The organism is Streptomyces sp. NPDC006012 (assembly GCF_042871185.1).
Lineage (GTDB): Bacteria > Actinomycetota > Actinomycetes > Streptomycetales > Streptomycetaceae > Streptomyces.
The window spans coordinates 338002-446683 of sequence record NZ_JBIAIE010000005.1 but is presented as its reverse complement, the minus strand read 5'-3'; the positions used below and the strand labels follow the sequence as shown (position 1 = coordinate 446683).

Annotated in this window: 87 protein-coding genes and 1 riboswitch (1 of these 88 cut by a window edge); of the genes, 30 read left to right on the top strand and 57 right to left on the bottom strand. The window is 72.0% G+C overall.

Annotation, left to right across the window (positions count from 1 at the left end; genetic code table 11):
- Positions 1–411 precede the first annotated feature (411 nt).
- Together ACFYPJ_RS13440 and ptsP are read left to right on the top strand one after the other, a co-directional pair.
- Positions 412–861: a PTS glucose transporter subunit IIA gene (locus ACFYPJ_RS13440; protein WP_389015056.1), complete on the top strand. Its 450-nt coding sequence runs from the start codon at positions 412–414 to the stop codon at positions 859–861.
- A gap of 77 nt (positions 862–938) precedes the next feature.
- The gene (gene ptsP / locus ACFYPJ_RS13435) at positions 939–2609 is read left to right on the top strand and encodes a phosphoenolpyruvate--protein phosphotransferase (protein ID WP_389015053.1); all 1671 of its coding nucleotides are present in this window, start codon (positions 939–941) and stop codon (positions 2607–2609) included.
- Between the two features lie 74 nt (positions 2610–2683).
- On the opposite strand, the gene ACFYPJ_RS13430 is transcribed toward ptsP, so the two are convergent.
- Both ACFYPJ_RS13430 and ACFYPJ_RS13425 read right to left on the bottom strand, forming a co-directional pair.
- On the bottom strand, positions 2684–3577 hold the full coding sequence (locus ACFYPJ_RS13430) for a hypothetical protein (RefSeq protein ID WP_389015050.1): 894 nt from the start codon (positions 3575–3577) through the stop codon (positions 2684–2686).
- A 218-nt stretch (positions 3578–3795) separates the two neighbouring features.
- Positions 3796–5763 carry an acetoacetate--CoA ligase gene (locus ACFYPJ_RS13425; protein ID WP_389015047.1) on the bottom strand — a complete coding sequence of 656 codons (1968 nt, stop codon included), beginning with the start codon at positions 5761–5763 and terminating at the stop codon, positions 3796–3798.
- A 209-nt stretch (positions 5764–5972) separates the two neighbouring features.
- Here ACFYPJ_RS13425 and ACFYPJ_RS13420 point away from each other — a divergent pair, with 209 nt between their 5' ends.
- The gene (locus ACFYPJ_RS13420; protein WP_389015044.1) at positions 5973–8333 is read left to right on the top strand and encodes a glycoside hydrolase family 31 protein; all 2361 of its coding nucleotides are present in this window, start codon (positions 5973–5975) and stop codon (positions 8331–8333) included.
- 9 nt (positions 8334–8342) lie between these two features.
- Here the strand turns inward: ACFYPJ_RS13420 and ACFYPJ_RS13415 are convergent, their stop codons facing one another.
- Positions 8343–8879: an NUDIX domain-containing protein gene (locus tag ACFYPJ_RS13415; protein ID WP_389015041.1), complete on the bottom strand. Its 537-nt coding sequence runs from the start codon at positions 8877–8879 to the stop codon at positions 8343–8345.
- A gap of 146 nt (positions 8880–9025) precedes the next feature.
- Here ACFYPJ_RS13415 and ACFYPJ_RS13410 point away from each other — a divergent pair, with 146 nt between their 5' ends.
- The 3 genes from ACFYPJ_RS13410 (at position 9026) to ACFYPJ_RS13400 (ending at position 12419) form a co-directional block, all read left to right on the top strand.
- Complete coding sequence (locus ACFYPJ_RS13410) at positions 9026–9472, top strand: Zn-ribbon domain-containing OB-fold protein (protein ID WP_389015038.1); 447 nt, start codon at positions 9026–9028, stop codon at positions 9470–9472.
- Entirely contained in the window at positions 9469–10659 is a 1191-nt protein-coding gene (locus tag ACFYPJ_RS13405; RefSeq protein ID WP_389015036.1) for a lipid-transfer protein, read from the top strand. The genes ACFYPJ_RS13410 and ACFYPJ_RS13405 overlap by 4 nt, the downstream gene beginning before the upstream one ends.
- 134 nt (positions 10660–10793) lie before the next feature.
- Positions 10794–12419, top strand: coding sequence for a GGDEF domain-containing protein (locus ACFYPJ_RS13400; RefSeq protein ID WP_389015033.1), 1626 nt, complete (start codon positions 10794–10796; stop codon positions 12417–12419).
- Positions 12420–12732: 313 nt separating this feature from the next.
- On the opposite strand, the gene ACFYPJ_RS13395 is transcribed toward ACFYPJ_RS13400, so the two are convergent.
- The 6 genes from ACFYPJ_RS13395 to ACFYPJ_RS13370 form a co-directional block, all read right to left on the bottom strand.
- On the bottom strand, positions 12733–12972 hold the full coding sequence (locus tag ACFYPJ_RS13395; RefSeq protein WP_389015030.1) for a hypothetical protein: 240 nt from the start codon (positions 12970–12972) through the stop codon (positions 12733–12735).
- A 241-nt stretch (positions 12973–13213) separates the two neighbouring features.
- Positions 13214–13819, bottom strand: coding sequence for an ATP/GTP-binding protein (locus ACFYPJ_RS13390; protein WP_389015027.1), 606 nt, complete (start codon positions 13817–13819; stop codon positions 13214–13216).
- Positions 13800–17417: a hydantoinase B/oxoprolinase family protein gene (locus ACFYPJ_RS13385; protein ID WP_389015025.1), complete on the bottom strand. Its 3618-nt coding sequence runs from the start codon at positions 17415–17417 to the stop codon at positions 13800–13802. The genes ACFYPJ_RS13390 and ACFYPJ_RS13385 overlap by 20 nt, the downstream gene beginning before the upstream one ends.
- 24 nt (positions 17418–17441) lie before the next feature.
- Complete coding sequence (locus ACFYPJ_RS13380) at positions 17442–17837, bottom strand: DUF742 domain-containing protein (protein ID WP_389015022.1); 396 nt, start codon at positions 17835–17837, stop codon at positions 17442–17444.
- Positions 17838–17846: 9 nt separating this feature from the next.
- Entirely contained in the window at positions 17847–18281 is a 435-nt protein-coding gene (locus ACFYPJ_RS13375; protein WP_389015019.1) for a roadblock/LC7 domain-containing protein, read from the bottom strand.
- Positions 18278–21106, bottom strand: a complete 2829-nt coding sequence (locus tag ACFYPJ_RS13370) for a nitrate- and nitrite sensing domain-containing protein (protein WP_389015016.1) — start codon at positions 21104–21106, stop codon at positions 18278–18280. Before ACFYPJ_RS13370 ends, ACFYPJ_RS13375 begins: the two co-directional genes overlap by 4 nt.
- Before the next feature lie 422 nt (positions 21107–21528).
- On the opposite strand from ACFYPJ_RS13370, the gene ACFYPJ_RS13365 reads away from it, so the two are divergent.
- Entirely contained in the window at positions 21529–22053 is a 525-nt protein-coding gene (locus ACFYPJ_RS13365) for a hypothetical protein (RefSeq protein WP_389015014.1), read from the top strand.
- A gap of 51 nt (positions 22054–22104) precedes the next feature.
- Here ACFYPJ_RS13365 and ACFYPJ_RS13360 read toward each other — a convergent pair whose 3' ends face one another.
- The 4 genes from ACFYPJ_RS13360 to ACFYPJ_RS13345 all read right to left on the bottom strand — a co-directional run bounded on the left by ACFYPJ_RS13360 (position 22105) and on the right by ACFYPJ_RS13345 (position 30481).
- A complete protein-coding gene (locus tag ACFYPJ_RS13360; RefSeq protein ID WP_389015011.1) occupies positions 22105–26793 on the bottom strand; it encodes a hypothetical protein in 4689 nt (1562 codons plus the stop codon).
- Positions 26794–27031: 238 nt separating this feature from the next.
- A complete protein-coding gene (locus ACFYPJ_RS13355) occupies positions 27032–27910 on the bottom strand; it encodes a hypothetical protein (protein ID WP_389015009.1) in 879 nt (292 codons plus the stop codon).
- Positions 27911–27962: 52 nt separating this feature from the next.
- Positions 27963–29489: a hypothetical protein gene (locus ACFYPJ_RS13350; RefSeq protein ID WP_389015006.1), complete on the bottom strand. Its 1527-nt coding sequence runs from the start codon at positions 29487–29489 to the stop codon at positions 27963–27965.
- 284 nt (positions 29490–29773) lie between these two features.
- Entirely contained in the window at positions 29774–30481 is a 708-nt protein-coding gene (locus tag ACFYPJ_RS13345; RefSeq protein ID WP_389015003.1) for a GntR family transcriptional regulator, read from the bottom strand.
- Between the two features lie 396 nt (positions 30482–30877).
- On the opposite strand from ACFYPJ_RS13345, the gene ACFYPJ_RS13340 reads away from it, so the two are divergent.
- The 5 genes from ACFYPJ_RS13340 (at position 30878) to ACFYPJ_RS13320 (ending at position 35494) form a co-directional block, all read left to right on the top strand.
- Positions 30878–32197: an MFS transporter gene (locus ACFYPJ_RS13340; protein WP_389015000.1), complete on the top strand. Its 1320-nt coding sequence runs from the start codon at positions 30878–30880 to the stop codon at positions 32195–32197.
- The gene (locus ACFYPJ_RS13335; RefSeq protein WP_389014998.1) at positions 32194–33024 is read left to right on the top strand and encodes a putative hydro-lyase; all 831 of its coding nucleotides are present in this window, start codon (positions 32194–32196) and stop codon (positions 33022–33024) included. The genes ACFYPJ_RS13340 and ACFYPJ_RS13335 overlap by 4 nt, the downstream gene beginning before the upstream one ends.
- Positions 33025–33252: 228 nt before the next feature.
- Complete coding sequence (locus ACFYPJ_RS13330; RefSeq protein ID WP_389014995.1) at positions 33253–34011, top strand: LamB/YcsF family protein; 759 nt, start codon at positions 33253–33255, stop codon at positions 34009–34011.
- On the top strand, positions 34008–34625 hold the full coding sequence (locus tag ACFYPJ_RS13325) for an allophanate hydrolase subunit 1 (RefSeq protein ID WP_389014992.1): 618 nt from the start codon (positions 34008–34010) through the stop codon (positions 34623–34625). Before ACFYPJ_RS13330 ends, ACFYPJ_RS13325 begins: the two co-directional genes overlap by 4 nt.
- Positions 34622–35494, top strand: a complete 873-nt coding sequence (locus ACFYPJ_RS13320; RefSeq protein ID WP_389014989.1) for a biotin-dependent carboxyltransferase family protein — start codon at positions 34622–34624, stop codon at positions 35492–35494. Before ACFYPJ_RS13325 ends, ACFYPJ_RS13320 begins: the two co-directional genes overlap by 4 nt.
- A gap of 4 nt (positions 35495–35498) precedes the next feature.
- On the opposite strand, the gene ACFYPJ_RS13315 is transcribed toward ACFYPJ_RS13320, so the two are convergent.
- The 5 genes from ACFYPJ_RS13315 to ACFYPJ_RS13295 all read right to left on the bottom strand — a co-directional run bounded on the left by ACFYPJ_RS13315 (position 35499) and on the right by ACFYPJ_RS13295 (position 41069).
- A complete protein-coding gene (locus ACFYPJ_RS13315; RefSeq protein ID WP_389014986.1) occupies positions 35499–36356 on the bottom strand; it encodes an SGNH/GDSL hydrolase family protein in 858 nt (285 codons plus the stop codon).
- The gene (locus ACFYPJ_RS13310) at positions 36353–37693 is read right to left on the bottom strand and encodes a glycosyltransferase (RefSeq protein ID WP_389014984.1); all 1341 of its coding nucleotides are present in this window, start codon (positions 37691–37693) and stop codon (positions 36353–36355) included. Before ACFYPJ_RS13310 ends, ACFYPJ_RS13315 begins: the two co-directional genes overlap by 4 nt.
- A complete protein-coding gene (locus ACFYPJ_RS13305; protein ID WP_389014981.1) occupies positions 37690–38817 on the bottom strand; it encodes a glycosyltransferase family 4 protein in 1128 nt (375 codons plus the stop codon). Before ACFYPJ_RS13305 ends, ACFYPJ_RS13310 begins: the two co-directional genes overlap by 4 nt.
- A 139-nt stretch (positions 38818–38956) precedes the next feature.
- Positions 38957–40375 (bottom strand): HEAT repeat domain-containing protein, encoded by a 1419-nt coding sequence (locus ACFYPJ_RS13300; RefSeq protein WP_389014978.1) that lies wholly within the window; start codon positions 40373–40375, stop codon positions 38957–38959.
- A 301-nt stretch (positions 40376–40676) separates the two neighbouring features.
- Positions 40677–41069: an ankyrin repeat domain-containing protein gene (locus tag ACFYPJ_RS13295; protein WP_389014975.1), complete on the bottom strand. Its 393-nt coding sequence runs from the start codon at positions 41067–41069 to the stop codon at positions 40677–40679.
- Between the two features lie 335 nt (positions 41070–41404).
- Between ACFYPJ_RS13295 and ACFYPJ_RS13290 the strand changes: the two genes are divergently transcribed.
- Entirely contained in the window at positions 41405–41599 is a 195-nt protein-coding gene (locus ACFYPJ_RS13290) for a hypothetical protein (RefSeq protein ID WP_307619522.1), read from the top strand.
- Between the two features lie 39 nt (positions 41600–41638).
- Complete coding sequence (locus ACFYPJ_RS13285; protein WP_389014972.1) at positions 41639–43369, top strand: hypothetical protein; 1731 nt, start codon at positions 41639–41641, stop codon at positions 43367–43369.
- A gap of 224 nt (positions 43370–43593) precedes the next feature.
- Here the strand turns inward: ACFYPJ_RS13285 and ACFYPJ_RS13280 are convergent, their stop codons facing one another.
- On the bottom strand, positions 43594–45102 hold the full coding sequence (locus ACFYPJ_RS13280) for a PLP-dependent aminotransferase family protein (RefSeq protein ID WP_389015103.1): 1509 nt from the start codon (positions 45100–45102) through the stop codon (positions 43594–43596).
- Between the two features lie 259 nt (positions 45103–45361).
- Between ACFYPJ_RS13280 and ACFYPJ_RS13275 the strand changes: the two genes are divergently transcribed.
- The 3 genes from ACFYPJ_RS13275 to ACFYPJ_RS13265 all read left to right on the top strand — a co-directional run bounded on the left by ACFYPJ_RS13275 (position 45362) and on the right by ACFYPJ_RS13265 (position 48210).
- Positions 45362–46129, top strand: a complete 768-nt coding sequence (locus tag ACFYPJ_RS13275) for a glycerophosphodiester phosphodiesterase (protein WP_389014969.1) — start codon at positions 45362–45364, stop codon at positions 46127–46129.
- A gap of 73 nt (positions 46130–46202) precedes the next feature.
- On the top strand, positions 46203–47546 hold the full coding sequence (locus tag ACFYPJ_RS13270) for an MFS transporter (RefSeq protein WP_389014966.1): 1344 nt from the start codon (positions 46203–46205) through the stop codon (positions 47544–47546).
- Between the two features lie 289 nt (positions 47547–47835).
- Positions 47836–48210: an RNA polymerase-binding protein RbpA gene (locus tag ACFYPJ_RS13265; protein WP_003977404.1), complete on the top strand. Its 375-nt coding sequence runs from the start codon at positions 47836–47838 to the stop codon at positions 48208–48210.
- A 134-nt stretch (positions 48211–48344) separates the two neighbouring features.
- Here ACFYPJ_RS13265 and fxsA read toward each other — a convergent pair whose 3' ends face one another.
- The 4 genes from fxsA to ACFYPJ_RS13245 all read right to left on the bottom strand — a co-directional run bounded on the left by fxsA (position 48345) and on the right by ACFYPJ_RS13245 (position 52730).
- Positions 48345–48908 carry an FxsA family membrane protein gene (gene fxsA, locus ACFYPJ_RS13260; protein WP_389014964.1) on the bottom strand — a complete coding sequence of 188 codons (564 nt, stop codon included), beginning with the start codon at positions 48906–48908 and terminating at the stop codon, positions 48345–48347.
- Positions 48909–49112: 204 nt separating this feature from the next.
- Positions 49113–49904 carry a polyprenol monophosphomannose synthase gene (locus ACFYPJ_RS13255; RefSeq protein WP_389014961.1) on the bottom strand — a complete coding sequence of 264 codons (792 nt, stop codon included), beginning with the start codon at positions 49902–49904 and terminating at the stop codon, positions 49113–49115.
- 533 nt (positions 49905–50437) lie between these two features.
- A complete protein-coding gene (locus ACFYPJ_RS13250) occupies positions 50438–52051 on the bottom strand; it encodes an amidohydrolase (protein ID WP_389014958.1) in 1614 nt (537 codons plus the stop codon).
- Between the two features lie 238 nt (positions 52052–52289).
- Entirely contained in the window at positions 52290–52730 is a 441-nt protein-coding gene (locus ACFYPJ_RS13245; RefSeq protein WP_389014955.1) for an Lrp/AsnC family transcriptional regulator, read from the bottom strand.
- A gap of 268 nt (positions 52731–52998) precedes the next feature.
- Here ACFYPJ_RS13245 and ACFYPJ_RS13240 point away from each other — a divergent pair, with 268 nt between their 5' ends.
- Positions 52999–53436 carry a hypothetical protein gene (locus tag ACFYPJ_RS13240; RefSeq protein ID WP_389014952.1) on the top strand — a complete coding sequence of 146 codons (438 nt, stop codon included), beginning with the start codon at positions 52999–53001 and terminating at the stop codon, positions 53434–53436.
- A 10-nt stretch (positions 53437–53446) separates the two neighbouring features.
- On the opposite strand, the gene ACFYPJ_RS13235 is transcribed toward ACFYPJ_RS13240, so the two are convergent.
- From ACFYPJ_RS13235 to ACFYPJ_RS13225, 3 genes are all read right to left on the bottom strand, one after another.
- Entirely contained in the window at positions 53447–54580 is a 1134-nt protein-coding gene (locus tag ACFYPJ_RS13235) for a phosphotransferase family protein (RefSeq protein WP_389014949.1), read from the bottom strand.
- Positions 54581–54591: 11 nt separating this feature from the next.
- Complete coding sequence (locus tag ACFYPJ_RS13230; RefSeq protein ID WP_389014946.1) at positions 54592–55701, bottom strand: hypothetical protein; 1110 nt, start codon at positions 55699–55701, stop codon at positions 54592–54594.
- 226 nt (positions 55702–55927) lie between these two features.
- Positions 55928–57154, bottom strand: coding sequence for an acyl-CoA dehydrogenase family protein (locus ACFYPJ_RS13225; RefSeq protein WP_389014943.1), 1227 nt, complete (start codon positions 57152–57154; stop codon positions 55928–55930).
- A 335-nt stretch (positions 57155–57489) separates the two neighbouring features.
- Here ACFYPJ_RS13225 and ACFYPJ_RS13220 point away from each other — a divergent pair, with 335 nt between their 5' ends.
- Positions 57490–58743 (top strand): glycoside hydrolase family 18 protein, encoded by a 1254-nt coding sequence (locus ACFYPJ_RS13220; RefSeq protein ID WP_389014941.1) that lies wholly within the window; start codon positions 57490–57492, stop codon positions 58741–58743.
- A 213-nt stretch (positions 58744–58956) separates the two neighbouring features.
- Here the strand turns inward: ACFYPJ_RS13220 and ACFYPJ_RS13215 are convergent, their stop codons facing one another.
- Together ACFYPJ_RS13215 and ACFYPJ_RS13210 are read right to left on the bottom strand one after the other, a co-directional pair.
- Entirely contained in the window at positions 58957–59097 is a 141-nt protein-coding gene (locus ACFYPJ_RS13215; RefSeq protein WP_389014938.1) for an SCO1431 family membrane protein, read from the bottom strand.
- Between the two features lie 178 nt (positions 59098–59275).
- Positions 59276–60637, bottom strand: coding sequence for a peptidase C39 family protein (locus ACFYPJ_RS13210; RefSeq protein ID WP_389014935.1), 1362 nt, complete (start codon positions 60635–60637; stop codon positions 59276–59278).
- Positions 60638–60882: 245 nt separating this feature from the next.
- Here ACFYPJ_RS13210 and ACFYPJ_RS13205 point away from each other — a divergent pair, with 245 nt between their 5' ends.
- On the top strand, positions 60883–61503 hold the full coding sequence (locus tag ACFYPJ_RS13205; protein ID WP_389014932.1) for a uridine kinase: 621 nt from the start codon (positions 60883–60885) through the stop codon (positions 61501–61503).
- A 432-nt stretch (positions 61504–61935) separates the two neighbouring features.
- Positions 61936–63801: an AAA family ATPase gene (locus ACFYPJ_RS13200; RefSeq protein WP_389014929.1), complete on the top strand. Its 1866-nt coding sequence runs from the start codon at positions 61936–61938 to the stop codon at positions 63799–63801.
- Positions 63802–63895: 94 nt separating this feature from the next.
- Here the strand turns inward: ACFYPJ_RS13200 and ACFYPJ_RS13195 are convergent, their stop codons facing one another.
- The 10 genes from ACFYPJ_RS13195 to ACFYPJ_RS13150 form a co-directional block, all read right to left on the bottom strand.
- The gene (locus ACFYPJ_RS13195; protein WP_389014926.1) at positions 63896–64981 is read right to left on the bottom strand and encodes a hemolysin family protein; all 1086 of its coding nucleotides are present in this window, start codon (positions 64979–64981) and stop codon (positions 63896–63898) included.
- Entirely contained in the window at positions 64978–66312 is a 1335-nt protein-coding gene (locus ACFYPJ_RS13190; RefSeq protein WP_389014923.1) for a hemolysin family protein, read from the bottom strand. Before ACFYPJ_RS13190 ends, ACFYPJ_RS13195 begins: the two co-directional genes overlap by 4 nt.
- Before the next feature lie 206 nt (positions 66313–66518).
- Positions 66519–66983: a PH domain-containing protein gene (locus ACFYPJ_RS13185; RefSeq protein WP_389014920.1), complete on the bottom strand. Its 465-nt coding sequence runs from the start codon at positions 66981–66983 to the stop codon at positions 66519–66521.
- 22 nt (positions 66984–67005) lie between these two features.
- A complete protein-coding gene (hisG, locus tag ACFYPJ_RS13180; RefSeq protein WP_389014917.1) occupies positions 67006–67863 on the bottom strand; it encodes an ATP phosphoribosyltransferase in 858 nt (285 codons plus the stop codon).
- A 69-nt stretch (positions 67864–67932) separates the two neighbouring features.
- Positions 67933–68205 (bottom strand): phosphoribosyl-ATP diphosphatase, encoded by a 273-nt coding sequence (locus ACFYPJ_RS13175; RefSeq protein WP_389014914.1) that lies wholly within the window; start codon positions 68203–68205, stop codon positions 67933–67935.
- Between the two features lie 34 nt (positions 68206–68239).
- Positions 68240–68725 (bottom strand): 6,7-dimethyl-8-ribityllumazine synthase, encoded by a 486-nt coding sequence (gene ribH / locus ACFYPJ_RS13170; protein ID WP_389014911.1) that lies wholly within the window; start codon positions 68723–68725, stop codon positions 68240–68242.
- A 21-nt stretch (positions 68726–68746) separates the two neighbouring features.
- Positions 68747–70105: a bifunctional 3,4-dihydroxy-2-butanone-4-phosphate synthase/GTP cyclohydrolase II gene (locus tag ACFYPJ_RS13165; RefSeq protein ID WP_389014908.1), complete on the bottom strand. Its 1359-nt coding sequence runs from the start codon at positions 70103–70105 to the stop codon at positions 68747–68749.
- Positions 70102–70746, bottom strand: coding sequence for a nicotinamide riboside transporter PnuC (locus tag ACFYPJ_RS13160; protein ID WP_389014906.1), 645 nt, complete (start codon positions 70744–70746; stop codon positions 70102–70104). Before ACFYPJ_RS13160 ends, ACFYPJ_RS13165 begins: the two co-directional genes overlap by 4 nt.
- Positions 70743–71345 carry a riboflavin synthase gene (locus tag ACFYPJ_RS13155; protein WP_389014903.1) on the bottom strand — a complete coding sequence of 201 codons (603 nt, stop codon included), beginning with the start codon at positions 71343–71345 and terminating at the stop codon, positions 70743–70745. The genes ACFYPJ_RS13160 and ACFYPJ_RS13155 overlap by 4 nt, the downstream gene beginning before the upstream one ends.
- Positions 71346–71495: 150 nt before the next feature.
- Positions 71496–71626: riboswitch (FMN riboswitch) on the bottom strand.
- A 623-nt stretch (positions 71627–72249) separates the two neighbouring features.
- Complete coding sequence (locus ACFYPJ_RS13150) at positions 72250–73452, bottom strand: ROK family transcriptional regulator (protein ID WP_389014901.1); 1203 nt, start codon at positions 73450–73452, stop codon at positions 72250–72252.
- 143 nt (positions 73453–73595) lie between these two features.
- On the opposite strand from ACFYPJ_RS13150, the gene ACFYPJ_RS13145 reads away from it, so the two are divergent.
- Positions 73596–74804, top strand: coding sequence for an MFS transporter (locus tag ACFYPJ_RS13145; RefSeq protein ID WP_389014898.1), 1209 nt, complete (start codon positions 73596–73598; stop codon positions 74802–74804).
- 34 nt (positions 74805–74838) lie between these two features.
- Here the strand turns inward: ACFYPJ_RS13145 and ACFYPJ_RS13140 are convergent, their stop codons facing one another.
- A complete protein-coding gene (locus ACFYPJ_RS13140; protein WP_389014895.1) occupies positions 74839–76098 on the bottom strand; it encodes an alginate lyase family protein in 1260 nt (419 codons plus the stop codon).
- Positions 76099–76220: 122 nt separating this feature from the next.
- Between ACFYPJ_RS13140 and ACFYPJ_RS13135 the strand changes: the two genes are divergently transcribed.
- The 3 genes from ACFYPJ_RS13135 to ACFYPJ_RS13125 all read left to right on the top strand — a co-directional run bounded on the left by ACFYPJ_RS13135 (position 76221) and on the right by ACFYPJ_RS13125 (position 79605).
- Complete coding sequence (locus ACFYPJ_RS13135) at positions 76221–77627, top strand: uracil-xanthine permease family protein (protein WP_389014892.1); 1407 nt, start codon at positions 76221–76223, stop codon at positions 77625–77627.
- 265 nt (positions 77628–77892) lie between these two features.
- Entirely contained in the window at positions 77893–78588 is a 696-nt protein-coding gene (locus ACFYPJ_RS13130; RefSeq protein ID WP_389014890.1) for a DUF5995 family protein, read from the top strand.
- Between the two features lie 87 nt (positions 78589–78675).
- Positions 78676–79605 carry an LLM class F420-dependent oxidoreductase gene (locus ACFYPJ_RS13125; protein WP_389014887.1) on the top strand — a complete coding sequence of 310 codons (930 nt, stop codon included), beginning with the start codon at positions 78676–78678 and terminating at the stop codon, positions 79603–79605.
- A 148-nt stretch (positions 79606–79753) separates the two neighbouring features.
- Here ACFYPJ_RS13125 and ACFYPJ_RS13120 read toward each other — a convergent pair whose 3' ends face one another.
- The 9 genes from ACFYPJ_RS13120 to fmt all read right to left on the bottom strand — a co-directional run bounded on the left by ACFYPJ_RS13120 (position 79754) and on the right by fmt (position 90020).
- Positions 79754–81451 (bottom strand): FAD-dependent oxidoreductase, encoded by a 1698-nt coding sequence (locus ACFYPJ_RS13120; RefSeq protein WP_389014884.1) that lies wholly within the window; start codon positions 81449–81451, stop codon positions 79754–79756.
- 50 nt (positions 81452–81501) lie between these two features.
- Entirely contained in the window at positions 81502–82290 is a 789-nt protein-coding gene (locus tag ACFYPJ_RS13115; protein ID WP_389014881.1) for a carbon-nitrogen hydrolase family protein, read from the bottom strand.
- A gap of 351 nt (positions 82291–82641) precedes the next feature.
- Positions 82642–83094, bottom strand: coding sequence for an Lrp/AsnC family transcriptional regulator (locus ACFYPJ_RS13110; protein ID WP_389014879.1), 453 nt, complete (start codon positions 83092–83094; stop codon positions 82642–82644).
- A 265-nt stretch (positions 83095–83359) separates the two neighbouring features.
- Complete coding sequence (locus tag ACFYPJ_RS13105) at positions 83360–84826, bottom strand: GuaB1 family IMP dehydrogenase-related protein (RefSeq protein ID WP_389014876.1); 1467 nt, start codon at positions 84824–84826, stop codon at positions 83360–83362.
- 211 nt (positions 84827–85037) lie between these two features.
- Complete coding sequence (locus tag ACFYPJ_RS13100; protein WP_389014873.1) at positions 85038–85364, bottom strand: barstar family protein; 327 nt, start codon at positions 85362–85364, stop codon at positions 85038–85040.
- Between the two features lie 156 nt (positions 85365–85520).
- Positions 85521–86558, bottom strand: coding sequence for a sugar-binding transcriptional regulator (locus tag ACFYPJ_RS13095; protein ID WP_376536408.1), 1038 nt, complete (start codon positions 86556–86558; stop codon positions 85521–85523).
- 78 nt (positions 86559–86636) lie between these two features.
- Positions 86637–87323, bottom strand: coding sequence for a ribulose-phosphate 3-epimerase (rpe, locus tag ACFYPJ_RS13090; RefSeq protein ID WP_389014869.1), 687 nt, complete (start codon positions 87321–87323; stop codon positions 86637–86639).
- A 267-nt stretch (positions 87324–87590) separates the two neighbouring features.
- Positions 87591–89009 (bottom strand): RsmB/NOP family class I SAM-dependent RNA methyltransferase, encoded by a 1419-nt coding sequence (locus ACFYPJ_RS13085; protein ID WP_389014866.1) that lies wholly within the window; start codon positions 89007–89009, stop codon positions 87591–87593.
- Positions 89010–89087: 78 nt separating this feature from the next.
- Entirely contained in the window at positions 89088–90020 is a 933-nt protein-coding gene (gene fmt, locus ACFYPJ_RS13080) for a methionyl-tRNA formyltransferase (RefSeq protein WP_389014863.1), read from the bottom strand.
- A gap of 410 nt (positions 90021–90430) precedes the next feature.
- On the opposite strand from fmt, the gene ACFYPJ_RS13075 reads away from it, so the two are divergent.
- Entirely contained in the window at positions 90431–90973 is a 543-nt protein-coding gene (locus tag ACFYPJ_RS13075) for a hypothetical protein (protein ID WP_389014860.1), read from the top strand.
- A gap of 306 nt (positions 90974–91279) precedes the next feature.
- On the opposite strand, the gene ACFYPJ_RS13070 is transcribed toward ACFYPJ_RS13075, so the two are convergent.
- Positions 91280–93427, bottom strand: coding sequence for a primosomal protein N' (locus ACFYPJ_RS13070; RefSeq protein WP_389014857.1), 2148 nt, complete (start codon positions 93425–93427; stop codon positions 91280–91282).
- 295 nt (positions 93428–93722) lie between these two features.
- Between ACFYPJ_RS13070 and ACFYPJ_RS13065 the strand changes: the two genes are divergently transcribed.
- Genes ACFYPJ_RS13065 through ACFYPJ_RS13050 form a run of 4 tightly spaced genes read left to right on the top strand, consistent with a single transcriptional unit; the run spans position 93723 to position 98838 of the window.
- On the top strand, positions 93723–95027 hold the full coding sequence (locus ACFYPJ_RS13065; RefSeq protein ID WP_389014854.1) for a helix-turn-helix domain-containing protein: 1305 nt from the start codon (positions 93723–93725) through the stop codon (positions 95025–95027).
- 14 nt (positions 95028–95041) lie between these two features.
- The gene (locus ACFYPJ_RS13060; RefSeq protein ID WP_389014851.1) at positions 95042–95794 is read left to right on the top strand and encodes a toll/interleukin-1 receptor domain-containing protein; all 753 of its coding nucleotides are present in this window, start codon (positions 95042–95044) and stop codon (positions 95792–95794) included.
- Entirely contained in the window at positions 95791–97731 is a 1941-nt protein-coding gene (locus ACFYPJ_RS13055) for a hypothetical protein (RefSeq protein ID WP_389014848.1), read from the top strand. The genes ACFYPJ_RS13060 and ACFYPJ_RS13055 overlap by 4 nt, the downstream gene beginning before the upstream one ends.
- A 30-nt stretch (positions 97732–97761) precedes the next feature.
- Positions 97762–98838, top strand: a complete 1077-nt coding sequence (locus ACFYPJ_RS13050; protein ID WP_389014845.1) for a hypothetical protein — start codon at positions 97762–97764, stop codon at positions 98836–98838.
- A gap of 83 nt (positions 98839–98921) precedes the next feature.
- On the opposite strand, the gene metK is transcribed toward ACFYPJ_RS13050, so the two are convergent.
- From metK to carB, 8 genes are all read right to left on the bottom strand, one after another.
- The gene (gene metK, locus ACFYPJ_RS13045; protein WP_389014843.1) at positions 98922–100145 is read right to left on the bottom strand and encodes a methionine adenosyltransferase; all 1224 of its coding nucleotides are present in this window, start codon (positions 100143–100145) and stop codon (positions 98922–98924) included.
- 240 nt (positions 100146–100385) lie between these two features.
- The gene (gene coaBC, locus ACFYPJ_RS13040; protein WP_389014840.1) at positions 100386–101588 is read right to left on the bottom strand and encodes a bifunctional phosphopantothenoylcysteine decarboxylase/phosphopantothenate--cysteine ligase CoaBC; all 1203 of its coding nucleotides are present in this window, start codon (positions 101586–101588) and stop codon (positions 100386–100388) included.
- A gap of 199 nt (positions 101589–101787) precedes the next feature.
- Positions 101788–102060, bottom strand: a complete 273-nt coding sequence (rpoZ, locus tag ACFYPJ_RS13035) for a DNA-directed RNA polymerase subunit omega (protein ID WP_005319902.1) — start codon at positions 102058–102060, stop codon at positions 101788–101790.
- Between the two features lie 38 nt (positions 102061–102098).
- A complete protein-coding gene (gene gmk / locus ACFYPJ_RS13030; protein ID WP_389014837.1) occupies positions 102099–102656 on the bottom strand; it encodes a guanylate kinase in 558 nt (185 codons plus the stop codon).
- 59 nt (positions 102657–102715) lie between these two features.
- Positions 102716–103039 carry an integration host factor gene (locus tag ACFYPJ_RS13025; RefSeq protein WP_030810589.1) on the bottom strand — a complete coding sequence of 108 codons (324 nt, stop codon included), beginning with the start codon at positions 103037–103039 and terminating at the stop codon, positions 102716–102718.
- Positions 103040–103339: 300 nt separating this feature from the next.
- Positions 103340–104227 carry an orotidine-5'-phosphate decarboxylase gene (gene pyrF, locus ACFYPJ_RS13020; RefSeq protein ID WP_389014834.1) on the bottom strand — a complete coding sequence of 296 codons (888 nt, stop codon included), beginning with the start codon at positions 104225–104227 and terminating at the stop codon, positions 103340–103342.
- Positions 104224–105339, bottom strand: coding sequence for a quinone-dependent dihydroorotate dehydrogenase (locus tag ACFYPJ_RS13015; protein ID WP_389014832.1), 1116 nt, complete (start codon positions 105337–105339; stop codon positions 104224–104226). The genes pyrF and ACFYPJ_RS13015 overlap by 4 nt, the downstream gene beginning before the upstream one ends.
- Before the next feature lie 70 nt (positions 105340–105409).
- On the bottom strand, positions 105410–108682 hold the 3' portion of the coding sequence (gene carB / locus ACFYPJ_RS13010; protein WP_389014829.1) for a carbamoyl-phosphate synthase large subunit. The gene runs 36 nt beyond the window's last position; only the last 3273 of its 3309 coding nucleotides appear in the window; its start codon lies off the right edge, out of view; its stop codon occupies positions 105410–105412.

The window sequence follows — 108682 nt, the reverse complement described above, 5'->3', positions numbered from 1 at the left end:
GCGTTGACTTTTGGCACGCTGTTGAGTTCTCAAGGAACGGACGCTTCCTTCGTACTCACCCTCTCGGGCTTTCCTCCGGGCGCTTCCCTTCGGTGGTCCAAACTCTATCAGTACTTTTTCCGCTCCCTGACCACCCTCTTGCAGGCATGCAGAAGGCGCCCCGGGAAAGGAACTGGTGAGTATGGGACCTGCCAAGCAAGGGCGCTGGATCACACCACTCGGCCTCGGGCAGGGGTACAACTGTACACGGGACTTCGAAGCGCACGCAAATCGATTACGCTGGTGGTCTAGACCACTAAGTGGTAGCTTCAAAGCGGAACCTGCACTTCACATGTCATACGCTGCTGGTCAGTGGGCTGTCCGGGACAGGTATGACGGCCCATCAGCAATCCCCACCCTGGGAGGCTTCCCATGACCACCGTGATGTCCCCTCTCGCGGGACGCGCCATCGGCCTGGCGTCCGTGCCCGATCCGGTCTTCTCCGGGGCCATGGTCGGCCCGGGCACCGCGATCGACCCCGTACGCGAGCCCTCCGAAGCCGTCGCGCCGGTGGACGGTGTCATCGTCTCGCTGCACCCGCACGCCTTCGTGGTGGTCGACGCGCAGGGGCACGGCGTACTCACGCACCTCGGTATCGACACCGTGCAGCTCAACGGTGAGGGTTTCGAACTGCTCGTCGACAAGGGCGACACCGTGAGTCGCGGTCAGGGAATCGTGCGCTGGAACCCCGCAGCCGTCGAGGCCGGCGGCAAGTCTCCGATCTGCCCGGTCGTGGCGCTGGAGGCCACCGCCGACTCGCTGTCCGAGCTCCGTGAGGACGGCGACGTAAAGGCCGGGGACCGCCTCTTCGTATGGGAGTGACGTCGGCGCCGTCTGATGACGGCGAGTTGGACAACCACCGCGGCGGCAGGGTCCGCCGCACTATCGGAGACGGTGAGATGGAGACAACGCTGCGAGGCGTCGGCGTGAGCCACGGTGTGGCGATCGGCGAGGTCAGGCGTATGGGAACGGCAGTGCTGGAGCCTCCCGCCAGGCAGATTCCGGCAGCGGAGGCGGGGCACGAGCGGGGACGCGTCCGTGAGGCCGTGGACGCGGTGGCGGCCGACCTGGTGGCGCGCGGCAACCTGGCGGGGGGCGAGGCCCAGGCGGTGCTTGAGGCGCAGTCGATGATGGCCCAGGACCCTGAGCTGATAGCGGACGTGGATCGTCGTATCGCTGACGGCAGCACGGCCGAGCGCGCCGTCCACGAGGCGTTCGCCGCGTACCGTGAGCTGCTGGCCGGTGCCGGTGAGTACCTCGCGGGTCGCGTGGCAGACCTGGACGACGTGCGGAATCGCATCGTCGCCCGGCTGCTCGAGGTGCCCATGCCGGGCGTCCCGGAGAGCGACGAGCCGTACGTGCTGGTTGCCCGTGATCTCGCGCCGGCCGACACGGCGCTGCTGGATCCGACGCTCGTACTCGGTTTCGTCACCGAGGAGGGTGGGCCGACGAGTCACAGCGCGATTCTCGCGCGAGCGCTCGGGGTCCCGGCCGTGGTCGCCCTGCCGGGTGCGGGTGAGCTTGCCGAGGGAACGGTCATCGCGGTCGACGGCAGCACCGGTGACATCTTCGTAAGCCCCAGCGAGGAGAAGAAGGCGCAGCTGGAGGCCGCGGCCGCGGAGCGCAGGGCTGCTCTGGCCGCGTCGACCGGGCCGGGTGCCACGGCGGACGGGCACAAGGTGCCGCTGTTGGCCAATGTGGGCGGCCCGGCGGACGTGCCGGCGGCCGTGGAGGCAGGAGCGGAGGGCGTCGGTCTTTTCCGTACCGAGTTCCTGTTTCTCGATGACAGCAGGAGTGCGCCCTCCGAGGAGAAGCAGGTCGAGGCATACCGGCAGGTGCTGGAGGCGTTCCCGGAGGGCCGGGTGGTCGTCCGGGTGCTCGATGCGGGTGCGGACAAGCCGCTGGACTTCCTGACGCCGTCCGACGAGCCCAATCCCGCGCTCGGTGTGCGGGGGCTGCGGTCGCTGCTCGATCACCCCGAGATCCTGCGGGCCCAGCTGACCGCGCTGACGCGGGCCGCCGAAGGGCTGCCGGTCTACCTTGAGGTGATGGCCCCGATGGTGGCCGACCGTGCCGACGCCAAGGCGTTCGCGGACGCGTGCCGGGAGGCCGGGTTGCAGGCGAAGGTCGGCGCCATGGTGGAGATTCCCTCAGCCGCGCTGCGCGCGCGTGCGATCCTTCAGGAGGTCGAGTTCCTGTCCCTGGGGACCAATGACCTCGCGCAGTACGCGTTCGCCGCGGACCGTCAGGTGGGGGCGGTCTCCCGGCTGCAGGATCCCTGGCAGCCGGCGCTGCTCGACCTGGTGGCGCTGTCGGCGGAGGCGGCCAGAGCCGAGGGCAAGAGCTGCGGCGTCTGCGGTGAGGCCGCGTCGGATCCGCTGCTGGCCTGTGTCCTGACGGGTCTGGGCGTCACCTCTCTTTCCATGGGCGCGGCATCGATTCCTTATGTCCGCGCGACGCTGGGGAAGTACACGCTGGCCCAGTGCGAACGGGCCGCTTCCGCCGCTCGGGCGACGGACAGTGCCGAGGAGGCCCGGGCGGCGGCTCAGACGGTGCTGGCCGGCGAGTAGTCCGTCGCGCCGGTGCCGGCATCGAGGGGCTCCAGGGGGCGCTCCGCCTGCGGGCGGGGCGCCCCCTGGTGTGATCAGTGGTGGTGGCCAGGCCTCTTCTCGTCGTCGCCGAGGTCGGGGGGTACGGAATAGTCGACTCCTGATTCGGGAGAGATCAGGTCGCCCGATTCCACGTCGGTGCAGTAGGCGTCGAAGACTTCCCCGGCGGTCAGGGGTTCCAGGCCGTTGTGCCGGACGCGCCAGCCGTAGACGCGGTCCGCGCTGCCGGGGGCGCTGGTGCGCATGACGAGTCCGCCGGGACTGGACGTGGCGATGCCCAGTGCCAGGACGGTGGTGAATTCGAGTGCCTCTGTCTCGTCCAGTTGTGTGGTTCCCTCCGTGTCCCTGTCCGCATGGAGGACGGACACGAGGGTTTCCTCCGGGCCCGAGACGCTGCAGACGAGGTGCCTGTCGCCGGGTGGGGCTGTGTCGAGGATGCGGACGAGGAGGTCCGAGGCCCGGGTGAAGCCCGCCCGTCCGACGTCTTCTCCGCAGGTGGCGCAGAGGCCGAGGCGGGCCAGGAGTTTGGTGGCGTATTCCCACGTGGCCTGCCGGACGGCCGCGTCGACGAGGGAGGGCACCAGATCGGCGAGGTTCTGACCCTCGTAGGGGACGGTGGCGCCCGTGGCGGCGATTTCTGCGGTGAAGCGGGCCCGGCTCGCCGGGGCGTCCGGTTCGAGGCCTGTGCCTGCGCAGAATTCGGCGTACTCCACGGGGTCGAAGAGGGCGATGGTGGTGTGGTTGCCGTGGGCGGCGCGGATCCTGAGAAGCGCCTCCACCTGCTGGAGATAGGCAGTGTGGTCATCGAAAGTGAAGGTGCGGTAACGCCGCATGGCTCGGAAGTCCTGCTCGTCGGTCAGCAGCCCGAGTGTGCCGACGATCTCGCGGCGCAGGACGCGTCGCATGGTCTGGTGGTCGGTGTGCGACATGGTTCCCCCTGTGTGCAGTCGATCAATGCTCACTCACCGTAACCGGCGGCACTGACAATCGACCTGCCGAAGATCACCGGGGCCGGTTCGCGGGCGTCCTGCCGGCCGCCCTGCTGGTCGACAAAGAGCCGGGTCCGGCGGGGATCGGGGGTGAAAGGAGTCCGGGAGGGGGGCGTGAGGTCCCGGTTTATCCGTTTATCCGGGTTTCCCCCAGCCGGTCAGCCTCGGTCGCGCGCCAGGGCCTGGTAGAAGGTCAGCAGATCGAGGTTGTCGACGGAGCCCGGGTTGACGGCCTTGTCCAGTGGGGTGCCCTGCAGAAGGCGCTTGACGGGGACCTCGATGCGTTTTCCGGTGAGCGTGTGCGGGATGCCGGGAACCTCGATGATCTCGTCAGGGACGTGACGCGGTGAGAGTTGTTCGCGGATGGCCTGCTTGACTCGGCCACGGAGGGCGTCGTCCAGGACGGCGCCGGGCGCCAGGTGCACGAAAAGAGGCATCCAGTACCCGCCATCGGGCTGCTCGGCACCGATGACCAGGGATTCCTTGATCTCTGGTAGGCGCTCGACGACCTCGTAGATATCCGCGGAGCCCATGCGGACACCCTGCCGGTTGAGCGTGGAGTCGGACCTGCCGTGGATGACGACCGTGCCACGGGAGGTCACGGTGATCCAGTCGCCGTGGCGCCAGACTCCGGGATAGGTGTCGAAGTAGCTGTCGTGGTAGCGGCTGCCCTCGGGGTCGTTCCAGAGGTGGACCGGCATCGACGGCATGGGGTTGGTGACCACCAGTTCGCCCACCTCGTCGACGAGGGGCTTGCCGCTCGGGTCCCAGGACTGCAGGTCGGTACCCAGTCCGGGGGCCTGGAGTTCACCGGTGTAGACCGGCAGTGTCGGCACGGCTCCGGCGAAGCAGGAGCACACGTCCGTACCTCCGCTGACGGAGGCGATCCACAGGTCGGCGCGGACCTCGTCGTGCAGCCAGCGGAACCCGTCGGGCGGCAGGGGTGATCCGGTGGTGGCGACGCACTGCACCCTGGAGAGGTCGAAATCCCGGGAGGGGTGCACGCCGGCCTTGCGGCAGGCCATGACGTAGGCCGCCGACGTGCCGTAGAGGGTCGCCCCGGTGCGCTCGGCGACCCGCCACTGGGCGCCGGTGTCCGGGAAGCCCGGGCTGCCGTCGTACAGGACGATCGTGGTGCCGGTGAGCAGGCCGGAGACGAGGAAGTTCCACATCATCCAGCCCGTCGAGGTGTACCAGAAGAGGCGGTCTTCGGGACCCAGGTCGCAGTGCAGACCGAGCTGTTTGAGGTGCTCGACGAGAATGCCGCCCTGAGACTGCACGATCGCTTTGGGCAGGCCGGTGGTGCCGGAGGAGTACAGCACCCACAGCGGATGGTCGAAGGGGACCTGCGCGAAGACGGGTTCCGCGTCTGCCGAGGTCAGCGCCGCCCAGTCCAGGGCGCCTTCCGGTGCCTCGGTGCCGAGAAGGGGGATGTGGACGACGGCACGCAGGCTGGGCAGTTCGCGGCGCAGTTCGGCCACGGTGTCCCGGCGGTCGTGCTCCTTGCCGCCGTAACGGTAGCCGTCGACGGTGAACAGGACGACGGGTTCGACCTGCTGGAAACGGTCGAGGATGCTGCGGGCGCCGAAGTCGGGGGCGCAGGAGGTCCAGACGGCGCCCACGGCGGCCGTGGCGAGGAACGCGACGACGGCCTCCGGGATGTTCGGGAGGTAGCCGCTGACTCGGTCGCCTGGGCGGACGCCGAGGGAACGCAGTTCGGTGGCCAGGGAGCCGACCTGGCGGCGCAGTTCGGCCCAGGTGACCGGGCGTGGTTCGTGGGTCTCGTCCACGTACAGGAGCGCGGGTTCGTCCGCGCGCGCCGTTGCGGCGCGCAGGGCGTGCTCGGCGTAGTTCAGGGTCGCCCCCGGGAACCATTGGGCACCGGGCATCGTGCGATCGCCCAGTACGCGCGCGTAAGGCGTCGAGAACCGTACGTCGAACCACTCCGTGACGGCTTTCCAGAAGGTGTCCAGCTGGTCCACGGACCAGCGGTGCAGTGCGGGATAGCCGCCCTCGGACGGGGCGCCGTGCTGTCGGGCGGCCCAGGCCTGGAACTCGGTGATGCGTGCCTGGGCGATCCGTTCCGGCTGTGGCTGCCAGAGCGGCAGGGGGTTCGCGGTCGACATGGGGCGGCTCCCGGACTGGACGCGTCGTGTGCCTCGCGCGCGGGACGGATTGTGCGCGTGACACGGCTGACAGGGACGATGCCATGTGATCGACTTCTGCACCAGGGTGCGCCCCACATGGTCCGCGTTGTGAAGATGTGGTCTCAGCACGGGTGAACGGCGATTGAACGGTACCCACGTATGAGGCAGTCGGTGGCAGGGTGAGCAGCATGGACGGTCGTGACCTGGTGCGTTCGATGAGAGTGATCGGTCCGGCGCGAGCCGCACAGGCGCTGCGCAGCGTGCGGGCCGCGTGGCGCCGGAAGCGCGCCGACGCGGCCGGGTTGCCGCCGCGGGGCGTGGAGCGCGCGCGGGTGCCCGGTCCGGTGCAGAGCGTGGAGCCGGGGCCGGGGGGTGGTGTCATCCGGTTCGCGAGGTCCGAGCTGCGGATCACCGTCGCTGTGAACGGGGCCGTCTTCTGGGGTTGGGACGGGGCCCGTCCCGAACCGTCGTACGCGCTCGCCGGGCGCTGTCCGGAGCCGGATCCTCGGGCGGTGCTGGAGCCGGACACGGACGGCGGCTGGCGGGTCGTTGCGGAGCGGGTGACGGTGTCCGTCTCCCGGCACGGGGCGATCGAGGTGTGCACCCCCGGGGGAGTCATGCTGCGGCGGGATCTGCCGCCCCGGTGGTGGGAGCCGGTCGGCGGGGGCCCGGCGCGCTGGATGCAGCGCTCGGAGGTGGCCGCCGACGCACGCTTCTTCGGGCTGGGCGGGCGCGCGTCGGGACCACGGCTGCGCGACGGTACGTACCGCCTGTGGAACACCGATCCGGGTCGCGCCTTCGCCCCCGGCGACGACCCGTTGTACGTCACCATGCCGGTGCAGTTGGTGATCGCCGACGCGGCGGCGCACCTGATGTTCCACGACAGTTCGTGGGACGGGACGGTGCTGCTGCGGGAGGGCGAGGAGGGCGCCGGCTCCGGCCATGACCGGAACGGGAGGTGCGAACTCCGGATGGACGGCGGTCCGTTGCGCTGCTGGGTGATGGTGGGCACCCCCGCGCGCGTGCTGCGTGTCTGGGCCTCGCTGACCGGGGCGCCCGCGCTGCCGCCGGCGTGGGCGCTCGGGCACCATCACGCCCGTTGGGGGTTCGGGAACGAGCAGGAGGTGCGGCGGATCGTCGGCGGCTACCGCGAGCACGGGCTCCCGTTGGACGCGCTTCACCTGGACATCGATCACTACGACGAGCATCAGGTGTTCACTGTCGACCAGGAGCGCTTCCCGAAACTTCAGGGGCTTGCCGAGGAGTTGCGGCATGCGGGGATCCGCCTGGTGTCCGTCGTGGATCCGGGGGTGAAGCCCGCCGCGGGCAGTGCCGTGTACGACAGCGGGGCCGCCGTGGACGCCTTCGTGCGGACCTCCTCGGGTGAGGTGGTGCGGGGTATGTCGTGGCCCGGTGAGTCGGTGTATCCGGATTTCACGCACGCGCGCGTGCGCAAGTGGTGGGGCGCGTTGTACGAGGAGCGGCTGGCGCAGGGCTTCGCCGGCTTCTGGCACGACATGAACGAGCCCACGTCCTTCAACGCCTTCGGGGAGACGACGCTGCCCCGCTCGGCCCGCCACTGCCTGGACGGCCGCGGCGGTGACCACAGAGAGGCCCACAATGTGTATGCGCTGTGCATGGCCGACGCGGCGTATGCGGGGCTGCGTGAACTGAGCCCACCGGAGCGGCCGTTCCTCTTCTCCCGCTCCGGGTGGGCCGGCATGCAACGCTACGGGGGCACATGGTCCGGGGACGTGGCCACCGGCTGGCCGGGGCTGCGGGCGTCGTTGTCCTTGGTGCTGGGCCTCGGGTTGTGCGGGGTGCCCTACTCGGGGCCGGACGTGGGGGGTTTCGACGGGAGTCCGTCGCCCGAGCTGTTTCTGCGCTGGTTCCAGCTCGGCGCGTACCTGCCGTTGTTCCGCACCCATGCGAGCCTGCGGGCGGGGCGCAGGGAGCCGTGGGAGTTCGGTGACGAGGTGCTGGAGCACGCGCGCGTGGCGCTCCTGGAGCGTCGGCGCCTGTTGCCGTACTTCGTGACGCTGGCGCACCTGGCCCGGCGCACGGGTGCGCCTTATGTGCGTCCCCTGTGGTGGAGCACACCGGAGGACCGGGCGCTGCGTGACTGTGAAGACGCCTTCTTGCTGGGTGACTGTCTCCTGGTGGCGCCGGTGCTGGATCCGGGCGCCGACCGGCGGGCCGTGCAACTGCCGCGTGGCCGCTGGTACGACACGGTCACCGAGCGGGTGTACGAGGGGCCGGCGCAGGTGCTCGTCGACGCTCCGTTGTCACGGATTCCGGTGCTCGCGCGCGCGGGTGGCGTCGTGCCGGTGCGGGGTGCGGACGGCGAGCTGGAACTGGAAGTGTGGGCTCCGGTCCGCGGCCGGACCGGTGGCGGGCTGGTCGTGCCGGATGCGGGCGACGGCTGGGACGAACCTGAGGTCGAACGCTACGTCGCCCGCTGGGAGGGGCGTGGGGTGGTGGTCAGACGGGACGGGGAGGCCGGCCTGGGTGTGCCGTCCCGCCCGGTGCGTATACGGGGGCTCGGGTGAGGTCGGAACTCAGATGTACCGACCCTCGAACCATGCCCGTACCGCGGCGCTGTGCAGGGGGAAGCCGAGTTCCTCGGGCCGGCGCAGCAGATGCCAGCCTTCGGTCTCGTCCGTCGCGTGGGACGGTGGGAGTGCGTCGGCCGGGCGTTCCGGGAGGAGACCGAACAGCAGCAGGTGCCCGTCGGGCGAGCTCATCGCGTCGATGAGCCGTACGTCACGGGCGGCCGCGTCGATGCCCGTCTCCTCCTTGAGTTCACGGACGACGGCCTGCCGCCAGTCCTCCCGGTCGTCGATGTAGCCGCCCGGCAGCGCGACGCTCCCGCGGGCGGGCGCGACGGTGCGGGTGATGACCACGAGGGCGGTGCCCTTCGCGTCGTACGCGGGCTGGAGGGCGATGGCCACCGGCAGCGGGTTGCGGTAGGCGATGGCCCCGCAGGCCGGACAGGTGCGGGGCCAACCGGAGACTCCCTCTCCGTAGGGCGCTCCGCAGCTCGAACAGTGCGAGTCCGGCTCGGAGTTGGCGGTTGAGTGCTGAAATTCGGACACGCGCGGACTGTATCCGATCGTGGGAAGCACGTGTTCCGGAAGCTGTCCCGAAGCAGGCCGTCCGTTTCACCGGTGCGGCCTGCCCATTCGCCGACGCCCGTGCCACACTTCTGACTATCCGTCAGATCTCATGCTCCGGAGGGACCATGTCGCGCACACGCACACCGGCAGTCTCGGGTTGGTTCACCGGCGAGGGAGAAACGTTCGGGCTCCTGGGTACGCGCTGTTCGTCCTGCGCCGCGGTCTTCTTCCCTCGCGAGGACACCCACTGCCGCAACCCCGGATGTCCGGGCGGCGACCTGGTGGAAGCGCCCCTCTCACGACGCGGTCGCATCTGGTCGTACACGGACAGCCGCTACCGCCCTCCGTCACCCTATGTGAGCGACCCGGAACTTCCGTGGGAGCCGTACACGTTGATCGCAGTGGAGCTGGAGTCCGAGCGGATCGTGCTGCTGGGACAGGCGGTTCCCGGTGTCACCGTTGCCGACCTGGCGGTCGGCATGGAGGTGGAGATCGTCCCCGGAGTGCTCCACGAGGACGCGGAGACCACCTGGACGACCTGGAACTGGCGGCCGACGGAGGTGCAGGCATGACAGCGGACGTGGCGGTGCTCGGCGTGGGCCTGCACCCTTGGGGGAAATGGGGACGCAGTTTCGTCGAATACGGCGCCGTGGCCGCCCGCGCCGCGCTCGCGGACGCCGGGCTGGACTGGCGGGACATCGGGTCGATCGTCGGGGCGAACACGGTGCGCGGCGGCTATCCCGGGCAAGTCGCCGGCGCGACGTTCGCGAAGGCCCTGGGCTGGCAGGGAGCCCGGGTCACCAGCGTGTACGCGGCGTGCGCGTCCGGAGCGCAGGCGATCGCAACGGCGCGGGCGCACATCCTGGCCGGACTCGCGGACGCCGTACTGGTGGTGGGCGCCGACGCGGCGCCCAAGGGCTTCTTCCGGCCCGCGGGCGGTGAGCGCCCCGACGATCCCGACTGGTTGCGCTTCCGCCTGCTGGGTGCGTCGAATCCGACGTACTTCGGCCTGTACGCACGGCGGCGCATGGCGCTGCACGGCGACACCCCTGACGACTTCGCCCTGGTGAAGGTGAAGAACGCCGCTTCGGGGGCGCTGAATCCGTATGCGCGTTACCGCAGGCGCGTCACGGCCGAGGAGGTCGCCGCCTCGGCGGTGGTCGCCGACCCGCTCCGGCTGCTCGACATCTGCGCGACGTCGGACGGCGGTGCGGCGCTGGTGCTGTCGAGCCTGGAGTTCGCGCACCGGCGCGGCACGCCACGGCCGGTGCGGATCCGGGCGGTCTCCACCGTGACGCCGCGCTATCCCAGCACCGCGCTGGACCTGCCCGACATCGCCACGGACTCGGCGGCGGCGGTCGCGCCGCCGGAGCGGACGTTCCGGGCGTCGATCGCCCGAGCCGCCTACGAGGAGGCAGGCATCGGCCCCGAGGAACTGTCCCTGGCGGAGGTGTACGACCTCTCCACCGCCCTGGAGTTGCAGTGGTACGAGGACCTGGGGCTGTGCGGCGAGGGCGAGGGCGCGAAACTGCTGCGGGAAGGCGCAACGGCCCCGGGCGGACGCATACCCGTGAACGCGAGCGGCGGACTCGCTTCCTTCGGGGAAGCGGTGCCCGCCCAGGCGATCGCCCAGGTCTGTGAGCTGACGTGGCAGTTGCGGGGCACGGCGGGCGACCGGCAGGTCGCCGGTGCACGCGTGGGGATCACGGCCAACCAGGGGCTGTTCGGACACGGCTCGTCGGTGCTCGCGCTGCGCTGACCGAGCGACGGAAGGTGACCGAGTGACGGGAGGGGCACACGAGGTCGTCCTACGCTGTGTGATCGCCTCGAAATGCTGCGTGAACGTCTTATGAACTGCGCCTGGGCGTGCACCGACGGCGCCATCATGCTCCCGTGCACTCCTGGACGGATACTCTCCGCTTCGTTTTCCAGCCGGTGGTCAACCTGGCCACCGGCGGGGTCACCGCACTGGAGATTTTCGCCCGCCCGGAGACCGGGGACATCCTGGCCGAAGCCCGTCGGGACCCCGAACTCGACGGCAGACTGGCCGTGCTGGCCTTCCGCGCGGCGGCTCGTAGGGAGCGAATGCTGCCCCTGCACGTCAACGTGTTCGCGGCCACGCTCGCCGACCTCGGCGGCCTCACCCCCCTGCACGACGCGGTACGAGCGGCGGGACGCCTGCCGTGGGAGGTGACGCTCGACGTCGTACCGCCCTACACGCATGTGCCGCAGCGGGCGCTCCTCGACGCGCTGGATGCGCTGCGCGGCCAGGGGTTCCGCATCAGCGCCGACGGCATCGGCGAGGGCGACGTTCCCCTCAGGCTGCTCACCGACATCGCACCAGACCTGATCAAGCTGGACGCCTCGCTGCTCACTCGGCCGGCCGCGGTACGGGCGATGCGGACGCTGTGCGAGCAGTTGGGGGCCCTGCTGGCGGTCGAGGGCGTGGAGACCGAACCGCAGCACGCGGACGCGCTGTCGGCCGGTGCCCAGCTGGCACAGGGCGAGCTGTTCGCACCGCCGTCCCGGATTCCCGTCGTGGACGTCTACGTACCGCCTCGCTTCCCGGACGCCCCGGCCGCGCCGCGGTCGGGGCCGACGGTGCGCGAGTTCGTGCGGCCCGCCGCGCTGCTGCCGGTGACCGCCTCGGCGGGCCAGGTCCGGGCGCTGCTGACCGGGTCGCCGGACGTGTCAGGCGCGCTGCTGGTGAACGAGGCCGGAGCCCCGGTGCGTTCGGTGCACCGCTCACGCTTCCTGCTGTCGATGTCGGGCCGTTACGGGCATGCCCTGTATGCCGACCGGCCCGCGCTCAAGCTGGGCGACCCGCCGCGCACGGTGGGCGTCGACGCCACGGCCTGGGAGGTCCTGGACGTCGTGGCGGTCGGCGGCCGGGACCGCACCTCGGACGACGTGGCGGTCGTGGATCAGCACGGCCGCTGCGTGGGTGTCGTACGCCTCGCCGACCTGGTACGGGCGCTGGCCGAGACGCGGGTCGAGGAGGCGGCGGGGCTCAATCCGCTGACCCGGTTGCCCGGTTCGGACGTGATCACCGACGAGGTGGACCGGCGGATCGCGGGCGGACGGGGCTTCACCCTGAGCTGGCTGGACATCGACCACTTCAAACAGGTCAACGACGGGGCCGGCTTCGCGGCGGGCGACGAACTGATCCGATCGGTGGGGCGGACCCTGCAACAGGCCATGGCGGGGCACACGCGCGTGGGTCACATCGGCGGTGACGACTTCCTGGTGCTCGCCGACGAGGAGATCCTCGACCAGCTGGCCACGGCCGTGCTCGGCACCTCCTGGTCGGCGGGCGGCCGTCCCGTCACACTGTCCCTGGCCACCGTCGTCTGCGCGCCGGGCAGCGTGGTCGACCACCGGCAGGCCGCGGCCGGTCTGGCCCCGCTGAAGAAGGCCGCGAAGGCGCTGAGCGGGGCGAGCTGGGTGCTGGCGCGCGCGGGCTCGCCCGGGTACGAGATCCGGCGCGGCTCGGGCGTGACGCCCGCGCAGGCGGGCTGAGCGGCGTCCAGGAGGGCCGTGACGGGCCCCGTCGTTCATCCGGCGGGCATCGCGTGGCCCAGGCGGCTTCCGTGGCTTCACAGGGCACTGACGAGCCGAGGGGACCCCGCTCGACCTACCAGGGCGCGGGCGAGCCCTGCGACCGAAGTGTGTCCCCTGTAGGGCCGCTTGACGACAGACAGGTACGGCCGTGCGTGCGGCTGTGAGGCCGTGCACGCGGCTGTCACCATTGCCGTCGACGGCCTTGACGCTCCCCTGACGCCGGTGAACACTTCCCCGTGTCGGTCGGCATCGCCGTACATTTTCGGCGTAATCAGGCATTGCGCTGCTCGGGACCTTCCTGAGCCAGGAACCGCTCCCCCACGGGCGATGCGATCGCGTCGGCACGCTCGTCATCGACGCCGGGCGGGGCGCGGGGCTTTCCCTGCCTTCGGTCGAAGTCGCCAAGGGAACCGTCCTGCACGGGGATCCGGGGCCGATCCTCGGGGAGCCGGCGCCTGGGAGCCGTCATGAGCAACGAAGGCATCGTCACCGACGAGGTCAGCGGCACCACCGCGCCCCTGCTCCTCCTCGGTGCCGGTGTCCGCGCGGCGGTCGGCCTCGGGTGTCGCGGGACGCGAGCCTCCGGGAAGGCCATGATCTGCCCGGCAAAGACCTGCTCACCCAGCGTCGGGCGTACCGGCGCGGCGTGCTCCACGCGCGCGTGCCCCACGGTGGGGCACGCGCGCGTGGAGCCGCGCACAGGGACCACGGCTCGTACCCCGGTCGGCGGGGGTACGAGCCGTGCGCGGAACTCAGGTGGTGAGGGACCGCCGGCGCTCGGCGCCGTACGCCATGGCGTGCTGGACGACTCCGATGAGCACGTCCTTGACCGACTGGCGGTCGCGGGCGTCGCACAGGGCGAGCGGTACGTCGTCGTCGAGGTCAAGGGCCTGGCGGACGTCCTGCGCGGGATAGCGGGCGGCTCCCTCGAAGCAGTTGACGGCGACGAGGAAGGGTATGGAGCGCCGCTCCAAGTAGTCGATGGCGGCGAAGCAGTCCTCCAGACGGCGGGTGTCGGCGAGAACGACCGCCCCGAGTGCACCCTCGGACAGTTCGTCCCACATGAACCAGAACCGCTGCTGACCCGGCGTCCCGAAGAGATACAGGACCAGGTCCTCGCGGAGTGTGATCCGGCCGAAATCCATGGCCACGGTGGTGGTGTGCTTGTTTTCCACACCGCTGGTGTCGTCCACCGGACGTCCCGCTTCGGTGAGCAGTTCCTCCGTGCGCAGCGGCTTGATCTCGCTGACCGCGCCGACGAAGGTCGTCTTGCCCACGCCGAAGCCACCGGCCACCAGGATCTTGAGCGTGACCGGCTCGACCGGAGGCTTGTCGTGCTCAGAACGCCCTAAGATCATCGATCTCTACTCCTGCTTGATCGGGGTGTGGTGCCGGCCGGCCGTAGCCACCGCCACCGGGGGTTTCGATGACGAGCACGTCGCCGGGGCCGACGTCCGCCGAGTCGCTTCCGCCGAGTTCGGTGACGGAGCCGTCGGCCCGCTCCACCCGGTTGGCGCCGAGCGCGCCCGGCTCGCCGCCCGCCATGCCGTACGGCGGGACCCGGCGGTGCTGGGACAGCGTGGAGACGGTCATGGCCTCGTTGAACCGGATCCGGCGCACCGCGCCGTCCCCGCCCGGCCACCGTCCGGATCCACCACTTCCCCGCCGGACCGCGAACTCGTCGAGCAGGACGGGCAGTCGCCATTCGAGGACTTCCGGATCGGTGAGCCGCGAATTGGTCATGTGGGTCTGCACGACGCTCGCGCCGGGGAAGCCGTCTCCGGCGCCGGATCCGGAGGCGACGGTCTCGTAGTACTGGTGCCGTTCGTTCCCGAAGGTGACGTTGTTCATGGTCCCGGAGCCCTCGGCCTGGATGCCGAGGGCCGCGTACAGGGCGCCGGTGATGGCCTGGGAGGTCTCGACGTTGCCCGCGACGACCGCGGCCGGCGGCTCCGGAGCGAGCATCGATCCGGCGGGCACGATGATCTCCAGGGGGCGCAGGCAGCCGTCGTTGAGCGGGATGTCGTCGGCGACGAGGGTGCGGAAGACGTACAGGACAGCCGCGTTGACGACCGAGAACGGTGCGTTGAAGTTGGTGGCGAGCTGCGCGGACGTCCCCGTGAAGTCGATGGTCGCGGCACGGCCGGCGCGGTCCACGCGCACGCGTACCCGGATGACGGCGCCCGAGTCGGTCTCATAGGCGTACTCCCCGTCGTCCAACGCGTCGACGACCCGGCGGACGGCCTCCTCGGCGTTGTCCTGGACGTACCGCATGTATGCCTGGACGACGTCGAGTCCGAAGTTCTCGATCATGTGGCCCACCTCGTCGACGCCCTTCTGGTTGGCGGCGATCTGGGCGCGCAGGTCGGCGAGGTTGGTCGCGGGGTTCCGTGTGGGGCAGGGCGCGTCGGTGAGCAGGCGCAGCGTCTCCTTCTCACGGAAACGGCCGTCCTCGGCGAGCAGCCAGTTGTCGAAGAGGACGCCTTCCTCGTCGATGGTGCGGCTGTTCGCGGGCATCGAGCCGGGTGCGATGCCGCCGATCTCGGCGTGGTGGCCGCGGGAGGCCACGTAGAAGAGGATCCGGTCACCCTCTGTGTCGAACACCGGGGTGATGACGGTGACGTCCGGCAGGTGGGTCCCGCCGTGGTAGGGATCGTTGACGGCATAGGTGTCACCGGGCCGCATCGAGGTGCCGCGGCGGCGGATGACCTCCTTGACGCTGGTCCCCATCGAACCCAGGTGGACGGGGATGTGCGGGGCGTTGGCCACCAGGTTTCCGTCCGGGTCGAACAGGGCGCAGGAGAAGTCCAGACGTTCTTTGATGTTGACGGACTGGGCCGTGGACTCCAGCCGGGCGCCCATCTGCTCGGCGATGGACATGAAGAGGTTGTTGAAGACCTCCAGCAGAACCGGGTCGACTTTCGTGTCGAGGTCGGAACTCTGCGTAGTCGTCGCACGTTCCAAGACCAGATGGCCGTCGTCGGTCGCCGCGGCGTTCCAGCCGTCGTCGACGACGGTCGTGGCGCTGGCCTCGGTGATGATCGTGGGACCGGCGACGATCCGTCCGGGAGGCAGCGCCTCACGGCGGTGGAGGGGTACGTCACGCCAGGCGCCGCCGGAGTGGAGGCGGACCGTCCGGGGTGCGGCGGCCTTGCCCTCGTAGGTGGCGAGGGCGGAGAGATCGGGGGGTCGAGTGATGCCGGTGGCTTCGACGGAGAGGGCTTCGACGACGACGGGGCGGTCGAGCATGAAGGAGTACGTGGCGCGATGACGTTCTTCGAAGGCGTGCCGCATCGCGTCGGGCTCGCTCAGCTCGACGGTGAGGGTGGTGTCCGTGCCGTCGTAGCGGAGCTGGGCGCGGCGGGTGACCGTGATGCGGTCCTCAGGGACGTCCTCGGCCAGAAGCTCGGCGCGGGCGGCGTTCTCCAGATCGTCGGCGGTCCTGCGGACGCCGGGCAGGGCGTCGGCGGTCAGGGGTGCTTCGACGGACTGCTCGCGCATCGCCGTGGTGTCGGCGAGGCCGATGCCGAGCGCGGAGAGCACACCGGCCATCGGGGGCACCAGGACGGTCCGGATACCGAGCGAGTCGGCAACCATGCAGGCGTGCTGCCCACCGGCCCCGCCGAAGGTGGTGAGGGCGTAGCGGGTGACGTCGTGGCCTTTCTGGACGGAGATCCGCTTCACGGCGTTGGCGATGTTGGCGACGGCGATCTGCAGGAAGCCCTCGGCGACCTGCTCCGGGGTGCGGTCGTCACCGGTGCGCTCGTGGATGTCCCGCGCGAGGGCGGCGAAGCGGTCGCGGACGAGAGCGGCGTCCAGTGGCTGGTTCCCCTCGGGTCCGAACACCGCGGGAAAGTGGGCGGCCTGGATGCGGCCGAGCATGACGTTGGCGTCGGTGACGGCGAGCGGGCCGCCGCCGCGGTAGCAGGCGGGTCCCGGGTCCGCGCCCGCGGAGTCCGGGCCCACGCGGTAGCGGGAGCCGTCGAAGTGCAGGACCGAGCCGCCGCCGGCGGCGACGGTGTGGATGTCGAGCATGGGCGCGCGCAGCCGTACGCCGGCGATCTGCGTGGTGAAGACGCGTTCGTACTCGCCCGCGAAGTGCGAGACGTCGGTGGAGGTGCCGCCCATGTCGAAGCCGATGACGCGGTCGAAGCCGGCGAGCTTCGACATGCGGGCCATGCCGACGATCCCGCCGGCAGGTCCGGACAGGATGGCGTCCTTGCCACGGAACTGCCCGGCTTCGGCGAGCCCGCCGTTGGACTGCATGAACATCAGCCGTACGCCCTGGAGCTGGTCGGCGATCTGCCGGACGTAGCGGCGCAGCACGGGCGACAGGTAGGCGTCGACGACCGCGGTGTCGCCGCGCGGGACGAGCTTCAGCAGGGGGCTGACCTCGCTGGACAGCGAGATCTGCGAAAAGCCGGTGCGTGCGGCCAGCTCGCCGATCGCTTCTTCGTGCGCGGGGTGCAGGTGACTGTGCATACAGACGACGGCCACGGCGCGGATCCCGTCGTGGTACGCCTCCTGGAGCGGACCGCGCAGAGCGTCCAGGTCAGGAGGGTGCAGAACGGTGCCGTCGGCCGCGATCCGCTCGTCGACCTCGATGACGCGTTCGTACAACAGCTGGGGGAGGTCGATGCGGCGGGCGAAGATACGGGGGCGGTTCTGGTAGGCGATGCGCAGGGCGTCGCGGAATCCGCGGGTGATGACCAGAAGGGTGCGCTCGCCCTTGCGTTCCAGGAGCGCGTTGGTGGCGACCGTGGTGCCCATGCGGACGGCGTCGACGGGTTCCGGGGAGCCGTCGAGGAGCTCGCGGACACCGGCGACGGCCGCGTCGGCGTACCGCGAGGGGTTGTCGGACAGCAGTTTGTGGGTGAGCAGGCGGCCGTCCGGGCGCCGCGCGACGATGTCGGTGAAGGTACCGCCCCGGTCGACCCAGAACTGCCAGCCTGTCACGTCACTACTCCGCTTCCGCGCCGGTCACAGCGCCCGGAGGCCGTTGATCACGTTGCGCAGAATACTCTCGTCCGGCAGTTCTGCCGGAGGTACGGGACGTGTCACGTGGACGAGTTCCTTGGCCACCAGGTCGCCGACGAGGACTCGCACCACGCCGATGGGCAGGTCGAGCTCCGCGGCCAGTTCGGCGACCGACTGCGGGGCGGACCGGCAGAGTCCGACGATGTCCACGTGTTCCGGGGACAGCATCTGGTCCGCTTCCGGATCGCCCGCGTGGGTTTCCGTGACGACCACCGCGATCAGGTCGAGGCGGTGCTGGGCCGCACTGGTGGTGCGGCCGCGCGTCATGGCGTACGGACGGACGACCGGTCCGGCCTCGTCGTCGAACCAGTGGTCTCTTCCCTGACCGTCTCCGCTCATGTCATCCCACTACCCGCCGACGGGCAGATCGGTACGCGGGGCGGCCCCCAGATGCGCACCGACCCGCTTGACGAGGAGGGTCATCTCGTAGGCGACCTGTCCGACGTCGGAGTCCGCGTCGGCGAGGACGGCGAGGCAGCTGCCGTCACCGGCCGCGGTGACGAAGAGGAATGCCTCGTCGAGTTCGACGACCGTCTGGCGGACACTGCCTACCTCGAAGTGGCTGCCCACGCCCTTGGCGAGGCTGTGGAACCCGGAGGCGACGGCGGCGAGGTGCTCGCTGTCCTCCCTGGTCAGGTCCTGGGACACACCCGTGGCCAAGCCGTCGCCGGAGAGCACGAGGGCCTTGCGGATGCTGGCGACCCGGTCGACGAGATCGTCGAGGAGCCAGTTGAGGGTGCTCTTGTCCGGTGCGGTGTGGCCGGTCGCCTTTGGTGCGGTCATCGACCGTCCCCCTTAGTCGTTCCTTGTGCTGCGCCGTTCTGGGCGTCGTCGCCCGCGGCGTTCTCCTCCCGACCACGCTGCCAGCCGCGCTGGAGTGAGGCCATCCGGCTGCGCACCTCCTCGGCGTCGCGGTCCGTGGGTTCCGTTTCGCGCCCGGTTCGTCGCGCGGCCTCGTGCTTGAGCTGCGGGGCGAGGCTGGCCTGCCGCACGCGTCGGGGCAGCGAGCCCGTTTCGGATACGGCCTGCTCCGGTGCCTCGGCGGCCGACTGGGCAGTGCCGTCCCGGCCGTCGTCGCCGGAGCTGATCTCCGGGCGGCGGGGCCGCTGGGGAAGCTTGGGCGCCTCGGACGGGTCTCCTGGGCCGTCGGCCCGGGATTCCGCGCGCGCGTCAGCAGGGCCGCTGTCTGCGCCGCCGGAGCGCGGGGACGTCGCACCCCGGCGGGAAGGCAGCGGGGACAGGCTGGGTTCGGCACCGGACGGGTCGGCCTCGGACGCTTCCTTCTCCGCGGCCCGGCGGGCGCGCTGTTCCCTGACCGGCCGGCCGTGCGAGCTGACCAGCTTGGGCGTCCTGCGGCGGGGCAGCGGCACGGGGGCGTCCGGGCGGTCGTCCGCCCCGGCTCGGTCCGTCGCGTCGGAAGGCTGCCGATGATCCCCTCCTGGGCCGCCCATGGCGTCGTCGGCACGGGCCAGGGAGCGGCGACCGCGGAGACCACCGCGTTCGCCGTGCTCGTCGCTGAGGCCGCCCGGGAGGTCGTCGAGCGCGTCCAGGTCGACGGGGCCGTCCAGTTCGACCGGGCCGTCCAAGAGCGAGGTGGGCGGGCTCGGGAGTTGTACGGGCATCTGGGCCAGGGCGGCTGCGCGCCGTTCTTCCCCGTCGGCACCCCCGATGGTCCGGGCCCGGTCGAGGCGGAAGCCGATGCTGTTGGTGTCGGGCACGTCGTCGGTCAGCAGCACATCGGGGATGAAGACCACCGCGGTGGTGCCGCCGTACGGGGACGGCTGCAGGGAGACGCGGATGTTCTGGCGCTGGGCGAGTCGGCTGACCACGAACAGGCCGAGCCGGTCGGTGTCGGAGAGTTCGAACTCCGGGGTCTCGGCGAGCCGGAGGTTGGCCTCCAGCAACACCTCGGCCGCCATGCCGAGGCCACGATCGTGAATCTCCAGGGTGAAGCCGTTGGCGACCCGCTCGCCGATGACCTGGACCGCCGTGTGCGGTGGGGAGAACACCGTGGCGTTCTCCAGGATCTCGGCCACCAGGTGGGTGATGTCGGCGACGGCCGGGCCGGTGACGGCGACCCGCGGCAGCCTGCGGACCTCGATGCGCTCGTAGTCCTCCACCTCGGCGACGGCGGCGCGGACGACATCCATCAACTGGACGGGTTTGCGCCACTGACGCGAGGGAGCGGCTCCGGACAGGATCACCAGGCCCTCGGCGTGCCGCCGCATGCGGGTGGTGAGGTGGTCGAGGCGGAACAGGTCGGCGAGTTCGTCGGTGTCCTCGGTCCTGCGTTCCATGCTGTCGAGCAGGGTGAGCTGCTTGTGCAGCAGCACCTGGCTGCGCCGGGCGAGGTTGACGAAGACCTCGGAGACCCCGGCGCGCAGCTCGGCCTGCTTGACGGCTGCCTCCACGGCGGCGTGCTGGAGGGTGTTGAGTGCCTGGCCGACCTCGCCGATCTCGTTCTTGTCGTACTCCAGGCGCGGTGCCTCGGTCTCCACGTCGACCTTTTCACCCGCGGAAAGGCGGCGCATCACGCTGGGCAGCCGGACGCCGGAGGCCTCGTGCGCTTCCAGGCGCAGTTGGCGCAGATCGCGGATGAGTCCGCGGCCCACGCGCACGGACAGGACGAGGGAGACGATCAGAGCGGCCAGTCCGAGCAGGCCGGCGACGGCCGCTTGGATGATCACGCTCACCGCCACGGGGCGCGTACGGTCCTGATAGCGGTCGGAGGCATCATCGTCGAGGGTGCGCAGGTTATCGAGTACGGCGTCCGCGGCGGCGTCCCAGCTCTTGGCGCTGACCGCGTTCGGGGTGCCCGCCCCGGAGACGGTGACCGCAGCCTCGGCCGCACGCACCGGCGCGGTGGTGGCGTCCTTCCAGAACCGGTCGTAGCGGTCGCGTTCGGATGCCGGGAGCTGCAGCAGGCTGATGTCGTACAGGAGGGTGCGCTGGGCGACGAGGGCGGAGATCTCGCGGGTCTCGTCCTGGGTGAGCCGGCCGACCACCAGGGCGGAACCGAGCAGGGCGTCCTCGCGGGAGAGGAGTTCGCGGGCCCGGTCGATGTTGACGAGGGCGCGGGCCTGAGTGTCCATCTCCACGTCGTCGACGCCTTCGAGGCTCGCCAGCAGGGCGTAGCAGGGGTCGACGACCCGGTTGTACAGATCGAGTGCCTGGTGGCGGGTGACCGTGCCGTCCTCGACGCTGCGGCGCAGGGAGTTGACGCCGTCGAACGCGTCCAGGACCGCGGTGAGGCGTTCGCCGTCGCCCGTGCTCATGCTGTCGCGGACGCCGGAGTCCCCGGCGTTCTTCTGGATCTTGACAAGTGCCACGTCGGTGGCGGTCCGGGTGCGCTGCAGCGCACCGAGCGCGTCGGCGGCACGCGGGTCGGCGAGGTAGACGAGGGTCTGGCGGCGTTCCTGTTGAAGTGCGCGGACGGTGTCCTCGACGGGGTAGCCGACGTCCTCCACGAGATGCGACACGTCGAAGACCCGGGCGAGCTCCCGTCCCGTGAGGACGCTCGCAAAGCCCCAGATGGCGGCCAGGGACACCAGCGGCACGAGAAGCAGCGCCACGATCTTCCGGCGGATCGACTTCCCGCGAAAGCGCATGGCCTCCCCCAGCTCGGTCCCCCTCCGGACGGGGGTGCATATGTGCGTCAACAAACGGCGTGAGCCTACTACCGTCACACGGCCGCCTCGAAGGCGCGTCCGGAGGCTGAACTTCATCTTCACCACGACGACATGGCGAGTTGTCCGGGCATTACGGGAGATTGCGCCCCCGGTTCCGGGGGCGCGGGGGCATCTGCCGGTTCAACGCTCCGGGTGGTTGGCCGGAATTCTGCGGTGGTCGGGAATCTTCGTGACGCGCCGTTCGTCCTTCTCCATGGGGAATGGGGGGCCGAATCGGCCATGGGAACCGCATCCACCATCCTGGCGGCGTAAAGCAGCGCAAGCCGGGAAATCACTGGGGAGCCGGTGCCTCTGGGGCACTGGGGCGAGGGGGGCTGTCGGCGGTGGGGAGTGACACGTTGATGGGCACGGCGGAGCGACGCGAGGGGCCTGAGGACGGCGTGGCGGGGGAATCGATGACGCGACGGGGTCTTCCGGCGTCGGGCGGCGTTCGTTCGTACCCGCGGGGTGCCGGGGTCACCACGGGGCATCAGCAGCCGGAGTACCGGCCGTTGTGGGTCGAGGAGCCCGCGCGCAGACGCCGGATGCCCGATCCGGTGCGTACGGCCGCGGTCCGTGCGGTGATCATCATCGCGGTGACGCTGATGCAGGCCATGGTGGCCTTTCTGTGCACCTTGGCGGGGTCCTGGCTGGCCCTCCCGATGGTGATCAGCAGTGTGGCCAGCACGGTGGTCGCCACCTGGGGTGCGCTCGACGTCTGGGTCACGCGCCAGGTGTGGAACCAGCGTGATGGCGTGGTGTCGGTGCCGAGCAGTACGGCGCGGTCGCTGCGCCGGGAGCGGCGTGCCGCCCGGCGACAGGCGAAGGCCGCCAGGCGGGATCGGATACACAGACAGGGCAGCGCCGGGCAGCTGTCGCACTCCTGAGACCGGTCCTGGTCCGCGTACGGTCGCGTTCGACCGGCGAGTGCGACCGGGTCAGGGGGTGCTGGTCGCCGGGCGCTTGAACATACGTGTCGCCGTGATCTCGCTGTGCGCGGCTTCCTCGGATGCGGTCGGCTGGGGCAGTCCGGGCCGGAGATGCTCCTCCACGCTGATGTACTTCAGCCCGGCCCTCAGGTCGGCGTCGTTGCGCAACCGGATCACCAGGGGGAACTCCGCCAGCGCCGTCGTGTCGAACAGGCCGGTCGTGTAGAGCAACTGCACGCCGAGGGCGTCGGAGACGGCACGCTGCAACTCCAGCAGATAGGTGGCGTTGGCGCGGCCGATGGGGTTGTCGAGGAACAGGGTGCCGGCATGGCGGTGCTTGTCACGGCCCCGGTCGTTGGAGCGCAGGGCGGCCATCGTGCAGTACAGGGCGATCGCGGCGGTGAGCAGTTGGCCGCCGGAGAACACGTCGCCCATCTGCCCGACGGGGACCCGTTCGGCGCGCAGGACGGCGTCCGGCTTGAGGATCTCCACGGCGACGCCCTTGGGCCGCAGGGCGGCGGCTACGCCGCGGAGCAGCAGGGACATGCCGTCGCGCCGCAGGTCGGAGTTCTTCTTCACGGCAGCGCGGGTGGCCTCGTCGACCACCTCGCCGAGCCGCTCGGTCAGCAAGGCCTGGTCGGGTTCCTCGAAGCGGATGCGCAGGAACTCCTGTCCGGACCACTCGCCGAGTCCTTCCGGCAGGCGGGACAGCCGCTGGGCGGACCGCAGGGTGGCCAGCGCGGACTCGACCAGTCCGCGCAGCCGGTCGACGATCGAGTCGCGGTTGCGTTCCAGCTGGGCCAACTCGTCGGTGAGGACGCGCAGTCGGGGGGCGAAGGCGTCGGCCCACTTCTGGGCGTGCTCGGGCAGCGCGGCGGCAGGCAGTTCGCGGATCTGCTGCCGGGCAGGGGTGCGTACCTGCTCGTAGCGGGTGGAGTTGGCGTGCCGGACCAGTACGTCGCCGGCCTCGCGTACGGCCGCCTCGGCGGCGGAGAGGTCGGCGGCGCAGCCGCGCAGCGAGCGGCGGGCCTCTGCGGCGGACCGCCTGGCTTCCTCCAGGGAGCCTGGGTACGGCTCCGGTTCCTCCTGCTCCTCGTCGCCTGCATGCTCGCGCAGCAGATCGCGGAGCATGGCCGCGACCTCGTCGAAACCGCCGGCGGCGTCCTCGGCCGCGCGGTGGGTCGCGAGGAGTTGGCCGTGCGCTTCGCGGGCCTGGGCCAATGCTTCGGTGTGGGAGGCGAGTTCGGCCGCGGCGGTGCGCAGCAGCGCCTGGGCGTGCTCGGCGTCGCGCGGAAGCAGTTCCTCGGGCAGTTCGGTGTGCGCCTCGCCGCCGTCGGGGGCGTGCCGTTCGGCCTCGCCGCGCAGCCGCCCGAGTTGCTCGCTCGCGGTGGACATGCGGGTCTCCAGGAGCTGGACCAGCTGCTCAGCGCGGGCGGCGGCGGCCTGTCGGGAGGGGCCGTCGGAACCATCGGGTGACTGCAGCAGTTGTTCGGCCCGGGTGCGGACCTTGTTGCTGAGCCGGTCGAGTTCGGCGCGGGCCGCGCTCTCGTCGCTCTCCGCGCGAGCCTGCTCGGCGCGCAGATCGGCGCCGACGCCCACCTTCTCGTACACCTGGGAGGCCGCTCGGTATGCCTCGCGGAGTGCGGGCAACGATGCCTTCGGGTCGTCGTCGGCGGCGTCGGGCAGGTCGTCGGGCGCGCCTGCGATCTCGGCGCGTTCGGCGCGCAGGGCGCGGGCGGTACGCCGGGCGTCGTCGGCGGCGCGCTGGGCGGCGCGGCGGTCCTCGTCGGCGGCGCGGGCGCGTTCCAGGCAGACCTGGGCGCGGGCCTCCGACTCGGTGGCCTCGTCGGCGAGTTCGCGCAGCTTGGCCTGCCAGTCGGAGCGTTCGCGCAGCCGGAAGGCGAGTCCGGCGAGCGCGTCGGCGGCGCGGCGGGCCTTCTGGGCGGCCTCCTGGCGTTCGTCCCGCGCCTGGGCGGCCTCGGCGGAGGCTTCCTCGGCCTCGGCGCACACGGTCCGGGCCTCGGCGAGTTCCGCCTCGGACTCCTCGGCGAACTCGCGCGCGTCCCGGGCGGCCGCCGCCAGCTCGACGAGCCGTCCTGCCGGGCAGCCGGTGCGCCAGGAGGCGAGTCGGGCGGCGAGTTCCCGGTCCTTGGCGAGCCGGGCGGCGAGCGCACGGATCTCCTCGTCCCGTTCGGTGGCTCGCGCGCGCAGTGCTTGCCGTTCCTCGTCGGCGGCGTGCTCGTCGTGCATGGCCGGGTTCGGCGGTACGAGGAACACATCCGCGCCGCTCGCGTCGGCGGCGGGGGGCGGGGCGAGCAGGGCGGCTGCGGTGCCGACGGCCACGGCGGACCGTGGCAGCAGTGCCGCGTCGCCCAGGGCTTCGCGGGCACGGGCGTGGCTGTCCGGGTCGGTGATGATCACGCCGTCGACGAGTTCCGGGCGGGCGGCGAGCACCCGGGTGTGGTCGGCGGGGTCCACGGCCTGGGCGAGATAGCGCCAGCCGGGCAGCGCGGGAATGCCGTGCTCGCCGAGGAACTCGACGGTGGCCAGCACGTCGGGGCCGGGCGGCAGCAGTCCGCCGTCGCCGAGCGCACCGAGGATCCGGGAGTCGTCGGCGGCTGCGGTGCGCAGTTCGAAGAGGTGCCGTTCGGCGGAGGAGACGGAATCGTCGAGGAGGCTGCGCAGTTCGTCGGCGAACCGGTCCAGGTCCTCGGCGGTGAGCGGGTGTTCGCCACCGCTGCGGACTCCGTCCGGGTCGGGGCTCGCGGCGGAGGCGCCGGCCGCAGGGTCCTGGACCGCGGGGGCGTCGGCACCCGCGCGCTGGGCGGGTACCCCGGCCCGCCTGCCGCCGACGCCCGGCAGGCTCAGCAGCTCGCCCAGCCGTTCCTCGGCCGCCAGTGCCTCGGCGATGCGGCTCTCGGCCTGGTGGGTGCGGTCGGCGGCGGTCGCAGCGTCCGCCGCGCGGGCCGCCGTCAGCTCGGCGCGGGACTCGGCGGAGGCGGCTTCACGCGCGTGCTCCGCTGCCTTGCGCGACGCGTCACGGGCCGTGTCCCACGCGGCGACGGCGGTCTTCTCGGCGTCGCTGGCGGCGAGGGCGGCGCGGGCCGGGTCCGCGTCGGGCGCGCTGTCGTCGAGCCAGCCCGCGCGCACCGCCTCGGCGGTCTCCTGCTCGACCTCGGTCAGCCGCTGCCTGAGGTGCCCGATCTCACTGCGGGCGCGCTGCGCCTCGGTGGCGGCGGCGGTCGAGTCACGGTACGCCGACTCGCCGGTCTCCTGGAGGGCGGCCGAGCGTTCCTCCCCTTCGTTGGCGAGGGCCTCGGCGCTCCCGGCGGCCTCGTGCAGCGCCCGTACGAGGTCCACGGCTGCCTTGGCGCGGGCGGCGAGGGCCGGGGCGGCGTCCCGTTCCGCCTCCTGGATGGCGGTGGCCACCCGCGCGACGCGGTCGGCGGCGGCGCGGTGGCGCAGTACGGCTTCGGCCGCCTGCCAGGCGGAGTGCAGGGTGCGCGCGTCGGCCAGCTCGCGTTTTTGAGCGGTGGCCGACTTCTCGCCGAAGGCTAGGGCCAGCGAAGCGTGCCGGTAGGCGAGTTCGGCGGCGATCAGCGCGCTGCGCTCGCGCGCGTCCGAGGACCGGGTGACGGTGTGCGCGGCGGCCGTGACCTGATGGGCGAGGTCGGTGGCCCAGGCCCGTTCGCGTGCGCCCCGCACGGACAGCCGCCGGGCGAGGGCGCGGGTTCGGCGTTCGGCACCGGCGTGGATGTCACGCGCGCGTGCGCGGGTGTCGGCGGCCTCCACGATCCGTCCGAGCAGATCGACGGATCCGGCGGTGAAGTCCCGTTCGGCGATCAGCTCGGCCCGCCTGCCGAGTTTGTTGCCGAACCCGCCCACCAGGTCGGCGAGACCGTCGGTGTCCCGGGTGTCGGTGACGGCGCGCAGCAGCAGGTCGGTGAAGTCGGAGTCCTTCTTGACCGCGAACAGGCCGGCCGCCTCGCCCTCGTCGGCGTTCATCTCGCGCTGGTAGCGGAAGAGTTCGGGGTCGAGGCCGAGATCGCCCAGGTGCTCGGTCCAGCGCTCGTGGATCTCCTCCCAGTGCACTTCCAGGTGCGGATACGCCTTGCCCGCCTCGGTGATGGCGTCCCGGAACCCCTTCATGGTGCGCCGGCGTCCGCGGGCGCCCGACTGGCCCTCGACGATCGGGCGTACGGCCGTGGACTCGGCCACGGGGAGGTTGTCGAGGCTGAGTCCGGGGCCCGGCCGGAAGGAGTACCACGCCTCGGCGAACTTGCGCGGGTCGTTGGAGACCTGCCGTCCGCGCCACTCGCTGACCTTGCCGACGACCACGCATTCGCCGGTCTGCACGTGCTGCCACTCCAGCGCCACATGGCCGCAGTCGTCGGCGAGCAGGAACTTGCGCAGCACACCGGAGCTGGCACCGCCGAGGGTGTTGCGGTGGCCCGGCAGCATCACCGAGAAGATCAGTTTGAGCAGGACGGACTTGCCGCCGCCGTTCTCCAGGAAGAGCACGCCCGCGGGGGCGGGGCGGCGCGGCGGGCCGACGGGCTCTTCCTCGAAGAACTCCGTCTGCATGGGAGCGGGATCGGGCACCGGCTCACCCACGTCCCGCAGGTCGAGCACGGTGTCGGCGTAGCGCGCACCGGCGGGACCGATGGAGTAGAGGCGGACCCGGGACAGCTCGTACATGGCGGACTCTCGTGGCTTGTCTTCGACGGGGCGGGTTTCGGACCGGTAGGTCTTCGGACCGTTGGGCCTTCGGACGGTTCAGGCCCTCGGGCCCGTAGGTCTACGGACGTTGGGCTATGGACCGGTTGGTCTTCGGACCCGTAGGTCTTCGGACGGGTAACGCTTTCGACCGGTAGGTCTTCGGGGGGGGAGTTGTCGGGGGCGGCGGGGCTTCGTAGGGGTGGGACGCTTCGGGGTGTCAGGAGTGGAACGGCAGCCCGGCGTCCGCCACCAGCTCCAGATCGTCGGTGTCCTGGGCGGGCAGCAGGCTGGCCGTGCCGTCGGTGACCGGGACGACGTCGAGTTCGAGCAGTTCGGCCATGGCGGCGCTGCCGGCCATGTCGCGGACCTGGAGCTGGTAGCGCGCGGTGGTGCGGTAGGTGCCGCCGTTGTCATCGCCGGTTCTCTGCAGGAATCCGGAGTCGGTGAGGAAGGCGACCGCCTTGCCGACGATGCCGGTGGTGGAACCGGCAAGTCTGCGGGCGTCCTTGGTGGCGCCGGTGGCACTGCGCCGCACCCAGATCCGCCAGGCGGACTCCAGGCCGGGCGCGTCGGTGGCCGGGTCGGTGTTCTCGCCCTGCTGCGCGGCCCGTTCTTCGAGGCGCCGGCATGCCTGCCGTACGAACGCGTCCACGCCGTGGACGGAGATCCGCCCGATGTAGCCGTCGTCGGCCAGGTCCTCGGGGCGGGGGAAGGCCAGCGCGGCGACGGCGAGATGGGCGAGGCCGTGCAGGAACCGGTCCCCGGAGTCGGCGGCGGTGCGACGGGCGTAGTCACCCATGCGCACGGCGAAGACGGAGTCCTCGGCGGCCGTCACCGCCATGCCCGCGCGCGGGGACACCTCCAGCACGATCAGGCCGAGACCGGCGGCCACGGCGTCCGCCAGCCGTGCGAACGCCGGGTCCTCGCGGTGGCGGCGCAGCAGCTCCGCGTACTCCTGGTCGCGCGCGGGCTGCAGCTTGGGTTGCAGTCCGAAGGCGACGAGCCGTGCCGCGTCGGCGGCGTCGGCCGGGGTGACGGCGGCGCCCGCGGGTGCGGCGGCGGGCCCGGGCTCGCTCCGGTCGGCATGCTCGGTCACGGGCGGGGCTCCTTGCTGCGCGGGCCGGTGTGGGTGGGACGGCCGGGTCGGGTCACGCTGCCTCCTTCCGGTCGGCCGCCATGCCCGCCGCGTCCAGCAGGGCCGTGCCGACGATCAGATCGGCGCCGCCGAACTCCGGGTCGTCCAGTTCCGTCCCGTCGTCCACGGCGAACAGCAGTTTCTCCTCGCCCTGACGGTAGGCGGTGCCGACCGGCGGGCTGGCCGCGTGCACGGCCAGCAGTGCCACCAGGTACGGCAGTGCGGGGTCTCGGCGGCGTGCTTCGGCCAGCAGTCCGGACAGCCGGCGCGGCGCGTCCGCCGGCAGGTCCAGCAGTTCGTTGGCCGTGGCCAGTTGCTCGTCGCTGAACCGGCTGTCGTCCGGTGTGGCGATCAGGTCGGGTTCGGGCATCTCCGCGCCCAGGTGCTCCCGCTCCACCGGTGGGGTGAGCAGCAGGCCGACCAGGTCGCCGAGGCGCACCGACACCGGGGTGCGCGGTCCGGTGCCGCGCGCGAAGAAGGCGTCCGTGACGCGGACCGCTCCCTCGACGGGGAGCGGGAGGACCGGGGCGACGAGGTGCCCGTACAGGTCCAGTCCCGATGTGGTCATCGGGGTCGCGAACGCCTGGCGGTCCTGTTCGGCACGGAACAGCGGGCCCGCCTCCAGCAGCCGGGACTGGAGCTGTGTGTGACGCCGGATGCAGTCCTTGACGATGTCGACCAGTTCGGCGGCGCGGCGCTTGTGCTCGGGGTCCTCGGACTCGTCGCGCGCCTTGCGGATGTTGGTGAGGATCGCGTTCTCGTGGCGGTACCGGTCGGCGACGTGGTCCAGGGCCTCGGCGATCATGTCGGGCACGGTGCTCAGCCAGTCCACCGCGCGGACGTTGCGCCGGGTGGCTTCGAGCGCCCTGCGCAGGCTCTCCGAGTACTGCACGGTGCGGTAGCGGGCCTGCTCCGCGGCGAGTTGGGCGTCGGCGAGGCGGCCGCGGTTGATCAGCACCTCCAGCTTGACCTCGGCGGCGATCTGGGCGCTGGTGACGTCGGTGTCGAGCGCGCCGACCAGGACGTTGACGGCCTCGTCCGTGGTGCGGAGGTAGACGGTGCCGCCGGGTCCCGGCACCTCCTCGATGAGCTTGAAGTCGTAGTCACGGCGGACGTAGGTGCCATCGGGCGCGAAGGTGCCGTACACGGCGCGGAAGCCGCGGTCGACACTGCCGACGTTGATCAGGTTCTCCAGGACCCAGCGGGCCACGCGCTCGTGCTCGGCCACGGGGCGGAGCGGGGCCTGGGCGGAGATGCGCGGGACGAGCCGGGCGACTATCTGGTCGTGGTCGGCGCCGGTGTCGAAGTCCATGTTGAGCGTGACCAGGTCGATGGCGGCGAGGGCCACCTCCGCCATGCCGTACACCGAGTACTCGCCCGCGAGGTTGGCCTTGCGGGCGTCGAGGTCGTGCAGCGGCGCGGTGCAGGCGAGCGCGCGCAGCCGCCGCGCCAGCCCCTCGTCGGCGGCCGGGCCCGGTGCCGGGCGCGGCCCAGCGCTGAACTGGGGCGGAACGCTGTCCGTCGATGCAGGCGAAGTCACGGTGCACAGACTAGGTCCTCCGTCTGACAACGACCCAAACGACGCAGAAGCGGCGGCCGTCACCACACCGCGAGACGCCCGTGGCCAGCGCTGTGGCCTGCGCCACGCCCGTGGACGGCACTGTGGCCTGTGCTACGCCCGAGGCCAGGCGCTGGGGTCCGCGCCACGCCCGCAAGTGACGCTGTGGCCTGTGCCACGTCCGCGGTCGGCACCGTGGCCTGCGCAATCCCTTCCCCCGGGTACGACCCGACCGCCCCCTCAGTCGTCGCCGACCCGTCCGCCTCTCAGTCGTCGCTGTGGCCGCTCTGGCCGACCCGGCGCCGGTAGACGTCCACAACCCGCTCCAACGAGTCCGCCAGATAGGTTCCGAGCAACCGCTCGGCCTCGCCCCGGTCGCCGGCCTGGAGGGCCTCCAGGATCTGGCGGTTGCGGGCGAGGTAGGGCTCGTGCAGCCGACGCGGATCGTCGACGACGTGGAAGGCGAGGCGCAGTTCCGCGAAGACGCTGCGCATCAACTCGTCGGTACGTTCGCTGCCGGCCAGGGCGACCAGTTCCCGGTGGAAGTGGATATTGGCCGTACCCACGCCTTTCCAGTCGTTCTCGGCCGCCGCGGCCTGCCCCTCCGTCACCGCGGACGCCAGTCCGTCCAGCGCGTACGGCGGTTCGCCCAGGCCGCGGACGACGGCGCACTCGACGAGGGTGCGGGTGCGGTAGATGTCCTCGACGTCCTCCACGGCCAGCACCCGCACGAAGACGCCCCGGTTGAGTTCGTGGACGAGCAGGCGTTCGTGGGTGAGCAGCCGGAACGCCTCGCGCAGGGTGTTGCGGGAGACGCCGAGCGCACCGCCGATGCTGTCCTCGGACAGCCGGGTGCCGGGCGGGAAATAGCCCTCGGCGATACGGCTTCTGAGAATGTCCGAAACCCGCTCGGCGGTGCTGGTGCGCCCCAGGAGCGCACGGTCGCCTGCCAGTCCCGTCAACTGCTCTGCCATGCCCGGAATTCAATCGCAGACACAAGGACGAAACAACGTAGGTATTGAAGGATCGTTGAACGATCCTCTACGGTGCTTCGCACGGCACGGTTCCCGCACGACGCAGTCCCGCACGGCGCAGTTCTCGTTCGGCACGGTTCCCGCACCACCCGCCCACGGCTCCACCCCATGGCGGCTCCCCTTGATTGCGGCTCCACCTGGTTGCGGCTTCACCCGATAGCGGCTCCACCCGCCCACGGCATCAATCGGCTTCGGCACCACCGCCCGCGGCTCCTCCGGCCTCCGGCACCGTCCGCCCCCAGCTTCATCCGGCTCCTGCGCCACACATCTACGGCACGGCACGGTTCCCGCTCAGTTCAGTCCCCGCACTCTCCGTCCTTCATCTGCGAGGTGCTCATGAGCTCGCCCCCTCCACCGCCGACCCTGCCCTCCGGCCTGCGCTCCGGCGCGGGTGAACGCGCCGCCGACGACGGCCCGTTGGGCTGGCTGCACGCCCTCGGCCCGCGCGGCCGGCGCGCGTTCACCGGAGCTTTCGGTGGATATGCCCTGGATTCCTACGACTACTTCACGCTGCCGCTGAGCGCGGTCGCGCTGGCGGCGTACTTCGGCCTGGACAGCGGCCAGACCGGCCTGGTCACCACCGTCACCCTGGTGGTCTCCGCGATCGGCGGCGCCGCGGCCGGGGTGCTGGCGGACCGGGTGGGCCGGGTCCGGGCCCTGATGATCACGGTGATCACCTATGCCGTCTTCACCGTGGCCTGCGGCTTCGCGCCGAACTACGAAACGCTGCTGGTGTTCCGCGCCCTCCAGGGCCTCGGCTTCGGCGGCGAGTGGGCGGTCGGCGCGACCCTGGTCGCCGAGTACGCGAGCGCGAAGCACCGGGGACGCACGCTCGGCGCGATCCAGAGTTCGTGGGCGATCGGCTGGGCGCTGGCCGCGATCGTCTACACCCTGGTCTTCTCGTTCCTCGGCAACGACCTGGCCTGGCGGGTGATGTTCTGGACCGGTGCCCTGCCCGCGCTGCTCGTGGTGTGGCTGCGCCGCCGGGTGCAGGACGCACCTGAGGCGGTGGCGGTCCGCGAACGGAACCCGCAGCGCGGCTCGTTCGCGGCCATCTTCCGGCCGGGCACGGCCGGGGCGCCGGGTCTGCTGCGCACGACACTCTTCGCGAGCCTGCTGTCCACCGGCGTCCAGGGCGGCTACTACACGCTGGCGACCTGGGTACCGACGTACCTCAAGTCGGACCGCGGCCTGTCGGTCGTCGGCACCGGCGGCTATCTGACCTTCCTGATCTCCGGCGCCTTCCTCGGCTATCTGACCGGCGGTCACCTCACCGACCGGCTGGGCCGACGCCGCAACATCTGGCTCTTTGCCCTGTTGTCGGCGGTCTGCGTCCTGGCGTACGCGAACATCCCGGCCGGCGCCGACACCCTGCTTCTGGTGCTGGGTTTCCCGCTCGGCTTCTGCATGTCGGCGATCTTCAGCGGCTTCGGGTCCTACCTCAGCGAGCTGTATCCGACGGCGGTGCGCGGCACGGGACAGGGCTTCACCTACAACACCGGGCGCGCGGTGGGCGCCGCCTTCCCGACCTTGGTGGGCTTCCTGGCCGACAGCTGGGGAGTGGGCGGCGCGCTCGTCTTCGGAGCGCTCGGATACGGCATTGCGGCGCTGGCGCTCCTCGGGCTGCCGGAAACCCGCGGAAAGGAACTGACATGAGCGGCACGCCTCGATGCGAGGACCGACCCCTGGTCCTCGTCGACCCGCACGCGCACGCGTGGCACCCGGCGACCGCGCGGGCCCGCTTCCGTGCGGGCCTGTCCGGTCCCACGGCGGGCGTCGCGGCGGGTCACACCCAGGCCAACCTGATCTCGGTGCCCGCCGACTGGGCCTACGACATGCTGCTGTTCTGCCAGCGCAACCCCAAGCCCTGCCCGGTGCTCGACGTCACCGACGCCGGGTCCTGGCGCACGGTGCTGGCGGACGGCGCCGACCTGCGGACCGACCTGCCGCGCTACCGGGTCTGGCGGGACGGTGAGCTGGTGGACGAACCGACGGACGTGCGCGCCCACTGGCGGGACGACCTGGTGTCGTTCCTGATCGGGTGCAGCTTCACCTTCGAGTGGGCGCTCGCCGGGGCCGGCGTCCCCATCCGCCACGTCGAGCAGGGCCGCAACGTGCCGATGTACGTGACCACCCGCGAGTGCCGGCCGGGCGGGCGGGTGCGCGGTCCGATGGTGGTGTCCATGCGCCCGGTGCCGCCGCGGCACCTGGCGAGCGCGATCCGGGAGACCAGTCTGCTTCCTGCGGTGCACGGCAGTCCCGTGCACTGCGGCGACCCGGCCGCGCTCGGCATCGCCGATCTGGACCGGCCCGACTTCGGGGACCCGGTGGACCGCGCACCGGACGACATCCCGGTGTTCTGGGCCTGCGGGGTGACTCCACAGGCCGCGGTGATGGCCTCCAAACCGCCGTTCGCCCTCACCCACGCACCGGGCCAGATGTTCCTCACCGACGCACGCGACGAGCAGTACCGCGTGGCCTGACACGGTCGGCACCCCGCGGGCGGCACCAGCGGCGCCCCACCGCCCGACACGACCAGCGCTGCCCGACCACCCGGTACGGGCAGCGCGACCGACCACCCGCTACGAGCAGTGCCCCACCGCCGGACACCGCCCCACACCACCATCACCCCACCGCCCGACACGACCCCCAGCACCGCACCACCCGCCACGAGCAGCACCCCCCATCCTGAAGGGAGACCCGGAAGACCCATGACCTCCATCGATCTGAACGCCGACCTCGGCGAGGGCTTCGGCCACTGGCGGCTGACCGACGACGAGGAACTGCTCGCGGTGGTCACCAGCGCCAACGTCGCCTGCGGATTCCACGCCGGCGACGCGGTCACCATGCGACGGGTGTGCGAACTGGCGGCCGGGCGCGGGGTGACGATCGGCGCCCAGGTCTCCTACCGGGACCTGGCGGGGTTCGGGCGGCGCGCGATGGACGTGCCGCCCGCCGAACTGGCCGCCGAAGTGGCGTACCAGATAGGTGCCCTGGAGGTCTTCGCGCGGGCGGCGGGCGCACGCGTGGGATACGTGAAGCCGCACGGGGCGCTCTACCACCGTGTGGTGCGCGACGAGGAACAGGCCGCGGCGGTCGTGGACGGCGTCCTGCTCGCCGGTGCCGCGCTGCCCGTGCTGGGACTGCCGGGCTCCCGTCTGCTGGAACGCGCGGACGCGTGCGGGCTGCCGACCGTCACGGAGGCGTTCGCGGACCGCGCGTACACCGACGAGGGCACGCTCGTACCGCGTGGGCAGGACGGCGCCGTGCTCACCGACCCGGCGGCCGTGGTGGCCCGCTCCCTTGACCTGGCACGCGACGGCGCCGTGCGGGCGCACTCCGGTGCGCGCATCGCGGTGCGCGCCCGCTCGCTGTGCCTGCACGGGGACACCCCGGGGGCGGTGCAACTGGCACGCCGGGTGCGCGAGCACCTGACGGCGTCGGGGGTCCGGTTGGCGGCCTTCGCATGAGAACACTGCCGGTCGGCGACCGCGCCCTGCTCGTCGAAGTCGCCTCGGCCGAGGAGGCGCAGGCGCTGCACGCGGAACTGCTGCGCCGCCGCGCGGACGGCGCGCTGACCGCCGAGGAGATCGTCCCGGCGGCCCGTACGGTGCTCCTCGACGGCCTGGCCGACCCGGCGGCCCTGGCCAGGGAACTGACCGCGTCCGAGGCGCCTGCCGCCCCCGCACCCGCGCGTACCGTCGTCTCCCTCCCGGTCCGCTACGACGGCCCGGACCTCGGCGAGGTCGCCGCCCACTGGGGGGTGTCCGAGGAAGAGGTGGCCCGGATCCACGCGGCCACCGAATTCACCGTCGCGTTCTGCGGGTTCGCCCCGGGCTTCGGTTACCTCACCGGTCTGCCCGCCCGCTTCGGCACGCCGCGCCGGGGCACGCCGCGCACCGCAGTCCCGGCCGGGACGGTGGCGCTGGCCGGCCCGTACACCGGCGTCTACCCGCGGTCGTCACCGGGCGGCTGGCAGCTGATCGGCAGCACGGAGGCGGTCCTGTGGGACCACGCGCGCGTACCGGCCGCCCTGCTGACTCCGGGCACCCGGGTCCGCTTCGTACCGGTGGCGACCGCATGACCGACCGTGCGCTCGTGGTGGTCCGGGCGGGCGCCCTGACCACCGTGCAGGACCGGGGCCGGCCCGGCCACGCCCACCTCGGCGTGCCCCGTTCGGGGGCACTGGACGGGCCCGCGGCGGCGCTCGTCAACCGGCTGGTCGGCAATCCGCCCGGCGCCGCGGTTCTGGAGACGACGCTCGACGGCTGTGCCCTGCGGCCGCGTTCTCCCGTCGTCGTCGCGGTCGGGGGCGCTCCGGGTCCGGTCCGGGTCGACGGGCGCCCGGCCCCCTGGGGGGCCGCGCTGCGCGTGCCGGCCGGTCACCTGCTGGAGGTGGGGACGCCGGCCCTGGGGGTACGCGCCTATGTGGCCGTGTCCGGTGGCATCGCCGTCGAGCCGGTGCTCGGCAGCCGGTCCACGGACCTGCTGTCCGGACTGGGTCCAGCGCCACTCGCGGACGGTGTGGTGCTGCCCCTGGGCGACCCGCCGCCCGGTCCGTACGCGCGCGTGGACGTCGCCCCGCAGCCGGCACCGCCGGCCGAACTCGTGCTGCGCGTGACGCCGGGGCCACGCGCGGACTGGTTCGCTCCGGGGGCCGTGCGCGACCTCACCTCGCGCGCGTACCGGGTGTCGTCGGCGAGCAACCGGATCGGGCTGCGCACGGAGGGACCCGCTCTGGTACGTGCCCGGCCCGGCGAACTTCCCAGTGAGGGCATGGTCCTGGGCGCGGTCCAGGTGCCGCCGGACGGCCGTCCGGTGGTCTTCCTCGCGGACCACCCGACCACCGGGGGCTACCCGGTGATCGCGGTGGTGCGCGCCGCCGACCTCCCGGCCGCCGGGCAGGCGGTGCCCGGCACCCCGGTCCGTTTCGTCGCCGTACGGCGCCACTGAACGGTCATGCCGCGTCCGCCGCGTCCGTCCGCTCCGCCGCCGACAGAGCGGCGAGGGCTGCCGACACGGCGGCCGCGGCCCGCAGGTCGAGGCGGGCACTGGTGCCCCGCGCGCGGTGCCGCACCTCGTCGGCGGCCAGCCTGAGCAGTTGCGGCAGCAGGTCGGTGCAGCGCCTCGCCACCCAGGCCGTACCGGCGGTCGCCAGCCACCACAGGCTCGCCGACCTGGTCGGCACGGGGAACTCAGGCTCGGGCGAGGGCGCGGTGCCCGTCGCGGCGCCCGCCTCCACGAGCAGGGTGTGGAACCGCAGCGCGAGCTGCCGATGGCCCCGCTCGCCCGGGTGCAGCCGGTCCGAGCTCCACATGGCCCGGTCGGTGAGCCACGCGCCGTGCGCCGCGTGCAGGTGGACGGCGCCGTACCGCTCGGACAGGGCGTGGACCACCGTGTTGACGGCGCGCTGGCGCCGGGCCAGCGGGCGGGCCAGGACACCGGGCAGTCCCAGCATCGCGCCGGGGTCGGGCAGGCACGCGGTGAGCAGGACGGTCTTCTGCCGGGTGAGCGCCGCGTAGACCTCGTCGAGCCGGGCGGCCACCGCGTGGATGTCGAAGGTGCAGCGCAGGGTGTCGTTGACGCCTATCACGACGGAGGCGACGTCCGGGCGCAGACCGAGGGCGCCCGGGGTCTGGCGCTCCAGCACGTCGCGCGTCTGCGCGCCGCTGACCGCGAGGTTGGTGAAGTCCACCGGCCCCTCGGCCATGCCGCCGGCCAGCAGCGCGGCCCAGCCGCGCCATCCCGCGCCGACGGGATCGCCCACGCCCTCGGTCAGCGAATCCCCGAGCGCCACGAAACGGACGGGTCTCATGCCACGCCCTCCGGCACGACACGGCGGGACGCCCCGGACCCGCCCGGCGTGCCGGGCACCTCGGGCGCGTCGGACCGCGACTGCGCCTGCGCGTCGCCCCCGTCGGACCGGGCCGACGCCTCGCCCGCACCCGCCCGGCCCGGCACCGCCGCGTCCCCGGTGCGGCCCGACGGATCCGTCGGCTCGTCGTCGCCGGCGCTGCGGGCCGTCACCGGCGCGTCGTGCGCGGCGAGGAACGCCTCCACCGCGGCGCCCCATCCGAAGCACTCGGCACGCGCGCGTGCCGAGTCCCGCCGCTCGGCGACGGGGCGCCCGAGGAGCATGTCCACGGCGTCGGCGAACGCCTCTCCGTGGTCGGCCGCCGTGGCTCCGGCGGACCCGATGACCTCCGGCAGCGCGGACGACGCGCTCGCCACCACAGGTGTCCCGCACGCCATGGCCTCCAGCGCGGCGAGCCCGAACGTCTCGGCCGGTCCCGGGGCCAGGGCCACGTCCGCGGAAGCCTGCAGCGCGCCGAGCGCGGTCCGGTCGGAGACGTGCCCGAGAAAGGTCACGGGCAGTCCGTGCTCCCGGGCCCGCTGCTCCAGCCGTGCCCGCAGCGGTCCGTCCCCGGCCACCACGAGCACCGCCCGCCGCCCGCGCCGCAGCAGCGCCTCCAACGCGTCCAGCGCCGTGCCCGGCCGCTTCTCCACGGACAGCCGGGAGCACATGACCAGCAGCGTCTCGTCCACGCGCGCGTGCGCGGCCCGCGCTGCGTGGTCCCGCAGCGCGGGGTGGCGGTCCGTCAGATCGACGCCCAGCGGGGCCCGTACGACGTTGCGCGCACCGATCCGGACGAACTCGCGCTCGGCGAACTCGGTGGTGCACACGATGCGCGAGTACGAGTGCGCCGTACGGACGTTGAGGGCGTCGGCTGCCCGCCGGGAGACGTTCTCCGACAGGCCCCAGGTGCGCAGCACGCCGTCGGCGGTCTCGTGCGAGACCATGACGGCGGGGACCCGGGCACGCCGGGCCCAGCGGCCGGTCCAGCGCAGCGTCGTACGGTCCGACACCTCCAGCCGGTCCGGCGCCAGTTCCTCCAGGAGGGCGGCGACGCGTCGTTTGTCGAGCAGGACGCGGTAGCCGCCGGTGCCCGGCAGCAGCGGGCCGGGCAGGGTGATGACCCGGCCCTGCTCGGTGTCCTGGTCGGTGTGGCGTTCGCCGGGCACGACCAGCACCGGCTCGTGGCCCGCCGCCCGGAAGCCCTTGCCCAGCTCGCGCAGTGCGGTGCGCAGACCGCCGGAGGCGGGGGCGACGAAGTTGGCGAGCCTGACGATGCGCAGGGAGTCGTTGGTCATGCCGGCACCGCCGTCTTCCGTGCCGCGAGCACGTTCTCGTAGTGCGTGATCAGCCGGTCGCCGATCGCGGACCAGGTGCGGCCTTCCACGGTGGCCCGCCCGGCGGCGCCGTACTCGGCGCGCAGCGCCGGGTCCGCGGCCAGTGCCTGTACGGCGGCCCGGACCGCGTCCGCGTCGCGAGGCGGGACCAGCAGGCCGGTGTGCCCGTGGGCGACCAGGTCGAGCGGGCCGCCGACGGCGGGCGCGACGACCGGTACGCCGCTGGCCATGGCTTCCTGGACGGTCTGGCAGAACGTCTCGAAGGGACCGGTGTGCACGAAGACGTCCAGCGAGGCGAAGACCCGGGCGAGGTCGTCCCCGGTGCGCCGGCCCAGGAAGACCGCGCCCGGCAGGGCCTCGGCGAGCTGGGGCTGGCTGGGCCCGTCGCCCACCACCACGACCCGGACGCCGTCCAGACCGCAGGCCCCGGCCAGCAGTTCGACCTGTTTCTCGGGGGCGAGCCGGCCGACGTAGCCGACGATGACCTCGCCGTTCGGTGCGAGTTCCCGGCGCAGCGCCGTGTCGCGGTGGCCGGGGCGGAAGCGGACGGTGTCCACGCCGCGCGGCCACAGCTTCACCCGGGGCACCCCGTGGGTCTCCAGGTCGGTCAGGGCGGCGCTGGACGGGGCGAGGGTGAGGTCGGAGGCGGAGTGCACGGAGCGGATGCGCCGCCAGGCGGCGGCCTCGCCCGCGCCCATGTAGGTGCGGGCGTAGCCGGCCAGGTCGGTCTGGTAGACGGCCACGGTGGGGATGCCGAGCCGGGCGGCGGCGGCCATGCCGCGGACGCCGAGGATGAAGGGGCTGGCCAGGTGCACGATGTCGGGGCGGTGCTCGACGAGCGCCGCGGCGAGGCGTCGGCTGGGGAGGGCGACGCGGACCTGGGGGTAGCCCGGGAGCGGTAGCGAGGGGACATGGACGACAGGGCACGGCGCGCCGGCGTCGGGCCTGTTCACAGGAGCGGGAGCCGGAGCGACGACGAGGGGAGCGTGACCGCGGTCGACGAGGTGCCGGGCGGTCTGGAGCGCGCAGTGGGCCACGCCGTTCACATCGGGGGGAAATGATTCGGTCACGATGACGACACGCATACCCGTGTTCTCGCCGTGCCGGACGTGGCCGCGTCAACGTGGATCTTTCCGAACGAGGAACGTCCTGTGAGCGTTGCGCTGCACACCCGGGCAGGTCAGCGGCTGTCCACGAGCTCCTTCCCCACGGGTCACCCGCAGTTCACGCGAACCGTCCGTCCGGGGCGATGCGGCTGCGGACGGCCGTCTGGACCTCCGCTTCCTCGGCCGGGTCGGCGGCGAGCCGGCGCAGCCGCTCGACGACCCGGGCGTCGCCGGTCTCGGCGTGCCGGGCGGCGACCTCGCGCGTGGTCTCCTCGCAGTCCCAGAGGCATTCGACGGCGAACCCGGTGGGGAAGGAGGGGTCGGTGGCGGCCAGCGCGCGGGCGGCGCGGCCGCGGAGGTGGGAGGAGGCCGTCTCGCGGTAGACGTGGCGCAGTACGGGCGCGGCGCAGGCGATGCCGAGGCGTCCGGCACCGTCGACGAGGGTCCACAGGGTGGGCGCGTCGGGTCCGTCGCCCCGGACGGCCTCCCGGAGCGCCGAGAGCACCAGTCCGCTGTCCCGGGCCGCGCCGCGGCAGGCGAGCATGCGTCCGGCGGCGCCGCCGAGGACATCGGGCCGGTGGGCCCAGCCGCGCGCGTGGTCGACGGCGGCGATGCTGCACATCCGTTCGAAGGCGTCCACCGCGGCCTGGGCGACAGGCGTCGGACCGTAGGTCGCCGCGGCCTCGATCAGGGCGAGGGCGTCGGGGTCGTCGGCGTCGGCGAGATACCGCAGGGCGGTGCAGCGGGCTCCCTCGGTACCGTCCCGGGCGGCGCGGACGATCTCGGGCCGGTCCTCGGGGCCGGCCACGGCGACCAGACAGCGGGCGGCGGGAACGTGCAGGGCGGTGCCGCGTTCCACACCCTGCTGGGCCCAGTCGAGGACGGCGTGCACGCTCCAGTCCGGGCGCGGTCCGCTCGGCCGCAGCTGGCGCTGCCACCGGTCGAAGCAGCCGGTCTCCTGGGCGCCGCGCACGCGCGTGGCGATGGATTCGCGCGGGTCCTCGGCCCACAGCCGCCACGGCCGGGGCTCGAAGGCGTCACGGACGGCGGCGGCCAGCTCGGCCTCGCCCTCCGCGTCGGTGCCGAAGCGGGCGAGGACGGGCACGGCGAGGGCGCGCAGGGCCGCGTCGTCGTCCCGCAGGGCGAGTTCGTCCAGCGCCCAGGCCCAATTGGCGCCGCGTGCCGCGTATCCGCGCAGCAGGTGCAGCGCGTCCTGGCGGCCGTACGAGGCGAGGTGCCCGAGGACGGCCAGGGCGAGGCCGGTGCGGGACTCGTCGGTTTCGCGGATGTCCTCGGGGTCGAAGAGATGCGCCTCGACCTCGTCAAGACCGCCGTTCAGGTCGAGGTAGAGGCGGGCGTAGTAGAGGGAGCGGTTCTCGACCTGCCAGTCGTGGCGGGGGTCGTGCAGCACGCAGTGGTTCAGCGCCGCGAGCGCTTCGGCGCGGGGGGCGGTGAGCGCGTGCAGCGTGCCGTCACCGCGGCCCCGCTGAAGCAGGCCGAGCAGCGTACCGCTGGGCGCTATGACCGGATCGAACATGGGAAACAGCCTCACATCAAGCCTCGACGCAACCGGGGGACACGCACTACCAGGCCGCGTGACACAACGTCGGGGCGCCCGCCGTCTCTTGCTTGCTGTAGACCATCTTTCTCTGCCTCTCGTCGGTGGCCCATGCGGACCGCATCACGGTCCGCGCGGTGCGGCAACACCTGCCCCGCCATCGCGTCCGTGAACCACGTCGTCATGATGACTCGCGGGTTTCTCCTGCCGCGACCGTATTTCCGGCGGCCTGTCACCGCCTCCCCCATTTTCCCGGTTCTGCCTGGTCAGAATGGTCGGATCACGGCGCCCCGAACATTTCCAGGAGTTCCGTACGGCCGAACATCCGGGCGGTGTCGACGGCCGACGGAGTGCCCGCGGCGGGGTCGGCACCGCCGTCGAGGAGGGCCTTGATGACTTCCGGTTCGTCCTTGAAGACGGCGCCGGCGAGCGGGGTCTGCCCCCGGTCGTTGGCCCGGTCCGGCTCCGCACCGCGGGCGAGCAGGGCACGCACCGCCTCGGCGTGGCCGTGGTAGGCGGCGAGCATCACGAGCGAGTCGCCGCGGTCGTTGGTGAGGTTGGCCGGAACACCCGCGTCGACGTACGCCACGAGCGCCTCGGTCCGCCCCCGCCGGGCCAGATCGAAGATCTTGGTCGCCAGCTCCACGACATCGGGGTCGGGGGCTTCGCTCATCGGCCGGACCGCCTCTCCTTCGGTGGCTTATGCGTAACTGACAGAGCCTACGGCAGTGGGCGGGGCCCGGCCGTACGGGTGAATCGCCAGCGTACTGGCCGCCGGGCGGCACCTGACCGGATGCGCCCGAGGTAAAGATCATCGCGAGCCCCCACCGGCCGCACGAGCCACACCCGTCGGCCCGGCGAGTCCTGCTCGACCGGGCCAAGGCGGCTCGGCCACCCGAGGGAAATCAGCCAGATTTCACCCAATTGCACCTTTTGTCGTATAGATACACCCTGTGATGCTGGAAGTACTCATGGTGACTGTCCCCCCTCGACACCAGGAGACCTCAAATGATTCTCTCCATGTCAGGCGTCGTCCTGCTCGGCATCATCGTCTTCCTCTTCTTCCGCAAGGACGGACTCAAGGCGTCGCACGCCGTGGTCGCGTCCCTGTTCGGCTTCTACCTCGCCAGTACCGCCATCGCCCCGAGCATCAAAGCGGGCGGCGAGAGCCTGGCGAGCCTCCTCGGCGGCATCAAGTTCTGACGCCGTTCCCCCGCCCGCACGCACCGTCAGGAGACAGCAGTGGCCCGGCGCCCTCTCCCCCGCATTCTGAGCTACGGCAGCGCGCAGATCGCCAGGAGCCGGGAGCTGGCCCGGACGGCGGTCGACAGCGCCACCGACGTCCTGCACCCGCTGATCACCGTCTCCCGCGGACTGAACCGTCTGGCCGCGGCCGGACGGCACAAATGGGCCGACACGCCCAAGGACAAGCGCGGGCCACTGCTGTTCCTGGTGGCCTCGGCCGTCCTGGTCGTGGCGCTCACTCCGTACGGACCGCTGCTCGCCGCCATCACGCTGATGGCGGCGGCAGCCTGGCACGGCCGGGACCGCGCCCCGGCCGCACCCGAGGGCCCCGACGAGTCCCAGACGCAGCGCCTGCAGTCGCTGTACGAGGCCCTGGTGCCGTATTTCTCGTCCCCCGAGGACCCCGCCCCGGTCTTCATCCACGGCGGGAACTGGGAGAACGCCTTCACCGACCACGACTTCGACGACGCCGGACGCGTGGGGCACCTCGTGATCCGCTATCCGGCGTACTTCCCGGACGCCGAGCCCGAGGCCCGGGCCCGGATCGAGTACCTGCTCGCCGCCAAGGCCGGGCGGGGCCGCGAGTACCGCTTCGGGTGGGACGAGGAGGCCAACCAGCTCACGGTCAGCGTCCTCGCCCCCCTGCCCACCGACGTCGCGGCCCAGCGCTTCGTCACCGCGCCGGGCGAGACGGTGCTCGGCTTCACCGACCCCTCCGAGGTCCAGCGCACGCTGCCGCTCGGCTACGGCGACGCGCAGCGCGACGTCCCGCCGGTCGTGTGGCGCACCGGGATCCGCTCGACCGAGCCGCACCTGCTGGCCATGGGCCAGCCCGGCAGCGGCACCTCGACGCTGCTGCGCTCCGTCGCCCTCCAGGCGCTGAGGTACGGCGACGTGCTGATCGTCGAGGGCGGCAGCACCGGCGAGTACGCCTGCCTCACCGGCCGGGACGGGGTGCTGGGCGTCGAGGGCGGGCTCACCGGGGCGCTGGCCAGCCTGGAGTGGGCCGCGCACGAGACGGAACGGCGGCTCATCGCGGCCAACCGGGCCCGGCAGGCCGGGCACCCGCCGCCGGAGGACACCAAGCGTCCCCTGTGGATCCTGCTGGACCGTCCGGGCTCCCTCACCCATCTGGCCGCGGCAGAAGGCCGCCCGGATCCGCAGTCCCTGCTCCAGGTCCCGCTGCGGCACGGACGCGCGGCCAATGTGACGGTGGTCGTCGCCGAGGGCTTCGACTACGCGGACGCGCTCGGCGACTCGGTACGGCAGCACACACGCGCGCGCGTCGCACTGGGACCCGCGGCCCCGGAGCAACTGGCCGCGGTCCTCGGCGCGCTGCCGCACACGACCGCGCCGGTCCACGTTCCGCCTGGCCGCGGGTACGCCCGGCTGGGCGACGGCCCCGTCCACCGGCTGCAGGTCCCCGCGACCCCGGATCCGTACGACGACGCCACGAGCGACGCCGACCGGCAGGCGGTGCTGGCCCTGCTGCCCCCGCGGACCACCCCTGCGGACGGGGACCCGGCCCGCACGGAGCGCGTGCCTGCGGAGACGGTCCGGCTGGAAACGCTCCAGGCCGGTTCCGGGCCCGCGGACAACGCACCGGCGGACGCGGTGTCGCCGGACACCGTGCCCCTCGACACTGCGCCCGTGAAGACGACCCCGGCGAAGACGTCCCAGGCCAGGGCTGTCGCGGCGGACGCCATGGCGGCGGAGAGCCCCACCTGATCCACCCGGTTCCCACCCGGCACCCGGCGATCAGTGCGGCCAGGGCGGCGGCAGGAAAGCGAACGAGCCCCGCGGCGCAGCAGCCGCCGAGAACACTCCGTCCCGTCCCCGCGCCCCGCAGCGGCACCGCGCGCCCGAACGCCCGCCGCCGGAGGACGACCCGCAGCCACCGGCGGCAGAGCTCGCGCCGCGAGGAGGACGGCGGCACCGCGGACGACCCGTCGCTACGCGACGAAAGTCCGCGGCGCCTCCGTCCCGGTGCTCGCCCCCGACTCCACCAGGCGGGCCGCCGCCGCCAGCCGCGCCGCCGCCTCCTCGGCCACCGCACCGCCCACGGTGAACGGCAGCCGCACATAGCCCTCGAAGGCACCGTCGACGCCGAAGCGGGGGCCGGAGGGCACCCGCACCCCGACCCGCTCCCCCATCTCCGCCAGCCGCGAACCCGACAGGCCGCCCGCGCGCACCCACAGCGTGAGCCCGCCCCGGGGTACCTCGAACTCCCAGTCGGGCAGTTGTCGCCGTACCGCCGCCACCAGGGCGTCCCGGTTCTCCCGGGCCTCCCTCCGGCGCAGTGCCACCGCCTGTTCCCAGCCCCCGGTGCCGAACAGCCAGTTCACCGCCAACTGCTCCAGCACGGGCGTGCCCAGATCGGCGTAGGCCCGCGCCGCGACCAGGCTGCGGATGACGTCGGGGGCGGCGCGCACCCAGCCGATGCGCATCCCCGCCCAGAACGCCTTGCTGGCCGAGCCGACCGTGACCACCGTCGAGCCGGCCGGGTCGAACCCGCAGACCGGCCGCGGCAGCGCGGCACGGTCGAGGTCCTCGTCGAGCCACAGCTCGCTCATCGTCTCGTCGACGACGAGCACCGTGCCCGCCGAGCGGGCCGCGTCCACCATCCGGCGCCGCTGGTCCTCGTCGGCGAGCGCACCGGTCGGGTTGTGGAAGTCGGCGACGACGTACGCCATCCGCGGGGCCGCCTCGCGCAGCACCTGCCGCCAGCGGTCCAGGTCCCAGCCCGCGAGCCCGTCGGCCATGGCGGCGGGGACCAGCCGGGCGCCCGTCTCCCGCATCAGCTGGAGGATGTTGGCGTAGGACGGCGACTCCACCGCGATCCGCTCGCCGCGCCCCGCGAAGAGATGGCAGATCGCGTCGATCGCGCCCATCGCGCCGGTGGTGACCATGATCTGCTCGGGCATGGTCGGGATCCCGCGCGCGGTGTAGCGCTCGGCGATCATCGCGCGCAGCGGCGGGATTCCGGCCGGATAGTCGCCGTGGGTGCGGGCGTACGGGGGCAGTTCCTCCAAAGCTCCCTGGACGGCCCGGGTGAGCCACGGCTCGGGGGCGGGCAGGGACGCGCAGCCGAGGTCGATCACCGAGCCCAGCGACTCGGGCGGGAGCGGTTCGAGGCCCCGCGCGGGCAGCGGGTTCCCGGCGGGCACGGCGGTCCAGCTGCCCGCGCCGCGCCGGGACTCCAGGAAGCCCTCGGTGCGCAGCGCCTCGTAGGCGGCGGCGACCGTGGTGCGGCTCACGGACAGTGCCAGGGCCAGTTCGCGTTCGGCGGGCAGCCGGGCGGCCACCGGCACCCTGCCTTCCAGCACCAGCAGCCGGATGCCGTCGGCCAGCGCGCGGTAGGCGGGCGGGCGGCGGGTGCCGGGGGCGGCCGGGCGGTCCCGCTGGGGAGTGAGCAGTCGCGCGAGCTGCGCGGCACCCACCGCTGAGGTCCACTGCGCCACGGACATCAGTCCACCTTCCTCAGATTGGCCCTGAACGGCGTTTCGTACCCAGCCACAGAGTGCCATGAGTGAGGCCACCAACACCATCAGATGGCACCTTTCACCCACACCCGGCCAAGGCCGGTCAGGGCGGCGACGGCTCCAACCCGCCCGTGGGACCGCCGGCACAGAGCTTCCTGCGGGTTTTCGCCGCTGCGTCGGCAGCCCGCGGCAGCACGGCCGTTGCCGCGGGGTCACCCGGACGGGCGATACTGCGTCCGTGAGCACGCCACGACGCCACCCCTACCTCGACCATCCCGGCCCGATCCCGTTCGCCCACCGGGGCGGTGCCGCCGACGGCCTGGAGAACACCGTGGCGCAGTTCCGGCGCGCGGTCGGACTCGGTTACCGGTACATCGAGACCGACGTGCACCGCACCGCGGACGGGAAGCTCGTCGCCTTCCACGACGACACCCTCGACCGGGTCACCGACGGAGCGGGCCGGATCGCCGACCTCCCCTGGTCGGACGTGCGCGGCGCGCGCGTGGCGGGCAGCGAACCGGTGCCGCTCTTCGAAGAGTTGCTGGAGACCTTCCCCGAGGTGCGCTGGAACGTCGACCTCAAGGAGGAGCCGACGCTGCCGCCGTTCCTGGACCTGGTCGAGCGCACGGACTGCTGGGACCGGATCTGTGTCGGCTCCTTCTCCGAGAGTCGGGTGGCGCGCGCCCAGCGGCTCGCCGGGCCACGGCTCGCCACGTCGTTCGGCACCCGGGGCGTGCTGGGGCTGCGGCTGCGCTCCTGGGGAGTGCCCGCCGCCGTGCGCCGGTCCGCGGTCGCCGCCCAGGTCCCTCAGTCCCAGTCGGGCATCCCCGTGGTCGACCGGCGTTTCGTCCGCGCGGCACACGCGCGTGGGCTGCAGGTGCACGTGTGGACGGTCAACGAACCGGAACGGATGCACCGGCTCCTCGACCTGGGCGTCGATGGCATCATGACCGATCGCATCGACACATTGCGCAAGGTCATGGAGGACCGGGGCGTCTGGGCCTGAACACCCCGGTCCCACCGGGCCCGCGCGCGGGCACCTTCAGGGCGGCACCTTCACCGGGGAAGCGAGGGCACGGGTGAGCACGCGGACCGTGCGGGCGGGGGCGGCCGATGTCGCCGAACGGCGGCGCGAACAGCGCGGCTGGTACTTCTACGACTGGGCGTGCTCGGTCTATTCGACGAGTGTCCTGACCGTTTTCCTCGGCCCCTATCTGACCTCGGTCGCCGAGGCGGCAGCGGACTCCGAGGGCTTCGTGCACCCGCTCGGGATACCCGTGCGGGCGGGCTCGTTCTTCGCCTACGCGGTCTCCCTGTCGGTGATCCTCGCGGTCGTGGTCATGCCCCTGGCGGGTGGCCTGGCCGACCGCACCGGCCGCAAGAAGCACCTGCTCGCGGTCGCCGCGTACACCGGGGCAGCGGCGACGACGGCCATGTTCTTCCTGGACGGCGACCGCTATCTGCTCGGCGGGCTGCTGCTGGTCGTCGCGAACGCGGCGCAGTCCGTGGCGATGATGCTCTACAACTCCTATCTGCCGCAGATCGCCGGGCCCGAGGAGCGCGACGCGGTCTCCTCACGCGGCTGGGCCTTCGGCTACGCGGCGGGCGCCCTCGTACTGGTCGTCGATCTGGTCCTCTACTCGGCCCACGACTCCTTCGGCCTGTCCGAGACGGCCGCGGTGCGGATCTGCCTGGCCTCGGCCGGACTGTGGTGGGGCGCCTTCACGCTCGTACCGCTGCGCCGGCTGCGCGACCGCCGGACCGCGGTCGCCGCCGCCACGGCCCCGGGGCTGCGGCAGCTCGCGGCGACCGTGCGCGACATGCGCCGGCACCCGCTGACGCTGGCCTTCCTGCTGGCGTACCTCATCTACAACGACGGCATCCAGACGGTGATCTCGCAGGCGTCGGTCTACGGCTCCGAGGAACTGGGACTCGGCCAGTCGACCCTGATCGTGGCCGTGCTGCTGGTCCAGGTGCTGGCCGTGGCGGGAGCGCTGGCGATGGGGCGGCTGGCCCGGCGCTACGGCGCGCAGCGCACGATCCTCGGCTCGCTCGTCGCCTGGACGCTCACCCTGGCGGCCGGGTACTTCCTGCCCGCCGGGGCACCGGTGTGGTTCTTCGTGCTCGCCGCCGGGATCGGGCTGGTGCTCGGCGGCAGCCAGGCGCTGTCCCGGTCGCTGTTCTCGCACCTCGTCCCGCCGGGCAAGGAGGCCGAGTACTTCGCGGCGTACGAGGTGAGCGACCGCGGGATGAGCTGGCTCGGCCCGCTGCTGTTCGGTCTCACCTACCAGCTGACCGGCAGCTACCGTTCGGCGATCATCTCCCTGGTGGTCTTCTTCGTCATCGGGTTCGCGCTGCTCGCACGGGTCCCCGTGCGCAGGGCGATCGGCGCGGCCGGGAACCCGGTCCCGGAGAAGATTTAGCACGGATTTAGCACTCGTCGCGAAAGAACGGTAGTGTACGCCTTTGGCCTGCCAGGCGTACCGTTACTGCGCGTCAGAGTTACTGAAACGCTGGGTGACATCTACTAGTAGATGTGACAAACCGGGCGCCGATGGGTACTGCACTGGTTGACAAGGCTGCGGCTACGACGGCGACGCATGACCCGGAACGGGACTCGGAACGGGAATCTTTACCGCCGACCGGACGTTGACCGGATGACGACGACAGCGACACCTGTCCTGTGGGCGACAAGCCCGGGAGGCACGATTCATGAGTGAGCGAGCTCTTCGCGGTACCCGCCTCGTGGTGACCAGCTACGAGACGGACCGCGGTATCGACCTGGCTCCGCGCCAGGCCGTGGAGTACGCATGCGAGAAGGGGCACCGCTTCGAGATGCCCTTCTCGGTCGAGGCGGAGATCCCGCCGGAGTGGGAGTGCAAGGTCTGCGGTGCCCAGGCACTCCTGGTGGACGGCGACGGCCCTGAGGAGAAGAAGGCCAAGCCCGCCCGCACACATTGGGACATGCTGATGGAGCGGCGCACCCGTGAGGAACTCGAAGAGGTCCTTGAGGAGCGGCTGGCGGTTCTGCGCTCCGGGGCGATGAACATCGCGGTTCACCCCCGGGACAGCCGTAAGTCCGCCTAGCGGGCATCCGGACAACTCGGCACATGAGCCATCGCGGGCGCCGTACGTGAGTCAGACGTACGGCGTCCGCGTTTTTGCGCCAACTCGCCGCCGCGGCACCGCGTCGCCATGGACGGCACGGGCCACGGCGGGCCTCAGCGCGCCAGGGGCGGGCGCGGCTCGCGGGCCGCGTCCTCCGGTGCGCCGGCTTCCTCCTTGATGACCTCACCCTGGACGACCTTGCCGTCGGGGCGGTGCATGCGGGCCTGCTGGAAAGCGTCCCCCAGGGAGCCGGGGGCCGCTTTGCCGAGCCTGCGCTCAAAGATCCGCTCCGCGTAGCGGCTCACGGCCTTCTGGACCGGTGGGACCAGCAACAGCAGACCCGCCACGTCCGAGACCAGCCCCGGAACGATCAGGAGCAGGCCGCCCAGCATCATCAGGCCGTTGCCGCCGCCGCGCTCCGGGGACCCCCCGCGCTGCATCGCCTCGTTCAGGCTCCGGAAGGCACGGCGGCCCGCCCGCTTGATGACCACCGAACCGGCCACGACGCCGGCCACCAGCAGCAGGAACACCGTGAAACCGCCCGCCGCTCCGGCGACCTGGGTCAGCAGCCAGATCTCCAGGACGAACCAGACGGCGATGCCCAGCGGCAGATAACGGCGCAGCCGGGAGCGGTGAGGCCGGGCCGGGGGCGGAGGAGTCTGAGCGCCAGTCGTCATACCCCCAGTGTGCCTGGATCCCGCTCTGTACGGGACAAGGGGGCGGCCGCCGTCGGAAGGGACACGGGACCTTGCGACCGGCCGGGTCACGTCGCGGACGGCCGGCGACGGATCACGGGCCGCCCGGCGGCAACGTCAGACCCGTCCGGCGCCATGCCGGGCCCGTCCAGCCGAGTGTCCGGCCGGCCCGCTGCCGGCCGGACGTCAGGACTTGCGCTTCCCCGTGATCTTGCCGACCCGTTCGCCCACGCCCCACGAGGTGACCCGCCACAGCGCCTCCACGAGGATGTCGCGGCTCATCTTGGAGTCGCCCAGTTCCCGCTCGACGAAGGTGATCGGGACCTCTACGACGTGGTAGCCCGCCTTGACGGCACGGCGGGCGAGGTCGACCTGGAAGCAGTAGCCCTGGGAGGAGACCTCGTCCAGACCGAGACCTTCGAGGGTCTCGCGGCGGAAGGCGCGGTAGCCGCCGGTGATGTCGCGCAGCGGCAGGTCGAGGGCGAGCCGCGAATAGAGGCTGCCGCCGCGGGAGATGAACTCCCGGCTCCTGGGCCAGTTCACCACCCGGCCGCCCGGCACCCAGCGGGAACCCAGCACCAGGTCGGCGCCCTTGAGCGCGGTCAGCAGCCGGGGCAGTTCCTCGGGCTGGTGCGAGCCGTCGGCGTCCATCTCGACCAGCACGCCGTATCCGTGCTCCAGGCCCCAGCGGAAGCCCGCGAGATAGGCGGCGCCCAGGCCCTCCTTGCCCTTGCGGTGCAGCACCTGGACGTGGTCGTCCGCGACGGCGAGCTCGTCGGCTAGCTTGCCCGTGCCGTCCGGGCTGTTGTCGTCGGCCACCAGCACGTGCGCCTCGGGGACGGCCTTGCGTACCCGGCCGACGATCGCCTTGACGTTCTCCGCCTCGTTGTAGGTCGGGATGATCACCAAAGCCGTACCGAGCGGACCGAACTGCCTTCCCCCGGACTGAGCCGCGGGGGTCCCGTCGCCGTCGTTCACTGCTGTCCCTTCATGTCGTACGCAGGGGTCCACCATAGTGGCCGTCGCCTGCGATGACGTGCTGACTGGTTTGTGTGGCGGTGTCGATTCCGCAAGAGCGGGGTAAGACCACGCGCCGGGCGCGGGTTCCCGCTGCGGATGGAGGCCCGGCGCCCTTCGGGCCGACCTGGGACCCGCTGGCTGCGGGTCGACCGAAAGCCGTTGTCTACTGAGCGTCCGGGCCCCACCCGGGTCGCACCTCCCCGACCGGCCGGAACGTTCCCTCGTCGGCGCGGGCGCTGAGCCTGGCTCCCAGCGACGGTGCCCCGGTGCGGCGCACCGTCCCTGACCCAGCGGCGCTGCGACAAGTGCGCGGAAGCTCCCCGGTCGGGCGTCCGGTGGTGGACTCGGCCGAACCTACCGGCCCCCGGCCGGGGGCTGTCAACAGCCGTTTGACCTGCATGGATACCTGTTCGTCCCAGGTCCTCGCGGAGGATGCGCAGGTCGCGCGACGGGGCGGCGGACGATGATCGCCGCCGCGCCACCCCGGGAGATCACTCGCCCGGCCCTACGAACACCGTCCGCCCGCCCACCACGGTGCGCAGACAGACCGGCAGGTCACGGCCCGGGGTCAGGTCGGGCAGTCCCGGCGTGCCCGAGCGCGGGTCCGTCGACCAGCGCGCGACGCGGTCGTCGGGCGCCTGCACGACCAGTTCGTCGGTGCGCCACACCGCGTAGTCCGCGGGAGCGCCGGGCACCAGGACGCCCGCGTCGTCCCGGCCCACGGCCCGCCAGCCGCCACGGGTGTGCGCGGTGAACGCGGCGCGTACCGAGATGCGGTGCTCGGACGTGCGGTGGAAGGCCGCCGCGCGCACCGTGCCCCAGGGGTCGAGGGGCGTGACGGGGCTGTCGGAGCCGAGGGCGAGGGGGACGCCCGCGCGCAGCAGGGCCGCGAACGGGTTGAGCGCACGGGCCCGCTCCGGGCCGAGCCGTCGGGCGTACATGCCGTCCGCACCGCCCCACAGCGCGTCGAAGGCGGGCTGGACGGAGGCGGTCAGGCCCAGTTCGGCGAAGGCGGCGATGGTCTCGGGGGTGAGGAGTTCCGCGTGCTCCACCCGGTGCCGGGCCGCGCGGATCCGGCCGAGGCCGATCTTCTCGGCGGCGCCGCGCACGCCCTCGACCACGGCCGTCACCGCGGCGTCGCCGATGGCGTGGAAGCCCGCCTGCATCCCCGCCTCGGTGCAGGCGATCACGTGTGCGGTGACCGCCGCGGCGTCGAGGTAGCCGAGGCCGGTGTGGTCGGCGTCGGCGTAGGGCTGGTGCAGACAGGCGGTGTGCGAGCCGAGGGCGCCGTCCACGAACAGGTCGCCCGCGGCGCCGAACGCGCCCAGCTCCCGGGCCTTCGCGACGCCCTCGTCGCCCTGTTCGGCCCAGTAGCCGACGACGCGGGGGCCGGGCTCCCGCGCGGCGAGCTCCAGCAGGCCGGTGAAGTCGTCCTCGGAGGAGATCCGCGGGCCGCCGCACTCGTGGAGGGTGCCGATGCCGAGGGAGGCGGCGTGCGCGAGGGCGGCCCGCTGCGCCTCGGTGCGCTGGGCGGGCGTGACGGCCGCGAGCGCGGCGGCCCGCACGGTGTGGTGGTCGTCACCGGTGAGCGGGGCGTCCTCGCGGGCGATCCGGTCCGGCAGCAGGTCCAGCAGGGCGGTGCTCACGACGGCCGAGTGGACGTCGATGCGGGAGAGGTAGAGCGGGCGCCCGCCGGTGGCCTCGTCCAGTTCCGCGCGGGTCGGGGGCCGGCCGCCGGGCCAGCGGGCGGCGTCCCAGCCGTGTCCGAGCAGCACACGGTCGCCCGGGCGGGCCGCGGCGAACTCGCGGACCAGGGCCAGCGCCGCTTCGCGGGTGGGGGCCGCCGACAGGTCGAGGCCGGTGCGGGCCAGACCGGTGGAGGTGAGGTGCACATGGGCGTCGGTGAAGGCCGGGGTGACCAGGGCGCCGTCCAGGTCGACCACCTCGTCGACGCCGTCGGCGAAGGCGTCGGCGGCACCCTCGGAACCGACCCAGGCGACCTGGCCGTGCTCCACGACCATCGCGGTCGCGAAGGGGTCGGCGGGACTGTGCACTTCTCCTCGGCGCAGGAGAACGGTCTTCGGGCCGGAGGGTCGCTCGCTCATGCCCCACAGTCTCTCGCGGATCACCGGCCGCACGGCACTCGGGGCGTACCGCGGAGGTGCTCGCGGACCGGGCGGACGCAAACGGGACACGCCGTCGGTGCCGACGCCGCGCGCGGCGCAGCCGACCGGGCCCGCCGAGACCACCGACACCACCTGGTCCGCACGACTCGCACAGCCCGCAGAGACCTCAGAGACCTCAGAGGATCGTGCGGTGCAGCTGTGCGTGCGGGCCCGCGGCTCAGATCTTCGGCGGCCGGGCCTCGTACGGCGTGGACAGGACCACCGTGGTGCGCGTGGACACACCCGCGAGGGACCGCAGCCGGGCCAGCAGTTCCTCCAGTTCGTGCGGTGTGCCCACCCGTACCTTGAGGATGTAGTTCTCGTCGCCGGCGACGCTGTGGCACGCCTCGATCTCGGGGATACCGGCGAGGCGGTCCGCGATGTCGTCGGGAGCGCTGGGGTCGAACGGTTTCACCGAGATGAAGGCGGTCATGGGCAGTCCCACGGCCTCGGGGTCGACGATCGCGGCATAGCCGCGGATGACTCCGCGCTGTTCCAGCCGGCGCACCCGCTGGTGCACGGCCGACGTGGACAGGCCGGTGGCCCTGCCCAGGTCTGTGTAGCTCATCCGCCCGTCCGTGACGAGCAACTGCACGATCTGACGGTCCAGCTCCTCCATGGCGCCAGAATTTACCGTGCGCTTGATCTCCTCGGATACCCGACCAACCCAGGTCATACCCGGTTTGAGCCGTCCCCGAGGGCCGGCGGCCGCGTTGCGGAGGGACAAAACAACCGCACCGGGCAGCCGCGAAGGGGGTGTGACGAACACCACATCCTTTGGGCTAGCTCCGTAATGCTCTCGTGATTACCGCCGAGAGCGGACGGGAAGTGCTTGCTGTGGTCGAGGCCGCAGTGCCTTCACGGCCCAGCCCGAGGGGGAGAATCCCATGCAGAGTCTTAAGCGCCCTGGTCGTACCGTGCCCAAGCGGCAGCAGCCGGCGGTCGAGCCCCAGCCGGAGGGCGTCGAACCCTACGCCGACGACATCGAGGAACTCGACGCCTACGAAACCTTCGAGATGTACCGGGTGATCTGCCCGGACTGCGCGCAGCCCATCGCCCTGCTGGCGGACGAGGACGTCCTGCCGGAGCACGCGCTGTGTGCCTCGCCGTGGAACCCGTTCGGTCTCACGGTGTGCTCGGGCACGGGCCGTTCGGCCGCCCAGGCCCGGTCCGCGGACGAATCCGCCGCCCCCCAGGAACAGGACACCGCCCTCCTGCTGACGCTGCCGCAGAGCCTGGACTGGCGGACGCAGCCCTTCTCGCACGTCGGCGGCCCGAGCTCGCGCCCGATGCGGGTACCGGAAATGCGCCGCCAGGCCGCCTGAGCCGGCCCGGTCAGTCCCGATAATCGCCCTGCACCATGGCCCGCAGGCTGGCGTGGTGCAGGATCAGCGTGTCCGGGTCCGCCGGCCGGGCGACTTCTCCGAAGTGCAGTTGCCGGTAGGCGATGCGCAGCATGACGATCGCGTGCCGCAGGGCGGCGTACAGGATGTGGAAGTCCATGTCCCGGGGCGGGTGGCCGGTGAGCCGGGCGTAACGTTCCTCCACTCGTTCGCGGCGCAGCAGGTCCGGCAGTCCGCACTGTCCGGCGGCGACCGTCAGGTCGTGGAAGAAGCGGTGCAGATAGATGGTCCAGCCGAGGTCCACCTCGCGCGGGGCGAGCGCCGCCATCTCCCAGTCGAGTACGCCGACGGGGTCGAAGCCGTCGTAGACGACGTTCCCGATGCGTGCGTCTCCCCAGGTGAGCACGGGCTGTGCGGGCTCCCGCGGCCAGAGTTCGACGAGCCGGTCGAACGCCGCCTCGATCAGCGGTGACCTGGGCAGGCCGTCCACCACCCAGGCGTAGTAGTCGCGCTGTGCGGTCACGTGCCGCCGCAGGCAGTCGCCGTCGCCCGGCAGCGCGAGGAACCCCGCCTCGGCCGGCGGGACCTGATCGTGCAGCCGGGCCAGCAGCCCGACCGTGGCGGCCTCCAGGTGCGCACGCTCCGCGGGGCTCGCCGCGTGCAGCCAACTCCCCTCGTACGTATAGGGCATGACGTCCGGGGGCACCCGTCCGGCAACCCGCTCCATGACGAAGAACGGCGCACCCAGCGGGCCGGGATCCTCCTCCAGCCACAGCACCTTCGGCACCGGCAGGTCGGTGCGCTCGCCCACCAGCCGCATGGTGCGGTACTGACGGACCATGTCGTAGCGCGGGAAGACGGTGTACGCCGCCGGATCCGCCGCCAGCCGCAACGCGCAGGCCGTTCCGGGAGCACCGCCCGCCCCGGCGGAGCCGGGAGAGCCGGCGGGCGGTTCGGGGTGCTCGATGTCGAACAGCAGGGTTTCGCTGGACATGCCGTTCGAGGCGGGGACGGAGACCCGGACCGCGGTGGCGCCGGGCAGTCTGGTGCGGAGCCAGCCGGTGAGCCGGCGGGCGACGTCCGCGGGGTCGCGGGTGGTGGTGCGGGGGCGCGGTGCCGTGGCCATCTCGACCTCCTTCAGGGCGCCACCGAGTCGAAGCCGGTGAATCCGCTGGGATCGTGCCGTCCGAACGAGCCGTGCTCGAAGATGCCGTACCCGACCCGCCCGTCGAACCGGAACCTGGCGGAGTGGTCGACGACCCCGAAGGCGGCCCGGGAGGAGGGCGGCGCCGGCGGGTCGGTGAGGTCGTAGGTGCGGCTGTCGGTCCAGCCCCGGCCGCGCCAGGTGCCGTGCTGCCAGTCGTCGGCGGGCGGGTACCCGGCGCCGATCGCGAGCGGGGAGGAGGTCAGCACCTCCATGTCGAGCGGCTGGGGCTCGCGCGGGTCGCCCAGGTGGATCACCGCCCGCTCCGGGTGGCGGGTGCCGGACCGGTAGCCGATCTCGGCCCGGGGCCAGCCGAGTTGGCGGTCGCGCCGGCCGGGTCGGACGAGGGTGGCGTCGTTGAGGGTGCGGTAGCCGTCGGCGTCCTCCTGGGTGATCACCATGAGGAACCGGTCGGCGAAGCGGACGGGACACCAGATCCAGTGGAAGCCCCCGGCCGGCTGCTCCTCGGCGAACCGGCCGCCCTCCTCCCCCGGTATCGGCCGCACGCCCCAACTGCGGTCACGGGTGCCGGTCCACTCCGCGGCGTCGACCCGCAGTTCCTCGTCGCCGGCCCGGATCACGCCCTCCACGGTGCCGGCCTGGACGAATCGGCGCCCTTCCAGGGTGAGCCGGTCGCCGCGGCGCTGAAGGTGGTGGGGCTCCCACAGGGCGGGGAACGCGGCCGTCCACGTCAGGTCGTACGACAGCGCGCCCTCGCCCGTCAGCCGCAGCCGGCGCAGCGGCTCCTGGACCTCGATCCTGAGCGGGCCGACGGCGAGGTGCATCCGGTCGTCGCCGAGCGCGTCCGAGGTGCGCACCGCGTGCAGGGTGTCGCCGAGCCGGAGAGTGGCGTAGGCATCGATCACGCCCAGGTTGGGGTAGACCCCGAGCCCGAGGATCAGCAGGGCGCGTCCCTGGTGGTCGAGGACGTGGAAGATGCAGCGGTCGTAGGCGTTCCGGTCCCCGGTGGCCAGGTGCTTCATGGACAGCGGCACCTGGTGCACGGGGTACTCGTCGAGCGGCACGGGACGGTCGTCGGCCACGGAATCCCCCTGGAGAGAGTGGAGCTGACGGTACGTCAGCAAACCGGACGAAGCCAGAGGCGGAACAGGACGGACCCCGGACGCGGCCCGGACACGGACACGGATGCCGACGTGGGCCGGGACGGCGGCCTGCCCCGCCGCCGCGTGCGCCCGCCCACGGCGACCGGGAGCCGCACCGGCCCCCGGACCACGGCACCCGAAGGGCACCCGGCCCCGCCAGGTGAGTTCAGCGCCCCTCGGGCCCCGCCAGGTGCCGGGCGATGACCATCCGCTGGATCTGGTTGGTGCCCTCGACGATCTGCAGCACCTTCGCCTCGCGCATGTAGCGCTCCACCGGGAAGTCGGCGGTGTAGCCGTATCCGCCGAGCACCTGCACCGCGTCGGTGGTCACCTTCATCGCGGTGTCGGTGCAGTGCAGCTTGGCCATGGCCGCCTGCTTGGCGAACGGAAGACCCGCGTCACGCAGCCGGGCGGCGGCCAGGTAGAGCGCGCGGCCCGCCTCGATCTGGGTCGCCATGTCGGCGAGCAGGAAGCGCAGGCCCTGGAAGTCGGAGATCGGCCGCCCGAACTGCCGGCGGCCGGCGGCATAGCCGACGGCCTCGTCCAGCGCCGCCTGGGCCAGCCCGATCGCGCAGGCGGCTATGCCGAGCCGCCCGGAGTCGAGTGCGGCGAGGGCGATGCCGAAGCCCTGGCCCTCCTCACCTATCCGCCGCTCGTCGGACACCCTTACACCGTCGAAGTGGATCTGGGCGGTGGGCGAGCCCTTCATGCCCATCTTCTTCTCCGGCGCCGCCGCGCTCAGGCCCTCGGCGTCGCCGGGCACCAGGAAGGCGGTGATCCCGCGCGCTCCTTCCGCTCCGGTGCGCGCCATCACCGTGTAGAAGTCGGCGACCCCGCCGTGCGTGATCCACGCCTTGGTGCCGTCGATCACCCAGTCCGGGCCCCGCCCGGCCCCGCTCGCGCCGGCGGTGTCCCCGCCCCGGGCGGCGCCCGCGTCCGCGCGCACCGCCTTGGTCCGCAGGGAGGCGGCGTCCGAGCCGGAGGACGGCTCGGAGAGGCAGTAGGCGCCGAGCAGTCCGCCGCCGAGCATGGCGGGCAGGTGCCCGGCCCGCTGTTCCTTGCTGCCGTGGGCGGCGAGCGGATAGCAGGCCAGGGTGTGCACGCTGACCCCGAGGCCGACGGTGAGCCGGGCCGCGGCCAGTTCCTCCAGGACCTGGAGGTAGACCTCGTAGGGCTGGTCACCGCCGCCGTACTCGGCGTCGTAGGGCAGGCCGAGCAGTCCGGATTCGGAGAGCAGGGTGAAGATCTCGCGCGGGAAGCGCCCGGCGTCCTCTTCCTCGGCCGCTCGCGGGGCGATCTCACGCTGGGCGATCTCGCGGACGAGCGAGATCAGGTCCCTGGCCTCGTCCGTGGGCAGCTGACGCTCCACGGGCTGAAGGGCACGGTCGGACATGGCGACGGCCTCCTCCCTTGTCGGGCGAATCGGCGAACGCGCGCCGCGGGTGGGGCGGCTCCGCCTGGGTCGTTCCTCCGCTGTCGCGGCGCGCGCTCCCGAGTTGCGGAAGACGCCGGCCTACGGCTGTGTGCTGCGAGTATGCCCGATCAGCGCCCTACGGTCACGGGTTAACGAGCGCTTACTCCGGCAGATGTTCCACCCGTTCCGAATCCCGAAGCCGGTCCGAACCATTGACCAGAGTGGTCTAGTCCTCCTAGCCTCTCGGGTCAACGCTTGATCGCGTTCATGCCAATCGGCGCGCGTTCCCCTCTCCCCCACGAGGAGACACACCGATGCACGTTTCCCTTCGTTCCCGCCCCCTGCGGGGGCTGCTCTCGGCCGTGTGCGGCGCCGTCCTCGGCGCCGGGCTGCTGGCCGGCGCGGGCAGCGCCACGGCGGCGGCCCCCACGGCCGCCACCGCCCCGGCACCGAAGGCCGCCGCCGCAGGTTCCAAGGTCGTCGGCTACTTCACGGAATGGGGCGTCTACGACCGCAAGTACTTCGTCAAGAACGTCGAGACCTCCGGCTCGGCCGACAAGCTGACCCATATCAACTACGCCTTCGGCAACGTCACCGGAGGCAAGTGCGCGATGGGCGACGCCAACGCGGCGACCGACCGGGCCTTCACCGCCGCGGAGTCCGTGGACGGCGTCGCGGACACCTGGGACCAGCCGCTGCGCGGCAACTTCAACCAGCTCCTCAAGCTGAAGCAGAAGCACCCCGGCCTGAAGATCCTGTGGTCCTTCGGCGGCTGGACCTGGTCCGCGGGCTTCGGCGAGGCGGCGAAGGACCCCGCCGGGTTCGCCCAGTCCTGCTACGACCTGGTGAACAACTCCAAGTGGGCGGGCCTCTTCGACGGCATCGACATCGACTGGGAGTACCCGAACGCCTGCGGCAACACCTGCGACACCAGCGGCCGGGACGCCTTCAAGAACGTGCTGGCGGCGCTGCGCTCGAAGTTCGGCTCCAGCAGCCTGGTGACCGCGGCGATCACCGCGGACGCCTCCAGCGGCGGCAAGATCGACGCCGCGGACTACGCGGGCGCGGCCCCGTACGTCGACTGGTACGACCCGATGACGTACGACTTCTTCGGCGCCTGGGACGCGACCGGTCCGACGGCCCCGCACTCGCCGCTGACCTCCTACTCCGGCATCCCGAAGGCCGATTTCAACTCTTCCGCGACCATCGCGAAGCTGAAGGGCCTCGGCGTACCGGCCGACAAGCTGCTGCTCGGCATCGGCTTCTACGGCCGCGGCTGGACCGGCGTCACCCAGGACGCACCCGGCGGCACGGCGACCGGCCCGGCGGCGGGTACCTATGATCAGGGCATCGACGACTACAAGGTGCTCAAGACCAAGTGCCCGGCGACCGGCACCGTGGGCGGCACCGCGTACGCCAGGTGCGGCAGCGACTGGTGGAGCTACGACACCCCGTCGACCATCGCGACCAAGATGACCTACAAGAACGAGCAGGGCCTCGGCGGCACCTTCCTCTGGGAGCTGAGCGGGGACACCTCGAACGGCGAACTGATCAAGGCCATCAGCTAGGACCAGCGGCGCAGGGCGGGGCGGGGGCCGAGGGGCCCGCGTCCCGCCTCGGTCGTCCCTGCGGCCGGTGGGACGGCGGGGACGCGAACTCACAGCACCGCGCGCCCGCGGCCGGACGGCGGCGGGCAGCCGGTCGGTGTTCGATCCGGACCCGGTCCCAAGAGGCTGCCGGACGTCCACGGCAATGCCGGACGTCCACGGCAGGTCAGCACATCACAGCAGGCCCAGCTGGGTCACGAGCATGGCCAGGACCACGACCAGGGTCCAGCCCACCACGTGCTCAAGGACTTTCGGCCCGTCGTCCCGGGGGCCACCGGTGCGGGTACGGACGGCGGAAGCTGAGTGTGCGGTCATGACATCTCACTGGGTCGGCTGCGCTGGACGGACTCCCCCACCGTGCTGTCCACCATGCCACCGCCGGCGGCCCGCGCGGCGGAGAGGTTGGTCACAGGCGCACAGCCCCCGGCTGTCACAGGCGGCACAGCCCCCGGGCACCAGGGGCCGGTGCCCGGGAGCCGCGCCGCCCATCGGCTCAGCGCACACCGACCGCCGCGAGCGCCTGCCGCTGGCGTGCCGTCGGCTGCGCCGGGAAGTAGAGGTAGCAGACCCCGCCGGTGCCCGACGCCACCGCGCCACTGGCGTTGTACCGCTTGGTCCTGAGCCAGATATTTTCCCACTCGCGCCGCGGGTAGACGCGGCGCACCGCCTGGTTGTCCGGCGAGGCCGGGTCGTTGGCGATCACATCGCCCTCGGCGGTGAAGCCGATCACCGTCATCAGGTGCCCCGAGGTGCCGTACCCGGCACCGGTCAGCTCCGTCTTGAGGAACGACTGGGACGTGATGGCCGGGATGCCGGCCGCGATCAGCGTCTCCAGGTCGGTGAGCGAGCCGAGCCGGGTGACCACGCCCTGCAAGCCCTGGAAGGTGGCCGCGTAGGCCGCGTTGAACGGCCAGTTGCCGCAGCCCGCGTACTGGTAGTCGTAGGTGTACCGGGCGGCGTGGTCCACCTGCGGGTCGGCGTAGTCCGGGTCGACCCAGGACAACTGCTCGGGGGTGAGCCGGCCGCCCCAGTACTCGATGATCATCTGCGAGGAGGTGGGGCTGCACCACGCCTCACCGCCGTTGTCGTACTCCGGGTACTGGCCCGCGTGCACCTCCTGCGAGTACCGCGGGACGACCAGTTCCTGGGCGAGGCCGGGCGTGGAGGCCGGGACGGTGAAGCGGTCCGGGACGTCGGAGCCCATCGCGCCGAGCCGCCAGACGGTGGGGGTCAGCTTCGTGCCGGGCCTGCGGTAGAGGGTGAGCCGGAGCCGGTACGACACCAGGCGCAGCCCCGTGGAGGCGTCGTCGATGGCGAAGGTGTCCGTCCAGACGCTGCTCCTGCCGTCGCTCTGGCCGTCCACGGAGGTCCGCCGGATGTCCTGGTCACCGGCGGCCCAGCGGCCCATCACGTACCACGGGGTCGGCGTGCCGTCGGAGTACGTCCCGCTCAGCTCGACCTGGAGCCAGGTGCCCTCCGGGGTGTGCGCGTTCCAGGAGGCGATGGCCTCGGTCGACGGGACGGAGAGGCGGTGGACCGGCGAGGTCCAGGTGGCGTACTCCCAGGCGGCGGTGGTGCCGGTGTGCGGGTCGGTGTAGTCGGTGGTGCCCGCGGGGGCGGCGATCACCACGCCGGGCCGGGCGCCCGTGACGGCCCGCGCTCCCTTGACGGCACCGGAACGCCAGTCGGCGTACGTGGTCCAGGCGCGGTAGTCCGCGGTCGGGGCGGGTGCCGGGTCGTCGGTGTCGGGGACGGACGCGGACGCGGCGGCCGCCGGTCCTGCGCCCGAGGCCACGGCGGCGGCGACCGCGACGGTCAGGACGGTTCTACGGGACGGGTGTTCGGCGTTGCTCATCGGCGGAAGTACCCCCAGGTGTCCGTGTCTGCACAGGTCCGCTCCGCGGCGGGGCTGCCCGCGGGCCCGACGGCCGTGCTGTTGTCCGCCAACTATGGATCAGGCGGCATGCCCCTGCCAGCACTTCGACCCAGGCCGCGCCCACGAATATTGGTCTCGTCCACTGGCGGCACCGGACCGGTCCCACGGGCGCCACTAGGATGTTTCCGAAATACCGCCCACGCACCCTCGCCCCGGGATCCGCCATGCACGACCTCGCCTCCCGACTGCGCCGCCGCCCGCCGTCCTGCGGTCCGGTCCGGCTGATCGGCATCGACGGCCACGCGGGCTCGGGGAAATCCACGTTCACCGGGAAGGTGGCCGCCGCTCTGGGCGGGGCGCCGGTGCTGCACCTCGACGACATCGCGAGCCACGACGAACTGTTCGGCTGGACCGCACGGCTGCTGGCCCAGGTGATCGAACCACTGGCCCGGGGCGCGAGCGCGTCGTACGCCCCCTACGACTGGCGGGCGCGGTCCTTCGGCCCACCGCGCCCGCTGCACCCGGCACCCGTGGTCCTCGTCGAGGGCGTCGGGGCGGGCCGGCGGGCCCTGCGGCCGCATCTGGCGGGGCTGCTGTGGATGGAGCTGGCACGCGAGGAGTCCTGGGCCCGCGGGCGCCTGCGGGACGGGAGCGAGCAGCGGGAGTTCTGGGCCGGCTGGGTCGCGGCGGAGCGCCGGCACTTCGCCGCGGACCCTTCACGGCCGTACGCCGACCTGCTGGTACGCCAGTCACAGCAGGGGTACGAGGTGCTCCCGGGGCCCGCCGCCCCCGGCGGATCCGACCGGATCGTCACACTGGGTGATGGCCCGTCGGCCGTGTGCTGACCTTGTGAAGGTCTCTGCATGAGAACTTCTCCGGTCGCTTCAACTCCGCTTGACCCGGGGGCCGTACAGGACTTACGTTCTCGATGTGCGGCCATTCGGAGCCGCCCACAGACGCGAGGCCCCCGGTTGTTCCCCCGTGATCGGGGGCTTCGTTCTGCCAGCACCCCCCTTTCCCGCACGCGCACCGCGCCGATCCGCTCACCCACGGTCACTGTGCGGTGTGCGCCCCGTCTGCTCCCACCTCGTCAAACGGCCCGTGCGACACCCTTCGGCGGGCGCCCACCGCGCGGGTACGATGCCCCTGGTGCGACCTACGATCGGCAGTTTCGCGCACCTGCAACTCCGGTCCGCGGCACAGCGGTTCGACCAAAGGCGACCACCGGGCACACGCCCGGCGGTGAACCAACCGGGGCACGGTTTGTGGGGGACGTGATGGACTTCGGCACGCAGGGCCCCGAGGCCCCTGCCGACCTCGCCTGGCTGCGAGGCGTGGACGCCTACACGATGGGCGCCTATCCACAGGCGGAAGAAGAGTTCCACACCGCGGTGCGGCTGGATCCGGGGATGGCCGACGCCTGGCTCGGGCTGCACGCGCTGCGCGTCGACACGACGACCGCGCTGCTGCGGATGTTCCGGCACCGGGACCGCTTCGGCGAGCAGCGGGCCCGGCACCGCCGGGCCCTCAACTCCTGGTACTGGCTGGGCTGGTGGGTGCAACCGGTGCTGGAGAGCCCGCGCGACCTGCTGCTCGCGCACTCCTCGCACTGGCTGGACGGCCGCCATGTGCCGGAGCTCGACCGGGCGCTGGCCGGCCTGCCGCCCGTGGACACCGACCCGCAGGTCCGCTTCCTGCACGCCTGCCGCGCGTATCTCGTCAAGGACTGGGAACAGCTCGTCCGGCACACCGACTCGCTGCAGGACGACGCCATGCTCGGCATCGAGGCGGGCCTGTTCGGCGGCATGGCCCGGGTCCGCCTGGAGATGTACGGCCAGGCGGAACCGCTGCTGGCGGCGGCCCTGATGCGCTGCCGCAGCGAGCAGCCGCAGCGCAAGGAGCTGCGCTACTGGCTGGCCCGGGCGCACGAGGGCACGGGCCGCAGCGCCGCCGCCCTCCCCCTGTACCGGGCGGTGCACCGGGTCGACCCCGCTTTCATGGACACCTCGGCGCGGCTCGCCGCCATCGCCGAGGGCGACGGGTACGACGACGCGGCGGACCTCGCGGCGATCATGCTCACCGGGGCCGGGCAGGACAGCGTGGACGGCCCGGACCTGCTCGACCCCTTCTTCGGCACCGAGGGCCGCGACCTGCGGCTGCCCGAGCCCGACCTGCCGCCGGCCGGCTCGCTGCCGGCGGTGACCGATCCGACGGTACGGCAGCGGGCCGGTCTGCCGTCGCCGCCGCTGCCCCCCGGTCCCACCGATCCCGCCCTGCTGGAGGAAGCGCTCGCCGAACTGGAGCGCATGGTGGGGCTGGAGCCGGTGAAACGCCAGGTCAAGGCGTTGTCGGCGCAGTTGAACATGGCGCGGCTGCGGGCCGGTCAGGGACTGCCGGTACAGCCGCCGAAGCGGCACTTCGTCTTCTCCGGCCCCTCGGGCACCGGCAAGACCACCGTCGCCCGCATCCTCGGCCGGGTCTTCTACGCCCTCGGGCTGCTCGGCGGCGACCACATGGTGGAGGCCCAGCGGGCCGACCTGGTCGGCGAGTACCTGGGCCAGACCGCCGTGAAGGCCAACGAGCTGATCGACTCGGCGATCGGCGGCGTGCTGTTCGTGGACGAGGCGTACTCGCTGTCCAATTCCGGCTACGGCAAGGGCGACGCCTACGGTGACGAGGCACTTCAGGTGCTGCTCAAGCGGGCGGAGGACAACCGGGACCACCTGGTGGTGATCCTGGCCGGCTATCCCGAGGGCATGGACCGCCTGCTGGCCGCCAACCCCGGGCTGTCGTCCCGCTTCACCAGCCGCGTCGACTTCCCCTCCTACCGGCCGCTGGAACTCACCGCGATCGGCGAGGTGCTCGCCGAGGAGAACGGCGACGTGTGGGACGAGGAGGCGTTGGACGAGCTGCGGTCCATCGCCGGGCACGTGGTCGACCAGGGGTGGATCGACGAACTGGGCAACGGACGGTTCCTGCGGACGCTGTACGAAAAGAGCTGCGCCTACCGTGATCTGCGGCTGTCGGGCTGTCCCGGAGCGCTGTCCCGGGACGACCTGGCGACGCTGCGGCTGCCCGATCTGATGCAGGCGTACGGCGAGGTGCTGTCGGGGCGGGGGCCGCAGGATCCGTCGGCCAGGTGACCCGCGGATCCCGCGCCCCGGTGCGGGCGGCCGGACCGGTCCCGGCCGAAGGCCCGGCCCGTCGGACCTGCCCGGCCGACCGCCCCGGTCCGGCTCAGCCCGCCAACGCCTCCTCCGGCTCCCCGCTCACCCGCGGCTCCGTCACCTTGGGGCCGCCGGCCCGGCGGTGCGCGGGATCGCGTACTTCGCCGACCAGCAGCTCCAGTACGTCTTCCAGCGCGACCAGACCGAGGATCCGGCCGGACGCGTCGGCCACCTGCGCCAGGTGGGTGGCGGCCCGCCGCATCACGGTGAGCGCGTCGTCCAGCGGCAGTTCGGCCCGGAGCGTGGTCATCGGCCGCCACACCTGCTGCGGCACGGCCCGCTCCGACTCCTCCAGGTCGAGGACGTCCTTCACGTGCAGATAGCCCATGAAGGCGCCGGACTCGGTGGCGACCGGGAAGCGGGAGAATCCGGTTTCCGCGGTGAGCCGGACGATCTGCCCCGGGGTGGCCGAGGGGGGCACCGTCACCAGCGACTCCCGCCCGAGGAGTACGTCGGTGACCGGGCGCGAGCCCAGTTCCAGCGCGTCCTCCAGGCGCTCCTGCTCCTCGGGGGCGAGGAGCCCCGCCTGCCCGGAGTCCTCCACCAGCCGGCCCAGCTGCACGCTGGTGAAGACGGCCTCGACCTCGTCCTTGGGTTCGACGCGGAACAGCCGCAGGATGCCCTGGGCGCAGGCGCCGAGCGCCACGGTGATCGGCTTGCACAGGCGGGCGAAGGCGACCAGGCCGGGGCTGAGCCACAGCGCCGTCTTCTCCGGTGCGGCCATCGCCAGGTTCTTCGGCACCATCTCGCCGATCAGCAGGTGGCAGAAGACCACCGCGGCGAGGGCGACGACATAGCCGAGCGGGTGGATCATGCCGTGCGGCAGATGGATCCACTCGAACGCGGGCTCCAGCAGTTGCGCCACCGTCGGCTCGGCGACCGCGCCCAGGGTCAGTGAACACACGGTGATGCCGAACTGGGCGGCGGCCATCATCTGCGGCAGCCGTTCCAGGCCGTACAGCACCTGGCGGGCCCGTGCGGTGCCGAGCGGTTCGATCTGGCTGCGGCGTACGGAGACGAGCGCGAACTCGGCGCCCACGAAGAAGCCGTTGGCGAGCACGAGCAGCGCGGCGAAGAAGAGTTGCAGCAGGCTCATCGGGCCGCCTCCACGGCCGGGGCCACGGGGACGGTGCGCACCAGCCGGACCCGTTCCGCCCGGTAGTGCCCGACCTGGCGCACCGAAAGCCGCCAGCCGGGCAGCTCGGCCCGGTCGCCGCTCGCCGGGATGCGGCCGAGCAGGTCGGCGACCAGGCCGGCGACGGTCTCGTACGGCCCCTCGGGGACGTCGAGGCCTATCCGCTGCAGGACGTCGACGCGGCAGCTGCCGTCGACGTCCCAGGCGGGTCGGCCGTCCTCGGGCGGTGCGGGTGCGAGTTCGGGGACGTCCTGGCCGTCGTGCTCGTCGCGGACCTCGCCGACGAGTTCCTCGACGATGTCCTCCAGGGTCACCACGCCGGCGGTGCCGCCGTACTCGTCGACGACGACGGCGATGGGCTGCTCGCTGCGCAGCCGGGCCAGCAGCGGCTGGACGCGCAGGGTCTCCGGGACCAGCAGCGCCTTGCGGGCGATCCGGCGGACCGGGGTGCGCAGCCGCTCGTGCGGCGGGATGGCCAGGGCGTCCTTGAGATGGACCATGCCGACGATCTCGTCGATCCTCTCCCGGTAGACGGGGAAGCGGGACAGCCCGGTGGCCCGGGTGAGGTTGACGACGTCCTCGGCGGTGGCCGAGGACTGGAGCGCGCTGACCTTCACCCGCGGGGTCATGACGTGCTGTGCGGTCAGCTCGCCCAGCGACAGCGTCCGCACGAACAGGTCGGCCGTGTCCTGTTCCAGTGCGCCGGCCTGGGCGGAGTGCCGGGCCAGCGAGACGAGTTCGCCGGGGGTGCGGGCGGAGGCCAGCTCCTCGGCGGGTTCGACGCCCAGGGCGCGTACCAGCCGGTTGGCGGCCGCGTTCAGCGCGGCGATCACCGGGCGCAGCAGCCGGGCGAAGCGGTGCTGCGGGCCCGCGACGAACCGGGCGACCTGCAGCGGCCTGGACACCGCCCAGTTCTTCGGTACGAGTTCGCCGATCACCATCTGGATCGCGGAGGCGAGCAGCATGCCGATGACGACGGCGACGCCGGGGACGGCGCCGTCGGGGATGCCGGTGGCGGTGACCGGGCCGTTCAGCAGCTCCGCGAGGGCCGGTTCGGCGAGCATGCCGACGACCAGGGAGGTGATGGTGATGCCGAGCTGGGTGCCGGAGAGCTGGAAGGACAGCTCCTTGAGCGACTCGACGACCGTGCGGGCGCGCCGGTCGCCGTCGGCCGCGGCCTTCTCGGCGTCCGGCCGCTCGACCGTCACCAGGCCGAACTCGGCCGCCACGAAGAAGCCGTTGGCGAGAATCAGCAGGAATGCGGCTGCGAGGAGCAGCAGGGGTGTGCTCATGATGCCGCCGCCTCCACGGTATGTCGGGAGGGGGCGGCGCAGGTACTACAGGACGATCCGTCCATCGCCGGAGGGGGTCACTCCTCGGGTAGCAGGAACCCCTGTGCGCCGGGCGGCACAGCAGGGGCGGAGGCACAACGGGAACGCCTCCGCCCACCAGATTAATCAAGACACCGGCCGACGTGGCAGGGCGGCCGGGCCCCGAGTCAGCTGTGCAGCCGCTCCGGGCCCTGTCCGGCGCGGGCCTCGGCGAGAGCCCGTAGGACGCTCGCGTCGGCGATGGCGCTCTGTTTGGCGATGCCCGGCTGGATGCCGAGCGCAGGCAGGCTGGAGCCGTCGCTGAGGTCGAGGAAGACCCAGGGGTCGCCCGGACGGAGGTTCACCCGGAGGATCTCCGCCCACTCCAGACGGCGCCTGCTGGCGATGTTCACGACGGTGACACCGGACTCGTCGGCGACGACCCGGACCCGGGCGAGCAGCGCCAGCACCCAGAAGATCAGTGCTCCGACGAGGAAGAAGCTGAGCTGTTCCCCGGGGTTGAGCTGCTCCAGCAGCAGCGCTACTCCGCCTATCACCACGAAGATCGCCACACCGGCGGTGAGCAGGATCACCCGGGTGCGGTTCGGGCGGAAGGTCACGGGCAGGTCGGGCAGGTCGGACAGGTCGGACATGGGAGGCACGGTCTCCTCGGCGTCACAGGCGGCAGGCGTGGATGGCCGTGGTCAGGATGGCCCGCGCGCCGATGTCGTACAGATCGTCCATGATCCGCTGGGCGTCCTCGGCCGGAACCATGGCGCGGACGGCGACCCAGCCTTCGTTGTGCAGGGGCGAGATGGTCGGGCCCTCCAGGCCGGGCGTGATGGCGACGGCCTCCTCCAGGTGCTCGGCCCGGCAGTCGTAGTCCATCATCACGTACGTCCGGGCGACCAGGACGCCCTGGAGCCGGCGCAGGAACTGCTGGACCTTCGGCTCGGCCACGTCGTCGGCGTGGGCGCCGGTGCGGCGGATGACGACCGCCTCGGACTTCATGATCGGCTCGCCGATGATCTCCAGGCCGGCGTTGCGCAGTGAGGTGCCGGTCTCGACGACGTCGGCGATGACCTCGGCCACACCGAGTTCGATGGCGGTCTCCACGGCACCGTCGAGGTGGACAACGGAGGCGTCGATGCCCTGGTCGGCGAGGTGTTTGGCGACGATGCCCTCGTAGGAGGTGGCCACCGTCCTGCCGTCGAGGTCCGCGACGCCGCTCGCGATGCCGGGCCTGGTGGCGTAGCGGAACGTGGAGCGGGCGAAGCCGAGCGGCAGGATCTCCTCGGCGTTGGCGCCCGAGTCGACCAGCAGGTCGCGGCCGGTGATGCCGATGTCGAGCCGGCCGGAGGAGACGTAGATCGCGATGTCGCGGGGGCGGAGGTAGAAGAACTCGACCTCGTTCGCCGGGTCGACGATCCGGAGTTCCTTGGACTCCCGGCGCTGCCGGTAGCCGGCCTCATGCAGCATGTCCGCCGCAGGGCCGGACAGGGAACCCTTGTTGGGGACGGCGATGCGCAGCATGAGGTCGGCTTCCTTCGTGTGACGGGGCGGGGAGTGTGCGGAGCTTGCCCGTGGGCTCGGCCGGACGGCCTAGAGATGGGCGTAGACGTCGTCCAGGGAGATGCCGCGGGCGACCATCATCACCTGGACGTGGTACAGCAGCTGGGAGATCTCCTCGGCGGCCGCGTCCTTGCCCTCGTACTCGGCGGCCATCCAGACCTCGGCTGCCTCCTCGACGACCTTCTTGCCGATGGCATGGACTCCCTTGCCGACCAGTTCGGCGGTGCGGGAGCCGGCCGGGTCGGCGTGTGCGGCCTTGTGCTGGAGCTCCGTGAACAGCTCCTCGAACGTCTTCTTCGACATGGTGATCCCCACCCTACGCGGTTGTGGGGACTCGTCAGTGCCCGGTCTCGGATACCGAACGGAGTGCCGCGACGGTCGCGACCGCGGCGGTCACCGCCTCGTGGCCCTTGTCCTCGTGGGAGCCGTCCAGACCGGCGCGGTCCAGAGCCTGCTCCTCGGTGTCGCAGGTCAGCACGCCGAAGCCGACGGGCACGCCGGTCTCCACTGCCACCTGGGTCAGTCCCTGGGTGACCCCCTGGCACACGTAGTCGAAGTGGGGCGTGCCACCGCGGATGACGACACCGAGGGCGACCACGGCGTCGTAGCCGCGGCCGGCCAGTGCCCTGGCGGCCACCGGCAGCTCCCAGCTGCCGGGGACCCGGAGCGGGGCCGGCTCCTCGATCCCGAGGTCGCGCAGGGCGCGCAGGGCGCCGTCGACCAGTCCGTCCATCACCTTCTCGTGCCACTGCGCCGCGATGACGGCGACCTTGAGGTCCCCGACGTTCTTGACGGACAGTTCCGGTGCACCCTTGCCGCTCACGTGTCTCCTCAGTGCTCTTGCTTACTTGTCGCCGTGGCCGGAAGCAGCCTGTGCGTCCAGCCAGGGCAGGTCGTGCCCCATCCGGTCCCGCTTGGTGCGCAGGTAACGGAGGTTGTGCTCGCCCGCGGGCACGGGTGTCCGCTCGCGCCCGACGACCCTCAGGCCGTGGCGCAGCAGGGCGTCGGTCTTGTCGGGGTTGTTGGTCATCAGGCGCAGGCTGCGCACGCCGAGGTCCGTCAGGATCCGGGCTCCGGCGCCGTAGTCGCGGGCGTCGGCGGGCAGGCCGAGTTCGAGGTTGGCGTCCAGGGTGTCCCGGCCGCGTTCCTGGAGTTCGTAGGCGCGCAGCTTGGACAGCAGCCCGATGCCGCGGCCCTCGTGCCCGCGCAGGTAGACGACGACGCCGCGGCCCTCTTCCCGGATGCGTTCGAGGGCGGCGTCCAACTGGGGGCCGCAGTCGCAGCGCAGGGAGCCGAAGACGTCGCCGGTGAGGCATTCGGAGTGGACGCGGACCAGCACGTCCTCACCGTCGCCGATCTCGCCGTGCACGAGGGCGACATGCTCGACGCCGTCGGTGGTGGAGCGGTAGCCGTACGCGGTGAAGGTGCCGTGCCGGGCGGGCAGGTGGACCTCGGCCTCGCGCCGGACGGCGGGCTCGGGCGTGGGCGCCCGCTGCGGGAGCGGGACCGGCGCGGGCACCTGCAGCGCGGCCGGGGCGGACTGCTCGGTGATGCGCCGGTAGGCGATCAGGTCCTCGATGGAGACGATCGTCAGGCCGTGCTTGCGCGCGAACGGGATCAGTTCGGGCAGGCGGAGCATACGGCCGTCCTCGCCCGCGATCTCCACGATCGCGCCCGCCGCCGGCAGCCCGGCGAGCCGGGCGAGGTCGACGGCGGCCTCGGTGTGGCCGGGGCGGACCAGGACACCGCCGGAGCGGGCGCGCAGCGGGAAGACATGGCCGGGGCGGACCAGGTCGCCGGGCTCGGCCGTGCCGCCGGCCAGCAGCCGGAGCGTGGTGGCGCGGTCGGCGGCCGAGATCCCGGTGGTCACACCGTGGGCGGGGGAGGCGTCGACGGAGACGGTGAAGGCGGTCTTCATGGACTCGGTGTTGTCCTCGACCATCTGCGGGAGCCGCAGCCGGTCGAGTTCCGCGCCCTCCATGGGGGCGCAGATCAGGCCGCGGCACTCGCTCATCATGAAGGCGACGATCTCGGGGGTCACCTTCTCGGCGGCGATGACGAGGTCGCCCTCGTTCTCCCGGTCCTCGTCGTCGACGACCACGACCGGGCGGCCGGCCGCGATGTCGGCGACGGCCTGCTCGATGGGGTCGAGGCCGAAGTCCTCGATGTTGTCCGTGCCGTACAGGATCGGTGCCGCGGTCATGCCGGCGCTCCTTCCAGGACGGGCCGCGCGGCCTTGCGGGAGCGCAGCCACCAGTCGCGCAGGCCCCACAGGACGAGCGCGCCGTAAATGACGTAGACGAAGCCGGAGAAGGCGAAGCCGCCTGCGAAGTTGAGGGGGACACCGACGGCGTCGACGAGCAGCCAGGCGAGCCAGAACTCGACCATGCCGCGCGCCTGGGCGTACATCGCGACCACGGTGCCGACGAAGATGTAGGCGTCCGGCCAGGGATCCCAGGACAGCGCGGGGTAGGCGTGGAACAGTCCGGAGACGGCGACCGTGCCGACGGCGGCGGCGCCGGCCAGGACGGCCCGCTCGCGCCAGGTGCCGAACCGGACGGTGACCTGGCCGTCCGCGCCCCGCACGGTGCCGCGCCTCCACTGCCACCAGCCGTAGCCGGCGGCGGCCATGACCACGATCTGCTTGCCGGCGCTGCCGGAGAGATGGGCGGTGGCGAACGCGGCGAACAGGATCAGACCGGACACGAACTGCGTCGGCCAGCTCCACAGGGAGCGGCGCCAGCCGAACGCCAGGCCGATCAGGCCGAAGACGTTGCCGATCGCGTCCGACCACTTGATGTGCTGGCCGAAGAGGGTGAATGCCTCCGAGTTGAGCCAGTTCACCTGGTCGCTCCCTGGCCGGCGAGCAACCGCTCGACGTACTTGGCGATGATGTCGACCTCCAGGTTGACCGGGTCGCCGGGCTTCTTGAGGCCGAGCGTGGTCAGGGCGAGGGTGGTCGGGATGAGGCTGACGGTGAAGTGGTCGGCGCCCGCCTCCACGACGGTGAGGCTGATGCCGTCGACGGTGATGGAGCCCTTCTCCACCACGTAGCGGGCGAGGTCCGCGGGCAGGGAGATCTTCACGATCTCCCAGTTGTCGGAGGGGGTGCGCGTCAGCAGTTCGCCGGTGCCGTCCACGTGGCCCTGCACGATGTGGCCGCCCAGGCGGGCGCCCACGGCGGTGGGGCGTTCGAGGTTCACGCGGGAGCCGACGGTGAGGGCGCCCAGGCTGGAGCGGCTGAGCGTCTCCGCCATCACGTCGGCGGTGAACTCGTCGCCTTCGTGCTCGACGACGGTGAGACAGACTCCGTTCACGGCGATGGAGTCGCCGTGCCGCGCGCCGTCGGTGACGACGGGGCCGCGGAGCCGGAAACGGGAGGCATCGCCCAGGTTCTCGACGGCGGTGACTTCACCCAGTTCTTCGACGATTCCGGTGAACACTTCCCGGGTCCTCCTGCCTCATTCGGGCACGGACTCCGGGGCCTGTCGATATCGACAGAAGGGACGGATGAGCACTCGGGGAACGACGCCGGAAGGGATCGCCCACAGGGGACGAACCCGCATACGGCGGCGCGCACGGATGCCCGCCCGCCGCGCACTGCCTCCCATCCGGACTTTAACCGTCGGTTCAGGAATTTCACCTGATCAGCCGACCGCTGGACGCGGCCGGGTCGCGGACTGTAACCGCCGGTTCGGAATTACACCGACCCCGGAGTGCGCTGCTTCTGGTACCCGACCAGTGTGCCACGCCCGAGCACCGCCCAGACAGGGTGCCTCTGTGGATTGCCTCACAGCGGCGTGCGCCGGACTCGCCCGCAGGGCCGTCGCAGGTCAACTACCATGCCAGGAAAGGTTCCTGACCATCGGTCCACACCCATTGACCTTACTGGTCTAGTCCTTTTATGGTGCGGGCGGGCCCGGTGGCGGTGACGACGGCCCTTGCCCGCCGCCGGGTCGCCAGCCTTCCGGCGACAGGCCAGGCGACCACGGCCCGGCGGCAGCCCGAAAGGACCCGACCCGCGCGCACCCTTTCGCCGCTTTCCCTTTCCAGTCGGCTTCTGTTGTCCGTCATCGAATTACGCCACCTTCCCCTTCCCTGCGCCTTCCCCGGCTTCCCTTGCATTTCGCCGCCCTTCACCTCCTTTCCAGGCATTTCGCAGCCTTTCCGTTCCTTTTGATATCTTTCGCCGTCGACGCGGTGCTGCGGACAGCTGTGACAGGGGGCACATCGTGGGAGCACGGTTCGGTGCGGTCGCCCCAGAGGCCCCAGGAGGCCCCAAGGTGCCCCAGGAGGCCCCAGGCGCCCCAGAAACCAAGGGCGAGCGGGGGCAGCGGGACCAGCGGTCTAGCGGTCCTGCGGTCCGAACAAGTCGTCCTGGGCGCGCTCCCGTGCGGTCAGCAGTGCGCCGCGTAGCACGGCGCCGCCCCCCAGGGCGCTCGCGCGCACCTCGGTGGCCAGGGGTGACATCCGCCGGACCCGTTCCGCCACCCGGGCGGCGAGCGTCGCGCCGCCGGCCTGGCCGACCTCGCCGCCGAGGACCACGCAGCCGGGATCCAGAATCGCGGCCACGGAAGCCGCACCGATGGCCATGCGGTCGGCGAGCGCGTCGAGAAAGCGGTCGGCCGCGGTGTCGGAGCCTGCCACGGCCCCGGCCACGGCCGCCCTGACCAGGCCCGCCGCGCGCGATCCCGCTGTGTCGCCCGCGGCCGCGGCGAGCCCGAACCCGTCGGCCAGCACCTCGATCGCCGCGGCCCCCGTGAGCGAGTGGAAGCCTCCCTCGCAGTCCGTCGCCGAGGGCAGCACCGAGGTGCCCGGCACCGGCAGGAAACCGATCTCGCCCGTGCCGCCGGAAGCGCCGCGACGCAGGATGCCGTCCAGGACGACGGCGGCACCGGTGCCGTGGCTGAGCCAGAGCAGGACGAAGGTGTCGCGGTCCCGGGCACAGCCCTCGCGCTGCTCGGCCAGGGCCGCGAGGTTGGTCTCGTTCTCCACGGTGACCCGGGCCGCGGGAATGCGCTCCTGAAGCGCGGCGACCAGGCGCCGGTGCCAGGCGGGCAGCCCGGAGGTGTCCCGGAGTTCGCCGGTGGCGGGGTCGATCAGCCCCGGCGCACCGATGCCGACGGTGTGCAGCCGGTCGGCCCCGGCTTCCTTCGCCGCCCGCTCCACCAGCATCACCGCCTGCTCCACCGCGGGCCCGGTCCCGCTGTCCCCGGCGATCGGCACCGACGCCTCGGCGAGTACGCGGCCCAGCAGGTCGGAGACCAGCACGGAGACGCTCTCCGTGCGGACGTCGAGTGCGGCCAGATGGGCCCGGTCGGCGACGATGCCGTAGAGCCGGGCGTTGGGGCCGCGGCGCTGTTCTCCCCACTCGCCCACGATCGTGATCAGGCCGGATTCCGTGAGCCGTTCGACGAGGTCGGCGACGGTCGGCCGGGACAGCCCGGTCAGTTGCTTCAACTGCCCGGCCGTGAGCGGGCCTTCCTCCTGCAGCAGCCGCAGGGCGAGCCGGTCGTTGATGGCCCGGGCGGTGCTCGGTGATGCGGGCATGACGGGAACCCTCCCACTTCGGCGTTGCCGGCCCGGCCGCCCGTTGTCCCTGCCGGGGACGGCAGAATACTCGCTATCTATCAGGCAGGGTCCCTGATAGTTTGCCGCACAGCGGGGTGACGCATCCAGGGAGGGGCCGGAGCATGAGTGGCGTGATCCACACACAGGGGGAGGTGAAACGCTCCCGGTACGCCGTCGCGGCCGTGTTCACCGTGCACGGAGCCGTCACCGGCTCGTTCGCGACCCGGGTGCCCTGGATCCAGGACCATGCCTCGCTGAGCGCGGGACAGCTCGGGTTCGCGCTGGCCTTCTCGGCGCTCGGCGCCTCGTGTTCGATGCCGCTGGCGGGCTGGATCAGTCACCGGCTCGGCAGCCGCACCGCGCTGCGTGGGCTGATCGCGCTGTGGACCCTGTCCCTGATCCTGCCCGGCGTGGCCCCGAACCTGTACACGCTGTGCCTGGCCATGTTCGTCTACGGCGCGAGTTCCGGCATGGCCGACGTGGCGATGAACGCGCTGGGCGTGGAGGTGGAACGGCTGCTCGACAAGTCGATCATGTCAGGGCTGCACGGCATGTGGAGCGCGGGTGCCCTGACCGGCTCGGCCGCCGGCACCATCGCCGCCCATCTGGGCTCGGACGCACGGGTGCACTTCGGGCTCGCGGCGGCCGTCCTCACCCTGCTCGGCATCCTGGCCGCGGGCTGGGTCCTGGATCTCCAGGCCGCCGAGGACGAGGAGCCGCCGCCGCGGTTCGCGCTGCCGCCCCGTTCGGCGCTGCTGATCGGCGCGGTCGGCTTCTGCGCGGTGTTCGCGGAGGGCGCGAGCCTCGACTGGTCGGCGGTGTTCCTTCAGGACCGGCTGGGGACCTCCGCGGGGCTGGCCGCGGCGTGCACCACCGGATTCATGCTGACCATGGCGGTGGCCCGGATCGCCGGGGACGCGGTCGTGAACCGGTTCGGCGCGGTGCGCACCGTCCGCACGGGCGGGGTGCTCGCCGCGGCCGGCGGGCTGCTGATCGTCCTGGCCGGGCATCCGGCGGTGGCGATGGCCGGGTTCGCGATGATGGGTCTGGGCATCGCGGTGGTCGTGCCGCTGTGCTTCGCGGCGGCCGGGCACAGCGGCACCAATCCGAGCCAGGCCATCGCGGGCGTGGCGACCATCACCTACACCTCGGGCCTGGTAGCGCCCAGCATGATCGGCGGGGTGGCCCAGGCGACCAGCCTGACGGTGTCGTTCTGCCTGGTGACCCTGCTGGCGTGCGGGCTGGCGGTGTTCGCGGGGGTGCTCCGCCCGCGCGGCCGGACCCGGGCCGAGGCCGGCCGGCCGGCGGCGGTGCCCGACCCGCGGCCCTGAGGCGTCACCGCCGGCACACCCGCCGCCGCAGCCGTCAGCCCGCGATCGAGTCCAACTGCTCCGCGGCCGGGCGCAGTCGCCACAGGTCGCCGCCGGGCGGTTCCTCCAGCAGCGGGACCGCCCGCCGGGCCGCTGCGTCCCCCGCGTCGGCCGCCGCGTGTACGACATCGCTCGCCGCGAAGCGCTGGAACTCCAGCTCCGGGTGCGGCCACGCGGTGGCGCCGGTCGCCGCGGGCAGCAGGTAGTCCACGGCCTTGAACAGGCTCTGCCCGTCCGGTCCCCGGTAGGCCCACAGGTCCACGCCGACGTGCCGGCCGATGGCCGCGAGGCGGGTGTAGGCGACCAGGTCGAAGGTCGAGTAGTGCCAGCTGCGGGTCCGGGTCAGCTCCTGGGGCTGGCTGCCGTCACCCGCTATCTGCGGGTCGATGCGCCCAGCCCGGGCGTCCAGCACGGTCCGCCGTGCCAGGGCGGTATCGCCGGTCGCGTAGGCCAGCGCGGCGAGCTGCATGTCGTAGAAGGTGCCGTGGTTGTTGGCGGCGGCGCCTTCCGCCTTGCCGAAGTCGCTGTTCTCCAGCCAGTCGCGGAAGTCGGCGTTCCACCGGGTCATGCCGCTACGGTCGGTCCCGGTCCAGCCGGGTGCCCCGGTGGCGAGGATCGCGAGCGCGTCGACGACGCTGGTGTAGGACTGCGAGAAGTCGATGATGCCGATGGCCCGGCCGTCGTACTTGCAGGGGATGAACTGGGCGTGGTTCAGGTTCGGGTTCATCCGCGTGGCCGGGTCGAGGAACCAGGTGCGCAGGATCTGCCCGGCCTTCTCGGCGTAGCGCCGGTCGCCGGTGTAGTACCAGGCGAGCGAGAGGTCGTAGGCCGAGTCGAAGACCCTCTCGACGTCCTGGCGGTCGGTGCCGCTGTCCACTTCCGGATTGCGCTGTCCGTCCCGCTGGACGTACGGACAGCCCCAGGGGTTGCCGGCGGTCGGCGCCGTGCTCGGCCACCAGTAGGGCGCCTGGCTCAGATAGTCGTGCACGTCGCCGCCGGGAGCGGGTCTGGGCTTGTCGACGACGGTCCAGGGCCCCTGGTCCAGCCAGGTGTCCGCACGGGCCGTCAAGTCCTTGAGAACGAGCCGTAGTCGACGGTCGCCGTGGTCCAGCCGGACCTTCGTCCGCTGGAGGCGGGAGCCGTCCAGTACGGCGGTGTCCGGGGCCTTCGGCGCCGCCTGCGCACCGGGGACGACCATGGCCGCGAACGCCACCACCGCGGCGAGCAGGACCGCGACGCGGGAGCTTCCACGCATCACACCCTCCGATCACAGATATGAACGCAGTTCATGAGTGGGGCCAGGCGAGCGTAGGACCACCAGGTAGCCGTGACAATGGTCCGGACCGTCTTCACGTACAGAGAAAGCGAAACCACACCATGGACCTCGGCGTGCGCTGGAAGCTGCACGGCGACGGGCGTACGCCCGCGCCCGGAGCGGTGGTACGCCCCGACGAACGGCTGTCCTGGCCCCGCACGGTGGGCCTCGGCGCCCAGCACGTCGTGGCGATGTTCGGCGCGTCCTTCGTGGCCCCCGTGCTCATGGGGCTGAACCCCAACCTCGCGATCATGATGTCGGGCGTCGCGACGGTGATCTTCCTGCTCGCGACCCGCGGACGGGTGCCGAGCTATCTGGGCTGCTCCCTGTCCTTCGTGGGGGTCGCCGCGGTCATCCGCGCCCAGGGCGGTACGAGCGCCACGGTGACCGGCGCGGTCTTCGTGGTCGGCGTCGTGCTGTTCCTTGCGGGTCTCGCCGTGCAGCGCTTCGGGGCACGCATCATCCACGCGACGATGCCGCCGATCGTGACCGGCGCCGTGGTCATGCTGATCGGCTTCAACCTGGCGCCGGTGACGGCGTCCACCTACTGGCCGCAGGACCAGTGGACCGCCCTGCTCGTGATGCTGTTCACCGCCGTAGCCGTGGTCTGCCTGCGCGGTTTCTGGTCACGCATCGCGATCTTCCTGGGCCTGGTCTTCGGGTACGTCGCCTCCTGGGCCTTCGACCGGGTCTTCGGCCGCATCCACTCGGTGGACGCGAGCGGCAAGCTCACCGACCACTGGCGCCTGGACCTGTCCGGCGTGGGCAGGGCCGACTGGGTCGGGCTGCCGTCCTTCCACGGCCCGTCCTTCCACTGGTCGGCGATCCTGGTCGCCCTGCCGGTCGTCATCGCGCTGGTCGCGGAGAACGCCGGGCACGTCAAGGCGGTCGGCGAGATGACCGGCGATCCCCTGGACGACAAGCTCGGCACGGCGATCTCGGCGGACGGCGTCGCCTCGATGCTCTCGACCGCGGTCGGCGGCCCGCCGAACACCACCTACTCCGAGAACATCGGCGTGATGGCCGCCACCCGCGTCTACTCGACGGCCGCGTACTGGGCCGCCGCCGGGTTCGCGCTGCTGTTCGGCGTGTGCCCCAAGTTCGGCGCGATCGTCGCCGCCGTCCCGGGCGGGGTCCTCGGCGGCATCACCGTCATCCTGTACGGCATGATCGGCCTGCTCGGCGCGCAGATCTGGCTGCACGGCGGGGTGGACCTGCGCAACCCGCTGAACCTCGTCCCGGCCGCCGCGGGCATCATCATCGGCGTCGGCAACGTCTCCTTGAAGTTCACCGACACCTTCTCGCTCAGCGGCATCGCCCTCGGCACGCTGGTCGTGATCATCGGCTACCACGCGCTGCGCGCCCTCGCCCCCGCCCATCTCAAGGAGCAGCGGCCGCTGCTGGACGAGGGCACCTCCGCCTACGACACACCGGACACCGGGACAAACGGTCATCGCTCCGGTTCGTGACGCGCGGTCACTTCCCCTGTCCGGGACGGGCGCTCACCCCGCCCGTCTGCGACGGGCAGCCACCGCGCCGGTTCGCCGTCCTGCTCCGGCGTGCGCACTTCCGGGCCGGGCACCGGGCGCCGGGCTGGGAAGTGCGCACGCCGCCCGGCCCGCTCGCCGTTCCCCGGTGGCCCAACCCCCGTGCACGACGGCCCTGTTCCCTCGTTCCGGGGACGCCCCGGGCCCGTCGGCGCTCCGGCGGGCCCGGGGCTGACACCCTGCCCCCATGGCGCACTTGGAACAGCTCACCGCATCCGTCCGCACCGTCGACGCCGTCGCCTCGCGGATGCGCGCCCTGGCCGCCACCCTGCCGGCCCGGGACGGGGTCGCGGTCTTCAACCGCGTCTATCTGACCGTCACCGAGGAGGTCGAACGAGGACTGGACACCGGGTACTTCACCGACCGGCGGAGCGCGATCGCGCTGGACGTCCGGTTCGCGCACCGGTACCTGGCCGCGGTGGACGCGTCCGCGGACGCCCGCCGCGCACCGGCCTGCTGGCGGCCGCTGTTCCAGTTGCGCCGCCATCCGGGCGTACGGCCCCTGCAGTTCGCACTGGCGGGGATCAACGCGCACATCGGCCACGACCTCGCGCTCGCCGTGGTGGACGCCTGCCGCACCCTCGACTGCGAACCCGACGACCTGGAGGACGAGTTCGACCGCGTGGGCGACCTCCTCGTGTCGCTGGAGGAACGCGTCCGCGAGGATCTGATGCCCGGCCCCGACGTCCTCCAGATCGCCGATCCGCTGACCCATCTGCTCGGCTCCTGGAGCCTGGAGCGTGCCCGGGACGCGACCTGGTCGGCGGCGCGCGCGCTGTGGGCGCTGCGCCGCTGCGGGGACCTCGCCGAGGAGTTCACCGAACGCCTGGACGCGGCCGTCGGTCTCGCGGGCCGCCTGCTGCTCACCCCGCTACCGGACTGATCCGGACATTGCGCGAGCCTTCGCAGGAACAGCCGTGCGACAGGATTAGGTTGACGTACAGACACTCGATCAAGAAGGAGCTCCGGCATGGCAATCCGGCTCGGACTCGGCCTCCCGCAGACACGGCAGTACTCCCTCGGCACGGACGTACCCGACGTGGCCCGCACGGCCGAACGGATCGGCTACGACAGCCTCTGGGTCTTCGAACGGGCCCTGGTCCCCGATCCGGCCACCCAGGGTCTCTACAACATCGAAGGGCTGCCCTGGCCGGACAGCTACCGGCATGTCGCGGATCCGCTGGTCACCCTCACCCTGGCGGCGTCGGCCACCGAGCGGGCCGAACTCGGCTCCAGTGTGCTGGTGGCGCCGCTGCACCAGCCGTTCCAACTGGCCACAGCGCTCGCCTCGGTGGACGCGGCGAGCGGCGGCCGGGTGATCGCGGGCTTCGGCACCGGCTGGTCCCTGGACGAGTACGCGGCGGCCGGGATCCGTCCGTTCGCGGAGCGCGGCCGGGTACTGGACGAGGCCATCGAGGTCTGCCGGGCGGTGTGGGGCCCCGACCCGGTGCGCTACGAGGGCCGCATCACGAAGATCGCCTCGGCCGTGGTGGGGCCGAAGCCGGTCCGGCCGATCCCGATCCTGCTGGCCGCGGGCAACGAGCGGGCGCTGCGGCGGCTGGTCGACCACGCCGACGGCTGGCTGCCGGTGGCCATGGGCGCCGAGCAGCTGGCCGCGCAGTGGCGGCAGGTGCAGGACCTGGCGGCCGAGCGGGGACGTACGGAACCCCTCCGGACGGTCGTGCGGGCGAACGCGTCCCTCTCGGCCGAACCCCACACCGGTGCCGACCGCCTGCCCTTCCAGGGCGACGCCGACCAGATCGTCGAGGACCTGGTCGCCCACGCGGCCGCCGGCCCGCAGGAGATCCTCGTCGAGCTGCAGAACAGCGCCCGTGACGCCGAGCACCTGAAGGACATCGCGGCGGAGGTCTACGAGAAGGCCCGGGCCGCCGGGGTCTAGGACGTGTTTCGCCAGGAGCGTCGGATCAGGCGGCGGCGCTCGGACCGCGGCCTCCGGCGTCGCGGCGCCTGGTGCCGCGGCGTCCGCTACGACGGTGTCCCGTGCCAGGCGTCGCGGCCCCGGCGGGACTTCGGCAGGCACACCCGTCCTAGTCCTCGGGTAGTTCCACCGGCGCGATCTCGTCGAAGACGTCGCCCGGTCCGGGGTTGCCGGGATCCGTCGCTCCGCCGAAGTGGTGCATCACACCCCAGACCGCGTTCAGCGCGGTCTGGACGGCGCCCTCGGCCCACCCGGCCGTCCAGGAGATGTCGTCCCCGGCGAGGAAGAGGCCGCGGCGGTCGGCGGGCAGCCGGTCCTGCATGAAGTGGGTGAACAGCCGCCGCTGGTAGCGGTAGTGACCGGGCAGGTTGGCCTTGAACGCGCCCAGGAACCAGGGCTCGTTCTCCCACGAGACGGTCACCGGGTCGCCGATGACGTGCCCCCTGATATCGACGTCCGGGTAGATCTCGCCGAGCGACTTCAGCATGACCTCCATCCGCTCGTCCGCGGACAGCGGCAGCCACTTCAGGCTGTCGTCGCACCAGGTGTAGGAGAGGCAGATGACCGCCGGCCGGTCCGGACCGTCGTCCAGCAGATAGGTGCCGCGCGTCATGCGGTCGGTGAGCGTCATCGACATCACGTCCCGGCCGGTGGCCGGGTCCTCGTCCCGCCAGAACGGCCGGTCCACCGGGACGAACAGCTTGCTGGACTCCATGTAGTGGGTGCGCTCGATCGCCGTCCAGTGGTCGATCGGGAAGAGCGAGTCGTCGCAGTCGATCCTGGAGAGCAGCAGCCAGGACTGGGCGGTGAAGACGGCCGCCCGGTAGGTGCGGACCTCGCCGTGTTCGTCCGTCACCGTGATCCGGTCGTCCGCGGTGCGGTCCAGCCGGGCCACGGCCGGGCGGGGCTCGCCGTTGTCGTGCAGCGACGCGAGGGAGGTGCCGGGGGCCCAGTGCACGATCTTCTCCGGCTCGCGCCGCCACAGCCGCAGCGGCAGTTGTTGGGAACCGCCGACAATGCCGCGATGGTGGTCGTCGGCCTCGGTGTAGACGACACGCAGGATCTCCAGGATGGAGTTCGGGAAGTCGGTGTCCCAGCCGCCGGTGCCGAAGCCGACCTGCCCGAAGATCTCCCGGTGCCGGAAGGACCTGAAGGCATCGGAGTCGCACAGGAATCCGTAGAAGGTCTGGTTGTCGAGCTTCTCGACGAGCCGCGCCCAGATCTCCCGGATGCGCGGCACGTCCCGTTCGCGCAGGGCGCGGTTCATGGCGGAGAAGTCCGCGCCCTCTTCGAGGCACCTGCGCCAGGCGTCGGCGACGTCCCGGTAGACCTGCGGCAGGTCGTCGATGGTCGTCGCGTAGTGCGACTCGCCCTTGAGGTCCACGACGGTGGACGGCGTCGCCTCGGCGAGGGGGTTGGGGAAGGGGCTGGTCCGCAGGCCGACGAGGTCGATGTAGTGCTGGACCGCCGTGGCGGACGGGGGGAAGCGCATCGCGCCCAGCTCGGCGGTCAGGGACGGGTCGCAGCCGTCGAAACCGACCGTCCGCAGCCGGCCGCCGAGTTGGTCCGCCTCGTACACGACGGGCCTGAGGCCCATCTTCATCAGCTCGTAGGCAGCCACGAGTCCGGACAGGCCGCCGCCGACGACCGCTACCTCCCTCCCGTGCTCGGTCGCGGGGATCTGGCCGAGGCCCGCCGGGTGGGCGAGGAAATCGTCGTACGCGTAGGGGAAGTCCGGTCCGAACATGGTGATCGGCGGCTGCTGCCTGACTGCCTGCTCGACGGCGGCGGGCACCGTGGACGTCATGGGGTACGGACTCCTTGCGCGGGTGAACTTGAGGGGACGGCGAGCGGGTTTCAGACCAGGGACCGGTACAGGCCGGGGCGGCGGTCCCGCAGGTACGGATTGGCCTCGCGGGAAGCCGCGAGGAGGGCGGGGTCGGCGTCCGCGAGGACGAGTTCGCCGGTGCGGCCCGCCCGGACGCGGGCGACGCCGTCCGGACCGGCCAGCGTGGACATTCCGGCGAACTCGAACTCGCCCTCCTGGCCGGCCCGGTTGGCGTACGCGATGTACATCTGGTTCTCGAAAGCCCGCACGGGGACCAGTGACTCGGCGACGAACTGGTACGGATGCATCAGCGCCGTCGGCACGACGAGCAGATCGGTGCCGGCCAGCGCATGGGCCCGGACGTTCTCCGGGAACTCGACGTCGTAGCAGATCAGCAGGCCGACGGTGTGGCCGTTCAGCTCGGCCTGTACGACCGGCCGGTCGCCGGGGGTGAAGTGGTCCTGTTCGAAGCGGCCGAAGAGGTGGGTCTTGCGGTAGTTGGCGAGCCGGGTGCCGTCGGCGGAGATCAGCTGGGCGGAGTTGTGGAGGGCGCCGCCCGCACGCTCCGGGTAGCCGTAGGCGATCGCGAGACCGTGCCGGGCGGCGATGCCGGCGACCGCGGCGGCGCCCGCGCCGTCGGCGGGCTCGGCGAGCCGGCCGACGGCGTCGCCGATCGCGTACCCCGTCAGGAACAGTTCCGGCGCGGCCAGCAGCCCGGCGCCCGCGGCGGCGGCACGGGCCGCGGCCTCGTCGAGGACCTTGAGGTTCTCGACGACGGAGCCGGGGCGGCCGGAGCTCTGGAGCAGGGCGGTGCGCATGCGTGATCCTCACCGGTGCGGTGGCGGGGGGCGGGGGCATCTAGACCGTACGGTCGGCGTGCCGGGCCGGACAAGAAGCAGCCGTTGCGCACCGATGAGCGGTTCGTTGCGTGCTCAGCGGCCTGCCCGGCGATTCGTTGCGCATCCGCCGGTCCGGTGGCACGCAATGAACCACCGGGCCGTGCCTGGCCGACGGAGGATGGGTACGGGCGGGCGCGGGTACGCGCGCGCGTGCCTGCGGTGTCTGTCTCCCGCGCGTGCCTCAACGGCCGGGGCACCGGTCGTCCGCGTACGCCTGTCACCCGGGTGCGGGCGCAAGCCGGTCCGGGTGACGGTGACGATGAGGGTGGTTCAGCCCGGCGCTCCGGACGAGAACCGGCGCAGCAGCGGCGACAGCACCAGCACGGACTTGGTCCGTTCCACGAACGGCTCGCCCGCGATCCGCTCCAGCACGCGTTCGAAGTGGCGCATGTCGGAGGCGAAGACCTGGACGACGGCGTCCGCGTCCCCGGTGACGGTGGAGGCGGCCACCACCTCCTGGTAGCGCTCCAGGCCGCGCTGGATGGTCTCCGGAGAGGTGTTGCGCCGGCAGTAGACCTCGATGAACCCCTCGGTCTCCCAGCCGAGCGCCACCGGGTCCACTCGCACCGTGAAGCCGGTGATGGCGCCGGAGGCGCGCAGCCGGTCCACGCGTCGTTTCACGGCCGGTGCGGACAGGCCGACCAGGTGCCCGATGTCCGCGTAGGAGCGGCGGGCGTCCTCGGCGAGGGCGTGCACGATGCGTGCGTCGAGATCGTTCAGCACTGCGGGCGGTTCACTTCTTCGTCGGGGTCCTGCTCCGCCGCCGCGACGGTCTGCGGGACCGCGGGACGGAAACGGCGATGGCCGTACACGAAGTAGAACACGAGCCCCGCCGTCAGCCGGCCGCCCCACACCTCCCGGGCCGCCCAGCGCGGGCGGCCCGGGCGACCGCGGGACGCGAGAAAGCCGCCGCGCTCCGGTCGGCGACCGCGGGCCCTCCCCCGGTCCCGGTACGGCGGCGCCGGCCGGGCCGGGCGCCGCGACCGGGTCAGTTCCAGCTGGCGTGCAGGGGCTTGCCCTCGGCGTAGCCGGCGGCGCTCTGCACGCCGACGATGGCCTTCTCGGTGAACTCGTCCAGGGAGGCGGCGCCGGCGTAGGTGCAGGCGGAGCGGACGCCCGCGATGATCGAGTCGATCAGGTCCTCGACGCCCGGGCGGGTCGGGTCGAGGAACATGCGGGAGGTGGAGATGCCCTCCTCGAACAGCGCCTTGCGGGCGCGGTCGTAGCCCGACTCCTCCGAGGTGCGGTTGCGCACGGCGCGCGCGGACGCCATCCCGAACGACTCCTTGTAGAGCCGCCCGCTCGCGTCCTGCTGGAGGTCGCCCGGCGACTCGTACGTGCCCGCGAACCAGGAGCCGATCATGACGTTGGAGGCGCCCGCCGCCAGCGCCATCGCCACGTCGCGCGGGTGCCGGACGCCGCCGTCGGCCCACACGTGCTTGCCGTACTTGCGTGCCTCGGCGGCGCACTCCAGCACGGCCGAGAACTGCGGGCGGCCGACGCCGGTCATCATGCGGGTGGTGCACATCGCACCGGGGCCCACGCCCACCTTGACGATGTCGGCGCCCGCCTCGATCAGATCCTTGACGCCCTCGGCGGAGACGACGTTCCCCGCGACCACCGGGATCTTCGGGTCGAGGTCCCGCACCAGCTTGAGCGCGTTGACCATCGACTCCTGGTGGCCGTGCGCGGTGTCGATGACGAGCGTGTCGACACCGGCGTCCAGCAGTTGCTTCGCCCTGCCCGCCACATTGCCGTTGACGCCGACGGCGGCGGCGATGCGCAGCCTGCCGTGGGCATCGGTGGCCGGGGTGTAGAGCGTGGCGCGCAGCGCGCCCTTGCGGGTGAGGATGCCGGCCAGCTTGCCGTCCCCGTCCACCGCCGGGGCGTAGCGCCGGTTGGCCGTGTCCAGCGTGTTGAACGCCTCGCGCGGCTCGATGTCCGCGTCGAGCAGCAGCAGGTCGCGGGACATGACCTCGGTGAGCTGGGTGAAGCGGTCGACGCCGGACAGGTCCCGGTCGGTGACGACACCTACCGGGCGGCCGGTCCCGTCGACGACGACACCGGCGTTGTGCGCCCGCTTCGGCAGCAGGGCCAGCGCGTCGGCGACGGTCTGGTGCGGGGCCAGCACGATCGGCGTGTCGAGGACCCGGTGGCGGCCCTTCACCCAGGTGATGACGTCGGTGACGACCTCGATCGGGATGTCCTGCGGGATCACCACCAGCCCGCCGCGCCGGGCCATCGTCTCGGCCATGCGCCGGCCCGCGATGGCGGTCATGTTGGCGACGACCAGCGGGATCGTGGTGCCCGTGCCGTCCGGGGAGCTGAGGTCCACGTCCTGACGCGAGCCCACCGAAGAACGGCTCGGCACCATGAACACGTCGTCGTACGTCAGGTCGTAGGGCGCCGACGAACTCGGCACAAGCCGACCGGTACCCGGCTCAAGAAAACGCATGACATTACTTTTTCACGTGAAACGGCACAGGTCACTGCCACGAAGGCACGACTGGAGGGCCCCATGCCCGTTGGTTCCTCCAAGCGGGTGGACGGGGCCGCGCCGGCGGGAAGCGGTTACCTGCCTTGCACACAGATACTACCCAGCGGGACATCGGCCCTGGTGGCACCGCGGTTCAGCCCCGGGGCGACGACAGCGGTTCAGCCCTGGTTCAGCCCAGGGCGAGGGCCACGGTCAGCCGTGGTTCGCGCTCGGACGCCTCGGTGAACACGTCCTGTGCGACCGTCCACTCCTGTGGTTGCCGCCGCGCGTACGCCCGCCAGCCGGTGACGACGACGAGCAGCGCGCGGCCGGCGGTCTGCGGCGGCCACACGGACGGGTCGGCGAGGCTGTCGGCGAGGGCGTCCCAGTTGCGGCCGAACCAGTCGGGCAGCTCCAGCGCCCGCGCGGAGCGGTCCATCAGGCCCGCCTTGTCGACGATGCCCGCGAGGTCGAGCAGCACGACGTACGGGGTCGACATCGACAGCGGGGTCGTCATCTCAGCACCGTCCGGAACGATTCGTAAGTGATCATCGGAGTAATGGGCCTTCCCGCCCGGCCCCGAGGTCGCGGAAAAGCGAACGGGGACGACCCGTGACCGGCGTCTGCCGATGCTGTCACGATCGTCCCCGCGCGGGTCCGCTGCCCGGGCCGGTCAGGGTCCGTCGGGGTCCGACCGGTTCAGGGCGGGCCGCGGCGCCGGGCCGGCGGTCATCAGGTAATCCGCGGCCGAGGTGTCCGTCACCAGGCTGGTGACGAGACCGGAGCGCAGCACGGCGTCGATCGCGGCCGCCTTGCGCTGCCCGCCCGCGATCGCGACGACCTCGGGGACACGCCGCAGCTGGTCGGCCTTGACCGTGATGCACCGCTCCCCCAGGTCCCGGCCGATCCGGCGGCCTTCCGAGTCGAAGAGGTGCGCGGACATCTCGGCGGCGACCCCGAGCGAGTCGTAGTGGCCGCGCTCCTCGTCGCTGAGCATGTCGTACACCGCCGAGATGCCCGGCTCCCAGGAGCCGATCGAGACGCACGCGACCGTGACCTTGTCGAAGTACTCGAAGGCCCGGGCGATCCCGGTCTGGTTGCGCAGCGCCGCCGCGGTGGCCGCGTCCGGCAGCAGCATCGGCGCGTAGATGGGGTGCGCGTCGCCCCCGGACACCTGGGCGGCGCGGCGGACGGCCTCGACCGAGCCGCGCTCGGCGGTCCCGGCGTCGTACACACCGGTCAGCTGCACCACCGTGCACGGCGGCAGCCGGTCGAGGGCGGCGGCCATGTGAATGGTGGACCGGCCCCAGGCCAAGCCCAGCACGTCTCCCTCGTTGACCAGCTCGCCGAGCAGGTCGGCCGCGACCTCGCCGAGGTTCTCCGGATCCGGGGTCTCCTCCGCCTCGGCCGGGGACTCCACCACGACGGCGTGCCTCAGGCCGTAGCGGGCGCGGAGCGCGTCGGAGCGCTCGGCGTCCAGTTCGGCCGGCACACGGATCTCGATGCGTACGAGATCCCTTTCGAGGGCGGTCTCCAGCACCCTGGCCACCTTGAAGCGGCTGACGCCGAACTCCTCCGCAATCTGGATCTTGGACTTGCCCTCAAGGTAGAAGCGGCGGGCCATGGCCGCCGCCTGAACCAGCTCAGCGGGTCCCATCCGCGTGCGGCCCGCCGACATACCCGACACGGCGATCTCCTCACTGCTGTTCACATTCTCGATTCGCCGTTCATCCTTGCAGATCCGGCGCGGTTGATTAGCCCTGATGGGCGCCGTTCATGTACCTGTGGCTCACTGGTCGCATGCCCAGGACGCCTTCGCGGTGGCCGCCTCCGCCTGGGTGCGCAGTGCACGTACCGCCGCTGCCGGGTCCTTTGCCCCGTAGACGGCCGAGCCGGCGACGAAGACGTCGGCTCCCGCATCCGCGCATCGCTCGATCGTGGCCGCCGACACGCCCCCGTCCACCTGGAGCCACAGTTCGAGGCCGTGCTTGGCGATCAGCTCCCGGGTGCGGCGGATCTTCGGGAGCATGATGTCGAGGAACGCCTGACCGCCGAAGCCCGGCTCGACCGTCATGATCAGCAGCATGTCGAGTTCCGGGAGCAGGTCCTCGTACGGTTCGACGGGCGTCGCGGGCTTGAGCGCCATGGAGGCGCGGGCACCCTTGGCGCGGATCTCACGGGCGAGCCTGACGGGCGCCCCGGCCGCCTCGATGTGGAAGGTGACCGAGGAGGCGCCCGCCTCGACGTACTGCGGTGCCCAGCGGTCGGCGTCCTCGATCATCAGGTGGCAGTCCAGCGGCGTGTCCGTGGCCCGGGCCAGGGACTCCACGACCGGCACCCCGAGCGTCAGGTTCGGGACGAAGTGGTTGTCCATGACGTCGACGTGGAGCCAGTCGGCTCCCTCGACCGCCTTCGCCTCGTCCGCGAGGCGGGCGAAGTCGGCGGACAGGATGCTGGGGTTGATCTGCACGGCCATGCCCCAAGCCTGCCACGTCCGGGCCGGGTCTCTCGCGCCGGGCGCGAAGGGCGGCCGGCTCGCGGCCGCCGTATCACGGAGCCCCCGGTCACAGCCTCGGGCCCGATCCCGGCCCGATCCGGTCTGTTCTTCGATCGCCATCCGCCCGATCCCGCCCCCCTCGACGCGGTCCGCCCGGATCCGCCGGCGGTGAATACGGCGGCGCCGGACGGCGAACCAGAGAACCGGCGGACCGACGGATCGGGAGCCCGCGGCTCGGCGGTCCGGTCAGCCGGTCCGGCGGATCAGCGCCAGGTACATGGCGTCGGTGCCGTGCAGATGCGGCCAGAGCTGGATGTCGGGGCCGTCGCCGAGCGCGGGAACCTGGGACAGCAGCGGACGGGCGTCGACGAGTTCGGTGTGCGGGCGCTGCTTGAGTACGTCGTCGACGACCGCCCGGGTCTCGGCGAGGTGCGGCGAGCAGGTCGCATAGCCGACGACGCCGCCCACCCGCACCGAATCGAGCGCGGTGCGCAGCAGGGCGCGCTGCAGCGGCGCGAAGTTCTCCAGGTCCTCCGGCCGTCGCCGCCAGCGCGCCTCGGGTCGTCTGCGCAGCGCGCCGAGCCCGGTGCACGGCACGTCCACCAACACCCGGTCGAAGGTGCCGGCCCGCCACGGCGGCCGGGTCCCGTCCGCGGCGATGACCTGCCAGGGCCCCGGGTTGCCGTCCAGTGCCCTGGCCACCAGACCGGCGCGGTGCGGCTGCTTCTCGGCGGCCAGCAGGACCGCTCCGCGCTCGGCGGCCAGCGCCCCGAGCAGCGCGGCCTTGCCGCCGGGTCCCGCGCACCCGTCGAGCCACTTCTCGTCCGGTCCGTCCAGCGGCGCGCTCGCAAGGGCGAGGGCGACCAGTTGGCTGCCCTCGTCCTGCACGCCGGCCCGGCCCTCCCGCACGGCGTCGATGGCGCCCGGCTCGCCGCCCTCGGCGAGCCGTACCGCATACGGCGACCAGCGTCCCGGCACGGCGGCGTCCTCGCGCAGCAGTTCCGCGGTACCGGCCCGGCCGGGCCGGGCGACGAGGGTCACCTCCGGGCGCTCGTTGTCCGCCGCCAGCAGGTCCTCGATCCCGGCCCGGCCGCCGCCGAGCGAGTCCCACAGCGCGGAGACGACCCAGCGGGGGTGCGAATGCACGACGGCGAGATGGTCCTCGGGGTCCTCGTCGTAGGACGGTGCGACCTTGGCCAGCCAGCCGTCGAGATCGTGCTGCGCCACCTTCCGCAGCACCGCGTTGACGAACTTGGCCCGGCCGTCGCCGAGCACGACCCGGGCCAGCTCGACGGAGGCGGACACCGCGGCGTGCGTCGGGATCCGCGTGCCGAGCAGTTGGTGCGCGCCGAGGCTGAGCACGTCCAGCACCGGCGGGTCGACCTCGCGCAGCGGCCGGTCGACACACGAGGCGATGATCGCGTCGTAGGTGCCCTGGCGGCGCAGTGTCCCGTAGACCAGTTCGGTGGCGAGGGCGGCATCCCGGCCGTCGAAGTCGCCCTTCTCCCGCGCCTTGCGCAACAGCGGCGGCAGTACGAGGTTCGCGTACGCGTCCCGCTCGTCCACGGCCCGCAGGGCGTCGAAGGCGAGGATGCGGACGGGATCCTTGTGGGGGCGGCGGTAGGGCTTGGCGGGCTTGTGGGGCCGACGGGACTGCTCGCTCACGAAAAGGTGCTCCGGTGCTGGAAGGGCTGCGCTCCCAGCCTACGTCGGAACGCAGCCGTCCCCGGTGCCGGGCGGAACTCAGCCGCCCAGGGTCTCGCCGTCCGCGACCCGCACCCCGCGCGCCCAGTCCGCCGCCCGCATCGGCTTCTTGCCCTGGGCCTGCACCCAGAGCAGTTCGACGGCGTGCGAGCCGGTGCCCACGTGCACGCTGTTCTTCCCGGCCGCGGGCTGCCCCGGGGCAAGGTCGGTGCGTTCGGGCGCGGGAACGACCTGGATGACCTTGAGCCGCTCCCCGCGGAAGGTGGTCCAGGCACCCGGCGCCGGGGTGCAGCCGCGCACCACCCGGTCGACCCGCAGCGCCGGGGCGGCCCAGTCCAGACGGGCGTCCTCGACGCTGATCTTCGGCGCGACGGTGACACCGTCCACCGGCTGCGGTACGGCCTTCAGCGTGCCGTCCGCGATGCCGTCCATGGTCGCGACGAGCAGCCCGGCACCGGCGAGGGCGAGCCGGGTGAGCAGGTCACCACTGGTGTCGGTGTGCCGGATCTCCTCGGTGACCGTCCCGTACACGGGGCCCGAGTCCAGCCCCTCCTCGATCAGGAAGGTCGAGGCGCCCGTGATCTCGTCCCCCGCCATGAGGGCGTGCTGCACGGGCGCGGCGCCGCGCCAGGCGGGCAGCAGCGAGAAGTGCAGGTTGACCCAGCCGTGGGCGGGCACGTCCAGGGCCACGCGCGGCAGCAGCGCCCCGTAGGCGACGACGGGGCAGCAGTCGGGGGCGATCTCCCCGAGCCGCTCAAGGAACTCGGGGTCCCGCGGCTTCAGCGGCTTCAGCACCTCGATCCCGGCCTCCTCCGCCCGCTCGGCCACGGGAGACGCGACCAGCCGGCGCCCGCGGCCGGCCGGCGCGTCGGGCCGCGTGACGACGGCGGCCACCTCGTGCCGCCCGGCGGCGATGAGGGCGTCCAGGGCGGGAACGGCGACTTCGGGGGTACCGGCGAAGACGAGCTTCATGGGCGGGTGCGGGCCTCTCGGGCGGGGTCGGGCGGGCAGCGCACCAGTCTATGACGGCGTGTACGACGAGGGCCTGTCCACTCAGTGGAAGGCACGCGCTACGAGAAGGCACTGCGAACGGCGGCCACCGCACGATTCGTCCCGCCCCGCGGTGACGCCCGCCCCGAGGCCCGTCCGACTCCGCTCGCCCGCTACCCGCTACCCGCTACCCGCTACCCGCTACCCGCTACCGACCGGACTACCCGGCCGGACACGGGTGGTGCGCGAGCGGGACACGGGCGTACGCATATGCCCGTACGCCCCCACCGCGTGACCAGCGGAGCGCACACGCGTTGGTCAAGTAAGAGTTGACCACAACGGGCCGCCGACGCGGCCCGATTCCTTTCAACGCCGGTTCGAGAGGCTTGTTCATGGCCGACCACGCAACCCACGACGCCCAGGCCCGGGCCAGCCTGCACTTGCTGGTGCGGGACATCGAGCGGGTCCGCCGGCAGGTGGACGCCCTGCGTACGCTCACCGCCCAGCTGGGCAACGTCTACCGCCCGCGCCGCTCCGGCCCCTCCACGGGCTTCGTAGTCTACGGACGCGCCCCCGCTCCGACCGTCCGTCTCGCCCAGGAACTCCGGGACAGCGTCGAGACCCTGGTCACGGCCGCCGTGGATTTCGACCGCTCGCTCGGCTTCTCGTGGGACGCGGTGGGCTCGGCCCTGGGCGTCACCAAGCAGGCGGTGCACCGCCGTTACGGCGCCCGTCGCGCCGCGGCCCAGGCAGCCGCGGATGCCGAGCGCACGCCGGAGCCGTCGGGCACCCGCACGATGAACGTGAACACCGGCCTTCCCACGGTTCCGACGGTCCCAGCGGCCCGTTCGATGCCGACCCAGCCGACAGCGGGCAGCCCCACGCTCCGCGACGAGGTCCGTCCGACGGCCTTCCCCGCCCCGCGCAACGGCTGACCCCCTCCCGCCCCGCCCTCCCGGCACCTCCGGGAGGGCGGCTGCCCGTTTGAGCCGTGCCGCGCCCCCGCACCTCGGCTCCGTCAACGGCTGGGCGATACCACGGGCGTTGCCCCTGACGGACGCACAGGAGCACGCCGACGACCCGGTCCTCCCGCGCCCCGCCGCGGACCGGCGCCCGAAGGCCCGGTCACCCGGCTCCCGACGCCCCAGGCCGCACAGGCAACAGCGGGGCAAGGAGGGGTAGCACAGGGAGGGGTGGGAGTAGAGGCAGGGGCAATAGCAGCGGCAGGGGCAGGGGCCCCGTCACCCGATGTCCGGCGGATCGATCCGTACGCGCACTCCCTCCTCGCCGCCCCGCACCATCCGTGCGGCCTGCGCCGCCTTCAGCGCGGTCGCCAGTGCGGCCCCGCTGCCGGGCGGCACCCGGACCAACGCACGCTCCCACTGCTCGCCCGGTGGTGGCCCCCCGGCCCGCCGCGGTCTCCCGGACGGTGTGACCGGCAAGGGAACCGGCCCCAGCACCTCTGCGTCCGACGGGAGTTCGACCTCCGCGAGAAAGCCGGCGACGGCCTGTACCGGCCCCGCCAAGGCCGCCATCCGGGACACCGGCGGGAACCCCAGCTCCGCCCGCTCGGCCAGCTCACGCACCGCGTGCCCGACCGGATCCCACCGCACCAGTGCCTGCACGGGCCGCAGCGTCGGCTCAGCCACGACCACCACCGTCCCGCCATCGCCCTGCGGGCGGACCAGCGCGGCGGCCCCGAGCCATCGGCGCAACGCGTCCTCGCCGGCCCGCAGGTCGGGGCGGCCCAGCATGGCCCAGCCGTCGAGGAGCAGCGCCGCCGCGTAGCCGCCCTCGGCGACCGGCTCGGCTCCCGGGGTGCTCACGACCAGCGCGGGCGCCCCCGGCACCGTGTCCAGTACCTGTTCGCGCCCCGAGGTCCGCACCGGTACCGCGGGGAAGGCCCGCCCCAGTTCCTCGGCGGTCCGCCGCGCCCCCACGACCTGCGCGCGCAGCCGCAGCGACCCGCACTGCGGGCAGTGCCACGCGCTCTCCTCACGACCGCACCAGCCGCACCGCAGCGCTCCCGCGTCCTGTGCCTCCAACGGCCCGGAGCAGTGCCGGCAGCGGGCCGGCGCCCGGCAGGTCACGCAGGCCAGGCGCGGCACGTACCCCCGACGGGGCACCTGCACGAGCACCGGCCCGTGCCGCAGCCCGTCCCGGACCACCTGCCAGGCAAGCGTCGGCAGCCGGGCGGCGTGGGCGGCCTCGTCCCGTGCCAGGTCGCCGTCGCCCACCGTCCGTACCAGCGGAGCGGCCCGCCGCACCTGCTCCCGGCTCGCGACCAGGGGCCGCGCCCAGCCGGTCTCCACCAGTTGCGCGGCCTCCACGGTGCAGCTCCGACTGCCCAGCAGGAAGGCGCACTTGTCCTGGGTGGCGCGCAGCAGGAGCACATCGCGGGCATGCGGCTGCGGGGCGTGCTGCTCGCTGTGGTTGTCGTCCCCGTCGTCCCAGATGGCGACGAGTCCCAGATCCTGCACGGGCGCGAACATGGCGGCCCGCGTGCCGACGACGGCCCGTACGGTGCCCCGGCGCACGGCCAGCCACTGCCCGTACCGCTTCTCCGGCCCAGCGTCGGCGGTGAGCAGGGCATGCCGCCCCTGACCGAGGAGTTCGGTGAGCGCGGCGTCGACCCGGGCGGCGGCGCGGCCGTCCGGTACGACGACGAGCGCACCGCGCCCCGAGGCGAGCGTGGCTGCCACGGCCCGGGCCAGCTCCTCGCTCCAGCGGGGGCCGGGCAGCGCGTTCCACACGGCGCGGGGTACGCCTCCCGAGGCCAGCGATTCGACGAAGGCCGCCCCTCGCTCGTACCGCGCCCAGGAACCGGGCTCGGGGGGCGCCGGCGGTGGCGGCGGCACGGGCGACGGCCGCCGCTCCGCACGCGCGCTGCGCGGCGGCACGGCCAGTTGCAGCACGTCGGCGAGGCTCCCCGCGTACCGGTCGGCGACGGCTCGCGCGAGCCTCAGCAACTCCTCGCTCAGCACCGGTTCCGGGGACACCACCTGGGCCAGCGCGGCCAGCGGCCCGGAGTAGTCGGACTCGGCCCGCCGCTCCACGAGGAACCCGCCGATGAGCCCGCCGCCCTCCCGGCGCCCTTCCCGCACCCGGTGCCGTCCGGCCCCGAACCGCACCCGCACCCGCACCCCCGGCTGAGCCTGCTCGTCCAGCTCCTCGGGCACGGCGTAGTCGAAGTACCGGTCGAGATGGAGCACGCCCTTGTCGACCAGCACCCGGGCGACGGGCAGCTCTTTCGCCAGCGCGGCCCCCCGCCAGGTCCGCGGCTTGGCCCGCGGCGCCCTGGCACCGCGCACACTCTCCCGAATGAGCGCGAGCTGCTCCGGCGGCGCACCCTCCGCACCCCCGTCACGGCCCTCGTTCTCGCTGCTCACGCTTGCATTCTTACCAAACGCCACCGACAACCGCCGCCGCCCGGCCCTCGCCCCTGCCTCCGCCGGAAGAACATCGGCGCAGGCCGGGCGCCAGCAGCCGCGAGCCGACGTCCCGCCGCGAGCCGCGCACCGCGTTCCTTGGCCGGAACAGCTTTCTCGACAGGTCGTCGGGTTCGGGCTTCGCTCCTGAGGAGGAAACGGGAAACGCCTGTTTCGCCTTGTCCGGCCCAGTCGCCTGCCGCACGCTGAGTCGCGGCGCTCACCGGCTGCCGGCCGGGGAGTGACGGAGGTTGAAGTGCGGGAGCAGTGGCACGACTTCGGGCCGGAACTGCGCAGGCGGCGCATGGCCGCCCGGCTTTCCCTGCAGCAGTTGGGGCAGCGCGTTCACTACAGCAAGAGCCAGCTCAGCAAGGTCGAGCGAGGGATCAAACGGCCCACGCCCGAACTGGCGCGGCTGTGCGACACCGAACTCCGGGCCGGGGGTGCGCTCGCTCGGCTCGTGGTCCTCCAGCACGCCCGAACGCCGCTGCCGGCCCCTGGAAACGATGACGAGGTGTGGCTGATGCAACTCCGCAAGGACGGTTCGAGTTCTTTCCAACCGGTGACGCGGCGAGACCTGATCGCCGCCGGAGCCGCCTCCGTACTGGCCCTCCGCGCCGGTGGCCCGCACGAGGTCTTCCCCACCCAAAGACCGGCTGACACGGCGGACACACTGGTCGACACGTCGCTGACCGTATTCAAGCAGTTACGGCGCCTGGGGCAGGTTTCCGGCCCTGCCAGCGTCCTGCCCACACTCATCAGCCAGACCCACACGGTCGAGCAGTTGGCCGCTCACAGCGGCCCCCGGTCACGGCGGACTCTGCTGGTTCTCGCCTCCCGCTACGCGGAGTACGCGGGATGGATGGCCCAGGAATCCGGTGATGACGAGGCCGCTGTCTGGTGGACCGACCGGGCCGTGCAGTTGGCGGCCGCCGGCGCCGATGCCAAGCTCGCGGTCTACGCGCAGGTCCGACGCTCGTTGATCAGCCTGTACCGCGGTGATGTCGGCGAAGCCGTACGACTGGCCGCTCATGCCTTGGAGAGCGACGCGCCCGCTCGTGTCCGCGGGCTCGCCGCACAGCATCTTGCTCAGGGCAATGCAGTCGCGGGTGACTACGACGCGTGCATGCGCAGCCTTGACCGTGCCCGGGATCTACTGGAACTGAGCGCCGAGGACCCCGCACAGCCGGTGCTGGGTGCGTCTCACGTACCCGACGTCGTCTCGATGTTCACCGGCTGGTGCCTGCACGATCTGGGACGCCCGCAGCGGGCGGCCGCGCTCCTCGACAAGGAGACGGCACGCATACCGGAGCATGCGTTCCGCACTCGCGCACGGTACGGCGTCCGGCGCGCCCTCGCCCATGCGGCGGCCGGAGACATCGACCACGCATGCGGAATCACCACGGATGTCCTGCCCTGCGTACCGCTCGTCGGCTCCGCGACGATCGCCGCCGATCTGCGTCGCCTCCGCCACACCCTGGGCCGGCACGCGCGAAACAACTCGGTGCGGAAGGTCATGCCCGACCTGTCCGCAGCCCTGACTCACGCCTCCACCTTCTAGGAAGGGGTCCGACCATGCACGAGATCTTCCTCAACTACCGTACGGAAGACGGCAAGGAGATCGCTCACCTGTGCCACCGGGGCCTGCTGTCCAGGTTCGGTGAGGACAGCGTCTTCCTCGCGCGGAAGTCGATCGAACCGGGCAGCAAATTCGCAGACGCCCTCGTGCAGACCGCCCGCCACAGCCGGGTCCTGCTCGCTCTGATCGGCAAGGGCTGGCTGGACGCACCGGACCGCAAGCGCCCCGGCCGGCGGGCGCTGGACGATCCCGGCGACTGGGTTAGGCGGGAAATCGAAGCTGCTCTGTCATCCGGTTCCCTGGTCGTGCCGGTGTTCATCGACCGCAGGGTGGAACAACTCGATCCGCGCCGGCTGCCCCGTTCGATGGCCGAGCTCGCCGAGTGCCAGTACACGCGTCTGGGCCTGAACACCATCGACAGCGATCTCGCCCACCTGGGAGACCGCCTCGCCCGCTTGATTCCCGCGCTCGCCGCCTTGGCCGGCGATGCCGGGGAGAGCGCCTCAGCCCCGGCCGACGGGCCCAGTGGCGTCCGCACCGACCACCAGAGCGGCGGTATCGGCCAGGTCGGCGGGTCTGTGGGCACCTTTGTCAACGACGCGCACGCCCCTTTCCACTCAGGCCAGGGCAATCTATACGGGGGCCCGCATATTGAAGGCGACGGCACGAACTACGTGGCCGGGGACAACCACGGTGGGATCCGTCAGGGCTTCGGCACGCGCCCGCCGCGTGGGGGCGAGGAACGGTGACGGGCTCTTTCAGTTCGTTCGTCGGGGCGGCCTACGGCTCGGTGCACTCCGGCGAGGGCCATCAGTTCAACATTTACGTCCAGGCAGCGGAGCATCTGCTGAACGAGCGGGCGCGCGGGCGCAACCGCTCGATCGCCGAGGCGGACCGTCAACGCCTGCACGAGCGCTTCGTGTCCCCTCCCGGCCTCCAGCACGCACGGAACCGGCTCCGGAACGAGCGCACCGTGCTGGTGGACGGGCTGCCTGGAAGCGGCCGGCGCACTGCCGCTCTGATGCTGCTGCACGAACTGCCGGAGACCCGGGGCAGCCTGCACGAGCTACCGGACACGACGGACGACGAAACGGCCTTGCCGCTCGACCCTGCCGACGTCAACCCCGGTGACCGGCTCTTACTGGATCTCTCGGAAGCCGAGGAGTCCCGTTACGTAGCCGTACAAGGCGCATTGTCGGACTTCCGGGCCACCGTGATCGAGCGCGGTGCCCATCTCGCGGTGGTGCTGCCGCACCATCTGAGCTACCTGCTCCGGGGCGACCTGCGGCATCTGACAGCCGAGACCCGGCGTCCGAACGCCCGACGCGTGCTCGCCACGCACCTGCGGGTCGAGGGCATCCTCCCGCTGGACGAAGAACTCGGGGATCCAGAACTTGCCGCCTATCTCATGCGTGTACCGATCGCCGATGTCGCGGCGCTCGCCGAACGGGTCGGACGTTGCCGGAACACTTCGACGGCCGACCGGGGCTTTCCGGACTGGCTCACGGAATCGCTCGCGGAGCAGCACGACCAAAGAGGCCGCGTGGCGGCGGACCTGTCGGCCGCCGGCGGGCGGCACAGGGCACTGCTGCTGTCCCTCGCGATGTTCCACGACACGACCCCCGACGTGGTATTGAGGGGGGCGAACGCCCTGCTCGGGGTGCTCAGTCATCCGCCTGATCCCACTCCCCGGCTGGACCGCGCGGACCTGCATGCGGAACTGTCCGCGATCCATGCCGACAGCGGCCCGGACGGCAGGATCCGGTTCAGCCTCGTAGGCTACGACCGGGCCGTACGGAACCATTTCTGGACCTACCTGCCCGACATCCGCCGTGAACTGCGCGACTGGCTGAGTACTCAGGTGGCCGATCTCTCGGTGGCCCCGTCGGTTCGCATACAGGCCGTGGACAGATTCGCGGACCAGGCATTTCGCACAGGCCGACCGGAAGATCTGGTGTGGCTCACCGACCGGTGGATGTCGTCCAGGGCACCGGGCCACCTGGTGCCGCCGGCCGCTCAGGCGCTCGCCATCGGTCTCAACAACGACCGCTTTGGCCAGTTCTTCCGTCAGCGGATCTACGACTGGGCGACCTCCCAGGAGACGAGCGACGCGTTGCGCCAGGTGCTGGTCGTGGTCTGCTCCCAGACCATGGCGCACTCCCATCCGGACCAGGCATTGGTGCGGCTGCATCATGTGAGTCGCCGCACCGGCGGAAGCACTCTGGCATCCGCCGGCCGGGCCGTTCTCACACTGTCGAGGTCCGACGACCGTCTGTACCAAAAGATGCTGGATCGGCTCTCCGCCGGAATCGCCTCGGGTCAGTGGTCGGCGGACTTCGCCCTCTTCCGGGACCTGGCGGACCCGGTCCGCCTCATGCGGCACGGGGATGTGCGCAGGCTCCTGGCCCTCGGCTGGAGCGGACTGCTGGGCCGACCCGTCACGGAGTGGGCGGGCACCGCGGAACGCTGGCTCACCGTGGGCGAGGACGTGAAGAATCGCGAGCCCGTGACCGACGTGCTGGCCTCAGCCTGCGGTGAGGACCATACGGCCGCCGGACGCCTCTACCGAGTCGCTCTCGGCTGGCAGCGCGCCGAACGCAGTATCCGTCGCGTGGACACCCTCTCCTGCCTGCTGCTGAAACTCGATGCCGCGCAGGGCATCGAGCCCTACTCAGCTGTCGCCTGACAGGCGAACCGAAACCCGAGGTAGCCCTCCATGAGCTCTGGCCACAGGACGATGACCCTCTTCGTCACCGTCATCCTGGGATTGATCGCCGTCATCCTCGGACTCACTGTCCATTGGCCGATCTGGGTCTGGCCCGTCTCGGCCGCGCTCCTGCTGATCGTCGCGGCCGTTGTACAGAAGATCCTGACAACGGAAAGCGCACCGGCCACACCCGAACCGCCGGTCACGGGGGAAGACCCGCAACACCGCGTCCTGCACGTGGCGCTGCCCAGTTCCGTCGCGGACTACGACTTCTCCTTTTCCGCCACGGTTCTGTGGCAGGTGGTGGACACCCCCGAGGAGGCACCTCCCATCAACCCCGCGGCCCTCGCCGTCGATGCCGTGTTGCAGCGGGCTCGCGCGGTGACGGCCCAGCAGCCTCCGCACCACAGCGCGCTCGCCCAGCACCAGCTCGATGCCGTGCTGGCCACCATGCGGAAGGACACCACCGGACGGATCATGGCCATGGCCCACGATGTCGCTCTCAGACTTCCGGAGCACGACCGTGAACGACTCGTGAAACTCTCCAACGTCCGCAAGGACGAGGACGTCTGGGAACACGAGCGCAACTACGAACGCAACAAGAGGGCCTATCTCAGCGAGGACGTCCTCAAGGACACGGGCAGCGCGGTGGTGTGGTGGTTGTCCCGCAACGAGGAGGAAGTCGACAGCACGGTCGGGCGGATAGGCATGCTGGCCCAGTTGTCGGCTGCCGCCAACAACGAGACGGTGGCACCTCCGTTCGAACATCTTGTCGCACCGCCGTGGGGCGAAATCACCGACGCGGACCAGGGTTTCCCGGCAGGCGGGCCGCACCGGCAGCCGTACCTGTCCGAGCCGCCTCCGGGCACTGGCTCCGCCTCTGATGACGCCGTCGACTCGTTCCTGGCCTGGTTCGGTTTCTCGGCGGACGATCCGGATGTGACTCTGTTCACGGAACGGCTCGCCAAACTCGCCGCGGCACATGGCAAGAGCGAGATGGTTGATGCCCTGCAGCGCCGTTTCGCCTTCGACCAGCCAGAACCGGAGGACGACGAGCCCCCGCAGGGGGAGGACTTCACGCCGTGAAGTGCCGAGGCCGCCCCCACGACACGCCAGGACCCGGCTCCCCCGAAGGAGAACCGGGCCCCGGCCACAGCCGTACGCCGAAGCTACAGGCCCACGGCCTCACGCAGGGCGTCCACGCGGTCCGTGCGCTCCCAGGTGAAGTCCGGCAGTTCGCGGCCGAAGTGGCCGTAGGCCGCGGTCTGGGCGTAGATCGGACGGAGCAGATCGAGGTCACGGATGATGGCGGCCGGGCGGAGGTCGAAGACCTCGTCGATCGCCTTCTCGATCCGCTCGGGCTCGACCTTGTGGGTGCCGAAGGTCTCCACGAACAGACCGACCGGCTCGGCCTTGCCGATGGCGTACGCGACCTGGACCTCGCAGCGCGAGGCCAGGCCCGCGGCGACCACGTTCTTGGCGACCCAGCGCATCGCGTAGGCGGCCGAGCGGTCCACCTTGGACGGGTCCTTGCCGGAGAAGGCGCCGCCGCCGTGGCGGGCCATGCCACCGTAGGTGTCGATGATGATCTTGCGTCCGGTGAGGCCGGCGTCGCCCATCGGGCCGCCGATCTCGAACCGGCCCGTGGGGTTGACCAGCAGGCGGTAGCCCTCGGTGTCCAGCTTGATGCCCTCGTCGAGCAGCGCCTTCAACTCCGGCTCGACGACGAATTCCCGGATGTCGGGCGCCAGCAGGGACTCCAGGTCGATGTCCGACGCGTGCTGGCTGGAGACCACCACGGTGTCGAGACGGACCGCCTTGTCGCCGTCGTACTCGATGGTGACCTGCGTCTTGCCGTCCGGGCGGAGGTAGGGGATGGTGCCGTTCTTGCGGACCTCGGACAGCCGCTTGGACAGCCGGTGGGCCAGGAAGATCGGCAGCGGCATCAGCGTCGGCGTCTCGTCCGTCGCGTAGCCGAACATCAGACCCTGGTCGCCCGCGCCCTGCTTGTCCAGTTCGTCCTTGTCGCCGACCACCGCGCCGCCGTCGACCCGGGACTCGTAGGCCGTGTCCACGCCCTGGGCGATGTCCGGGGACTGCGCGCCGATCGACACCGACACGCCGCAGGAGGCGCCGTCGAAGCCCTTTTTCGAGGAGTCGTAGCCGATTCCGAGGATGGTGCCCCGGACCAGGGTCGCGATGTCCGCGTACGCCTTGGTCGTTACCTCGCCGGCCACGTGCACCAGGCCGGTCGTGATCAGCGTTTCCACGGCGACCCGGGAAGTCGGGTCCTCACGCAGAAGCGCGTCGAGAATGGTGTCGCTGATCTGGTCAGCGATCTTGTCGGGGTGACCCTCGGTCACGGACTCCGAGGTGAACAGGCGACGGGACACAACGCTCCCTGGGGTTGCAGCGGCTGCTGGCTGATCTTTGGCGGACGGCGCGGGGAGCTGCGCCCGGCGACATCCGCACAACAGTTTATCGGTCGCACTTCGCCGCGGGCCCAGCAGTCTCGCGGGTTGGGAACGCTGTGACCTGCGGCACGGGCATTCTGCCCAATGCCGTGCCGCATTGACCAGAGGCTCCCCGGGAGAATGTCGCGTGGGAGGAAGCTGTCGAACGACTGAAGCAAATCAGTCCAAACGATCCCGTACCAGATCCCAGACGATCTCGGCAAGAGCCTCCTTGGGGCCGTGCGGCACCGGAATCTCGCCACCGTCGGCGCCGAGCACCACGGCCTCGTTGTCCTCGGAACCGAACGTCTTCCCCTCCCCCACCTCGTTCACCACGAGGAGGTCGCACCCCTTGCGTGCCAGCTTCGCCCGGCCGTTGGCGAGGACGTCGTCGGTCTCGGCGGCGAAGCCGACGATCACCTGTCCGGGTCGCGCCCGGTCGGCCGAGATCTCCGCAAGAATGTCCGGATTCCGCACCAGCACGATGGGCTCGGGGTCCTGGCCGTCCTTCTTCTTGATCTTCCCGGTCGCGTAGGCGGCCGGGCGGAAGTCGGCCACGGCGGCCGCCATCACCACCGCGTCGGCGTCGGCGGCGGCCTTGAGCACCGCCTCGCGCAACTGGACCGCCGAGCCGACCGGGACGACGTCCACGCCGGCCGGGTCGGGCAGGCCGGTGTTCGCCGCGACCAGGGTCACCCGGGCGCCCCGTGCGGCGGCCGTGCGCGCGAAGGCGTAGCCCTGCTTGCCGGAGGAGCGGTTGCCGAGGAAGCGGACCGGGTCGAGGGGCTCGCGGGTACCGCCGGCGGAGACGACGACGTGCCGCCCCTTCAGGTCGGGCTCGGTGACCCCGCGGGCCAGTACGCGCCGGCAGACCTCGAAGATCTCGCCGGGGTCGGGCAGCCGGCCCTTGCCGGTGTCGACGCCGGTCAGCCGCCCGACCGCGGGCTCGATGACGACGGCGCCCCGGCGGCGCAGCGTCGCCACGTTCTCCTGGGTCGCCGGGTGCTCCCACATCTCGGTGTGCATGGCCGGGGCGAAGACGACCGGGCAGCGCGCCGTCAGGAGCGTGTTGGTCAGCAGGTCGTCGGCGAGGCCGTGGGCGGCCTTGGCGAGCGTGTCGGCGGTGGCGGGGGCCACGACGACGAGGTCGGCGTGCTGGCCGATACGGACGTGCGGGACCTCGTGGGCGTCGTCCCAGACCTCGGTGGAGACGGGGTTGCCGGACAGGGCGGACCAGGTGGCGGCGCCGACGAAGTGCAGCGCGGCGGCGGTGGGGACGACGCGCACGTCGTGCCCCGACTCGGTGAATCTGCGCAGCAGCTCACAGGCCTTGTAGGCGGCGATGCCCCCGCTGACCCCCAGAACGACCTTCGGCTTGTCCACCGTCTCTCCCCGGACTCGGAAACCCGTGTGTGACCCGTACTACATGCCCATGCTGCACCACAGCGAGGCGCCCGCCCCGCTCCCCCGAGCACACCACAGGCCCGGCAGCTCATGCTGACGGGCCTGTGGACAAGTCGACCGCGGTCTGAATGTATGACCGCGATGGCTGACCGCGCGGGTCAGGTACTGCCGCGCGTGGTTACTGCGCCGGGCCTTCGATGGCCTCGGAGGTCAGCAGACCCGCGTTGATCTCGCGCAGGGCGATCGAGAGCGGCTTCTCGTGGACATGGGTGTCGACGAGTGGACCGACGTACTCAAGCAGGCCCTCGCCGAGCTGCGAGTAGTACGCGTTGATCTGACGGGCACGCTTGGCCGCGTAGATCACGAGGCTGTACTTCGAGTCGGTGGCCTCAAGCAGCTCGTCGATCGGCGGGTTGATGATGCCCTCGGGCGCGGTGATGGAAGAGGACACGCTCTACCTTCCGAAAGATGGGAAAAGATCAGACACAATCACACAACGTCCATCAAGGCTAGCAGCTCGCCCGACACATCCTCGACAGAGGTGTTGACCAAGGTCAGGTCGAACTCCGGCTCGGCGGCCAATTCGGTCCTGGCCGCCTCCAGACGGCGTTCGATCACCTCGGGAGGCTCGGTGCCACGGCCGGTGAGCCTGCGCACCAGCTCCTCCCAGGTGGGCGGAGCCAGGAACACCAGCTGGGCCTCCGGCATGGACTCACGGACCTGCCGGGCGCCCTGGAGATCGATCTCCAGGAGGACGGGCTCGCCCGCCTCCAGGCGGTCCAGCACGGCCGTACGCGGCGTGCCGTAGCGGTTGCCGGCGAATTCGGCCCACTCCAGCAGCTCGCCGTTGGCGATCAGCTTGTCCATCTCCTCGTCGGTGACGAAGAAGTAGTGGACGCCATGCCGCTCGCCGGGGCGGGGTCTGCGGGTGGTCGCGGACACCGAGAGCCAGACCTCGGGATGTTCCTTGCGCATATGGGCGACGACCGTGCTCTTGCCGACCCCGGAGGGGCCGGAGAGCACGGTCAGCCGCGGACGTTCACTCATGCAGCGATTATTCCAGCAATCCCGGAGTGCCCGGGACTCCCTTCCCGGAGTACCCGGGGTCAGGAACCGGTGCTGCCGAACTCGCGCTCCAGGGAGGCGATCTGGTTGGAGCCGAGGCCACGTACACGGCGGCTCTCGGAGATGCCGAGACGCTCCATGATCTGCTTGGCGCGGACCTTGCCCACGCCCGGCAGGGACTCAAGCAGAGCAGAGACCTTCATCTTGCCGATGACCTCGTTCTCCTGGCCCTGCTTGATGACCTCGTGAAGCGAGGCGCCGGAGTGCTTGAGTCGATTCTTGACCTCGGCCCGCTCCCGGCGAGCCGCGGCGGCCTTTTCGAGCGCGGCTGCGCGCTGTTCAGGGGTAAGGGGCGGAAGAGCCACGCCTACGTCACCTCGGATGTCGAACTATTCGGATACGGACCGGTGAGGAACCTAGTCGCCCCACACCTGGGGAGGCACGAGCAACACGCTGGCCCGTTCTCCCCCACTGCCTTGAGAGCGTGGGAGGTACCTCCACTGCTCGGAGACTAGCGGGCAAGTCCGCCAGAGTCAGCGAGAACAGCGGAAAAGTCCTGGTCAGCCTCCACCAGGTCGGACATTTCAGACATACTGCCCCGGATTTGAGAATGTATCCAGACTCAAAGGCATCCCCGCGCCGCCGTCCGGCACCCGCCGAAGTACTCAGCCGGCCGTCACACAGGCCCGGATCTCCTCCGCGAAACGTTCCGCGGCGGCCCACAGCGCCCTGGGATCGGGACCGTGACGCAGAACACTCCGGCTGACGTTCGGGACCACATTGCGCACGGCTTTTCCGAAAAGCCCCGGAAGGTCGGCCGGGGTCGCCCCCTGGGCGCCGATGCCGGGCGCGAGGAGCGGGCCGTTGATGTCCAGGTCGTACGCCGACAGGTCGCCGAGCGTGGCGCCCACGACCGCGCCGAACGAGCCCAGCGGCGTCCGGCCGGCGTTCTCCGCCGCCAGGTGTGCCAGCATCGTCGCGCCGACGGTCCGGCCGTCGGGACGCACCGCGCGCTGCACCTCGCCGCCCTCCGGATTGGAGGTCAGCGCCAGCACGAAGAGGCCCGCGCCGCTCTCCCGCGCCAGCGCCAGGGCGGGGCTCAGCGAGCCGTAGCCGAGGTACGGCGAGACGGTCAGGGCGTCCGAGAACAGCGGGGCGTCCGGGTGCAGGAACGCCTCGGCGTAGCCGGCCATGGTCGAGCCGATGTCCCCGCGCTTGGCGTCCATGACGACCAGGGCACCGGCCGCGCGCGCCTCCTGGACGGATTTCTCCAGGACGGCGATCCCGCGCGAGCCGAAGCGCTCGAAGAACGCGCTCTGCGGCTTGAGGACGGCGACCCGGCCGGCCACCGCCTCGACGACCGTGCGGCTGAACCGCTCCAGGCCGGCGACGTCATCGCCCAGGCCCCATTCGGCGAGCAGGGAGGCGTGCGGGTCGATGCCCACGCACAGCGGTCCCCGCTCGTCCATGGCGCGGCGCAGGCGTGCCCCGAAGGGTTCTGCGGAGGAACGCCCGGGCCCAGCGGGCCCGGACGAAGTGCGGTGGTCGCTCATGCGGTCCTGCCTGCCTTCTTCACGTCGGCGCCGACCGCGTCGGCGAGGGTGGCGTACGGGCTGGTGCCCAGGCGGGCGGCGAGGCCCTTGTGGATCGCGCGGGCCCAGAAGGGGCCCGCGTAGACGAAGGCGCTGTAGCCCTGGACCAGGGTGGCGCCCGCCAGGATGCGCTGCCAGGCGTCCTCGGCGTTCTCGATGCCGCCCACGCCCACCAGGGTGATCCGGTCGCCCACGCGCGCGTACAGGCGCCGCAGCACCTCCAGGGAGCGCGTTTTCAGGGGTGCGCCGGAGAGTCCGCCGGTCTCCCCGACGACCGAGGAGGCGGAGACCAGGCCGAGGCCGTCGCGCGCGATGGTGGTGTTGGTGGCGATGATGCCGTCCAGGCCCAGTTCGACCGCGAGGTCGGCGACGGCGTCGACGTCCTCGTTGGCGAGGTCGGGCGCGATCTTCACCAGGAGCGGCACACGGCGGCCGGGCAGCGCGCGGCCGGCGGCGGCGCGGACCGCGGTCAGCAGGGGGCGCAGCGCCTCGGTGGCCTGTAGGTCGCGCAGTCCCGGAGTGTTCGGCGACGACACGTTCACGACCAGGTAGTCGGCGTACGGGGCGAGCCGTTCGGCCGACTTCACGTAGTCGGCGACCGCGTCCGCCTCGGAAACGATCTTGGTCTTGCCGATGTTGACGCCCACCACGGTGCGGAAGACGGGCTCGCGGGCGGCGAGCCGGGCGGCGACGGCGAGCGAGCCCTCGTTGTTGAAGCCCATGCGGTTGATCAGCGCCCGGTCGGCGACCAGCCGGAACAGCCGCTTCTTCGGGTTGCCGGGCTGCGACTCGCCGGTGACCGTGCCGACCTCGACGTGGTCGAAGCCCAGCATCGCCATCCCGTCGATGCCGACGGCGTTCTTGTCGAAGCCGGCGGCGAGCCCGAAGGGGCCGTGCATGCGCAGCCCGAACGCCTCGGTGCGCAGTTCCCTGTGCCGGGGGGCGAGGACGGCGGCGAGGAAGGTGCGCAGCACCGGAATGCGCGCGGCCCGGCGGATCCAGCGGAAGGCAAGGTGGTGGGCCTGCTCCGGGTCCATCCGCGAGAAGACCAGGCGGAAGAAAAGCTTGTACATGTCAGTGTCCTCTGGGTGAGCCCCACGAAGAGGGGGACACCGTTTCCGGTGTCCCCCTGGGGGCCGCTGGCTAGTCGCGGGCCGCGGTCAGGTGCCGCGCGTGTTCCTGGAGCGAGCGGACGCCCACGTCCCCGTGGGTGAGCGCGTCGATGCCCTGGACCGCCGCGGCGAGCGCCTGGACCGTGGTCAGGCAGGGCACCGAACGGGCCACCGCGGCCGTACGGATCTCGTAGCCGTCGAGCCGGCCGCCGGTGCCGTACGGGGTGTTGACGATGAGGTCGACCTCGCCGTCGTGCACGAGCTGGACGATGGTCTTCTCGCCGTTCGGACCGGTGCCCTCGGACTGCTTGCGCACGACCGTGGCGTTGATGCCGTTGCGCCTGAGGACCTCGGCGGTGCCGGAGGTGGCGAGCAGTTCGAAGCCGTGGGCGACCAGTTCGCGCGCCGGGAAGATCATCGAGCGCTTGTCGCGGTTGGCGACCGAGATGAAGGCGCGGCCCTTCGTCGGCAGCGGCCCGTACGCGCCCGCCTGGGACTTGGCGTACGCCGTGCCGAAGACGGAGTCGATGCCCATGACCTCGCCGGTGGAGCGCATCTCCGGGCCGAGCACGGTGTCCACGCCCCGGCCGCGAATGTCCCTGAAGCGCGACCAGGGCATGACGGCCTCCTTGACGGAGATCGGCGCGTCCAGCGGCAGTTCGCCGCCGTCGCCGCGGGCCGGGAGCAGCCCCTCGGCCCGCAGGTCGGCGACTGCCGCGCCGAGCGAGATCCGGGCGGCGGCCTTGGCCAGCGGCACCGCGGTCGCCTTGGAGGTGAAGGGGACCGTACGGGAGGCGCGCGGGTTGGCCTCCAGGACGTACAGGATGTCGCCCGCCAGCGCGAACTGGATGTTGATCAGGCCGCGCACGCCGACGCCCCGCGCGATGGCCTCGGTCGAGGCGCGCAGGCGTTTGATGTCGAAGCCGCCGAGGGTGATCGGGGGCAGCGCGCACGCCGAGTCGCCGGAGTGGATGCCGGCCTCCTCGATGTGCTCCATGACGCCGCCGAGGTACAGCTCCTCGCCGTCGTAGAGCGCGTCCACGTCGATCTCGATGGCGTCGTCGAGGAACCGGTCGACGAGCACCGGCCGGGAGGGGCCGATCTCGGTCGACTCGGCGATGTAGGACGCGAGGCGGGTCTCGTCGTAGACGATCTCCATGCCGCGTCCGCCGAGGACGTAGGAGGGCCGCACGAGGACCGGGTAGCCGATCTCGTCGGCGATGGCCTTGGCCTCGGCGAAGGTGGTCGCCGTGCCGTGCTTCGGGGCCGGCAGGCCGGCCTCGGCGAGGACCCGGCCGAAGGCGCCGCGGTCCTCCGCGGCGTGGATGGCCTCGGGCGGGGTGCCGACGATCGGCACGCCGTTGTCCTTCAGCGCCTGGGCGAGGCCCAGCGGGGTCTGGCCGCCGAGTTGCACGATCACGCCCGCGATCGGTCCCGCCTGCGCCTCCGCGTGGACGATCTCCAGCACGTCCTCAAGGGTCAGCGGCTCGAAGTAGAGGCGGTCGGAGGTGTCGTAGTCGGTGGAGACGGTCTCCGGGTTGCAGTTGACCATCACGGTCTCGTACCCGGCGTCGGACAGCGCGAAGGACGCGTGCACGCAGGAGTAGTCGAACTCGATGCCCTGGCCGATCCGGTTGGGACCGGAGCCCAGGATGATCACCGCGGCCTTCTCGCGCGGCGCGACCTCGGTCTCCTCGTCGTAGGAGGAGTAGAAGTACGGCGTCCGCGCGGCGAACTCGGCCGCGCAGGTGTCGACGGTCTTGTACACCGGGCGGATGCCGAGGGCGTGCCGCACCTCGCGCACGACGTCCTCGCGCAGCCCGCGGATCCCGGCGATCTGCTGGTCGGAGAAGCCGTGCCGCTTGGCCTCGGCGAGCAGGTCACCGGTCAGCTCGGGGGCGTCGGCCAGCTCGTCCGCGATCTCCTTGATCAGGAACAGCTGGTCGACGAACCACGGGTCGATCCTGGTGTGCGCGAAGACCTCCTCGGGCGTGGCGCCCGCGCGGATGGCCTGCATCACGGTGTTGATCCGGCCGTCGGTGGGCCGCTCGGCGGCTTCGAGCAGGGCGGTCCTGTCGCCCGGCTCGCCGACGAAGGTGAACTGGCTGTCCTTCTTCTCCAGCGAGCGCAGCGCCTTCTGGAAGGCCTCGGTGAAGTTGCGGCCGATGGCCATGGCCTCGCCGACCGACTTCATGGTCGTGGTCAGTGTGGAGTCGGCGCTCGGGAACTTCTCGAACGCGAATCGCGGAGCCTTGACGACGACATAGTCGAGGGTCGGCTCGAAGGACGCCGGGGTCTCGCGCGTGATGTCGTTGGGGATCTCGTCGAGGGTGTAGCCGACGGCGAGCTTCGCCGCAATCTTCGCGATCGGGAATCCAGTGGCCTTGGAGGCAAGGGCCGAGGACCGGGACACGCGCGGGTTCATCTCGATGACGATCACCCGGCCGTCCTCGGGGTTCACCGCGAACTGGATGTTGCAGCCGCCGGTGTCCACGCCGACCTCGCGGATCACGGCGATGCCGATGTCACGCAGGATCTGGTACTCGCGGTCGGTCAGCGTCATCGCCGGGGCGACGGTGATCGAGTCGCCGGTGTGCACGCCCATGGGGTCGAAGTTCTCGATGGAGCAGACGACCACGACGTTGTCGTTCTTGTCGCGCATCAGCTCCAGCTCGTACTCCTTCCAGCCGAGGATCGACTCTTCGAGGAGCACCTCGGTGGTCGGCGAGAGCGTGAGGCCCTGCCCGGCGATACGGTGCAGCTCGTCCTCGTCGTACGCGAAGCCGGAACCGGCGCCGCCCATCGTGAAGGACGGCCGGACCACGACCGGGTAGCCGCCCAGCTCGTCGACGCCGGCGAGGACCTCGTCCATCGTGTGGCAGATCACCGAGCGGGCGGACTCGCCGTACCCGGTCTTGCGGCGGACCTCTTCCACCACGGCCTTGAACAGGTCGCGGTCCTCGCCCTTGTGGATGGCCGCCACGTTGGCGCCGATCAGCTCGACGCCGTACTTCGCGAGGACACCGTTCTCGTCCAGGGAGATCGCGGTGTTCAGGGCCGTCTGGCCGCCCAGGGTGGGCAGCAGGGCGTCCGGCCGCTCCTTGGCGATGATCTTCTCGACGAACTCCGGGGTGATCGGCTCGACGTAGGTGGCGTCGGCGATCTCCGGGTCGGTCATGATCGTCGCCGGATTGGAGTTGACGAGGATCACCCTGAGGCCCTCGGCGCGCAGCACGCGGCAGGCCTGGGTGCCGGAGTAGTCGAACTCCGCGGCCTGGCCGATGACGATCGGGCCGGAGCCGAT

Bases quoted from the DNA above. Each gene is read 5' to 3' on its own strand.
- ACFYPJ_RS13200 (WP_389014929.1), top strand. From the start codon at position 61,936: ATGGACTTCGGCACGCAGGGCCCCGAGGCCCCTGCCGACCTCGCCTGG.
- ACFYPJ_RS13370 (WP_389015016.1), bottom strand. From the start codon at position 21,106: ATGCGCTTTCGCGGGAAGTCGATCCGCCGGAAGATCGTGGCGCTGCTT.
- fxsA (WP_389014964.1), bottom strand. From the start codon at position 48,908: ATGACGACTGGCGCTCAGACTCCTCCGCCCCCGGCCCGGCCTCACCGC.
- ACFYPJ_RS13195 (WP_389014926.1), bottom strand. From the start codon at position 64,981: ATGAGCCTGCTGCAACTCTTCTTCGCCGCGCTGCTCGTGCTCGCCAAC.
- ACFYPJ_RS13375 (WP_389015019.1), bottom strand. From the start codon at position 18,281: ATGACCGCACCAAAGGCGACCGGCCACACCGCACCGGACAAGAGCACC.
- ACFYPJ_RS13325 (WP_389014992.1), top strand. From the start codon at position 34,008: ATGAGAACACTGCCGGTCGGCGACCGCGCCCTGCTCGTCGAAGTCGCC.
- ACFYPJ_RS13145 (WP_389014898.1), top strand. From the start codon at position 73,596: ATGAGTGGCGTGATCCACACACAGGGGGAGGTGAAACGCTCCCGGTAC.
- ACFYPJ_RS13105 (WP_389014876.1), bottom strand. From the start codon at position 84,826: ATGCGTTTTCTTGAGCCGGGTACCGGTCGGCTTGTGCCGAGTTCGTCG.
- pyrF (WP_389014834.1), bottom strand. From the start codon at position 104,227: ATGAGCGACCACCGCACTTCGTCCGGGCCCGCTGGGCCCGGGCGTTCC.
- ACFYPJ_RS13390 (WP_389015027.1), bottom strand. From the start codon at position 13,819: ATGATCTTAGGGCGTTCTGAGCACGACAAGCCTCCGGTCGAGCCGGTC.
- rpe (WP_389014869.1), bottom strand. From the start codon at position 87,323: ATGGCCGTGCAGATCAACCCCAGCATCCTGTCCGCCGACTTCGCCCGC.
- ACFYPJ_RS13380 (WP_389015022.1), bottom strand. From the start codon at position 17,837: ATGAGCGGAGACGGTCAGGGAAGAGACCACTGGTTCGACGACGAGGCC.
- hisG (WP_389014917.1), bottom strand. From the start codon at position 67,863: ATGCTGCGCATCGCCGTCCCCAACAAGGGTTCCCTGTCCGGCCCTGCG.
- ACFYPJ_RS13340 (WP_389015000.1), top strand. From the start codon at position 30,878: ATGAGCTCGCCCCCTCCACCGCCGACCCTGCCCTCCGGCCTGCGCTCC.
- ACFYPJ_RS13265 (WP_003977404.1), top strand. From the start codon at position 47,836: ATGAGTGAGCGAGCTCTTCGCGGTACCCGCCTCGTGGTGACCAGCTAC.
- ACFYPJ_RS13120 (WP_389014884.1), bottom strand. From the start codon at position 81,451: ATGACGTCCACGGTGCCCGCCGCCGTCGAGCAGGCAGTCAGGCAGCAG.
- ACFYPJ_RS13140 (WP_389014895.1), bottom strand. From the start codon at position 76,098: ATGCGTGGAAGCTCCCGCGTCGCGGTCCTGCTCGCCGCGGTGGTGGCG.
- ACFYPJ_RS13190 (WP_389014923.1), bottom strand. From the start codon at position 66,312: ATGAGCACACCCCTGCTGCTCCTCGCAGCCGCATTCCTGCTGATTCTC.
- ACFYPJ_RS13060 (WP_389014851.1), top strand. From the start codon at position 95,042: ATGCACGAGATCTTCCTCAACTACCGTACGGAAGACGGCAAGGAGATC.
- ACFYPJ_RS13345 (WP_389015003.1), bottom strand. From the start codon at position 30,481: ATGGCAGAGCAGTTGACGGGACTGGCAGGCGACCGTGCGCTCCTGGGG.
- fmt (WP_389014863.1), bottom strand. From the start codon at position 90,020: ATGAAGCTCGTCTTCGCCGGTACCCCCGAAGTCGCCGTTCCCGCCCTG.
- ptsP (WP_389015053.1), top strand. From the start codon at position 939: ATGGAGACAACGCTGCGAGGCGTCGGCGTGAGCCACGGTGTGGCGATC.
- ACFYPJ_RS13210 (WP_389014935.1), bottom strand. From the start codon at position 60,637: ATGAGCAACGCCGAACACCCGTCCCGTAGAACCGTCCTGACCGTCGCG.
- ACFYPJ_RS13240 (WP_389014952.1), top strand. From the start codon at position 52,999: ATGCAGAGTCTTAAGCGCCCTGGTCGTACCGTGCCCAAGCGGCAGCAG.
- ACFYPJ_RS13050 (WP_389014845.1), top strand. From the start codon at position 97,762: ATGAGCTCTGGCCACAGGACGATGACCCTCTTCGTCACCGTCATCCTG.
- ACFYPJ_RS13420 (WP_389015044.1), top strand. From the start codon at position 5,973: ATGGACGGTCGTGACCTGGTGCGTTCGATGAGAGTGATCGGTCCGGCG.
- ACFYPJ_RS13315 (WP_389014986.1), bottom strand. From the start codon at position 36,356: ATGAGACCCGTCCGTTTCGTGGCGCTCGGGGATTCGCTGACCGAGGGC.
- ACFYPJ_RS13310 (WP_389014984.1), bottom strand. From the start codon at position 37,693: ATGACCAACGACTCCCTGCGCATCGTCAGGCTCGCCAACTTCGTCGCC.
- ACFYPJ_RS13330 (WP_389014995.1), top strand. From the start codon at position 33,253: ATGACCTCCATCGATCTGAACGCCGACCTCGGCGAGGGCTTCGGCCAC.
- ACFYPJ_RS13290 (WP_307619522.1), top strand. From the start codon at position 41,405: ATGATTCTCTCCATGTCAGGCGTCGTCCTGCTCGGCATCATCGTCTTC.
- ACFYPJ_RS13175 (WP_389014914.1), bottom strand. From the start codon at position 68,205: ATGTCGAAGAAGACGTTCGAGGAGCTGTTCACGGAGCTCCAGCACAAG.
- ACFYPJ_RS13205 (WP_389014932.1), top strand. From the start codon at position 60,883: ATGCACGACCTCGCCTCCCGACTGCGCCGCCGCCCGCCGTCCTGCGGT.
- ACFYPJ_RS13135 (WP_389014892.1), top strand. From the start codon at position 76,221: ATGGACCTCGGCGTGCGCTGGAAGCTGCACGGCGACGGGCGTACGCCC.
- ACFYPJ_RS13075 (WP_389014860.1), top strand. From the start codon at position 90,431: ATGGCCGACCACGCAACCCACGACGCCCAGGCCCGGGCCAGCCTGCAC.
- ACFYPJ_RS13220 (WP_389014941.1), top strand. From the start codon at position 57,490: ATGCACGTTTCCCTTCGTTCCCGCCCCCTGCGGGGGCTGCTCTCGGCC.
- ACFYPJ_RS13225 (WP_389014943.1), bottom strand. From the start codon at position 57,154: ATGTCCGACCGTGCCCTTCAGCCCGTGGAGCGTCAGCTGCCCACGGAC.
- ACFYPJ_RS13300 (WP_389014978.1), bottom strand. From the start codon at position 40,375: ATGTTCGATCCGGTCATAGCGCCCAGCGGTACGCTGCTCGGCCTGCTT.
- ACFYPJ_RS13405 (WP_389015036.1), top strand. From the start codon at position 9,469: ATGACAGCGGACGTGGCGGTGCTCGGCGTGGGCCTGCACCCTTGGGGG.
- ACFYPJ_RS13360 (WP_389015011.1), bottom strand. From the start codon at position 26,793: ATGTACGAGCTGTCCCGGGTCCGCCTCTACTCCATCGGTCCCGCCGGT.
- ACFYPJ_RS13440 (WP_389015056.1), top strand. From the start codon at position 412: ATGACCACCGTGATGTCCCCTCTCGCGGGACGCGCCATCGGCCTGGCG.
- ACFYPJ_RS13430 (WP_389015050.1), bottom strand. From the start codon at position 3,577: ATGTCGCACACCGACCACCAGACCATGCGACGCGTCCTGCGCCGCGAG.
- ACFYPJ_RS13235 (WP_389014949.1), bottom strand. From the start codon at position 54,580: ATGGCCACGGCACCGCGCCCCCGCACCACCACCCGCGACCCCGCGGAC.
- ACFYPJ_RS13125 (WP_389014887.1), top strand. From the start codon at position 78,676: ATGGCAATCCGGCTCGGACTCGGCCTCCCGCAGACACGGCAGTACTCC.
- ACFYPJ_RS13425 (WP_389015047.1), bottom strand. From the start codon at position 5,763: ATGTCGACCGCGAACCCCCTGCCGCTCTGGCAGCCACAGCCGGAACGG.
- ACFYPJ_RS13185 (WP_389014920.1), bottom strand. From the start codon at position 66,983: ATGTCCGACCTGTCCGACCTGCCCGACCTGCCCGTGACCTTCCGCCCG.
- ACFYPJ_RS13295 (WP_389014975.1), bottom strand. From the start codon at position 41,069: ATGAGCGAAGCCCCCGACCCCGATGTCGTGGAGCTGGCGACCAAGATC.
- ACFYPJ_RS13410 (WP_389015038.1), top strand. From the start codon at position 9,026: ATGTCGCGCACACGCACACCGGCAGTCTCGGGTTGGTTCACCGGCGAG.
- ACFYPJ_RS13320 (WP_389014989.1), top strand. From the start codon at position 34,622: ATGACCGACCGTGCGCTCGTGGTGGTCCGGGCGGGCGCCCTGACCACC.
- ACFYPJ_RS13150 (WP_389014901.1), bottom strand. From the start codon at position 73,452: ATGCCCGCATCACCGAGCACCGCCCGGGCCATCAACGACCGGCTCGCC.
- ACFYPJ_RS13245 (WP_389014955.1), bottom strand. From the start codon at position 52,730: ATGGAGGAGCTGGACCGTCAGATCGTGCAGTTGCTCGTCACGGACGGG.
- ACFYPJ_RS13100 (WP_389014873.1), bottom strand. From the start codon at position 85,364: ATGACGACCCCGCTGTCGATGTCGACCCCGTACGTCGTGCTGCTCGAC.
- ACFYPJ_RS13305 (WP_389014981.1), bottom strand. From the start codon at position 38,817: ATGCGTGTCGTCATCGTGACCGAATCATTTCCCCCCGATGTGAACGGC.
- gmk (WP_389014837.1), bottom strand. From the start codon at position 102,656: ATGAGTGAACGTCCGCGGCTGACCGTGCTCTCCGGCCCCTCCGGGGTC.
- ACFYPJ_RS13130 (WP_389014890.1), top strand. From the start codon at position 77,893: ATGGCGCACTTGGAACAGCTCACCGCATCCGTCCGCACCGTCGACGCC.
- ACFYPJ_RS13335 (WP_389014998.1), top strand. From the start codon at position 32,194: ATGAGCGGCACGCCTCGATGCGAGGACCGACCCCTGGTCCTCGTCGAC.
- ACFYPJ_RS13115 (WP_389014881.1), bottom strand. From the start codon at position 82,290: ATGCGCACCGCCCTGCTCCAGAGCTCCGGCCGCCCCGGCTCCGTCGTC.
- ACFYPJ_RS13015 (WP_389014832.1), bottom strand. From the start codon at position 105,339: ATGTACAAGCTTTTCTTCCGCCTGGTCTTCTCGCGGATGGACCCGGAG.
- ACFYPJ_RS13365 (WP_389015014.1), top strand. From the start codon at position 21,529: ATGGGCACGGCGGAGCGACGCGAGGGGCCTGAGGACGGCGTGGCGGGG.
- ACFYPJ_RS13215 (WP_389014938.1), bottom strand. From the start codon at position 59,097: ATGACCGCACACTCAGCTTCCGCCGTCCGTACCCGCACCGGTGGCCCC.
- ACFYPJ_RS13250 (WP_389014958.1), bottom strand. From the start codon at position 52,051: ATGAGCGAGCGACCCTCCGGCCCGAAGACCGTTCTCCTGCGCCGAGGA.
- ACFYPJ_RS13165 (WP_389014908.1), bottom strand. From the start codon at position 70,105: ATGACCGCGGCACCGATCCTGTACGGCACGGACAACATCGAGGACTTC.